117 protein-coding genes, 3 tRNA genes and 2 pseudogenes (1 of these 122 running past the window's edge) are annotated in these 115343 nt (G+C 38.4%); 35 read left to right on the top strand and 87 right to left on the bottom strand.

The genetic code is table 11. From position 1 onward, the window contains the following. The 4 genes from F3G75_RS04555 to F3G75_RS04540 form a co-directional block, all read right to left on the bottom strand. Window positions 1-172, bottom strand: the 5' portion of a protein-coding gene (locus tag F3G75_RS04555) for a TatD family hydrolase (RefSeq protein WP_149716718.1). The gene continues 614 nt to the left of window position 1, outside the view; 172 of the gene's 786 nt are visible here — the first part of the coding sequence; it begins with the start codon at window positions 170-172; its stop codon lies beyond the left edge, outside the window. Continuing rightward, the gene (locus F3G75_RS04550) at window positions 169-1425 is read right to left on the bottom strand and encodes a GGDEF domain-containing response regulator (RefSeq protein WP_149716717.1); all 1257 of its coding nucleotides are present in this window, start codon (window positions 1423-1425) and stop codon (window positions 169-171) included. Before F3G75_RS04550 ends, F3G75_RS04555 begins: the two co-directional genes overlap by 4 nt. 88 nt (window positions 1426-1513) lie before the next feature. Beyond that, a complete protein-coding gene (locus F3G75_RS04545; protein WP_188115388.1) occupies window positions 1514-3034 on the bottom strand; it encodes an AAA family ATPase in 1521 nt (506 codons plus the stop codon). Further along, a complete protein-coding gene (locus F3G75_RS04540; RefSeq protein ID WP_149716716.1) occupies window positions 3027-3902 on the bottom strand; it encodes an NAD(+) kinase in 876 nt (291 codons plus the stop codon). The genes F3G75_RS04545 and F3G75_RS04540 overlap by 8 nt, the downstream gene beginning before the upstream one ends. Window positions 3903-3994: 92 nt before the next feature. Between F3G75_RS04540 and aspS the strand changes: the two genes are divergently transcribed. The 5 genes from aspS to F3G75_RS04515 all read left to right on the top strand — a co-directional run bounded on the left by aspS (window position 3995) and on the right by F3G75_RS04515 (window position 7740). Beyond that, window positions 3995-5752, top strand: a complete 1758-nt coding sequence (gene aspS / locus F3G75_RS04535; protein WP_149716715.1) for an aspartate--tRNA ligase — start codon at window positions 3995-3997, stop codon at window positions 5750-5752. Between the two features lie 190 nt (window positions 5753-5942). Continuing rightward, on the top strand, window positions 5943-6512 hold the full coding sequence (locus F3G75_RS04530) for an adenylate kinase (protein ID WP_149716714.1): 570 nt from the start codon (window positions 5943-5945) through the stop codon (window positions 6510-6512). Between the two features lie 105 nt (window positions 6513-6617). Then, entirely contained in the window at window positions 6618-6953 is a 336-nt protein-coding gene (locus F3G75_RS04525; protein ID WP_149716713.1) for a NirD/YgiW/YdeI family stress tolerance protein, read from the top strand. Window positions 6954-7022: 69 nt separating this feature from the next. Then, a complete protein-coding gene (gene ppa, locus F3G75_RS04520; RefSeq protein WP_149716712.1) occupies window positions 7023-7541 on the top strand; it encodes an inorganic diphosphatase in 519 nt (172 codons plus the stop codon). Between the two features lie 122 nt (window positions 7542-7663). Beyond that, window positions 7664-7740, top strand: a tRNA-Ile gene (locus F3G75_RS04515). A gap of 111 nt (window positions 7741-7851) precedes the next feature. On the opposite strand, the pseudogene F3G75_RS04510 reads toward F3G75_RS04515, so the two are convergent. Beyond that, window positions 7852-8510, bottom strand: a pseudogene (locus F3G75_RS04510) (M48 family metallopeptidase). Further along, a complete protein-coding gene (locus F3G75_RS04505) occupies window positions 8500-9777 on the bottom strand; it encodes a type I restriction enzyme subunit R domain-containing protein (protein ID WP_223154341.1) in 1278 nt (425 codons plus the stop codon). The pseudogene F3G75_RS04510 and the gene F3G75_RS04505 overlap by 11 nt, the downstream one beginning before the upstream one ends. 401 nt (window positions 9778-10178) lie before the next feature. Between F3G75_RS04505 and fdhD the strand changes: the two genes are divergently transcribed. The 5 genes from fdhD to F3G75_RS04480 all read left to right on the top strand — a co-directional run bounded on the left by fdhD (window position 10179) and on the right by F3G75_RS04480 (window position 14716). Beyond that, complete coding sequence (gene fdhD / locus F3G75_RS04500; protein ID WP_149716711.1) at window positions 10179-10961, top strand: formate dehydrogenase accessory sulfurtransferase FdhD; 783 nt, start codon at window positions 10179-10181, stop codon at window positions 10959-10961. Continuing rightward, complete coding sequence (locus F3G75_RS04495) at window positions 10954-11721, top strand: winged helix-turn-helix domain-containing protein (RefSeq protein ID WP_149716710.1); 768 nt, start codon at window positions 10954-10956, stop codon at window positions 11719-11721. The genes fdhD and F3G75_RS04495 overlap by 8 nt, the downstream gene beginning before the upstream one ends. A 27-nt stretch (window positions 11722-11748) precedes the next feature. Next, window positions 11749-11937, top strand: coding sequence for a hypothetical protein (locus F3G75_RS04490; protein ID WP_004321084.1), 189 nt, complete (start codon window positions 11749-11751; stop codon window positions 11935-11937). A 183-nt stretch (window positions 11938-12120) separates the two neighbouring features. Beyond that, the gene (locus F3G75_RS04485) at window positions 12121-13449 is read left to right on the top strand and encodes an aminotransferase class V-fold PLP-dependent enzyme (protein ID WP_149716709.1); all 1329 of its coding nucleotides are present in this window, start codon (window positions 12121-12123) and stop codon (window positions 13447-13449) included. 70 nt (window positions 13450-13519) lie between these two features. Continuing rightward, window positions 13520-14716, top strand: a complete 1197-nt coding sequence (locus tag F3G75_RS04480; RefSeq protein ID WP_149716708.1) for a hypothetical protein — start codon at window positions 13520-13522, stop codon at window positions 14714-14716. Between the two features lie 78 nt (window positions 14717-14794). Here F3G75_RS04480 and tupA read toward each other — a convergent pair whose 3' ends face one another. Next, window positions 14795-15613 carry a tungstate ABC transporter substrate-binding protein TupA gene (gene tupA / locus F3G75_RS04475; protein ID WP_149716707.1) on the bottom strand — a complete coding sequence of 273 codons (819 nt, stop codon included), beginning with the start codon at window positions 15611-15613 and terminating at the stop codon, window positions 14795-14797. 72 nt (window positions 15614-15685) lie between these two features. Between tupA and tupB the strand changes: the two genes are divergently transcribed. The 6 genes from tupB to fdh3B all read left to right on the top strand — a co-directional run bounded on the left by tupB (window position 15686) and on the right by fdh3B (window position 22115). After that, window positions 15686-16378, top strand: a complete 693-nt coding sequence (gene tupB, locus F3G75_RS04470; protein WP_087585579.1) for a tungstate ABC transporter permease TupB — start codon at window positions 15686-15688, stop codon at window positions 16376-16378. Window positions 16379-16472: 94 nt separating this feature from the next. Then, window positions 16473-17426 carry a tungstate ABC transporter ATP-binding protein TupC gene (tupC, locus tag F3G75_RS04465; RefSeq protein WP_149716706.1) on the top strand — a complete coding sequence of 318 codons (954 nt, stop codon included), beginning with the start codon at window positions 16473-16475 and terminating at the stop codon, window positions 17424-17426. Window positions 17427-17725: 299 nt separating this feature from the next. Beyond that, window positions 17726-18451, top strand: coding sequence for a TorD/DmsD family molecular chaperone (locus tag F3G75_RS04460; RefSeq protein ID WP_149716705.1), 726 nt, complete (start codon window positions 17726-17728; stop codon window positions 18449-18451). Continuing rightward, a complete protein-coding gene (locus tag F3G75_RS04455) occupies window positions 18438-18614 on the top strand; it encodes a twin-arginine translocation signal domain-containing protein (protein WP_009496297.1) in 177 nt (58 codons plus the stop codon). The genes F3G75_RS04460 and F3G75_RS04455 overlap by 14 nt, the downstream gene beginning before the upstream one ends. A gap of 47 nt (window positions 18615-18661) precedes the next feature. Then, window positions 18662-21472 carry a molybdopterin-dependent oxidoreductase gene (locus F3G75_RS04450; protein WP_149716780.1) on the top strand — a complete coding sequence of 937 codons (2811 nt, stop codon included), beginning with the start codon at window positions 18662-18664 and terminating at the stop codon, window positions 21470-21472. Window position 21473: 1 nt separating this feature from the next. Continuing rightward, a complete protein-coding gene (gene fdh3B, locus F3G75_RS04445) occupies window positions 21474-22115 on the top strand; it encodes a formate dehydrogenase FDH3 subunit beta (RefSeq protein WP_087584695.1) in 642 nt (213 codons plus the stop codon). 250 nt (window positions 22116-22365) lie between these two features. Here fdh3B and F3G75_RS09590 read toward each other — a convergent pair whose 3' ends face one another. From F3G75_RS09590 to aroQ, 15 genes are all read right to left on the bottom strand, one after another. Further along, window positions 22366-24609: a molybdopterin oxidoreductase family protein gene (locus tag F3G75_RS09590; protein WP_410470370.1), complete on the bottom strand. Its 2244-nt coding sequence runs from the start codon at window positions 24607-24609 to the stop codon at window positions 22366-22368. A gap of 260 nt (window positions 24610-24869) precedes the next feature. Next, the gene (locus F3G75_RS04430; protein ID WP_149716703.1) at window positions 24870-26549 is read right to left on the bottom strand and encodes a coiled-coil domain-containing protein; all 1680 of its coding nucleotides are present in this window, start codon (window positions 26547-26549) and stop codon (window positions 24870-24872) included. Between the two features lie 34 nt (window positions 26550-26583). Further along, entirely contained in the window at window positions 26584-26850 is a 267-nt protein-coding gene (locus F3G75_RS04425) for a helix-turn-helix transcriptional regulator (protein WP_084040956.1), read from the bottom strand. 333 nt (window positions 26851-27183) lie between these two features. Continuing rightward, a tRNA-Asn gene (locus F3G75_RS04420) sits at window positions 27184-27258 on the bottom strand. Window positions 27259-27370: 112 nt separating this feature from the next. Then, complete coding sequence (gene mnmA / locus F3G75_RS04415; RefSeq protein WP_149716702.1) at window positions 27371-28393, bottom strand: tRNA 2-thiouridine(34) synthase MnmA; 1023 nt, start codon at window positions 28391-28393, stop codon at window positions 27371-27373. Between the two features lie 48 nt (window positions 28394-28441). Next, window positions 28442-29035: an LOG family protein gene (locus tag F3G75_RS04410; protein WP_149716701.1), complete on the bottom strand. Its 594-nt coding sequence runs from the start codon at window positions 29033-29035 to the stop codon at window positions 28442-28444. After that, on the bottom strand, window positions 29035-29883 hold the full coding sequence (gene fliY, locus F3G75_RS04405; RefSeq protein WP_149716700.1) for a flagellar motor switch protein FliY: 849 nt from the start codon (window positions 29881-29883) through the stop codon (window positions 29035-29037). The genes F3G75_RS04410 and fliY overlap by 1 nt, the downstream gene beginning before the upstream one ends. Continuing rightward, window positions 29873-30976 carry a flagellar motor switch protein FliM gene (gene fliM / locus F3G75_RS04400; protein ID WP_054196277.1) on the bottom strand — a complete coding sequence of 368 codons (1104 nt, stop codon included), beginning with the start codon at window positions 30974-30976 and terminating at the stop codon, window positions 29873-29875. Before fliM ends, fliY begins: the two co-directional genes overlap by 11 nt. Then, window positions 30976-31680 carry an RNA polymerase sigma factor FliA gene (locus F3G75_RS04395; protein ID WP_103629104.1) on the bottom strand — a complete coding sequence of 235 codons (705 nt, stop codon included), beginning with the start codon at window positions 31678-31680 and terminating at the stop codon, window positions 30976-30978. Before F3G75_RS04395 ends, fliM begins: the two co-directional genes overlap by 1 nt. Next, on the bottom strand, window positions 31652-31996 hold the full coding sequence (locus F3G75_RS04390) for a hypothetical protein (protein ID WP_149716699.1): 345 nt from the start codon (window positions 31994-31996) through the stop codon (window positions 31652-31654). Before F3G75_RS04390 ends, F3G75_RS04395 begins: the two co-directional genes overlap by 29 nt. Window positions 31997-32009: 13 nt before the next feature. Further along, window positions 32010-32876, bottom strand: a complete 867-nt coding sequence (locus F3G75_RS04385; protein ID WP_149716698.1) for a P-loop NTPase — start codon at window positions 32874-32876, stop codon at window positions 32010-32012. Beyond that, entirely contained in the window at window positions 32869-34236 is a 1368-nt protein-coding gene (flhF, locus tag F3G75_RS04380) for a flagellar biosynthesis GTPase FlhF (RefSeq protein WP_149716697.1), read from the bottom strand. The genes F3G75_RS04385 and flhF overlap by 8 nt, the downstream gene beginning before the upstream one ends. A gap of 10 nt (window positions 34237-34246) precedes the next feature. Then, window positions 34247-34723, bottom strand: a complete 477-nt coding sequence (gene folK / locus F3G75_RS04375) for a 2-amino-4-hydroxy-6-hydroxymethyldihydropteridine diphosphokinase (protein ID WP_149716779.1) — start codon at window positions 34721-34723, stop codon at window positions 34247-34249. After that, a complete protein-coding gene (locus tag F3G75_RS04370) occupies window positions 34720-35745 on the bottom strand; it encodes an aminopeptidase P family protein (protein ID WP_149716696.1) in 1026 nt (341 codons plus the stop codon). Before F3G75_RS04370 ends, folK begins: the two co-directional genes overlap by 4 nt. After that, entirely contained in the window at window positions 35742-36221 is a 480-nt protein-coding gene (gene aroQ, locus F3G75_RS04365) for a type II 3-dehydroquinate dehydratase (RefSeq protein ID WP_004317604.1), read from the bottom strand. The genes F3G75_RS04370 and aroQ overlap by 4 nt, the downstream gene beginning before the upstream one ends. Window positions 36222-36306: 85 nt before the next feature. Between aroQ and mqnF the strand changes: the two genes are divergently transcribed. Together mqnF and sppA are read left to right on the top strand one after the other, a co-directional pair. Beyond that, entirely contained in the window at window positions 36307-37524 is a 1218-nt protein-coding gene (mqnF, locus tag F3G75_RS04360) for an aminofutalosine deaminase family hydrolase (protein ID WP_149716695.1), read from the top strand. Then, the gene (gene sppA, locus F3G75_RS04355) at window positions 37512-38375 is read left to right on the top strand and encodes a signal peptide peptidase SppA (protein ID WP_149716694.1); all 864 of its coding nucleotides are present in this window, start codon (window positions 37512-37514) and stop codon (window positions 38373-38375) included. The genes mqnF and sppA overlap by 13 nt, the downstream gene beginning before the upstream one ends. Window positions 38376-38455: 80 nt before the next feature. Here sppA and F3G75_RS04350 read toward each other — a convergent pair whose 3' ends face one another. From F3G75_RS04350 to F3G75_RS04340, 3 genes are all read right to left on the bottom strand, one after another. Continuing rightward, window positions 38456-39334, bottom strand: a complete 879-nt coding sequence (locus F3G75_RS04350; RefSeq protein WP_149716693.1) for a glutamate--tRNA ligase family protein — start codon at window positions 39332-39334, stop codon at window positions 38456-38458. Further along, on the bottom strand, window positions 39312-39557 hold the full coding sequence (gene rbp, locus F3G75_RS04345) for an RNA-binding regulator (RefSeq protein WP_009294719.1): 246 nt from the start codon (window positions 39555-39557) through the stop codon (window positions 39312-39314). The genes F3G75_RS04350 and rbp overlap by 23 nt, the downstream gene beginning before the upstream one ends. A gap of 223 nt (window positions 39558-39780) precedes the next feature. Then, window positions 39781-40332: a DJ-1 family glyoxalase III gene (locus F3G75_RS04340; protein WP_149716692.1), complete on the bottom strand. Its 552-nt coding sequence runs from the start codon at window positions 40330-40332 to the stop codon at window positions 39781-39783. Window positions 40333-40416: 84 nt separating this feature from the next. Here F3G75_RS04340 and F3G75_RS04335 point away from each other — a divergent pair, with 84 nt between their 5' ends. Continuing rightward, on the top strand, window positions 40417-40674 hold the full coding sequence (locus tag F3G75_RS04335) for a SelT/SelW/SelH family (seleno)protein (protein ID WP_255349566.1): 258 nt from the start codon (window positions 40417-40419) through the stop codon (window positions 40672-40674). 342 nt (window positions 40675-41016) lie between these two features. Here F3G75_RS04335 and efp read toward each other — a convergent pair whose 3' ends face one another. The 8 genes from efp to pheS form a co-directional block, all read right to left on the bottom strand. Further along, window positions 41017-41583, bottom strand: a complete 567-nt coding sequence (gene efp / locus F3G75_RS04330) for an elongation factor P (protein WP_021090997.1) — start codon at window positions 41581-41583, stop codon at window positions 41017-41019. Window positions 41584-41602: 19 nt separating this feature from the next. Further along, a complete protein-coding gene (gene serA, locus F3G75_RS04325) occupies window positions 41603-43183 on the bottom strand; it encodes a phosphoglycerate dehydrogenase (RefSeq protein ID WP_223154346.1) in 1581 nt (526 codons plus the stop codon). Next, window positions 43177-43557, bottom strand: a complete 381-nt coding sequence (locus F3G75_RS04320; protein ID WP_223154434.1) for a hypothetical protein — start codon at window positions 43555-43557, stop codon at window positions 43177-43179. The genes serA and F3G75_RS04320 overlap by 7 nt, the downstream gene beginning before the upstream one ends. 107 nt (window positions 43558-43664) lie before the next feature. Then, the gene (locus F3G75_RS04315; RefSeq protein WP_149716689.1) at window positions 43665-45341 is read right to left on the bottom strand and encodes a 30S ribosomal protein S1; all 1677 of its coding nucleotides are present in this window, start codon (window positions 45339-45341) and stop codon (window positions 43665-43667) included. A gap of 80 nt (window positions 45342-45421) precedes the next feature. Next, window positions 45422-46246, bottom strand: a complete 825-nt coding sequence (locus F3G75_RS04310; protein ID WP_149716688.1) for a 4-hydroxy-3-methylbut-2-enyl diphosphate reductase — start codon at window positions 46244-46246, stop codon at window positions 45422-45424. Further along, the gene (gene aroA / locus F3G75_RS04305; protein WP_149716687.1) at window positions 46236-47513 is read right to left on the bottom strand and encodes a 3-phosphoshikimate 1-carboxyvinyltransferase; all 1278 of its coding nucleotides are present in this window, start codon (window positions 47511-47513) and stop codon (window positions 46236-46238) included. The genes F3G75_RS04310 and aroA overlap by 11 nt, the downstream gene beginning before the upstream one ends. Continuing rightward, on the bottom strand, window positions 47510-49846 hold the full coding sequence (pheT, locus tag F3G75_RS04300; RefSeq protein WP_149716686.1) for a phenylalanine--tRNA ligase subunit beta: 2337 nt from the start codon (window positions 49844-49846) through the stop codon (window positions 47510-47512). Before pheT ends, aroA begins: the two co-directional genes overlap by 4 nt. Continuing rightward, entirely contained in the window at window positions 49843-50838 is a 996-nt protein-coding gene (pheS, locus tag F3G75_RS04295; RefSeq protein ID WP_085657680.1) for a phenylalanine--tRNA ligase subunit alpha, read from the bottom strand. Before pheS ends, pheT begins: the two co-directional genes overlap by 4 nt. A 118-nt stretch (window positions 50839-50956) precedes the next feature. On the opposite strand from pheS, the gene F3G75_RS04290 reads away from it, so the two are divergent. Then, window positions 50957-51310, top strand: a complete 354-nt coding sequence (locus tag F3G75_RS04290; protein WP_021091047.1) for a histidine triad nucleotide-binding protein — start codon at window positions 50957-50959, stop codon at window positions 51308-51310. 39 nt (window positions 51311-51349) lie between these two features. On the opposite strand, the gene F3G75_RS09585 is transcribed toward F3G75_RS04290, so the two are convergent. The 3 genes and pseudogenes from F3G75_RS09585 to argH form a co-directional block, all read right to left on the bottom strand. Continuing rightward, window positions 51350-51658, bottom strand: a complete 309-nt coding sequence (locus tag F3G75_RS09585) for a CZB domain-containing protein (protein WP_410369058.1) — start codon at window positions 51656-51658, stop codon at window positions 51350-51352. A 90-nt stretch (window positions 51659-51748) separates the two neighbouring features. After that, window positions 51749-52021 (bottom strand): annotated as a pseudogene (locus F3G75_RS09580) (methyl-accepting chemotaxis protein); the annotation flags it as partial. 445 nt (window positions 52022-52466) lie between these two features. After that, window positions 52467-53879 carry an argininosuccinate lyase gene (gene argH / locus F3G75_RS04280; protein ID WP_149716684.1) on the bottom strand — a complete coding sequence of 471 codons (1413 nt, stop codon included), beginning with the start codon at window positions 53877-53879 and terminating at the stop codon, window positions 52467-52469. Window positions 53880-54086: 207 nt separating this feature from the next. On the opposite strand from argH, the gene F3G75_RS04275 reads away from it, so the two are divergent. Next, entirely contained in the window at window positions 54087-54476 is a 390-nt protein-coding gene (locus F3G75_RS04275) for a hypothetical protein (RefSeq protein ID WP_021090651.1), read from the top strand. Window positions 54477-54478: 2 nt separating this feature from the next. Here the strand turns inward: F3G75_RS04275 and F3G75_RS04270 are convergent, their stop codons facing one another. The 4 genes from F3G75_RS04270 to F3G75_RS04255 are packed head-to-tail and all read right to left on the bottom strand — an operon-like array spanning window position 54479 to window position 57955. Further along, on the bottom strand, window positions 54479-55018 hold the full coding sequence (locus tag F3G75_RS04270) for an oxidoreductase (protein ID WP_149716683.1): 540 nt from the start codon (window positions 55016-55018) through the stop codon (window positions 54479-54481). Window positions 55019-55021: 3 nt separating this feature from the next. After that, a complete protein-coding gene (locus F3G75_RS04265) occupies window positions 55022-57199 on the bottom strand; it encodes a heavy metal translocating P-type ATPase (protein WP_149716682.1) in 2178 nt (725 codons plus the stop codon). A 1-nt stretch (window position 57200) separates the two neighbouring features. Then, window positions 57201-57404, bottom strand: coding sequence for a heavy-metal-associated domain-containing protein (locus F3G75_RS04260; RefSeq protein ID WP_087579699.1), 204 nt, complete (start codon window positions 57402-57404; stop codon window positions 57201-57203). Further along, window positions 57401-57955 carry a GNAT family N-acetyltransferase gene (locus F3G75_RS04255; RefSeq protein ID WP_149716681.1) on the bottom strand — a complete coding sequence of 185 codons (555 nt, stop codon included), beginning with the start codon at window positions 57953-57955 and terminating at the stop codon, window positions 57401-57403. Before F3G75_RS04255 ends, F3G75_RS04260 begins: the two co-directional genes overlap by 4 nt. Window positions 57956-58104: 149 nt before the next feature. On the opposite strand from F3G75_RS04255, the gene F3G75_RS04250 reads away from it, so the two are divergent. The 3 genes from F3G75_RS04250 to F3G75_RS04240 are packed head-to-tail and all read left to right on the top strand — an operon-like array spanning window position 58105 to window position 60685. Next, window positions 58105-58812, top strand: a complete 708-nt coding sequence (locus F3G75_RS04250) for a YebC/PmpR family DNA-binding transcriptional regulator (protein WP_021093135.1) — start codon at window positions 58105-58107, stop codon at window positions 58810-58812. 11 nt (window positions 58813-58823) lie between these two features. Next, window positions 58824-59318, top strand: coding sequence for a peptidylprolyl isomerase (locus F3G75_RS04245; RefSeq protein WP_149716680.1), 495 nt, complete (start codon window positions 58824-58826; stop codon window positions 59316-59318). Window positions 59319-59329: 11 nt separating this feature from the next. Next, the gene (locus F3G75_RS04240) at window positions 59330-60685 is read left to right on the top strand and encodes a cation:dicarboxylate symporter family transporter (RefSeq protein ID WP_103600024.1); all 1356 of its coding nucleotides are present in this window, start codon (window positions 59330-59332) and stop codon (window positions 60683-60685) included. Between the two features lie 345 nt (window positions 60686-61030). Here F3G75_RS04240 and pckA read toward each other — a convergent pair whose 3' ends face one another. From pckA to F3G75_RS04205, 7 genes are all read right to left on the bottom strand, one after another. Further along, the gene (gene pckA, locus F3G75_RS04235; RefSeq protein ID WP_188115390.1) at window positions 61031-62605 is read right to left on the bottom strand and encodes a phosphoenolpyruvate carboxykinase (ATP); all 1575 of its coding nucleotides are present in this window, start codon (window positions 62603-62605) and stop codon (window positions 61031-61033) included. Between the two features lie 106 nt (window positions 62606-62711). Beyond that, the gene (locus F3G75_RS04230) at window positions 62712-64514 is read right to left on the bottom strand and encodes a biotin/lipoyl-containing protein (RefSeq protein ID WP_149716678.1); all 1803 of its coding nucleotides are present in this window, start codon (window positions 64512-64514) and stop codon (window positions 62712-62714) included. 122 nt (window positions 64515-64636) lie between these two features. Next, on the bottom strand, window positions 64637-66025 hold the full coding sequence (locus F3G75_RS04225) for a TRAP transporter large permease (protein WP_054196248.1): 1389 nt from the start codon (window positions 66023-66025) through the stop codon (window positions 64637-64639). Then, window positions 66025-66534, bottom strand: coding sequence for a TRAP transporter small permease subunit (locus F3G75_RS04220; RefSeq protein ID WP_149716677.1), 510 nt, complete (start codon window positions 66532-66534; stop codon window positions 66025-66027). The genes F3G75_RS04225 and F3G75_RS04220 overlap by 1 nt, the downstream gene beginning before the upstream one ends. 9 nt (window positions 66535-66543) lie before the next feature. Further along, entirely contained in the window at window positions 66544-67884 is a 1341-nt protein-coding gene (locus F3G75_RS04215; RefSeq protein ID WP_149716676.1) for a sodium-dependent transporter, read from the bottom strand. After that, entirely contained in the window at window positions 67884-69215 is a 1332-nt protein-coding gene (locus F3G75_RS04210; protein ID WP_149716675.1) for a sodium-dependent transporter, read from the bottom strand. Before F3G75_RS04210 ends, F3G75_RS04215 begins: the two co-directional genes overlap by 1 nt. Continuing rightward, window positions 69212-70558, bottom strand: a complete 1347-nt coding sequence (locus tag F3G75_RS04205; RefSeq protein WP_149716674.1) for a sodium-dependent transporter — start codon at window positions 70556-70558, stop codon at window positions 69212-69214. The genes F3G75_RS04210 and F3G75_RS04205 overlap by 4 nt, the downstream gene beginning before the upstream one ends. A 206-nt stretch (window positions 70559-70764) precedes the next feature. Here F3G75_RS04205 and F3G75_RS04200 point away from each other — a divergent pair, with 206 nt between their 5' ends. The 3 genes from F3G75_RS04200 (at window position 70765) to F3G75_RS04190 (ending at window position 72115) form a co-directional block, all read left to right on the top strand. Beyond that, window positions 70765-71067 (top strand): F0F1 ATP synthase subunit C, encoded by a 303-nt coding sequence (locus tag F3G75_RS04200; RefSeq protein WP_004317263.1) that lies wholly within the window; start codon window positions 70765-70767, stop codon window positions 71065-71067. Window positions 71068-71112: 45 nt separating this feature from the next. Next, window positions 71113-71197 (top strand) — tRNA-Leu (locus F3G75_RS04195). 54 nt (window positions 71198-71251) lie between these two features. Continuing rightward, complete coding sequence (locus F3G75_RS04190) at window positions 71252-72115, top strand: VIT1/CCC1 transporter family protein (protein ID WP_149716673.1); 864 nt, start codon at window positions 71252-71254, stop codon at window positions 72113-72115. Here the strand turns inward: F3G75_RS04190 and ribD are convergent. The 11 genes from ribD to F3G75_RS04135 all read right to left on the bottom strand — a co-directional run bounded on the left by ribD (window position 72112) and on the right by F3G75_RS04135 (window position 83103). Next, window positions 72112-73173 carry a bifunctional diaminohydroxyphosphoribosylaminopyrimidine deaminase/5-amino-6-(5-phosphoribosylamino)uracil reductase RibD gene (ribD, locus tag F3G75_RS04185; protein ID WP_149716672.1) on the bottom strand — a complete coding sequence of 354 codons (1062 nt, stop codon included), beginning with the start codon at window positions 73171-73173 and terminating at the stop codon, window positions 72112-72114. The two genes, F3G75_RS04190 and ribD, sit on opposite strands and share 4 nt — an antisense overlap. Window positions 73174-73224: 51 nt before the next feature. Beyond that, window positions 73225-74874: a formate--tetrahydrofolate ligase gene (locus tag F3G75_RS04180; protein ID WP_149716671.1), complete on the bottom strand. Its 1650-nt coding sequence runs from the start codon at window positions 74872-74874 to the stop codon at window positions 73225-73227. A gap of 1 nt (window position 74875) precedes the next feature. Continuing rightward, window positions 74876-75292, bottom strand: a complete 417-nt coding sequence (gene rimP / locus F3G75_RS04175) for a ribosome maturation factor RimP (RefSeq protein ID WP_149716670.1) — start codon at window positions 75290-75292, stop codon at window positions 74876-74878. Further along, window positions 75285-75650, bottom strand: a complete 366-nt coding sequence (rbfA, locus tag F3G75_RS04170; RefSeq protein ID WP_021090755.1) for a 30S ribosome-binding factor RbfA — start codon at window positions 75648-75650, stop codon at window positions 75285-75287. Before rbfA ends, rimP begins: the two co-directional genes overlap by 8 nt. After that, window positions 75647-78295, bottom strand: a complete 2649-nt coding sequence (infB, locus tag F3G75_RS04165; RefSeq protein WP_149716669.1) for a translation initiation factor IF-2 — start codon at window positions 78293-78295, stop codon at window positions 75647-75649. The genes rbfA and infB overlap by 4 nt, the downstream gene beginning before the upstream one ends. Beyond that, the gene (locus F3G75_RS04160) at window positions 78282-78536 is read right to left on the bottom strand and encodes a YlxR family protein (protein ID WP_149716668.1); all 255 of its coding nucleotides are present in this window, start codon (window positions 78534-78536) and stop codon (window positions 78282-78284) included. The genes infB and F3G75_RS04160 overlap by 14 nt, the downstream gene beginning before the upstream one ends. 21 nt (window positions 78537-78557) lie before the next feature. After that, the gene (thrB, locus tag F3G75_RS04155; RefSeq protein ID WP_149716667.1) at window positions 78558-79442 is read right to left on the bottom strand and encodes a homoserine kinase; all 885 of its coding nucleotides are present in this window, start codon (window positions 79440-79442) and stop codon (window positions 78558-78560) included. An 8-nt stretch (window positions 79443-79450) separates the two neighbouring features. Then, window positions 79451-79813: a glycoprotease gene (locus tag F3G75_RS04150; protein ID WP_149716666.1), complete on the bottom strand. Its 363-nt coding sequence runs from the start codon at window positions 79811-79813 to the stop codon at window positions 79451-79453. An 80-nt stretch (window positions 79814-79893) separates the two neighbouring features. After that, the gene (gene lpxC, locus F3G75_RS04145) at window positions 79894-80778 is read right to left on the bottom strand and encodes a UDP-3-O-acyl-N-acetylglucosamine deacetylase (protein WP_149716665.1); all 885 of its coding nucleotides are present in this window, start codon (window positions 80776-80778) and stop codon (window positions 79894-79896) included. Window positions 80779-80839: 61 nt separating this feature from the next. Then, window positions 80840-82210, bottom strand: coding sequence for a peptidoglycan metallopeptidase Pgp6 (gene pgp6 / locus F3G75_RS04140; protein WP_149716664.1), 1371 nt, complete (start codon window positions 82208-82210; stop codon window positions 80840-80842). A 62-nt stretch (window positions 82211-82272) separates the two neighbouring features. Next, the gene (locus F3G75_RS04135; protein ID WP_084108777.1) at window positions 82273-83103 is read right to left on the bottom strand and encodes a prephenate dehydrogenase; all 831 of its coding nucleotides are present in this window, start codon (window positions 83101-83103) and stop codon (window positions 82273-82275) included. An 89-nt stretch (window positions 83104-83192) separates the two neighbouring features. Here F3G75_RS04135 and bamA point away from each other — a divergent pair, with 89 nt between their 5' ends. The 7 genes from bamA to recO all read left to right on the top strand — a co-directional run bounded on the left by bamA (window position 83193) and on the right by recO (window position 89860). Further along, window positions 83193-85448, top strand: a complete 2256-nt coding sequence (gene bamA, locus F3G75_RS04130) for an outer membrane protein assembly factor BamA (RefSeq protein WP_149716663.1) — start codon at window positions 83193-83195, stop codon at window positions 85446-85448. Window positions 85449-85577: 129 nt separating this feature from the next. Continuing rightward, a complete protein-coding gene (gene accD, locus F3G75_RS04125; RefSeq protein WP_149716662.1) occupies window positions 85578-86492 on the top strand; it encodes an acetyl-CoA carboxylase, carboxyltransferase subunit beta in 915 nt (304 codons plus the stop codon). Between the two features lie 2 nt (window positions 86493-86494). Further along, window positions 86495-86950 carry a 23S rRNA (pseudouridine(1915)-N(3))-methyltransferase RlmH gene (locus F3G75_RS04120; protein ID WP_149716661.1) on the top strand — a complete coding sequence of 152 codons (456 nt, stop codon included), beginning with the start codon at window positions 86495-86497 and terminating at the stop codon, window positions 86948-86950. Between the two features lie 10 nt (window positions 86951-86960). Beyond that, a complete protein-coding gene (gene dksA / locus F3G75_RS04115; protein WP_035167251.1) occupies window positions 86961-87317 on the top strand; it encodes an RNA polymerase-binding protein DksA in 357 nt (118 codons plus the stop codon). A gap of 9 nt (window positions 87318-87326) precedes the next feature. After that, window positions 87327-88325, top strand: coding sequence for a uroporphyrinogen III synthase HEM4 (locus tag F3G75_RS04110; protein WP_149716660.1), 999 nt, complete (start codon window positions 87327-87329; stop codon window positions 88323-88325). Then, window positions 88322-89245 carry a tRNA dihydrouridine synthase gene (locus tag F3G75_RS04105; protein WP_149716659.1) on the top strand — a complete coding sequence of 308 codons (924 nt, stop codon included), beginning with the start codon at window positions 88322-88324 and terminating at the stop codon, window positions 89243-89245. The genes F3G75_RS04110 and F3G75_RS04105 overlap by 4 nt, the downstream gene beginning before the upstream one ends. Next, a complete protein-coding gene (recO, locus tag F3G75_RS04100; protein ID WP_103592968.1) occupies window positions 89246-89860 on the top strand; it encodes a recombination protein RecO in 615 nt (204 codons plus the stop codon). A gap of 230 nt (window positions 89861-90090) precedes the next feature. Here the strand turns inward: recO and F3G75_RS04095 are convergent, their stop codons facing one another. The 27 genes from F3G75_RS04095 to F3G75_RS03965 form a co-directional block, all read right to left on the bottom strand. Next, window positions 90091-90849: a tRNA 2-thiocytidine biosynthesis TtcA family protein gene (locus tag F3G75_RS04095; RefSeq protein ID WP_149716658.1), complete on the bottom strand. Its 759-nt coding sequence runs from the start codon at window positions 90847-90849 to the stop codon at window positions 90091-90093. Next, complete coding sequence (locus tag F3G75_RS04090; RefSeq protein ID WP_149716657.1) at window positions 90846-91529, bottom strand: 5'-methylthioadenosine/adenosylhomocysteine nucleosidase; 684 nt, start codon at window positions 91527-91529, stop codon at window positions 90846-90848. The genes F3G75_RS04095 and F3G75_RS04090 overlap by 4 nt, the downstream gene beginning before the upstream one ends. Next, on the bottom strand, window positions 91526-92455 hold the full coding sequence (gene fabD / locus F3G75_RS04085; RefSeq protein ID WP_149716656.1) for an ACP S-malonyltransferase: 930 nt from the start codon (window positions 92453-92455) through the stop codon (window positions 91526-91528). Before fabD ends, F3G75_RS04090 begins: the two co-directional genes overlap by 4 nt. A gap of 9 nt (window positions 92456-92464) precedes the next feature. After that, complete coding sequence (locus tag F3G75_RS04080; protein ID WP_149716655.1) at window positions 92465-93052, bottom strand: FKBP-type peptidyl-prolyl cis-trans isomerase; 588 nt, start codon at window positions 93050-93052, stop codon at window positions 92465-92467. 62 nt (window positions 93053-93114) lie between these two features. Beyond that, window positions 93115-93957: a tetratricopeptide repeat protein gene (locus tag F3G75_RS04075; protein ID WP_087579669.1), complete on the bottom strand. Its 843-nt coding sequence runs from the start codon at window positions 93955-93957 to the stop codon at window positions 93115-93117. A 17-nt stretch (window positions 93958-93974) separates the two neighbouring features. Then, window positions 93975-94481 carry an OmpA family protein gene (locus tag F3G75_RS04070; RefSeq protein ID WP_021090913.1) on the bottom strand — a complete coding sequence of 169 codons (507 nt, stop codon included), beginning with the start codon at window positions 94479-94481 and terminating at the stop codon, window positions 93975-93977. Between the two features lie 64 nt (window positions 94482-94545). Continuing rightward, on the bottom strand, window positions 94546-95802 hold the full coding sequence (tolB, locus tag F3G75_RS04065) for a Tol-Pal system protein TolB (protein WP_103629146.1): 1257 nt from the start codon (window positions 95800-95802) through the stop codon (window positions 94546-94548). Window positions 95803-95826: 24 nt separating this feature from the next. Next, window positions 95827-96774, bottom strand: coding sequence for a TonB C-terminal domain-containing protein (locus F3G75_RS04060; RefSeq protein WP_103582427.1), 948 nt, complete (start codon window positions 96772-96774; stop codon window positions 95827-95829). A gap of 1 nt (window position 96775) precedes the next feature. Further along, window positions 96776-97174, bottom strand: coding sequence for a biopolymer transporter ExbD (locus tag F3G75_RS04055; protein WP_021090535.1), 399 nt, complete (start codon window positions 97172-97174; stop codon window positions 96776-96778). Next, entirely contained in the window at window positions 97175-97759 is a 585-nt protein-coding gene (locus tag F3G75_RS04050) for a MotA/TolQ/ExbB proton channel family protein (RefSeq protein WP_051288435.1), read from the bottom strand. Beyond that, a complete protein-coding gene (gene atpC / locus F3G75_RS04045) occupies window positions 97760-98149 on the bottom strand; it encodes an ATP synthase F1 subunit epsilon (protein ID WP_021090667.1) in 390 nt (129 codons plus the stop codon). Window positions 98150-98167: 18 nt separating this feature from the next. After that, window positions 98168-99565: a F0F1 ATP synthase subunit beta gene (atpD, locus tag F3G75_RS04040; protein WP_002939420.1), complete on the bottom strand. Its 1398-nt coding sequence runs from the start codon at window positions 99563-99565 to the stop codon at window positions 98168-98170. Between the two features lie 11 nt (window positions 99566-99576). Then, complete coding sequence (gene atpG / locus F3G75_RS04035) at window positions 99577-100464, bottom strand: ATP synthase F1 subunit gamma (RefSeq protein ID WP_002939426.1); 888 nt, start codon at window positions 100462-100464, stop codon at window positions 99577-99579. Between the two features lie 9 nt (window positions 100465-100473). Then, a complete protein-coding gene (gene atpA, locus F3G75_RS04030; protein ID WP_009294343.1) occupies window positions 100474-101991 on the bottom strand; it encodes a F0F1 ATP synthase subunit alpha in 1518 nt (505 codons plus the stop codon). 14 nt (window positions 101992-102005) lie between these two features. Beyond that, entirely contained in the window at window positions 102006-102536 is a 531-nt protein-coding gene (locus F3G75_RS04025; RefSeq protein ID WP_149716654.1) for a F0F1 ATP synthase subunit delta, read from the bottom strand. Continuing rightward, the gene (locus tag F3G75_RS04020; protein ID WP_149716653.1) at window positions 102536-103048 is read right to left on the bottom strand and encodes a F0F1 ATP synthase subunit B; all 513 of its coding nucleotides are present in this window, start codon (window positions 103046-103048) and stop codon (window positions 102536-102538) included. The genes F3G75_RS04025 and F3G75_RS04020 overlap by 1 nt, the downstream gene beginning before the upstream one ends. Before the next feature lie 9 nt (window positions 103049-103057). Further along, on the bottom strand, window positions 103058-103480 hold the full coding sequence (locus F3G75_RS04015) for a FoF1 ATP synthase subunit B' (protein ID WP_149716652.1): 423 nt from the start codon (window positions 103478-103480) through the stop codon (window positions 103058-103060). A gap of 95 nt (window positions 103481-103575) precedes the next feature. Further along, the gene (locus F3G75_RS04010) at window positions 103576-104436 is read right to left on the bottom strand and encodes a ParB/RepB/Spo0J family partition protein (protein WP_149716651.1); all 861 of its coding nucleotides are present in this window, start codon (window positions 104434-104436) and stop codon (window positions 103576-103578) included. A gap of 15 nt (window positions 104437-104451) precedes the next feature. After that, window positions 104452-105234: a ParA family protein gene (locus F3G75_RS04005; RefSeq protein ID WP_087576669.1), complete on the bottom strand. Its 783-nt coding sequence runs from the start codon at window positions 105232-105234 to the stop codon at window positions 104452-104454. After that, on the bottom strand, window positions 105231-105866 hold the full coding sequence (locus F3G75_RS04000; RefSeq protein WP_149716650.1) for a biotin--[acetyl-CoA-carboxylase] ligase: 636 nt from the start codon (window positions 105864-105866) through the stop codon (window positions 105231-105233). Before F3G75_RS04000 ends, F3G75_RS04005 begins: the two co-directional genes overlap by 4 nt. Window position 105867: 1 nt before the next feature. Beyond that, on the bottom strand, window positions 105868-106656 hold the full coding sequence (gene thiD / locus F3G75_RS03995) for a bifunctional hydroxymethylpyrimidine kinase/phosphomethylpyrimidine kinase (RefSeq protein WP_149716649.1): 789 nt from the start codon (window positions 106654-106656) through the stop codon (window positions 105868-105870). Window positions 106657-106681: 25 nt separating this feature from the next. Then, entirely contained in the window at window positions 106682-107587 is a 906-nt protein-coding gene (fmt, locus tag F3G75_RS03990) for a methionyl-tRNA formyltransferase (protein WP_149716648.1), read from the bottom strand. A gap of 16 nt (window positions 107588-107603) precedes the next feature. Then, window positions 107604-107939 carry an EF-hand domain-containing protein gene (locus F3G75_RS03985; protein WP_149716647.1) on the bottom strand — a complete coding sequence of 112 codons (336 nt, stop codon included), beginning with the start codon at window positions 107937-107939 and terminating at the stop codon, window positions 107604-107606. A 46-nt stretch (window positions 107940-107985) separates the two neighbouring features. Further along, entirely contained in the window at window positions 107986-109044 is a 1059-nt protein-coding gene (gene obgE / locus F3G75_RS03980) for a GTPase ObgE (protein ID WP_149716646.1), read from the bottom strand. A gap of 224 nt (window positions 109045-109268) precedes the next feature. After that, entirely contained in the window at window positions 109269-109526 is a 258-nt protein-coding gene (gene rpmA / locus F3G75_RS03975; protein WP_002942569.1) for a 50S ribosomal protein L27, read from the bottom strand. Between the two features lie 11 nt (window positions 109527-109537). After that, entirely contained in the window at window positions 109538-109852 is a 315-nt protein-coding gene (rplU, locus tag F3G75_RS03970) for a 50S ribosomal protein L21 (protein ID WP_087584631.1), read from the bottom strand. 98 nt (window positions 109853-109950) lie between these two features. Beyond that, a complete protein-coding gene (locus F3G75_RS03965; protein ID WP_149716645.1) occupies window positions 109951-110922 on the bottom strand; it encodes a hypothetical protein in 972 nt (323 codons plus the stop codon). A gap of 132 nt (window positions 110923-111054) precedes the next feature. Here F3G75_RS03965 and flhB point away from each other — a divergent pair, with 132 nt between their 5' ends. Then, window positions 111055-112128 carry a flagellar biosynthesis protein FlhB gene (gene flhB / locus F3G75_RS03960; protein WP_035167257.1) on the top strand — a complete coding sequence of 358 codons (1074 nt, stop codon included), beginning with the start codon at window positions 111055-111057 and terminating at the stop codon, window positions 112126-112128. Window positions 112129-112179: 51 nt separating this feature from the next. On the opposite strand, the gene F3G75_RS03955 is transcribed toward flhB, so the two are convergent. Both F3G75_RS03955 and F3G75_RS09510 read right to left on the bottom strand, forming a co-directional pair. Beyond that, complete coding sequence (locus F3G75_RS03955; protein WP_072593834.1) at window positions 112180-113847, bottom strand: anaerobic C4-dicarboxylate transporter; 1668 nt, start codon at window positions 113845-113847, stop codon at window positions 112180-112182. A gap of 737 nt (window positions 113848-114584) precedes the next feature. After that, window positions 114585-114719: a hypothetical protein gene (locus F3G75_RS09510; protein ID WP_262481472.1), complete on the bottom strand. Its 135-nt coding sequence runs from the start codon at window positions 114717-114719 to the stop codon at window positions 114585-114587. Window positions 114720-115343: the final 624 nt, after the last annotated feature.

The raw sequence follows: 115343 nt of genomic DNA, 5'->3' as shown, positions 1-115343 counted from the left end.
AGAAAATGTCAGAATTTTCATGCGCTATTTTAGCCGCTTTTGGTAAATCATTGATATCAGCTCCCGGGATAATAAAGCCTTTTAGCCCTAAATTTCTAGCTTCATCTAAAATTTTATCAAGGTCAGGATCATAAACTTTACTATCTAAATGACAATGCGTATCTATAATCATAAAGCTATTTCTACTCTATTTCTACCATTTTCTTTTGCGGTGTAAAGTGCTGAATCGCAAGCCTCAAGCATATCGTCTATCTCGCAATGCCCATTGCCAAAAGATACACCTATTGATATAGTAACTTTTACTTTTTCCTTTTTTATAGTTACTTCATTTTCAGCCACTTTGGCTCGTAAATTTACAAAAAATTTAACAGCTTCTTCTTGGCTTATCTTTTTAAGCACAACGCAAAATTCTTCGCCGCCAAATCTAGCAACAATATCACTTCCTTTTGTATTGTCATTTAAACTTTTTGCGATTGATTTTAGTATCCTGTCTCCCCCATCATGGCCATATGTATCATTTATCTTCTTAAAATAATCAATATCAATCATTGCAAAAGCATAAGGCTCATTGGTCTCTTCAGCTGCTTGGACATACTCTTCCACGTCGGAATAAAAAAATCTTCTATTATAAACTCCGGTTAAGAAGTCGCGATTTGCAAAATTTGCTATCTTGTTTATATTTTCCATCGCTTCAATCGTATTATTAACACGGCATATTAGCTCTTCTTTTGAAAATGGCTTTGCTATAAAATCGCTCGCACCATTTTTTAAAAATATTGATGCGTCAGTCTTTTCGCTAGGAGATGTCATAACGATTACACCAAGACTATTTTTATCTTTTTCTTTTCTAACCTCTTTTAAAACTTCAAGGCCGTCTTTTACCGGCATTCTATAATCAGTTATTATAAGATTTATATCGGGATTATCCGCAAAATAATTCATTGCCTCTTCGCCATGAGCTGCGGCCAAAACTTTAAACTGAAGGCTAGTTAATATCTTTTTTATCATATTTCTAAAAGGGAGTGAGTCTTCGACAACCAAAACCTTGTATTGTCTATTTTTGCTCAGTCTATTTATCATTTGAAAGATATAGTTGATATCGTCCATATTTCCTTTATAAACATAATCAACAATATCTTTATTTATAAAATTTTGCCTTGTTTCATCATCAATGCTACCTGTTAAAACAATAGCTGAAAGTCCTTTGGAAAGCGCATAATCAACAATTTCGCCATTTGGAGCATCTGGCAAATTTAAATCCAAAATAGTCATAAAATAATCTTTATCATGCTCGCTAATTAGCGTCTTAGCCTCGGCAAAACTATATGCAACATCAATTGTCATATCATCAATGCTCTTTTCCATTTGCATAACAATCAGCTTTGCTAACGCCTTATTATCATCAACTACAAGAATTCTTTCCATATTGTTTCCATAAAAATTTTTATTAAATTAGTGACAATTTTATCAAATAAATTTATTTACAAAGCTTAAATTAATAATTTAAATTAAGCTACTTTAAAAGCCCTTTAGCAAAATTTATTGCCTCTTCGCTTATGTGCTCACCGCTTATCATACGTGCTAATTCGCTCACTCGTTCATCTTTATCAAGCTCTCTTACGACCGAGTTTTCTCCATGACGCTCTACTAAAAAGTGTGAATTTGCCTTTGAGCTAAGCTGTGGCTGATGTGAAATGGCAAAAATTTGATAAAAATTTGCAAGCTTAAGCAAAACATTTGCGATACTCATTGCCTCTTTTCCGCTTAAATTTGCATCTATTTCATCAAGTATGATGACATCACCGCCCGTTTTTGTAATCTCACTAGATGCGGCTATAAAAGCCAGTCTTAGGCGGTTTAGCTCGCCCGAACTTAAATTTTTAAGCGAAGTCTCATTTAAATTTAGACAAACCTCATCAAGTCCTAAAATATCAAGTCTTTTTTCTTCTATTTTTAGCGTAATATCTGGCATATAAAGCTCTTTTAAATATAAATTTATCATCGCTTCAAGCTCTTTTAAATTTACGCCCCTTGTCTTGCTTAAAGCGCCAGCTAGCTCATTTGCCTTTTTGCTTAAAATTTCAAATTTCTTCTCAAGCTCGCTCTTTTCAAAGCTTAAATTTTCATATCTAGCAAGCTCTTTTTCCTTTTTATCAAGTGCCTCTAGCGCCTCTTCCTCACTACCATATCGCCTAATAATAGCATTTAGTGCTTCTATCCTATCAAGCACGCTCTCAACATCGATATCGTCAAGCTCTTCCATATTTAGGCTATCTCTTGCAACCCTTAGCTCGTTCATTGCATCTTCAAAAAAGCCATTGTCAAGATCACTGATACTTAGTGCTTCATTTACGCTGTGCTCTAGCTCAAATATCCGATCAGCTCTAGCCCACGCCTCATTTATCTTATCCTTTTTACTAAGCCTTTTTTTAGTCTCCATAAGCTCTTCAAACTCGCCTTTTTTAGGCCCAACATTTCTTATCTTCTCGATCTCAAAGCTAGCAAGCTCCTTTAGCTCCTTGACCTTTTTCTCTTCCTCTTTTATAGTGGCTAGCTCTTTTGAAATTTTAGAAAATTCCAAAAAGGCCTCTTCAAATTCCTGCTTTATCTCTTTAAATTTCTCATTTTTCGAAATTTCTAGCCTGTCAAGCAAATTTAGAAATTTCTCATTTTCAAACTCGTTTGCCTCTTTTGCCGAGAGATATTTGATATGCTCACGCGCCACTTGGGCTAAATTTTTCTTTGAGATGGCTTGTTGGTTTATAAAATATCTCGTGCTTTTATCTTTTAAAAGCTTGAAAATATTGACCTCTTCGTTTTCTATGCCAAACTCATCAAGCTCAAATTTATGCTCCACGTCAGCTTCTATCAGCCTTGCCTCGCTATCTTTTAGCCCAAAAACAGCCATTATGGCGCTCATTAGCACCGACTTACCAGCGCCGCTAACGCCCGTAAATACACTAAGACCCTCTTTGAAATTTAGCTCGACATTTTTAAAATTTAGATAATCTTTAATCAAAATTCGATCAATCATTATAACCCCAGTGAAGTTTCTCTTTTAAAATTTGAAAATAATCTCTACCGATATGGCGTATCAGCCTCGCTTTTTTGTTGCTAAGGCTCATGCTAACGGCCGAAATTTTACTCATATCAAACCTATCTTGACCATCAAGTACCAAAATCGCATCGCTATTTGTTCTAAATTTAACCGTATGATTTTTCGTGAGTACGACTGGACGCTGTGTAAGTGAGTGCGAGCAGATAGGAGTTACTGTAAAAACTTCGCTTAATGGATAGATAATAGGGCCATTTGCACTCATGTTATATGCCGTTGTTCCAGCAGGTGTCGCCACTATAACGCCGTCTCCAAAATATGAATTAAAATATTTTTCATTTAAAAGTGCCTCGATATGCGTCATCGAACCACCATTTTTACTAACGATAACCGCGTCATTAAATGCTACCTTTTGCTCGGTTTTGCCATCATTTTTGTGAAGCGTCACATCAAGCATAAAAGGCGTTTCTACTTCAAATTTATCATCAAAAAAGTCTTTAAAAAATTTCTCACTCTCATTTATCGTGATATCTGTCAAAAAGCCTAGCCTACCAGCATGTATGCCAAGGACAAGCGGTGAGATATGAGCTAGTTTTCTACAAGTTGAGATTATGGTGCCATCTCCGCCAAGAGTGATTAAAAATTCACACTCTTTAGCTAATTTTATAAGCTCAAAACCACTCTTTTCTATGCGCTTAGCACAATTTTTTTCAAGCAAAATTTCTGCGTTATACTTTTTTAAAATTTTTTCCAGCTTTGCTAAATCCTGCTTAAATAATGGATAATCTTTGGCGATAAGCCCCACTTTTTTGGCGTTTGCGGTATTAAATTTTTGTTCATTTTTCATAGAAATGATTGTAACATATTTTATTTTAACAAAGCTTTTCAAAAGAAAAAAGCGATTATAATTGCCTAAAAAACATTGCAAAGGAGCATTTTATGCGAAGTCATTATTGCACCGATCTTAGCAAAGCTGATATCGGCAAAGAAGTAATACTTTGTGGCTGGGCAAACACATATAGAGACCACGGAGGCGTTATCTTTATCGACTTAAGAGATGTTAGTGGGCTTATACAGTTAGTTTGTGACCCAGCTGACAGCAAAGAAGCACATGACGTGGCTGCAAAAGTAAGAGATGAATATGTCTTAAAAGCAAAAGGAAAAGTAAGGGCTAGAGGCGAAGGACTAACCAATTCAAAGCTAAAAACTGGTGAGATAGAAGTAATAGTAAGTGAGCTAATCATCGAAAATCCAAGCGAGCCACTACCATTTATGATAGGCGATGAGAGCGTAAATGAGGACATCAGACTAAAATACCGCTTTTTAGACCTTAGAAGTGAACGCTTGCAAAATATCTTTAAAATGCGTTCTCGCGCGGCGATAGCAGCTAGAAACAGCCTAGACAAAATGGGCTTTATCGAGTTTGAAACTCCAGTTTTAACACGTGCAACACCAGAAGGTGCGAGAGACTACCTAGTACCAAGCCGTGTATATCCAGGTCAGTTTTATGCGCTACCACAAAGCCCACAGCTATTTAAGCAGCTTTTGATGTGTTCTGGTTTTGATAAGTATTTTCAGATAGCAAAATGCTTCCGTGACGAGGACTTAAGGGCTGATCGCCAACCAGAATTTACTCAAATAGATATCGAAATGAGCTTTGTGGAGCAAGAAGATATCATAAATATGGCTGAAACGATGCTAAAAGACATCTTTAAAGCCTGCGGATACGATATCAAAACGCCATTTAGACGCATGAGCTACAAAGAGGCCACTGAGACTTACGGCTCAGACAAGCCTGATCTTAGATACGATCTAAAAATGATCGATGTTATCGATATTTTCGAGCACTCAAGCAATGAAATTTTTAGCTCTATCGCAAAAGATAAGAAGAAAAATCGCATCAAAGCACTAAAAGTGCCAAATGGCGACAACATCTTTAGTAAGCGCGAGATGAATAGATTTGAGGAGTTTGTACGTAAATTTGGTGCACAAGGTCTTGGCTACTTCCAAATGAAAGAAGAAGGACTAAAAGGCCCACTTTGTAAATTTTTCGAGCAAAGCGATCTTGACGAGATCGTCTCAAGATGTGAACTAAAAGTTGGTGACGTCGTATTCTTTGGTGCTGGCAAGAAAAAGATCGTGCTTGATTATATGGGAAGATTTAGAATTTTCCTAGCTGAGCAAATGGGCATCATCGATCAAGACAAACTTGAGTTTTTATGGGTGCTTGACTTCCCAATGTTTGAGCAAAATGATGATGGCAGCTACTCTGCGATGCACCATCCATTCACAATGCCAAAAAATATAGACGAGCCTGATCTTGAGGACATCCTCTCTATAGCTCACGACGTCGTACTAAACGGCTTTGAGCTTGGTGGCGGAAGTATAAGAATTCACAAAAATGATATCCAACAAAAGGTCTTTAAGCTTCTTGGCATAGATGAAGAGGAGCAGCGTGAGAAATTTGGCTTCTTACTTGATGCATTGACATTTGGCGCGCCTCCGCATGGTGGTATCGCGATAGGATTTGACAGGCTAAATATGCTTGTAAATAAAGCGGGCTCGATCCGCGATGTTATAGCCTTCCCTAAAACACAGCGCGCTCAGTGCCCACTCACAAAAGCACCAAGTCACGCTAGCAACGAGCAGCTTAGAGAGCTAGGACTAAGGATAAGAGAAAAAGAGCAAAAGGCTTAAAATTTTGTTGTAATAAATTTGGACTTTTTGGATGTCTAAATTTGAGTTATTTTATTTTAAAGATTAAATTTTTGAGATAATTTTGGATGTTGTGCAGAAAATTTCATCCCAAAGCTAGACATATAGTCTGCTGCAGGGTGAAATTTTCAAACTCGTTCAAAGGTGCTCAAAAAATATAAAAAGGGAAAGAATGAAGAATTTATTTTTAATCATCGGCGCTCCAGGCAGCGGCAAAACGACAGACGCATCACTCATCGCACAGCAAGATGAAAAATTTGCACATTTTTCAACAGGCGATCTTTTAAGAGCTGAGGTTGCTAGCGGTAGCGAGCTTGGTAAGCTGATAGATGGCTTTATCTCAAAAGGAAATTTGGTTCCGCTTGATGTTGTCGTAAATGCGATCGTATCAGCCATTAAAGGCTCAGAAAAATCAAACATCATAATAGACGGCTACCCAAGAAGCGTTGAACAAATGACAGAGCTTGACAAGGTATTAAGCGAGCAAAAAGAAATTTCTCTTAAAGGCGTCATCGAAGTAGACGTTAGCGAAGATGTAGCAAGAGCAAGAGTGCTCGGCCGTGCAAGAGGCGCTGATGATAACAACGAAGTCTTTAACAACCGTATGAAAGTCTATCTTGATCCGATCAAACCTATCCGCAAATTTTACAGCGAAAAAGAGCTACTTCACGTAGTAAATGGCGAGCGTGGCATCGACGAGATCGTAGCTGACATCAAAAATTTACTAGCTAAACTTATATAATTCACAGACCTTGCATCAAAAGGTGCAAGGTTTTAAAACTTACCATTTATTAACACCAAAAATGTAATATCCTTTAAATTTAACAACCAACCAAAAAGGATAAAAATGAAAAAGATCATAACCGCTGCAATATCTGCTAGCATCGCAATAGCTGGAGGCTTCACATCAAAGCACTCAAGTGAAACGATAAGTGCAAAAGAGGCATTAAAGCTAAATGATGACGCAAAGGTCGTGCTTGAGGGCAAGATAAAGTCACACATAAAATCAGATAAGTATGAATTTATTGATAAAAATGGTGACGTCATCGTTGTTGAGATCGATAATAATAAATGGGGCAACATAACAGTCAATGAAGATACACCTTTACGAATAAGAGGTGAGATAGATAAAGACCTTACAAAAACAGAGATCGATGTAGATAGCGTAGAGGTTGTAAAGTAGTTAAATTTACGAGTATTTAATGCAAAAAATACTAAAATCACGAAAATTTCTAACACAAAGGACGAATATATGGACGTTTCAAAGATCAAATTTGGCTCAAACCCAGATAAAATCAATGCCGTAATCGAAATACCTTATGGCTCAAATATCAAATACGAGATCGATAAAGATAGCGGTGCAGTCGTTGTTGATCGCGTACTTTACTCAGCGATGTTCTATCCAGCAAACTATGGCTTTGTGCCAAATACACTTGCAGCCGATGGCGATCCAGCTGATATTTTGGTGCTAAATGAGTATCCACTCCAAGCTGGTAGCGTCATCCCTTGCCGCTTAATAGGTGTTTTGGTGATGGAAGATGAAGCAGGCATGGACGAGAAGCTTTTGGCTGTGCCAGTTACAAAGATCGATCCAAGATATGATGCGATAAAAAGCTACGAGGATCTACCAGCTGCAACACTAAATAAGATCAAAAATTTCTTTGAAACTTATAAAATTCTTGAGCCAAACAAATGGGTTAAGGTGAAAGAATTTAAAGATGCAAATACTGCAAAAGAGATTTTAGACGCTGCGATAAAAAATTATAAATAATTTATAAGCCCTATTTTAGGGCTTTTCTTTTTAAATTTGTTCGTTTTATACTCCACATAAAAAGGCTATTTTTTATATTTAGATAAGCTTTTTCTTGTATAATACGATTTTCTTTCAACTGTGGGTTCATAGCTCAGTTGGTTAGAGCATCCGGCTCATAACCGGATGGTCCCAGGTTCGAGTCCTGGTGAACCCACCACTTACTTTATCAACATTAAAAAATCAAAAATTTTTCATCACTTTTCCTTAGATTTTAAAATACTTTTAAAATACAAAAATGTTTAATAGTCCAAAATTTAAGCCAAATTTTCTAAACTCTTTCTAAAATTTCCTTGCGTTTTTGCCAATCAGGCATATAAAGCGTTAGATAGTCATAAAATTTCTTTGAGTGATTTGGATACAGCAGGTGAGCAAGCTCGTGAAATACGACATACTCGATACACACTCTTGGCTTTTTGATAAGCTCTATGTTTAAATTTATATATGATTTATAGGTGTTGCAACTCCCCCATCTTGTTTTCATCTGCCTTATTTTTACGCTTTTGATATCTTGTTTTACTATCTTGTTAAATTCTTGCAAGATATTAAAAAATATAACGTCGCCTTTTCATGATACCACTCATAGACTAAATTTTCTTTTTGCTCTAGGTCGCTTTTATCTTTAACAAAGAGCTCAAGATAGCCCATTTGTAGCTTTACGCGCTCCTCTTTAGACTGCACAACTTTAAGCCGGTAGCTTCGCCCAAGATATTTAAAGTCTTCGCCACTTACGTATTCTTTTTCGGATGTATTAAATGAGGTAAAAAACGCACGCTTTTGCGTTATCCATTTAGCTCTTTTTTTTATGATAAATTTTATATACTCATCGCTTGCCGTTTTTGGCGCCGTTAGGATCACTTCGCCATTTGGTCTAACTTTTAAGGTGATATTTTTCACCTCTTTTTTAATGATTTTCACCTCATTTAACATAAAAGCTTATCTCTATTCCACGGATAGTTTGGTAAATTTTCTCCTTCTCATCGATAGAAACGCCGTATTCGTCCTCGACATCCCAAAGGGCATCCTCCATAGCGCTTGTTATCTCATTTTCTACGTCCATATTTTTATACCACTCAGGTTTTTTTGAGGCTTCTTCGTAAATTTCATAAAATTTCATGCTCAAATTTTTAGCGACCACCTCAACATCCACAAGCTCCACATCTGCCAAAATGTCAAGCAAATTATCATAGATAGCAAATAAAATTTTCTTACCATTAAATTCTTTTGGATACCTATCTTCATTTGGCTTTAAAGCGCCAGTTATGATGTCTTTTAGCAGTTTTGCTTTGGCAAGCTTTTCTTCCTCGCTTAGCCTTTTTGCCTTGTATTCGTCGATGATATCTTGTATCTGCTGCGCTATTGATTTATAAAACGCTGGATTTGAGTCCATTTTCTCTTTTACCACCACGCTTACGGCGCTGATGATCGTATCAGCCTTTGCGTTTTTGCCCTCTACCCTTTGCACCTCATCGTCAAATTCCGTCTCAAAGATATTTACGAGTTTCGTAAGCTCATTAACCCGTTGTGCATTTACGTAAGTATCAAGCAGCTTTTGCATCTGCGCTTCGTATTTGCCAAAGTCGCAAGCCTCGTGATACCTTAGCTGCACAGCCTTTCTTAGCTCGTTATAAAATTTAACCCTCTGCTTATAAGCTTTAATCTCCTCTTCGCTTAATATGTCATAAATTTTCTCGCTAGAAAGCGCTAGCTTAAACGCCCTAGCAAACTGTGATAGCCACTCTTTAAAGTCATCTCGTTTTTGCACGTCCTCTAAAACCGCCACGTAGCTCTCCAGATCATCTTTAAATTTCACGCCGCTAAAAAGATCGTCCAAATGAGTATAGTAAGTCTTAGCCTTTATTATCTCGCTTCTTACGTCTATCACGGCTCCAGTTATATCTTCTGGGTCAAAGCCGCTTAGCGAAGCATAGCTAGTAAGCGCCTGATCAAGCTCTCCTAAAAGCCCTCTATAGTCTATGATGTAGCCATAATCTTTTCCGTCGTAAAGCCTATTTACTCTAGCTATGGCTTGAAGCAAATTATGCTCTTTTAGCTGTTTATCTATATAAAGCGTGCTTGCTCTTGGCGCGTCAAATCCCGTTAAAAGCTTATCCACGACGATGAGCAAATCTATCTCGTCGCCGTAAATAAATTTTAAGGGCTTTTTATATACGGTCGGCGTGTTTGAGTCATGCACGGGCTATATAACAGTAAAATACAGCTTGACAAAAATTAGTTTTTTTAACTTGACTCTATAATATAAATTTTCTTCTCGGTCTTACGTCAGGCTGAAAATTATATTTATGATTTTTCAAGATTTAATCTACATATGCGGCAAGTTATGTGCGATCTCGTTCTAGCCTTATGCTATTTTTTATTATTCCTTCATTTCTTATGCAAATAATAGATAATGATAAAATCGTGGTCAAAAATATCTTAAGAAATATGCTAAATTTGCATATACAAATCATCATCAGATACCGATAAAAACGCGCTAAAAAGCGTTTAAGTTTTTGCTTGATTTAAGCAATAATTCATTACAATCAAATCTTAAATTTAGATTTTCAAGCTATCATTTCGCAAAAATTAAGGAAAATCATGCAACCTATTTTTACGACGCAAATCATCAAATTTAAAGGCGCGCAAAAAAGCGTCGTTGATGATGTTTTGGTGCGCGAGATCAAGCTTGAGATCTACATAAACAGCAAGCGTTTCGGCGCGCTCATGGCGACTCCGACCGATCAGGAGGCACTAGCTGCAGGCTATCTCATCAGCGAAAATTTGATCGCAAGCCCTGAGGATATCGAGAGTATAGAGCTTTCAAGCGACGCTTTAAGCGTGCGGGTAAAGGCTAAAATCAACGAAAAGCGCCTCGAGCAGTTTGACGAGGAAAAGGTGATAATCAGCGGCTGCGGGCGCAGCTCGACGGCAAATATCGACCCGGGGGCTATGGCGGCGCGCTCCGTAAAGGCCGACGTCAAATTTAACAAAGACGAAATTTTGCGCCAGATGGGGCAGTTTTACACGCAGTGCGAGCTTTACGAGATGACGGGCTGCGTGCATACGGCTAAGCTTTTCGTGAACGGAGAGCAGTTTTACATCGGCGAGGATATCGCTCAGCATAACACCATAGACAAAGCCGTCGGCAAAGCTATACTAGCCGGCGCGCAGCTGCAAAATTCGTTTTTGATGGTGAGCGGCAGGCTCAGCTCCGAAATGGTCGCAAAAGCCGTCATGCACGGCATCCCAGTGCTCGTCTCGCGTACGGCTCCGACTAGTCTTGGTGTCGTGATAGCGCGTAAATTTAACCTAACGCTGTGCGGCTTTGCTCGCGGCGAAAACATAAACGTGTATAGCGGCGCAGAGAGAATCTATGAGTGAGCAAATCCGCGAACTGATAACAAAACTGTTAAATCCAAAGGGCAGGCTAGACTGCGGCGCGGCGTTTAAGATCGCCGCAAAGCTAGGCGTAGAGATCGGCGAGGTTAGCGACGAGGCTGAAAAAATGGGCGTAAAGATCGACAACTGCGAGCTGGGGCAGTTTGGCGGGCTGGAAAACGGACGCGGCAAATACACCGTGATGACGCAGCTAAAACAGATGACCGACGAAAAGGGCAGAATACTGTGCAAAGACGCTAGAGACGCAGCTGCGGACGTGGGGCTAAAGACGATCCGCTCGACGCTAAAAGACTATAAAATCGACGTAAAATACTGCCAGTTGGGGTGTTTTAAGGAGAAGAAAGGAAAAAAGATGAGAGTAAAAACCAAAACCTGGATAGAAAACGACGAGGGCGAGCTTATCTTCGGCAAAGGTAAAACCGAAGTCCTAGACGTCATCGCTGAGGTCGGCTCGATCTCAAAGGCTGCCGAAATCCTAGGCATGAACTATAAAAAATGCTGGACTCATCTGCAAATTTTGCAAAAAAATCTAAAAGAGGAGCTCTTTACCACCAAGCAAGGCGGCGGCGAAAACGCAGGCACGACGCTAAACGAGCGCGCGCATGAGCTCATAAACGCCTATAGGCAGCTTCAAAACGACATCGAGGATTTTGCGGATAAGCGCTTTAAGGAGTTGTTTTTGAAAAAAGACGGCGAGAAAAATGACGCAGCTAAAGACGACAAAAAAGATAAAAATAAATAAAACCACATCAAATTTAAGGGAGAAAAAATGTACGTAAAACTAAACGATAGGGTCTATCTAAACAAAGATAAGATCACCAGAGTAAAGGTAGATAGCGTCCAAGACGGTATCAGGATCCGCTTCTATGAGGGGCAAAATCAAGTCGCTAAAAGCGGACGCTTTGAAACCGAAGCAAAAGCTATCGAGTGGCTAGAGAAAAATTTTATAAACAAATAATAAAATGGTCGTGAGCCTCTGTGGCTCACGCTTCTGTGCTTTATCAAGTTAAATTTGCCGCTTTGCGGTTAAATTTAGCTTGCTCAAATTTAACCTCCAAATTTACTAAATCATTTCCACCGCAAAAGCCCCAAATTTGCGAAAATTTACTATAATTACCGTATCAAATTTAAAGAGTAAAAAATGGCAAATTTAGACGAAATAAGAAAAAATATCATCCTAAAGCCGGGCGTGCACTATTTTGATTTCGCGGCTTCGGGGCTTGCTTATGAGCCCGTAGAGCGCGAGATAGCGGAGGCGCTCAAAACCTACGCCAACACACACTCCGACAGTAGTTCGAGTGCGATCATCACGCAGAGGCGCTACGAGGGCGCGCGCGAGAGCCTAAAAAAGCTGCTAGGTCTTGACGAGCGGTTTTATCTCATCGCTTGCGGGCAGGGCGCGACGGCCGCGATCAAGAAATTTCAGGAGCTGCTTGGCATCTATCTACCGCCTGCGACCAGAAGCGCGATCGGCGAGGCAAATTTACGCGCTGTGCAGCTTCCGCTCGTGCTCGTTTCGCCCTACGAACACCACTCAAACGAACTTAGCTTTCGCGAGGGGCTTTGCGACTACATGCGCGTGCCGCTTAGCGAGGGCGGCGAGATCGATCTGCTCGCACTTGAGCGCATCCTGAAGCTAAATGCCGGACGCCGCATCATCGGCTCGTTTAGCGCCGCCTCAAACGTCACGGGCGTCATTAGCGACTATAAAAAGATCAGCGAGCTAATCAGAGCTGCGGGCGGCATCGTCGCTTTTGACTGCGCGGCGCTGAGCTCTCACGCAAATTTAGACTACGACTACTTTGACGCGATTTTTCTCTCGCCGCATAAGTTACTTGGCGGACCTGCTAGCTGCGGGCTTTTGGTGATTAAAAAAGAGCTGCTCAGTAGCGACGTGCCGACATTTGCCGCGGGCGGGACGGTCGCCTACGCCAGCCGTGAAGGGCACGTATTTTTGAAAAACCCCGAGCAGCTAGAAGAAGGCGGTACGCCGCCTATTATCGGGCTTATGCGGGCAAATTTGGCTTACGCGCTGCGAAACGAAGTCGGTTTTGATAGGATAAAAAGCGCCGAGGACGAGCTAGCACGGCTTTTTGAGAGCGAGCTAACGGGCATTGACGAGGTCATAAACTACGCTCCAAAAGGCGCGCCGCGGCTACCGATAATTTCGTTTAACGTGCGCGGCGTCTCGGCGTATGATTTCGCCGCGAGCCTTAGCAACGACTTTGGTATCCAGACGCGCGCGGGCGTGATGTGCGCGGGGCCGTACGCTCACGATCTGCTGGGTATCAAGGAGGGTCGCATGCCAGAAAGTAAGCCCGGCTTCGTGCGCGTGAGCCTGCACTACACGCACACCGAGCGCGACGTGCGCTATCTAGTTGGCGCGATAAAATCCTGCATCAAAAAACACCGCGAGCTTTGGGGCGAGGAAAAGGCGATGTATGAGATGTTCGGCGGGAAGATTTTCTAAGCAAAAAAATAAAATTTAATATATAAAAATTGGAATTTATACAAATTATATAAACTATTTGGAGTATAAAATGAAGATTCAAATACTAACTAAACGCACTTGCTTTTTGAGAGATGAAAGTTTTTGTATAAGCAAAATAAGCGAGCCGAGAAGTTTTGATGAATTTGACTTTAATATAATAGATTTTAATGATGGTAAGCTCTGGAAATCTGATAAAAGGAAAAGTATATGTTTGGACATTAAAGGATTTGCTAGCTTATTATCAGAAATACTTAAGGAAACTAAAAAAAGTAATACTTTGATAATAATGCCACAAAATATAACAACAGAAGAAATTGGTGGTGATGGCTGGACAATAAGTATTTCCAATGTAAAAATATCTAGTATAATCCAATATTTTCCGGATTCTTTATCGCCAATGATACGTAATTTTCCAACTATCAGATATGAAAGAAGTGTAACTAAAATAGATGATTACACATTCTTATCTGATTTTGTTTTTGATGAGTCTATACACAGATCGTTAAAAAAATCAAACGGCGGAAAAAATGTTATATTGGAGATTAATGGCGTATATATAACAACACTAGACATAAAAGACAATAATGCGGCTCGCGCGGTTCTTTATTTTATATTGTCTAAATATCAGAAGTCTGTAGCTCCGGAATGGATAAACAATATAGAGCATTTTAGTAATATAAGTTATTTGAATGAAAAAGATGAAATATTAAAACAACTTGATGTATTAGAAAAAGAAATATCTAAAAATAATAGATTTAAATCAATCCTATATTCAACAGGAGATGAGCTGGTTGGTGTAGTGAAGGAAATTTTAGTAGATATTTTTAAACTAACAGACAGCCATTTTATAGATGTAAAAAAAGAAGATTTTAGATTCGAATGTGGAAATATGAACTTTATAGTAGAAATAAAAGGGATAAACACAAACGTTAAAAATAGCAATATAGCACAATGCAAGAAACATGTAACTGATTTTTTAATAGCCGAAGATAATACTATGTCTCCTGATAACGTAAAGGGACTACTGATAATTAATCCTCAACGCGACATAGATCCTAGCAAAAGGGAGCCGATACATGCCAATCAAATAAGCTATGCAAAAAGTGAAGGTATATTAATAATAACGACTTTAGAATTACTAAAATTATATCAAGCATATACTAAAGACGAGGTGGTTAGTAATAAGTGTTTTGAAATATTTAAAAATAACGTCGGTGAGTTTAAATTTGAAGAAGAGGTAAAATAGATTTTGATTTATAAAAAGGGCGCAAAGCGCGCCCGAATTTACGCGAGTAGAGTCAAATTTGACCTAAACGCGCGAAAATTAGTTTTTGCGACTGTTTGCGTCAGGCGTGAAAAGCGGCTTATCTAGCAGCTTAAAGTCACCTATAAATTTCTGACCCTCTTCGCTTGTAGCCCATTTTATAAATTTCTCTGCATTTTCGATGTCGGCCTTAGCGCAGTGCTTCGGATTTACCGCGATTAGCGAGTAGAAGTTCTTTAGGTCGTTGTCGCCCTCGTTGATGATGACCATCTCAGGCGCGCCTTTTTTGGTGTCCTCGTACTTGATGTAGGTGCCGCGGTCAGTGAACGTCACGCCCTTTTGCTCGGCTGCAGCGTTGATGGTAGCTAGCATGCCTTGGCCGGTTTGCATATACCAGCCGTCTTTTTCAGGCACTTCGCCGATGATTTTTTTCCAGATACCTTTTTCTTTGTTGTCAGTGCCTGATTTATCGCCGCGAGAGAAAAATTTGATATTCTCTTTTTTGATCAGCTCAAAGCTCTCTTTTATGTCTTTGCCTTTAAATTTATCGGCGATAGATTTATCGGCGATAACGACGAAATCATTGTACATTACGGCTTTTCTCTCGACGCCAAAGCCTTTTTCTACGAATTCTTTCTCAACTTTTGGCGAATGCACGAAAAGTATGTCCGCATCGCAGTTTTCGCCAAGTTTTAAAGCAGCGCCCGTGCCTACGGCAGTCCATTTGATATCGACGCCGGTTTTTGCCTTATACGCAGGGTAGATCGCGTCTAGTAGCCCCGTGTTATCGGTGCTGGTGGTGGTAGCCATGATGAGTTCGCTATCGCCCGCAAACGCCAAAACGCTCGCGATTAGCGAGCCTAATATTACTTTTTTCATTTTTCTCCTTTTTTAAAAGTATGCTATTATAGCATATTAAATTAACCATATAAACATACGGAGAAATAATATTTGGACTTTCTACTAAACGGATTCTTAGAGGCCTTTAGGCTGCTTTTTAGCGGCGATGAGGAAACGTATTCGGCGATCAGAGCGACGCTTTACACTTCGAGCGTTTCGATATTTTTTGCGATTTTAGTCGGTTTTCCGCTAGGCTTTACGCTGGGATTTTACGATTTTAAAGGGCGCAGGATTTTGAGACTGCTCAGCGATACGGCGCTTGCGATGCCCACCGTTGCGATCGGACTTATTTTGTATGCATTTATCACGCGAAACGGCCCGTTTGGCGAGTTTGGGCTGCTTTTTACGCTAAAGGCCGTGATGCTGGGGCAGTTTGTACTGGCGCTACCCATCATCGTCTCGCTAAGCGCTAGCGTCGTTGAAAATATGGACAAAAAGCACTATCTAACCATCCTAAATTTACGCCTGAGCGCGCCAAGGCTCGTTGGCTGCGTGCTTTATGAGCTAAGATATGCTTTGATGGTAGTCGTAGCGACGGCGTACGGGCGTATCGTGGCCGAGGTCGGCGTGGCGATGATGATCGGCGGAAATATCAAATATTTTACCCGCACGATCACGACTGCGGTGTCGCTGGAGACGAACAAGGGCGAGTTTGCGATGGGTATAGCGCTAGCTTTGGTGCTTATCTTTATCGCATTTGCGGTAAATTTGGCGATACATGCGCTAAAAAGGCTGGATAGATGAAATTTGATAAATTTAGAAATTTTACGATCGCAAAAAGCTGGCTGGGCCCGTCAAATTTGAGCCCTTTATTTAAATTTAACGGTAAAGGCAAAAAGTGATAAACGTTAGAAATTTACGCCTAAACTACGGCACGAGTGAGATTTTAAACATCCCGCGCCTTGATATCGACGTTAGCAAAATCACCGCGCTAACGGGCAGCAACGGTAGCGGCAAAAGCACGCTGATGCGTGTGATTTCGTTTTTGCAAAAGCCAACTGGCGGCGAGGTGCGGCTGTGGGGAAGCAGCTCGCCTAGTCTAAATTTACTGCGCGACGTTAGCGTTTTGTTGCCAGAGCCCGCGCTTTTAAAACGCTCCGTGAGGGAAAATTTTAAAGCCGTCTTAAAAAGTCGCGGAGTGCTGGGGGAATTTGACGAGCGAGCGAGCGAGGCGTTAAATTTGGTCGGACTTGACGAGAGTTTTTTAAACAAGCGTCACTTTGAGCTTAGCTCCGGACAGACGCAGCGCGTTAGCTTTGCGTTAAATTTGGCGCTTAGATCGCGTCTTTATCTACTCGACGAGCCGACAAATAGTGTGGACGTGGGCACGTCAAAACTGTTTGGCAAGGCGGTGCTTTACATGCGGCAAAGATACGGCTGCGGCTTTGTGATCGCTAGCCACGACGACAAATGGCTAACCGCCATCGCCGAAGAAAACGTCTTTTTGCACAAAGGTCGCGTGTGCGAATTCGAGTACAAAAATATATTCGACGCGCGGGACGGGGTTTTAAAATTTGACGAAAACGCGAGCGTAAATTTGCCGCAAAATTTACGTAACGCCGTAAAGATCGCCGTAAATCCAAGTAAAATAACGCTAAGCAAAACGCTGATAGAAGGCTATCTTGAGGGCATCTTGCACTCGGTTTCGCTCTATCTTGGCAAAGAGCTTTTGGTGAAAATCAAAGTCGGCGACTTTTTGATAAAAACTTTGGTACCTAATTCGCAAAATTTTAACGTCGGCGAGAGGATTTATTTTAAATTTGACGAAGGGGCGTTTTTGGGGCTTGAATGAGCCTCAAATTTTGCAAATTTCGCTCCCGGTTTTAAATTTAGGCTCATTTAACGCCCGTTAAAATAGCCGAGTTAAAAGTAAATATCAAAATGAACGTAAATGCAAGATATATGCGCAAATTTCATATTTCTTTTATCCCCTAAAATTCGCTACAAGCAATATGCAATTAAGGCATATTTAAGCGTATATTAATTTTTTTAATTTATTTTTTTTTAAGTATAAGAAATAAGCCAAAAAGTAGTATAGTTTCACAATCGAGAAAAATCTCAAAAAATAGACAAAAATGATAAAGGAAGGCGATGACTAGCAAGGGAGAATTCGCGGCGGGACGCGGGCTTTACTACTCGCTATTTTCGCGTTTTTTCGTTTTTAGCCAGGACGCCGATAGATTTAGCGGCGTAAACGCGATGCTAGGCCTTGCCTCGGCATACGCTCTAAACGAAGAATCGGCCGCCGCGATAATGCGCATACAGGCAAAATTCGACGAGAAAAATTCGCAAAATTTAGCGGATGAATTCGATGAAATTTTCCACGCTCTGCCAAGTCCGCTTAGAAACTCGCTGTCCTACTACGACGAGGGCTACGAGGTCGGACACGCCTGCGCAAAAGTGCGTAAAATTTTAGCCCGCACAGACATTAGGCGCGACGAGGCTAAATTTAAAGAAAACGAAGATAACGTGGGCTTTGTATTTGCGCTGATGAGTGAATTTATCGCGCGAGAGAGCGAGCTGGAGCTATACGGCGAGCTTGAGGAGCAGCTTTTTAAAGAGGTCATAAATCCAAACATCGATGAGTTTATAGAGAGTCTTTTTAATCACGAAAGCAGCGAAATTTACAAGGACGTCGCAGTGCTACTGCAAGGATTTATCGAGTTTGAGCGCGTAGTTTTGAGCGCGCCGCGTCCTATAAATCACGGCGAAAATAAAAAGACGTTGGACGGAATTTCAAGATCTGAGGCTATAAGAAGACAAAAAAACCGAGTGAGAAAACTAAAAGCTATGGAGGAAGAAAATGCAAAAAAATAGGCGAGAATTTTTAAAAAAGGCGGGGCTAGTCGGAGCTGTAGCGGCTACGGCCGGAGTAGCGACGGCAGCGGCGTCAAACCTAAAATACGGTAAAAGCAAAAAGACAGAGGTGCTTTATAAAAGAAGCAAAAACTGGGATCTATACTACGAACAAGCAAAATAATAAAAATTTAAGAAAGGATAAATATGTCTGAGGCAAATTTACGTCTTATGCCCCACTCAAACGCAGTCGGGCGAAGATCGTTTTTAAAAATGGCCGCGCTAGCGGGCGTAGCGGGCGGCATGAGCGGACTGGCCGCTAGCGGCGTAACCAGAAGCGCGACTCAAGAAGAGATGGCAAATCCGTTTCCAAACTCTAAAATCGTAAAAACCGTTTGTACGGTTTGCTCCGTTGGATGCGGAGTGCGCGCCGAGGTAGAAAACGGAGTTTGGGTACGCCAAGAAGTAGCCCAAGATCACCCGGTAAGCGCTGGCGGCCACTGCTGTAAGGGCAGCGACGTCATCGATATGGTGCGCTCTCACTGCCGCGTAAAATACCCGATGAAAAAAGTAGGCGGCAAATGGAAACGCATCAGCTACAAAGAGGCTCTCGACGAGATCGGCGCCAAACTAAAAGCTTATCGCGAGAAAAACCCTGAACAAGTGATGTTTCTAGGCTCTGCAAAAGATTGCAACGAACAAAGCTATTATATAAGCAAATTCGTAGCGATGTTCGGGACTAATAATCTAGATCACCAAGCACGTCTTTGACACAGCTCTACAGTCGCCGGTGTGGCGAATACTTGGGGTTACGGAGCTATGACCAATCATCTTGGAGATATCCAAAACGCGAAGTCTATCTTTATAGTAGGCGCAAATCCGGCGGTAAATCACCCGGTCGGCTTTAGACATTTTCTAAAAGCGAAGGAAAATAACGGCGCAAAGCTAATCGTGGTCGATCCAAGATACACGAGAACTGCGGCTAAGGCTGATTATTTTGCTCAAATTCGCACCGGCACGGATATACCTTTTATGTACGGCATGATGAATATCATCTTTCAAAACGGCTGGGAAGATAAGGAATTTATAAACGACCGCGTCTACGGTATGGATCTGATCCGCGAAGAGGCTGCCAAATGGACGCCTGAAGTCGTGGCCGATGTTTGCGGGATCAAAAAAGAGACGCTTCTTGAGATAACCGAAGTTTATGCCAAAAATCGCCCAGGATCGGTCGTTTGGGCGATGGGTCTAACTCAGCACACCATAGGCAGCTCAAACACTCGTATCGCTCCGATCCTACAACTAGTGCTAGGAAATATGGGCGTATCGGGCGGCGGCTGTAATATTCTGCGCGGCCACGACAACGTTCAAGGCGCGACGGATATGGCGAATTTGCCGACCGAGCTACCCGGGTACTATCCAAAAAACGAAGCCAACTGGAAATACTTCGCTAAGATGTGGAAGGTCGATTTTGAATGGCTCCAAAAGAATTTCGTTAAGCCTGAAATGATGTTTAAACCCGGATTTACGCTATCAAAATGGTGGGCGGGCGTGCTTGACGGTAAAAACGGTAACGAAGCCGTAGATAATGCCGGCGACAGTATAAAAGCCTTAGTGGTAATCGGCAACGGTATCACATCAACCGCGCAACAAGTAAAAGTAAAAGAAGGCCTAGACGCGCTTGAACTTTTGGTTCTAGTAGATCCTTTCGTAAACGATGCCGGCGTGATAACTGACAAAAAAGACGACGTCTACATACTGCCTGCGGCGACGCAGTTTGAAACCAGCGGTACGGTTGTAGCGACAAACCGCAGCGGCCAGTGGAGAAGCCAGGTCGTAGAGCCTTTGTTTGAGAGTATGCCGGATCACGAAATTTTGTTTGAGCTTGCCAAAAGGCTAGGCTACTATGACGAGCTAACACGCACGATCAGAGACGCCGAAGGTAAGATCGAGTGGCCTGAGGTCGCTACGCGCGAGATCGCAAATATAATAAAAACTATCGGTATGACGGGTTGGACTCCGGAAAGGCTCAAAAAGCACCAAGAAAACTGGGATAAATTTGACGAAAAAACAAGTCTAGGAAAACCGGGCACCGTAGTCGAAGGCGAATACTACGGCTTGCCGTGGCCGTGCTGGACGGAGGATCATCCGGGCAGCCCAATACTTTACGATATAAACAAGTCCGTTAAGCAAGGCGGTATGGGTTTTAGAAACCGCTTCGGCTTAGAGCATAACGGAGTTAGCCAATTAGCCGCAGACGGTAGCGCGCCCGTAGATTCGTTTGTTAAGGGCGGATATCCGGAGATTAAAAAAGATAACATCGAAAAAGTGCTAGGCATCACGCTAACCGAGGATGAAAAGGCTAAAATAGGCGGTAGCTGGATACATGACGATAGTAATATCATCGCTAAAAAATGCATGGAGAAAAACATCGCTCCGTACGGTAACGCGCGAGCTAGGACGATCGTTTGGACTTTTGCGGATCAAATTCCTCTTCACAGAGAGCCGCTGCATACGCCTAGATTCGATCTAGCGCAGAAGTATCCGAGCTTTGAGGATAAGAAACTTCAAAACCGCGTCGATACGAAATTTAAATCCGTCCAGCTAGCAAAGGACTACTCAAAAGAGTTTCCTATTATCCTCACGACGGCTCGCCTCGTAAATTTTAGCGGCGCGGGCATGGAGACTAGAGCTAGTATGTATCTAAGCCGCTTGACGCCTGAGATGTTTGCGGATATCCACCCTGAACTTGCGGCTAAACACGGCATTAAAAACTGGGATTTCATCTGGGTTCATTCGCCTGAAGGTACTAAGGTTAAGGTGCGCGCCAGAGTAGTACCGTCCGTTAAACCCGACACCATCTTTATGCCGTTTCATTATGCGGGTTATATGCAAGGCGCCGATATGACGGGTAATTTCCCTGACGGCACGAAGCCTTATGCGGTAGGCGAGAGCGCAAATACCGTCACTAACTACGGATATGATATAAACACTCAGATCCCTGAAACCAAAAGCGGTCTATGCCGCATAGAAAAGGCGTAAAATGAGCGAATTTAACGATAATAATAGACTTAAATTTTACTGCGACGACGATAGATGTATCGACTGTAACGGCTGTGCGGTAGCTTGCGATGAGGCTCACGAGCTGCCTCTTGGTATCCGCCGCCGCCGCGTCATCACGCTAAACGAAGGCGTACCCGGCAAGGAAATATCGACATCGATAGCTTGCATGCACTGCGAGGATGCGCCGTGCTCGCTGGTTTGCCCGGTCGATTGTTTTTATATCAGAGCCGACGGCGTAGTACTACACGACAAAGATATCTGCATCGGCTGCGGATACTGCCTATACGCGTGTCCGTTCGGCGCACCACAATTCCCTAAAGATGGTGTATTTGGCGCAAGAGGCGTTATGGATAAATGTACGATGTGTGCAGGTGGTCCAGAGCCTACAAATAGCGAGCTAGAGCGTGAAGAGTATGGCCAAAACAGAATTTCCGAAGGTAAAGTACCAGTTTGTGCGGCTATGTGCTCGACAAAGGCGCTGCTAGTAGGAGAATCTACAATGATAGAGAAAATCTACGGTGATAGGGTCAAGGCACGCGGCTACGGCTTTAAAGACCTAAAGCAAACTCCGACCTGGAAGCTCGCCTACTATGCTGGCGATAGGCTTAAGATAAAATCTTAAAATTTAGCTCGCTCTCACCGAGATTGCGGGAGCGAGTAATCTCATCAAATTTGACGCGGTTTGGCTGCGTCAAATTTAACTCGCGCTTCTTTAGCTTCACTAAATTTTACATAGATAGTTCGTCAAATTTGACTCACACTTCTTTAGCTTTATTAAATTTTTACGCGATATTTCGTCAAATTTGAATGCTAGTAAATTTAAAATAAAAATGGATAAATTTAAGTAGAAAGGGCGGTCTCCCGCCCTAAATTTACGCTCTAACAGGCGACAAATACGGATTTGCCGAGTGCATCGACATCTCGTTTTGCTCTCTAAATTTGATAAACTCATCTTCGCTTAGACGTCTGATATTTGCTATCGTCATCTTTAGTGGCGTGATACCTGAGAGCGGATCGGGATCGCCGGCGTTTGCTAGCTCGTTGCCGTCGGCTTCGCTGTAGTGGAAGGTCGTAAATATCGTGCCTTCTTTTAGATCCGGATTTATGCGAAGTTTTGCCGCGATCTGGCCGCGTTTGTTTTGTACGAGCGCATAGCAGCCCTCCTCTAGCTCCCTCTCGCGAGCGATATCGGGACTCACCTCTATGAGCGCGCCCTCTACGCCGGCACCGTACTCTAGTGCAGGGCACTCTCTCGTCATCGTGCCTGTGTGGTAGTGATAGACCTTGCGTCCGGTCGTAAATAGGCACGGATAGACCTCGTCGGGCACTTCGCTAAGCGCGCCGCTACCGACCGGATAGCCGTCCGGGATATTCATCTTGGCTCTAAATTCGGCCTCGGCCTTTGCGCGCTCACCTTTATCGTCTAGGTATAGCACCGGCGCGAAGCGGAATTTGCCGCCAGGCAGCATGGACTTGTGATCGGAGTATAGCACCGGCGTACCAGGGTGTTCCTCATCCGGGCACGGCCAGCTGATACCGCCTAGCTTGCCTAGCCTATAGTAGCTGATACCGCCGAAAAATTTAGGCATAAGCTCCCTTAGCTCGTTCCAAATTTGCTCAGGGCTCGCAAAGTCAAATCCCTCTAGCCCCATGCGGTTTGCGATGTTGCAAACAACCTTCCAGTCAGGCTCCACGCCGCTAACGGGTTCGCTAGCCTTGCGCGTGCGTTGGACGCGGCGAGAGGTGTTGATAAAGGTGCCGTCCTTTTCGCCCCAGCCTGCGGCAGGTAGCACCACGTCGGCCTTGTGCGCGCTCTCGGTAAAGAAAAGATCCTGCACTATAAAGCAGTCTAGATGGTGCACGGCGTGGACGAAGTGCTCGGTCCAAGGATCGCTCATTACGGGGTTTTCGCCGTAGACGTAGAGGACTTTTAGCTCGCCGCTATCCATTTTATCCGGTGCTTGCGTTAGCTTAAAGCCCGGAACCGGATTTAGCTCAAAGTGCCATACTTTGCGCGCTTGCTCCTGTGCGTAAGGGCTATTTACCGCGCCGGCCGGGATGACGTTAGGCAGCGCGCCCATGTCGCATGCGCCTTGGACGTTGTTTTGACCGCGCAAAGGATTTACGCCCGCACCCTTTTTGCCTAAATTTCCCGTTAAAACGGCTAAATTTGATAGCGAAAAGACGTTTGACGTACCGTCGCTAAACTGCGTGATACCCATCGTGTAGCAAATCGCCGCCGCGCCTGCTTTAGCATACATTCTAGCTGCCTCTATGATGAGCTCTTTTTTTATACCGGTTTCTCGCTCGAAACGCTCAGGCGTAAAGTCCTTAACCGCTTCTTTTAGATATTCAAATCCTTCGGAGTACTTCTCGATAAACTCGCTATCTTGCAAATTTTCGGCGATGATTACGTGCATCATCGTATTTAGCGTTTTGATATTCGCTCCGATCGGGATTTGCAAGAAAATATCGGCTTTTTTGGCCATATCGGTGCGCTTTGGATCTACGACGATCATCTTTGCGCCTCGCTGAAGGCCGCGCTGCATCTGCATAGCGATGATCGGGTGACACTCGCTTGTGTTGGTACCGATCAGTAAAAATACGTCCGTATCGGTCGCAAATTCGACCAAGTCGTTCGTCATCGTTCCGTTTCCTAGCGTGCTGGCAAGACCTGCCACTGTAGGAGCGTGTCAAAGACGAGCACAGTGATCGACGTTGTTGCTGCCCTGAGCGCGGAAAAATTTCTGGAAGACGTAGTTGTCTTCGTTATTTGAGCGCGCGGAGCTAAAGCCCATGATCGAGCTTGGGCCGTATTTTTCGACGGTGGATTTAAATTTATCCGCAAGGAAATCATAAACCTCCTCAAAACTCACTTCTTCAAGCTCGCCGTGTTTGTCGTAGACGCCGTTTAGCTTTCTCATCATCGGTCGGCTTAAGCGTTTAGGAGAGTTTACGAACTCCCATCCGAACATTCCTTTTAAGCAAAGCTCGCCGTCGTTTACGTGGTGGTCTTTGCTGGGTTTGGCGTCTACGATTCTACCGTTTCGCACGATAAGATCGATGCCGCAGCCCGTACCGCAATATGGACAGGTGGTCTTTACGATCTCTTCCATTTTTGCTCCTTTCTAGTATTACTGAAAATTATGAGATTATTATACAACTGCAAATATAAATTTAGTTTTAAAATTAGTATATTTTTTTAAGAATTATTTAAGTAATATGTAAATTTAGAATATTCCTTTTTTAGCTAAATTTGCCTTTAAAATAGTATTTTGAAAGCAAAAATCACATATTAGTCATTTTGATAAAATTTGTCCTACCGGTACCCACTCTATAACAATCTATTAAAGATTTCTTGCTGCCGATAACTTGCTTATATCTCCATCCCATCCCTACTGTATGCTTTGCCTTTTATCTCATTTTTTATCTCTGTAGGCTCATCATCCAGCAGCTTACTAAAATTCGGTATTAAATTGCTTATTTTTGAGATAAAATTAATAACCTTCGTTTTAAAGTTTTCTAATATAGTTAACTTATCCTGTAAATTTTCTATCGTTTCGTCTTTGTTTTTTACTTCTCCTTCCAGCTCGGATATTCTTTGATCTTTGCCATTTATAGAAGTTTGTAGTTTAACAATTTGTAGTCGTTTACTATCATTGTCTTCCTTTAAGGTATTCTCGTTACTTAGCGACGCCTCCAGCTCTTCGTTTCTTTGTTTCAAAGACTGATTTGTTTTTTCTTTGCTTTCTAGATCTGTATTAGCTTCTTCGAGCTTGCTTTGTAGGGCATCGCTTTGGTCGGCTTTTTGTTTTAGTTTATCTATTTGCGCTATATCAGCTTCAATATTTTCTAATCGGCTTTTTAATTTATTGTTTTCATCTTCTTTTTGGATTAGCTCGGCCGAGAGGTTGCTTATTTGCAAATTCCTATCTTTTATAATATTGTCTTGATTGTTTAGGTTCGCGTTAATCTCTTTTAGATTTTTATTTTCTTGGATTAGATTTTCATTGGATTGATCCAGCTCGTTATTTTTTGCAATTATCTCACCCTTGTTTATTAGTTGATTCGTTAGCTCGTAAACCCTTTGTTTTAGTTCTACGTCGGTAACTATACTTATATTATTTTGCATTTGATCTAATACTAAATTCGTAAGACTCGTTATAAAAGTCTTATCGTCCTCGATTTCCAATCTCAAATAGTCTTTGCCGAACATAGACTCTTTCTTTTTTATATACTTTCTTGCTTCATCGACTATGGATTGTCTAATTTTATTTTTAAACTTTTGCTCATTACTATACTCTTTTTCGGTTTTGTGCATTTGTTTTATATTTTTATGCCTCATCTTAGAGCCTAGCTCGCCGCGCAATGCTATGCCCTTAAACGCCGCCCCTCCCATTTCTTGCATACTTCTGCCGAATTTTAGCGTTTCGCCCTTGCCGTTAAACCTAAGATTTTTATGGTTTTCAAATTGGTAATTCGTAAAAATAAGCTGATAATGCTTAGTTTTCTCATCGTTGTGCTCAGCGATTAGCAGGCATTTAACGCCGTATTTAGCGCAATAATCGTTTGCAAATCTTCTAACTCTGTCGAGCGAGACCTGAGCGTTGATAAAATTTACTTCGGTTTTATTTAGCCCTTCTTTGGATTCTTTATTCCGATCGGTGCCGAAACTTATGACTATTTCGGAAAACCCGACCATATTTTCTCGCCAACGATTCTTTACCACCTTGCCGTTTTTATAGATTTTAGTTTGGGCTTCGTAGTCGGCCTTCATTTTTTCGTGGTATTTTTTCAAGAGTGCTTTTATATACTTTCTATCGCTAAATTCCCTATCGCTATTAGGCATCTCTCGCATATTGCCGTTATCGTTATATTCGCTAAGCACTATGTATCTATTATTACGGCTGTTGCCTCTAAGATATCCGATCTTAGAGGCGTGCTTAACCTCTCTAACATTGTGCTCATACCTTATAATAGCCTTTTTGAGCGTCAAGAATTCGCTTCTTACACAAAGAACTAGGCTGTGTCCGCCTATTTGAAGAGCATCACTCATTTTTAGTCCTTTTCTTTATTATCTACTATAGAAATTAAGAGCATGTTTTAACCCTTTTTTGAAAAATATAAGTCGCAATGTCCGTTATCGCAAACGCTATGCGAGAATTCTTTGCATCTCCCATCTTTATATAACGCGGAATATCTCTGCCCTGCGATATACGAAGATCAAGAGTAGATACGCCGATGCCAAGAACCCCTGCGGTTTGCTTTCTGTCTAGAACTACCTTTCCTTTATATTGGCTAGATATGTGCTCAAGAAGCGTTTTGTACTCTACATCGTTATATAGTTCGTTAAGCATCCCATTTTCTCCTTATGCTTATTCTTATATAACTAATTATATGTACTTTTCATTTACTCTTGCTATTTTGAGTAGTTTTTGGATAGTTTTTGAAAAATTTTTAATACCCTATGATTCCTTAGGGTATTTTAGAGTAATTTAGGATAAAAAATGTTTTTTTGTTTTTAAAAACAAAAATAAAGCATCTTAGATTGACTTAGAAAACATGGCGAGAAATTGGAATATTAAAAAATTTCGGGAACAAATAGGGAACAAATTTTATAAAACTAAGAAAACTTAAAGCTCTTGAAACATTGTAAAAATCGGAGTTTTAAAAGGATTTTTGAATATAAATGGCTCCGGATGCTGGGTTCGAACCAGCGACCAAGTGATTAACAGTCACCTACTCTACCGCTGAGCTAATCCGGAACACTTGAAAAGAGCTCGTATTATAGACGAAAAGATATGTTTTGTCAATAAATTTTAGCTTAATTTATAAAAAATTATGCAGAGCCCAATAAATTTTTATAAAAGGCTAAAACTAGCCTTTTATAAATCCACTTGCAATAACCTTATCACCATCATACATAACACAAAGCTGGCCTTGTGCCACACCAAGTGCATTTTGATTTAGTGTTAGTTTTGCTGTTTTATTCTCTTTATCAACCTCAACAAAAGCATCAAGTTTAGGGCTTCTATATCTTATCTTTGTTTCGCAATCAAATTTATCTTTATCTATAAATAAATTTACGTTTTCAAGCTCGACTACTTTTTGAGCCAAGTCGTCTTTTGTTCCTACAACGATCTCGTTTTTATCGGCATTTATCTTTATAACGAAATGTGGCTCATGGGCGCCAAAAACCTCAAAACCACGGCGCTTACCGATAGTATAGTGCATATAACCTTGGTGACGGCCGATTATTTTGCCGTCTTTATCAACTACGTTTCCTGGCAAATTTGTATTGTAATGCTTATTTAAAACTTCGATATAGGTATCTTCCACAAAGCAAATTTCACTACTTTCTGCCTGCGTAGCAAATTCTTCAAGCACTTTTACACTTCTTGCAAGCTCTTTTATATCTTTTTTAAATTTATCCCCAAGCGGGAAAATAACATCTTTTAATATCTCTTTTGGCACTTGAGCTAAAAAGTAGCTTTGATCCTTGCTAGGATCTTTTGCACATGTGATAAATCCATCAATAGCTTGCACATAATGCCCAGTAGCAAGCTTCTCACAGCCATTTGCCTTTGCAAAATCAAGCAACGCACCAAGCTTTATAAATTTATTGCACAAAGCACAAGGATTTGGCGTCTTGCCCTCTTTATAGAGCTTCACAAAAGGATCATAGACAAACTCGTTAAATTTATCCTGCAGATCCAAAATATGCACCTTTATGCCAAGATACTCGCCTACTTTTTTTACTTTTCTGATATTTTCTTCGTGATATCCTGGCTTTTGATGTAGCATCATATAGCAACCTTGCACTTCATGACCAGCTTCTTGCAGAAATTTAGCCGTCATAGTGCTATCTACACCACCGCTCATTGCGACCATTATTTTCATATTTTTTACCTCTTTGAAATTTAAAAGCGGATATTTTATATCTTATTTTTAAATAGTCAAAATTTCGTTTGCGATAAGCTCTAAATCATCGGTGATTTTGTATAAATTTATATCTTCTTTTTTTATTGTTTTTTGGCTAACTAGCGTATTTTTTATAAATTCATCAAGCCCTTGCCAAAACTCGCTCCCAAAAAGAAAAATTTTTACTTTTTTACTACCAACTTGAGCAAGTACTAAAATTTCAAAAAGTTCATCAAGAGTGCCAAAGCCGCCCGGAAAGACGACAAATGCGACTGAACGATCGGTAAGTGCAAATTTTCTTGGACTTAAATTTGAAAAGAGATATTTTGCTGTGACGTAAGGGTTTGTATTTTGTTCAAACGGAAGTCTCACATTTAAGGCTATACTTGGCGATTTTGCACTATCAAATGCGCCCTTGTTTGCGGCTCTCATTATGCCGTCCCCACCACCAGTTAAGATGGCATATCCTAGCTCGTTTAGTTTGTAAGCTAGCTCATAAGCCTTTTTGCAGTAGAAATTTTCTTCGTCAAATCTAGCCGAGCCAAAGAAGGTAACATTTTTATTTTTATATTTTAAGACGTTTGGAAAATTTAAAAGATCGCTAACTAAATCATTATTCATTATTTTAACTGTTGAAGCCTCTCGCGTTTTGAGCCTATCTGAGTGATCTGAATGCCAAAGTTTCCGTCTATTATCACCACTTCGCCAAGAGCTATTACCTTATCGCCGATCAAAATTTCAAGCGGATCGTTTGCTAATTGATTTAACTCGATAACTGAGCCAATATCCATGGTAAGCACATCTTTTAAGAGCATTCTTTTTGAGCCGATACGAACACGAATAGGTAGCCTAACATCCATTATAAGACCGATATTTCTCATCTCTTCAGCGCTAAAATCACCCTTAGCTACGTGAGAGGTGCTCGCTGGTGTAGCTGGTGCTTCAGTCTTTGTTGGCTCAAAAAATTTCATCAACGAATGATCGCAAGCAAAACCGATATGCTCACTTAGATCTTCGATTTTGACATTAAATAAAAATAACTTTTCATAAACACTAAAATCAAGCGAAGAATTTTCATCTAAAAAATTTACATTTATTACTTCAAAATTTATCTTTGGCATACCCTTTTGAGCACCCAAAGATGTACTAAAGGCACTAAAAAGGTTTGAAAATATCTCTTTTGCAGCGTCAAGCTCATCACTGCCTAAATTTTCATTCTTTGAAATTTCCTCTTCGCCCATCATCCATTCGCTAATGGCACTTATTAAAACTGGAGTACATACTATCTCTGTTTTAGCATTGATGTCGCCACTTAAAGAGATATTAGCCATCACTACCGGCGGTTTTATGCCATTTTGCGTTGGTGCATCAAATTCATTTCTTTCACCAACCTCTGGAGCTCTGCCCGTAAGTCCTTCGATAGTAGCTTTTAATTCATTAGAAAATATATTAAAAAAATCATTCATCATCTTCGTCGTCCTCTTCTTCTTCCATTTTGCGCTCATTAGCTTCATACGCCATCAGCTTTGCTTTTCGCTCTTCTTCGTATTTTTCTAAGATATTTTTGATCTCATCTTTATCAGAGCGTATTAATTGCTCAATCCTTATAGATTTTCTAAATCTATGAAGCCCAACTTCAGCTAAGAAAACTTCTTTTTTATCGATACAAACGATCGCCTTATCATCAGCTCCTCTATCAAGCCTTAAAATATCGCCTTCTTTTAAATTTAAAAACTCATTGACGCTGATGATCGATTTGCCAAGTATGGCTTCATATAAAATTTCTGCTCGTCCGATAAGTGTTTTTAGCTCTTTGTTTCTACTTTTTTTTGCACTTGTTTCGCCAAGCATAATGTCTCTGTTTGCAAGGCGTGAGAGTATCGGCTCAAGGTAGATGACTGGATAGCATAAATTTATCATACCGCTTGAGCCACCAACTATGATCTCCATAACGACCATGATGACGATCTCGTTTTGAGAGACGATCTGTACGACATTTGGGCTGCTCTCTTTGGCTTCCACATTTGGGTACATATCAGTTATCATTGACCAGCTCTCTTTTAGACGCTGCATGATCATTCTAAGCACCGCATCAAGCAAATTTACTTCTATGTCGGTTAGCTCTCTATTTGCCTCAAAATTTTCACCAGTTCCACCAAGCAAACGATCTATCATAGGAAAAGCAATACTTGGATTTATCTCCAAAACACAGTTTCCATCAAGCGGCTTTATAGAAAAAACGTTGAAACTAGTTGGACTTGGCAAGCTCATCAAAAATTCGCCATAAGTCATCTGATCAACACTGTGAAGTCTGATCTCGACGATACTTCTCATCACGCTTGAAATTTGACTAGCTAAATTTCTAGCAAGCTTATCATGGATACCTTTTATCGCACGGAGTTGCTCTTTACTAACGCGGTTTGGACGCTTAAAATCATAAATAATAATCTGTTTTTGTTCGCCTTGCGATCTCTCTTCGACCTCGATATTACTCGTATCGCCGTCTTCATCAACAACTTCAAGTAGCGCGTCTATCTCTTCTTGACTTAAAATATCAGCCATTAAACCCCCAAGCTACGCCTGATACGATCAAGCAAACGTTTATGAATTTGTGAAATTCTACTCTCGCTGATATTCATGATCTGGCTTATCTCTTTTAAATTTAGCTCTTCATAATAATAAAGCTGAACCAACATCTGATCTCTTTCGTCAAAATCTTTTAAAGCTTCTTCTATTTTTAAAATGAGATCCTCTCTCTCAATGCTCTTTTCGACGTCACTTTGACCAATTAGCTCCATTTGCTCATCTATTGGCAAAATAGTAATGATACCGCTAACGCCTCTTGCCTCTCTTATCTTCTCAATATCTTCATTAAGTTTTTCAGCCAAATACTCATCGCTTGGCTCTTCTTCGTGCTCATTGAAGTAATTATCTATCTCGCTATTTATACTCTTTACGAGTTTTCTATCGCTTCTGCTAACAACATCAAGCGTCCTTAGATAATCAAGCATAGAACCATAAATTCTCTTCTTGCCATACCCCCAAAAAGAGTCATTTTGCTCTTTGTCATACTTCCTGCTAAGTTTTATCATCTCTTCAACGCCAATGCTTATCAGATCATTTGCATCTATACTTGATGGCAAACGCTCCTTTAGTCTAAACGCCATTGCACGCAATGCTGGCATGTATTTTAAGACAATCTCGTCTTGTTCTTTTTTTATTGTATTTTTATAAGCGTTAAGCTGCTTTTGCTTTAGTTCGTGCATTTCGCTTACCAGAATCAAAATTTTCAGTGGCTATTTTTACCATGATATTTTCCATACGTTTTTCCCTAGTGTTTAGCTCAGAGATGAGATAATCTGCGATCTCCTCATGCTTTTGCTTATCAAAAATTTTATTCAAAGCTCTTTTTACATCGATGTAATTCATGATAACAATGTGAATTATAAGGTAAAAAAACAAGGTGATAACTAGCGTATAAATAAGCATTTCAACAGGCTCACTCACCTTTAGCAAGGTAAAAACTATACCCACAAAAAAACCACAAACAGTAAAAAAAGCTATAAAATTTTCTGCACGCAAAGCTCAATCTCCATTAAAATTGTTCTATCAAACGCTTAAAGAAGCCCCCAAAGCTCCTGCTTTGCTCATCTTTAAGCACTTTTCGTTCCAACCTATAAAGCAAATTCGAAGCTATCTGCTTGATCTGCACGCTAGGATCAAGGTATGGAGCGTCATCTGTAAAGAGCGTCCTTTGTTTTATACTCCTTGCTACACTTCTATCAGAGGCTACATAGCCAATTAGATCTAAATTTAAGCTGGGTCCAATATTTGCGTTAGCCACTCGCTTTATATTTTCATAAATTCTAGTCGCTTCTGCTTCATTTTTTACCATATTTAAAAGCAAAAGCTCACTATTTTTAAACCTTGAGACGATCTTTATGACAGCGTATGCATCAGTTATCGCTGCAGGATCAGGTACAGTTACCACCACGACCTCATCAGCTGCCTCTAAAAATAGCTGCGTGCTACCGCCTATGCCAGCTCCAGTATCGATGATCAAAAAATCAAGCTCATCAAGCTCGCTCGCCTCATCCAAAAACCTCTCAAATAAAAATTGATTGTTAAATTTCAAAATTTCATCACCACTCTCGCCAGGGATAAGGATCAAATTTTTATTTATAGGTATCAAGATATCTTTTAGGCTGCACTCGCCTTTTAGCACGTGAAGTAAATTTTTACCCATTTTTACATTTAAGATGACATCAAGGTTTGCAAGGCCGATATCAGCGTCAAAAAGCCCTACTTTGTAGCCATTTTTTGATAAAACATTTGCTAAATTTGCGCTTATCGTACTCTTGCCAACACCGCCCTTACCACTAGTTATCGCAATAAAATGCGTATTTTTGCTCTTGCTTTGAGACTGGACTAAACTTTGTAATTTTTGCGCTTGATTATTCATCGCTAGCCTTTTGCTTTGTAAAGCCGTCAAACACGCACTCTACTAAAAATTCGCTCTTTGCCTCCACAAGATCATCAGGCACCTCTTGACCCACGCTAAAGTAGCTAACCGGCGTATTTGTCTCATATATCAGCGAAAAGACATTACCAAAAATTTTAGTTTCGTCAAATTTGGTGATTATTAGCGTGTCAATATCCAAAAATGAAAACCCATTATAAATTTCTATTAGATCTTCAACCTTTGAGCCAGCCGAAAGGACCAAATTTACATCAATCTTTGCACCGCTATGCTTTAAAAATTTATCAAGCCTTTCAAGCTTTTCTTTGTCATACTGCGAATTTCCAGTCGTATCAATAAGTATCACATCACAATAATTAAGCTGTTTGATAGCATTTTGAAAGTCATCTATCTCGATAACATCGAGAATAGGCAGCTTCATCATTTTAGCGTATTGAAATAGCTGCTCAACCGCTCCGATACGATATGTATCAAGCGTAATGATGCCTGTTTTATAGCGCTTTTCATTGCCGTAAGCAAAACGAGCAGCTAGCTTTGCAAGAGTCGTAGTCTTACCAACTCCAGTTGGGCCAACTAGCATCATGATACGTTGTTTTTTATCGCTTGGCTCTTTTCTGCAAGGTAGCATATTTCGCAAAAGCGAATAAAAATATCTCTTTACAGCAGTTGGATTACTCTTCATTGACACTGGTAAATTTTCAAGCGTCGTTTGCATGATAGCCTCTAAATGCTCCTCTTTCATGCCGCTTTGTTTTGCGAGCTTATAGATACTAGCAAACTCCGGCGGGATCGAGAGATTATTGCGATTTGGGGCTTTTTCATCCCAGATCATGTCAGTTATGAGCCCTATTTTTTCGCTTAGTACGCTTACTTGCTTTGCCACATCGTCTATTTTTTTATTCATGCCACTTGGTATGCTTGACTCTTTATCTTTGACATCATCGATATTTACATTTGCGATCGTGCTTATCTCTTTTGCAGCGGCTGAGATATTTAAAAGCACGCTCTCGTTTGGATCATAAGGCTCTGGCGATGCTGTCTTTGCCTCAAATTTAGCAGGCTCCTCTTTTATCTCAAATTTTGGCTTAGCAGGCTCATAGTTTTTATTAAATTTAGAATAGGCATTTTCGTAATTTATGGCTTTTGTATTTGGTTTTGGGGGTTGCTTCACGTCGTCTTCTTCGACGCTTACTAAAATTTCATAAAGCGGTTTTTTATTTATCGTTTTGGCTTGAATCTGTTTTGTAGTAACTAGTATGGCCTTTTCACCGCACGTTTCTTGAGCCTTTTTCAAAGCCTCGATGGTGCTCTCGCCTGTAAAAGTATGAAATTTTGTAGCCATTTATATCCTTTTAACCTCTCATAAGACCTAGTGGCACGATCACGCTAAACCTCTTATCGGCTCCTGGGTGCGGGACGATAAGGCGCGGTGTCTTATAGACTTTTTTACTAAAATACAAAATATCCAGATCAAGCGTGCGTGGCGCATTTTTAAATGTCCTCACGCGCTTAAATTTACTCTCATAGTGCCTCAAAATTTTTAGTAAATCCCGAGGGCTCATAGATGTTTGTAAATTTATAACAGCGTTACTAAAATCATCCTGCGCTTCGTAGCCAAACGCCGCATTTATAAGGATCGGCGAAACTTCAACTACATGAAATCTGCTATCACTTGTAATCGCTCTTATAAATCTATCAAACCTCTTTGCGCTATCGCCGATGTTGCCACCCATACCAACTAGCGCCTCATACTTAAACTCATCTCTTTTATGAAAAAAACTAGGGCAAAAACGGCTTCTTGCGATCTTTCTTGCTCCAGCTAGGCTCATAAAATCTCGCACCCACCTTCTCTTGCGACCACCACGTCTTCGATGCGCACGCCAAATTCATTTTCTAGATAAATTCCAGGCTCCACACTAAAGACCATGCCCTCTTTTATGAGCGTTTCGCTCCTTGCTGAGATGACTGGGAGCTCGTGTATATCGACACCCACGCCGTGTCCTGTCGAGTGAAAAAAGGCCTTTTCATATCCGGCCTTTACTATCACATCTCTTGCCGCAAGATCTATCTCGCACGCCCTAATGCCAGCTCTAGCAACCTTTATCGCAGCAGCCTGAGCCTCTTTTACGATCTCGTAAATTTCTTGCATTTTGGCGTTTGTAAATTTTTGCTCTTTTGAGAAGTTAAAATTTTTATCAAAGCAAGCAGTTCTGGTGCGATCAGAGCAGTAGCGACTAAATTTCACTCCAGCATCAAGTAGCAACAAATCGCCTCTTTTTAAAATTTTATCCCCAGGTAGCGCATGCGCCTTTGCGGCATTTTCATTTATTGCCACGATCGGATCAAAGCTAAGACCTAGCTCGTTTTTTTGCCTAAATATGAGCGAAGCGTTAAAATGAAGCTCTTTTTCGCTCATCCCTTCGCCATTTTCACGCACAAATTTAGCAAATTCATCAAAGCATTTTGCTCCAAATTCGCTAGCTCTTTTTAAAATTTTTATCTCATCCTCGCTCTTGCAAATTCTCTTTAGCCTAGAGAAATTTGTCTTTGGCTTGAAATTTATCTTAAAACCTTTGCTAAGTGCGTTAAACTCGCTGATACTTAGCTCATCAGGGTTAAAAACGAGGCTTTTTGGCTTCATCTTTCTTAAAAACGCTCTGACCTCACTTATTAAATTTCTCTGCGCCAAAAGAACGACTACGCCAGCATTTACGTAGCTTTTTGCCTCAAAATAATACCTCGCGTCCGTGAAAAAGTATTTCACGCCGTCAAGGCATAGCAAAAACTCATTATCGCAGCTGTAGCCACACTCGTAAAATACGGCGTTTTCGTCCTTTAAGATGAAATTCATTGTGCTTTTTGATTTGCTCTTACTGCTTTGATTTGCTCAAAAATTTGAAGCATGCCTATCATCGCCAAATGATAGCCAACTGGTCCAAAGCCCACGATCTGGCCTGCTGCAACTGGTGCGATGAGGCTTTTGTGGCGGAATTCTTCTCTTCTATAAACGTTGCTGATATGCACCTCGATAACTGGCAAAGCAACCGCACTTAGCGCGTCACGGATGGCAATAGAGGTGTGAGTGTAAGCAGCTGGGTTTATGATGATGCCATCAGCATCGCCCAAGCACTCTTGGATCTTATCGACTAGCTCGCCCTCAAGGTTGCTTTGAAAAAACTCGATCTCAACGTCATTTTGATCGGCAACGATCTTCATTTGAGAGTGGATGTCCTCCATCTTCATAACGCCGTAAATTCCTGGCTCTCTAGCGCCAAGCATGTTGATATTTGGGCCTTGGATGACCATTATTTTTAGCTTCTTATCCATGTCACTCCTTTTTGATTAAATAGCCCAAATTATACATTTTCGTTCCTAAATTTTCGCTACAATAACAAAAATTTAAGGCTCAAATGTGGAAATTTTAAAAGCGAAAAAAATAATCACTGGCGGAGAAAATCCAAAAATTTTAAGAAATTCTTGTCTTGTCATCGATGAGGGTAAAATTTTAGAAATTACAAACGAAAAAGAGGCGCAAAAGAAATTTAAAGAAGCGAAAATTTGCGACTTTTGCGACAGCGTGATCGCCCCAGCCTTTGTAAATACGCACGTTCATTTAGAGTTTAGCTCAAATGTCAGCACCCTAAAATATGGCGACTTCGTAAAATGGCTTGGCTCCATCATCGATAAAGGTGGCGAGCTAGCCAAAATGGACGCCAAAAAAGCGATGAGTGGGGCTATAAATTCTCTACTAAAAAGCGGAGTTTGTGCCATTGGCGAGATATCTAGCTTTGGTAGTGATCTTGAAATTTTAGCCGCTAGTCCGCTAAAAGTCGTACTTTTTAGTGAAATTTTAGGCTCAAGCGAGCAAATGACCCACCAAAATTTGCAAAATTTCTTAGCCAAATTTGAAAAAACAAAGGACTGCAAAAGTAAAAATTTCACCCCAGCCATATCGCTGCACTCGCCCTACTCTGTGCATCCAAAGCTCGCTAAAGCCGCCCTTGAGATAGCCAAAAAAGACGATCTTCTTGTTAGCACGCACTTTTTAGAGAGCAAGGCTGAAAAGCAGTGGCTAGAGCACGGCAGTGGAGGGTTTAAAAAACATCTTTTAAGATTTAATCCGGCCCCAAAGCCGATGTATGATGCGGAGGGCTACTTTGCGATGTTTCGTGAGATAAATACGCTATTTACGCACTGCGTTTATGTGAGTGATTTTGCTAAATTTAGACCACATCACAGCGTGACACACTGTGCCGTTTCAAACAGGCTACTTGGCAAAAAGACGCTAAATTTAAAAGAAATTTTTAAAAACAATGTGAGCCTAAACATTGGCACAGACGGTCTTAGCTCAAACATCAGCCTAAATTTTTGGCATGAACTAAGAGCCGCTCTATTTACCCACGCGAGCCTTGATCTAAACAAGCTTGCCACTAGCCTTTTTGTTGCTGCAACGCATGGGGGCGCAAAGGCGCTTAGGACAAATAACGGCGAGATAAAGGCAGGACGCGCAGCAGATATCGCAATCTATAACGACCTAAAGTGCGATGATAGCGAGCTAATACTTCAGCTCATACTTCATACAAACGAGGCTAAAAAACTATATATCGGAGGTAAAATTTGCAAATTTTAAGGCTTATTTTTAGAGGAATTTTGGGAATTTTTAAATTTATCAATAACTACTTTAAGGCGCTCATATTTTTACTGATCTTATTTTTTATTTTCGCGCCAGATGGCAAGATGAAAGAGCCAAATTTAGCCCGCATAGACATCACCGGCACGATAGTAGATACGAGCGAAATTTTAGACGAGCTCGAAAAAGCAAGGCTTGATAGCAACATCAAAGGCGTGCTGCTCTACATCGATAGCCCAGGCGGCGCGCTAAGTCCTAGCGTGGAGCTAGCCATGGCGGTCAAGAGGCTAAAAGAGAGCAAAAAAGTGCTCGCATACGCAGCTGGCAACATGGCAAGTGGCAGCTACTACGCTGGCGTAAATGCCGATACTATCGTAGCAAACCCAGGCGCTTTCATAGGCTCCATTGGCGTCATCATGCAAGGGGCAAACATCGAAAATTTAGCCAAAAATTTAGGCGTGAGCGAGCAGGTGGTAAAAGCTGGCGAGTTTAAAGAGGCTGGCACATTTATGAGGAGCTGGAGCAAGCAGGAGCGTGAGAGCTTGCAAGGGCTCGTAAATGACGCTTACATACTATTTGTAAGCGACGTGGCAGAGGCTAGAAATTTAGACATCAATAAAAAAGACGAGTGGGCAAACGCAAGAGTGTTTTTAGCTCACAATGCCCTAAAGATGGGGCTAATTGATAGCCTTGGTAGCTACATGGACGCTCAAAACGAGCTAGCTAAAATGAGCCTCGTAGATGAGCCCATCTGGCAAGAAAAACCACAGCTCGAAAAGATAATGGAGAAATTTACAAAGCAAGGCATAAACTCGCTTTTTAATGCATTTTTTGAGACAAAGCTTAGATAATTTTTCTAAAATTTATAAATTTAAGCACCAAACAATAGGCTAAAAGAGTTTTTAATAAATCCTTTTAGCCAAGTCAAATACTAAAAATTTGTAATACTTTTTAGCTTAAACTCGTAAAGTAGATTTGAAATTTTATCTGTTGATTTGATATCCAGCCCAAGATCATTTGCTAAAATTTTGTAATAAATTTGCGGATTAGATCTTAGATCGATTGGCGGTGATTTTGAGCTTTTTGAGAGCTTTTTGCCATCTTTTAAAAGTAGCTTATGATGAATAAAATTAGCATTATAAAAGTTAAGATTTAGCCTTTTTGCAAGGTATCTTTGAGCTAGCGTGCAAGCCTTTAGATCCTCTCCTCTAACAACCAAATTTATACCCATATCCTCGTCATCTATCACGCTTGCAAAGTTGTAAGCAGGAGTAAAATCTTTTTTGTAAATCACAAAATCGCCCATTTGCTCTGCCACAAGCTTACCAAGAGGATCACCCTCATCCACGCTTAGTCTAATGGCGGTCTTGTCTTTTATAAATTTTAGATTTTTATTTTTACAAATTTTAGTGTAAATGCCGTTTTTATAGGCATTCTTTGTGGTTCTTGAACATTCACAGATATAAATTTCATCTAGTTTTTCAAGTACATCTTCGTATCTTTTAGCTCTTATTTTGAAGCTAAAATTACGCTCAAAGTCACTTACGCTAATTGGACCTTTATCGTATTCAAGCCCTAAAAATTCTAAAACATCAAAGATATTTTGGACAAATTCTTGCCGGTATCTACCAAGGTCATAGTCATCGATGCGTAAGTGCAAAATACCATTTACCGAACGTGTCAAAAGATAAGTTAGGATGAAGTTATAAGTATTGCCAGCATGTAAAAAACCACTAGGAGTAGGAGCTATGCGGGATGCTATGCCACCATTTGGTGGCAAATAGTCATTAATCCCTTGGTCTAGCCTCATTTACCCTTAAAGTACGTCCGCCTAGTTCTTTTTCATTTAGTGCGTCTATGGCTTTTTGTCCCTCGTTTGCATCGTCCATTTCAACAAAGCCAAAGCCTTTTGAGCGATCAGTTTCTCTATCTTTTACTATTTTTGCTCGCCTTACTTCACCAAATTGTGCAAAAGCTTCCTTTAATTCTGCCTCTGTCGTTCTATACGACAAATTTCCTACATAAATATTCACAGGAGTGTTCCTTAAAAAAATTACCGATTTATTCGGTTAGTGTGATAATAGCTAATTTTCGTCAAAAAGATGTAAAAAATCAAAAATTTATTATATTTTTTTGAAAAATATTCTTAAAAGCTACAAACTCGTATATATAGAGTTTCTATAACTATCACTAAACAAAATCTAATCTTGAGTTTAAAAAGAATAATTAAATAAAAAATTATTTTATCTTTATAAGCTATTTATAAAGTAAATTATTCTTTACTTGAAGATAGGCTTCATCGCCAAGTAAATTTTTAACTATAAAAAGTGCAAATTCCATTGAAAATGCAGGACCCTTTCCTGTGATGATGTTTTGATCTTTTAGCACGTTTTTATCGCTCACGTAGCCTCTTTTGTCGCTTCTTACATTTTCTTCGAATCCTGGATAACAAACAAAATGATCTTTTAGCACACCAGCACTCTCAAGCACCATAGGAGCAGCACAAATGGCACAAATAAGCTTATTGCTTTTATCAAAATTTTGCAAAATTGCTTTGAGCCTTGTATCGTTTGCTAGATTGCTAGCTCCTGGAAGTCCACCAGGAAGGACTATCGCATCATAGTCTAGCTCTTTCATCTCGCGAAGTGTTACGTCGGCTTTTACGCATATATTGTGACATCCTTTGATGTTTACGTCATTTAGCCCAACAATAGAAGCTATCGCTCCAGCTCTACGTAAAACATCAACAGAAGTTAGTGCTTCTATCTCCTCAAATCCTTCAGCTAAAATCACAGCAACTTTTTTCATAAATTTATCCTTTCAAGTAATATGTTTTATTTGTTAAGTAAAATTTTATATAATATTGGCTTATTTCACAAGAAAGGACAGAGCATGCAAGTAAAAATTATTTACTGCAACTCTTGAAACTATCGTCCGGTAGCTTCTCGTGTAGAAGATGAAATAAAAGCGAACTTTAGTGATGCAAGAGTCGAAAAGGTTATAGGTGATGGTGGAAATTTTATCGTCGAGGTTGATGGAGATGTTATATTTTCTAAGAAAGATCGCATCGGAAATGATGAAGCGAGATTTCCTCACGGTGAAGAGATCACAACTCTTATAAACAAATATCTTAAAGAAAAGTCGGCTTAATGCTAGCTACCGAGACGGGAAACCGTCTCGTTTTTTCCCATTTTTAACTTGCAATTCTACTATCTTGATATAAAAATTTTATAATTAAAACATTAGTCTATCTCGCTAAGAATTTTCATTTTTTTATATATTTTTTGATTATTAAAGATTTTACTAGCTGATGTTTGGCCATATTTGATTTTTATCGAGCATAAAAATTTTATGCATTCTATACTAGTGCTACTTGAAATTTTACAATGTATGAAATGAAGTTTTTTGCTAAAGCCAATACTTTTTAAATAGTGACTTTAGCTAAGCATTAGATTTACTAAACATAAATTTAGCAAGAAATATTAAGCTGCTTTATTTATTTGCGCGCTCAATATACTCGCCGCGAACAGTATCCACACGGATAACCTCGCCCTCAAGTACGTGAAATGGTATCTGAACTACCGCACCACTCTCAAGAGTAGCTGGCTTTTTACCGCCTTGCGTATCGCCCTTGAAATTTGGTGGAGTCTCAACTATCTTTAGCTCAACTACTTGCGGTACTTCAACGCCGATTGCATTGCCATTGTGAAATAAAATTTCAACCATCATGCCATCAATCATCCATTTTTTTACATCACCCACATCCTCATCGCTAATAGCAACTTGTTCATAAGTAACCGTATCCATAAACTGACAATACTCACCATCATCATAAAGATACTGCATCTCTTTTTCTTCAAGATGTGGTTGCTCGCATTTATCGCCTGCGTGAAAAGTCTTTTCAAGCACTTTTCCGTCGATAAAAGATTTGATTTTCGCACGAACAAAAGCTGCACCTTTGCCCGGTTTAACGTGTTGATATTCTACGATTTTATAAGGAACGCCATCGATCTCAATCTTTAGCCCTTTTTTTAGATCGCCCATTGAATATGAAGCCATTTTTTATCCTTTCAAAATTTTATATAACTGCGTATTGAGCCCAAACGCAAGCTTCAAGTGCGTTTAGTCTCTCTAACGTTTCTGCTTTTATATGTTCATCAACCAAGATGACAGCAAGTGCCATATTGTGATCATCTCTACCAAGGCGGAAGTCTGCGATATTAATCTTTTCATCAGCCAAGATTTTACTAATCTGAGCAATAACACCTGGCACGTCGTGATTTTTAAAGATGATCATCTTACCTTTTGGCTTAAAGTCGGTCTTAAATCCATTTATCGTTACGATGCGTTGCTGATTTTCACCAAATACCGTTCCACCAACGGTTACAATGCCATTTTCGGTAGTTAAGCGAACGGTGATTTTATTTTTAAAAATACTATCTCCACCAAGACTAGTTTCGGTCACTATACCTTTTTCATCGCATAAAAATTTAGCATTTACGTAATTTATCGCATCACCAAGACTCTCTTTTAATGCACCAACTATGGCAAATGTTAGCATTGAATTTGCATATTCGCTGATTTGACCATGAGTTTCTATACGGATAGCCTTGATAGCGCTTTTATTTATCTGTGCAGCAAGAAATGCCATCTTGCTTGTAAGATCGATATAAGGCTCAACAAATGGCGGTAGATCTTCTGTTTTTATAGGTAAATTTAACGCATTTGGATAGCTTATGCCGCGAGCTGCTAAAATAGCTTGTTCGACTGCCTCGACTGCGATATTTCGCTGTGATTCAAGTGTATTTGCTCCAAGGTGTGGGGTGACACTTACATTATTTAGATCAAGAAGTGGATGATCAGTTGCTGGCTCTCTTGTAAAAACATCAATACCGGCAAATGCTATTTTGCCACTTTTTAGTCCTTCATAAAGCGCTTCTTCGTTATAAAGACCGCCTCTAGCACAGTTTATAAGTCTTACGCCATCTTTCATTTTTGCGATCTCTTTGGCGCCGATCATATTTGTTGTCTCTTTAGTTTTTGGTGTATGTATCGTGATAAAATCACATGCTAAAATATCATCAAAATTTTTAGTATAAGTACCGCCCATATCGATAATTTTAGATGGATCAATATATGGATCATAAGCTATGATCTCCATACCAAAAGCTTTTGCACGAACAGCTACCCTTGAGCCAATATTTCCAAAGCCGATCACGCCAAGTTTTTTCTTAAAAAGCTCAACCCCATACCATTTCTCACGCTTCCAAATTCTATCTAGCTTTAAATCATTATGAGCGTATTCAAGAGATCTAGCTGAAGCTAGCATATGTGCCATTGTTAGCTCAACTGCAGCAATAGTGTTTGCAGTTGGAACGTTCATAGCTATTATGCCACGCCTTGAGCACCCTTCTATATCAACATTATCTACACCAACACCAGCTCTAACAATAGCTTTTAGTTTTTTACCAGCGTTTAAAAAGGCCTCGTTTACTTCAGTTGAGCTTCTTGTTATAGCAACATCAGCCTCGCCTAAAATTTTTAAAAGTTCATCTTTGGGAGTATTAACTGCGTCTATTACGTTTATATCTTGCTCTTTCTTTAAAAGTTCAAAACCTACTGGATGTATCGCATCGCAAACAATGATAGTCTTCATAATTTTACCTCTCTCACACTTGAGTGGATATCATAAACTCTTAGTTCTAAAATGATATTTTGTAGAAGTTTAGAGTCTTGAGTATTTAAAAATATCTGGCTTTTCGCACCATCTTTTACAACAGTAAAATCAACCTCACTTTTTCTTAAAGTCTGCATCAAACAAAACATTGAATAGATATCATTTTTATCTATCAAAAGTTCATATGCAGTAATCTTTGGTTTTTCTATTTTGGGTCGGTTGTATTCTATAAAAATTTCATTTACGGGCAGTACATAATCTCTTTTTCTAATAGTTGCTAGCTCACTCATCCAGTTGGTATTACTGGTCGTGTTTTTGGTTAAATTTTGCTCATTTGTGATATTTTCTTCAGACATTTGACTGAAATTTACACTTGCAAATTTAACAAGAGAAATTCCAACCAAACCCAATATTACAAATAGCAGGACAACTACTAATAAAAGTATGCGTCTGCCCATTTAAACTAAAGTAATTGTTCTTTTATAATATCGCCAAGTGTTACTTTATCATCGTTATCATTGATCTCATTTAACACTTCACGCTCTTTTTGTTTTGCTAAACGGCGTATGCTCAGGCGAATTCTATTTTTCTTCTCATCGATAAATGCGATAGCTGCTTCGATCTCATCGCCAATCTTAAGTGTACTAACGTCTACACTACCTAAATCTTCTTTGCGGATCAGCGCATCAACGTTATCACCAAGCTCTACAAATACGCCAAAGTCTTTAATGTCGCGAATTGTTCCTTTTACGATATCACCTACATTAAATTTATCAGCAAATGCTTGAACTGGACTTTGTTTTAGGTCTTTTAGGCTAAGTGAAACTTTTTGTTCAGTACTATCGATTTTGATTATTTTTACTTCAAGCTCGTCACCAGCTTTAAACATATCTTTGCATTTATCGTTTCTATCCCAAGACGCGTCTTCATTATGTAGTAAGCCTTCAACGCAACCCACTCTAACAAATGCACCAAAATTTGTGATAGTTGTCACAACGCCTTTTACTACGTCGCCCTCTTTGTGTTTTGCCTTAAACTCATCAAATGGCTTTGGAAGTAAATTTTTAAGGCTTACTCTTAGGCGGTGTCCTTTAGCATCAATTTCAATAACTTCAACATCAATCTCTTGACCTTCATTGATGTGATCTTTTGGATTTTTGATATTTTTGTCCCATGAAATTTCAGATATATGTAAAAATCCTTCAATATCATTTCCAAGATCAACAAATGCACCATAAGGCTCAATATTGCTAACTGTTACTTTGATAGTGTCACCAACCTCTAATCCATCATTTATGATCTCTTCCCAAGGGTCTGGAGTAGCTGCCTTGATAGATAGAGACAAGTGGCGTTTTTCGTTGTCATAGCTGATAACTTTAACTAAAACTTTATCACCTTCTTTATATAGTGAGCTAGGATTTACTGGGCCCTTATAGCTTATCTCACTATAATGTACAAGCCCATCGACTCCGCCAACATCAACAAACATACCATAAGTTGTGATTTTTTTAACTGTGCCCTCTATAACACTATCATTTTCTACTATGCTTGATAGAGCTTCTTTACGTTTTTTGCGATCATCATCTAAAATTTTCTTTCTAGAGACGACTATGCTATTTTCTTCTTTATCAATTTTTATAACTCTTACTTTATATGTTTTACCAATTACTCCTTCAGCATTTTTAAAGCCACTGTGAGTTTTTGGTAAGAAAAATTCCACTCCATTTACATCTTGAGTTATAAAACCACCTTTATTTTTTCCAACTACTTTTACATCTATTTCGCCAGAATTTTCAGGATCGTAAGCTTCGATGAAAGCTTTAACTTTCTCTTTTCTAAGTGCTTTTTTGTGCGACACTATAGGTCTTCCATTTCTTGATCCAGTTATTACAACTTTGATCGTATCGCCAACTTTATGCGTCAGGTTGCCGTTTGCATCAGTGATCTCAGAAACATTTAAAATGCCTTCTGACTTCTTGCCAACGTCGATTAAAACCTCATCGCCATTGATACTGACGATCTTTGCGTCACTATCTTCTTCAGTCTTTTTAAAAGACTCCTCTAACATCGCAGCAAAATCGATATCTTCAATATCTTCGTCTTTTGCTTTTCCTAATTGAACACTTTTGTTCACAGCCATCTTGATCCTTTAAATTTTATTATGCCAGTAGAGGCAAATTAGCTTATTATAGTTAATTGTGGCTTTAGCTAGGATAAATTTTATACTTTTTTGATTCTGTCAACGACTTTTTGTATGATCCAGTCAGGCGTACTTGCACCCGCACTTATGCCACACAAATTTTTGCCCTCAAACCATGACTTTTCAAGCTCTTCTTCACTTTCTATCAGGTAGCTATCTTCGCAGAAATTTTTAGATATTAGATAGAGTTGTTTTGTATTTGAGCTATTTTTTCCACCAATTATTATCATCACATCAGCTCTTTTTGCCAAATTTTTAGCAGCCTCTTGGTTTTCAAATGTTGCGTTGCAGATAGTGTTAAAAACGCGTACCTCTTTTACGTGAAGCATAAGGTAGTTTGCGATTTGCATAAATTTCTCGACTTTTCTAGTCGTTTGGCTAACAAGTGCGACCTTTTGCTTAAATTTAATGCCATCTAGCTCGCTCTCTTCAAGCACAACATAGACGTTACCCTTGGCGTATGACTTCACGCCCTTTACCTCAGGGTGGTGCATGTCGCCATAGATCACCACATCATAGCCCTCTTCGCTCATTTTTTCACAAATTTGCTGTGGCTTTGTCACAAACGGACAAGTTGCGTCAATCACTTTTATATCTGTCTTTTTTAGCTCTGCAAGGTCATTTTTGGTGATGCCATGAGTGCGGATGATCGCCTTTTTCTCATCTTTTAGCTCGTCTATGCCATCAAGCGTCTTTACATTATAGTTTTTTTCAAGCCTATTTATCTCTTCATTGTTATGAATGAGTGGCCCAATAGTTGCAGCATCTCCTGCATTTTCAGCGATTTTTATCGCCCTTTTTACACCAAAACAAAATCCATAGCTACTAGCAAGCTCAATTTTCAATTTTAGCTCCCATTTTCTTTAAAATTTCAGCAAAATTTGGAAATGAAGTGGCGATAAATTCGCTCTTTTCTATCTGCATGCCACATTTTAGTCCAAGTATGGCAAAGCTCATAGCGATCCTGTGATCTCCGTGGCTATCTATCGTGGCAAATTTAGCCTCTGAACCATTTATGATAAAACCATCTTCAAGCTCGCTAGCATCTACACCGCACTGCTTTAGCGCATTTATCGTGACAGCTATCCTGTCGCTCTCTTTTACACGAAGCTCTTTAGCATTTGTTAGCTTGCTTTGACCTTTAGTGCAGGCAAATGCGATGGCTAAAGCCGGGGCTTCATCGATGAGCCACGAGATATTTTCACTAACTTCCACGCCTTTTAAATTTGGTGAGTATCTAACCTCTATATCACCGATATCTTCGTATTTGCTTGATGTTTTATGAAATTTTATCTCAGCACCCATTTTTTCTAAAATCTTGTAAGCTTCTATGCGAGTTTTATTTAGCAAGATATTTTTTAAAACGATATGCGAATTTGGGATGATTAGAGCTGCAACTGCAAAGAAAAATGCTGAGCTTGGATCATTTGGCACATCTATATCAAGTGGCGCAAGTGGCGATTTCATAGGCTCTAGAGTGATATCTAAGCCATCACGCTTTATATCAGCTCCCATGCCTGCAAGCATGCGCTCAGTATGATCTCTACTTAGCTCTAGTTCGCTAAATTTGCAGCCATTTGAATAAAGTGCTGCCAGCAAAAGCGCACTTTTTACCTGAGCTGAGGCAATCTTGCTATCAAAACTAAATCTTTCAAATTTTGTCCCTCTTATGCAAAGCGGGGCGTTGTTTGCGTTGTTTGCACCATCTATCTTTGCACCCATATCGTTTAGTGGATTTGCTATTCTTGCCATCGGGCGTGAGTTTAAATATCTATCGCCACTTAGTACGAAAAAGCCATCCTGTGCGGCTAATAGCCCCATAAAAAGCCTCATTGCCGTACCAGAGTTGCCACACTCTAAAATTTCATTTGGCTCTTTTATCTTTTGTGGCGGTGTGATCGTTATTTCAGAACCACTGTCTTCGACCTTTGCACCTAAAAGCTCGACTATTTTTAAGGTATTTAGCGTGTCGCCTGCTCTTAGATAGTTTCTAACGCGAGATGGTTTATCGCTTAAAAGCGAAAACATCGCGCATCTATGTGAGATAGACTTATCAGCCGCGATGTCATCGATGGTTAAATTTAGACTTTTTTCTAATGGATAAATTCTCATCTTATTCCGATATTTAGTTTCTCTTTTAGCTCGCTTAAAATTTTATCCATAAGTGCGTTTATATCGTCATCTTCGAGCGTTTTTTCCATATCTTGGAATGTAAATTTAAGGCTAAGGCTGATCGCGCCATTTAGTTTCGCATCTTTATAAATATCAACTGGTAAAAATTCTTTTAGCTCTTTTAAATTTAGCCCTCTTATGCACTCATAAATTCGTCCAGCCTCGAAATTTTCAGGCACGATGAGGCTAAGATCTCTTGTGGTGCTTTGGAATTTCGAGTAAGGCACTGCTAAGACCGGTTCAAATTTAAGCTTGGCAAAATCAATCTCGCAAACATATGTTCTTGGCAGATCTCTCTTTGCTTCTACTCTTGCATCAACTCTACCGATATAGCCAATATTTTCGCCATTTTGATAGATGTGTGCTTGCTCGTATGGGCTAAGATATGAGATGCCCTGGCAAGGTTTTAGCTCAAATTTACCTATGACATTTTGCACCATCGATGCAAATGCATAGAAATTTGCCTCCTCACCTTTTGCACCGTTTATCAGTGTTGGCTCTTTTAAAAGTCCGGACACAACAAAACCTAAATTTAAGCCCTGATTTACATTTTCGTCAAAAATTTCTCCAAGCTCAAAAAGTCTAACTGAGCGTTTCGAGTTTTTGATATTTTTCTCGCTTGAGCTTAGAAGATGATTAACAAGTGTCGGTCTAAGCGTATTTAGCTCGTTATTTATAGGATTTAGTATCTTGACTTTGCATGGTTTAAAATTTAGCTCGCTAAGCTCATCCTCACTATCAAAGACATAGTGCACACTTTCAAAAAAGCCATTATCAGCTGCTCTACGCCTTAAATTTAGGGCGTTTTTATAGTCAAAATATGTCTTATTTAGCCTATTTTTCTCAGAGAAATTTAGTGGTTTTGAAGCGATATTGTCTATGCCTACTATCCTTACGATCTCCTCGCAAACATCGTGAGAATTTACTATATCGTGGCGAAATAACGGCACTTTTACGTTAAAGCTTTCTTGCTCAACATTTACTGCGATCTCAAAGCCAAGTTTCTTTAAAATTTTAACGACATCATTTCTAGCAATATCTTGACCGATCATATTTTTAAGCTCAAAAAGAGAGATGCTTAGTGTTATAGGCTCGGTATTTAAAAGCGACTGCTGTGAGCCAGCAAAGAGATTTAGAACATCTTTAAAACTAGCAAGTCTTTTAAATAAATAATCCGCACCATAAGCTAAATTTGGCTCACTGCCACGACTTGAGCGATAAATTTGATCACCCTTTGGTAAATTTTTATTTTCAAAAATAGCTTTTGAAACAATATCTGGCTTTACGTAGCTAGCTTCTACTAGGATCACTTTTGACTTCTCATCTACCCTTGCTATGTCACTTTGGTAAATTCCGGCAATGCCTAAATTTTTATCCCCGCAATAAACGACACATTCGCCATTTTTGCCATTTTTTATATCAAAAACAGCCTTTTCACCTTCACTTACAAGTTTAGCGTGATCATAAGCTCTAAATAAAACACCCGTGCAAAATGTTGCGTATTCAAGCAGTCTCTCCACTAAATTTATCTTTTGACACTCTATTAATGCTAGACGCATGCGAGTTATTAGATTTTCATATAGTCCCTCTTTTAGTTCAAAAGCCTTATATAAAAATGACCCATTTACTTTATCCTCTGCTCGCACAGAAGCTATTCTGCCAATACCTAGTAAATTTTCGCTTTCATCGTCTTCGTGACTATCTTTCATATTTAGATCAAGCGCTGCACAAATTTCTCTTGCGATGCCATGTAAATTTTGACAATCGCCTCTGTTTGCTGTGACATCAACTTCGATTATCGTATCTTTAAATACCTCAAATTCGCTAAGACTTGTACCAAGTTTTAGCTTGCCGATACTCTCATCAAGCGGTAAAATTCCATCATTTACCTTTGGAAGTCCCAGCTCACTTGAAGAGCAGATCATACCACTTGACTCGATACCTCTTAGCTTTGCTTTTTTTATCTCAAGACCATTTGGCATAGTCGTGCCAATGAGCGCGACTGGCACAAATTGGCCAGCTTCAACGTTTTTAGCCCCACACACGATCTGAAGTGTCTCTCCGCCAACATCTACCTGACAAACGCTTAGCTTATCGGCATCTGGGTGCTTTTCTCTACTTTTTACGTATCCAACTACGATACTCTTTGGTAAATTTATCTCTTTATAGCTATCAACCTCTAGCCCGATAGAATTTAATGTCTTTGAAAGTGTCTCGCCGCTAACCTCGCTAAGGTCAATCCACTCGTTTAACCAATGCTTTGAAATTATCATTTAAACTGCTCCAACAATCTTAAATCTCCCTCAAAAAGTGACCTCAAATCAGGCACTCTATGAAGCAACATTGCAAATCTCTCAACGCCAAGGCCAAAGGCGTATCCACTTACATTTTTATAGCCAACTGCCTTAAATACATTTGGATCAACGACGCCGCATCCAAGTACCTCAAGCCAAGTAGTCTGCTTGCACACTCTGCAGCCCTTACCATGGCAGAATATACAACTAATATCAACCTCTGCGCTAGGCTCCGTAAATGGGAAAAAGCTAGGGCGAAAACGCACTTCAACATCGCCAAACATATGCTTTAAAAAGCCCTCAAGCATTGATTTTAAATTTGCAAAGCTAACTTTCTCAGCATCCTCTACCACAAGGCCCTCAACCTGGTGAAACATCGGTGTATGAGTTAAATCCATATCACGTCTAAAGACGGTGCCTGGCGCTATCATGCGAATAGGTGGCTTTTGATTTAGCATAGTTCGCACCTGAACTGGGCTCGTATGCGTCCTTAAAAGTCTAAAATCATCTAGGTAAAATGTATCTTGCATGTCCCGTGCTGGGTGGTATTTTGGTAAATTTAGCGCTTCAAAATTGTGAAAATCATCTTCTATCAGTGGTCCGGTCTCGAGCGAGAAATTTAGAGCCAAAAAGTATTCAATTATCTTATCCATCGTAGCCATAACAGGGTGCAGCGCTCCGCTAGCCACTGGCTCATTAAATAGCGTGATATCAGCGGCTTCTTTTTTCATCTTGTTATCTATCTCTTGTTCGCTAAGCTCAGCTTTTTTAGCTTCTATTAGCGCGCCAAGCTCATCTCTTTGTTTGTTTAAATTTGCTGCAAATTCCTTTTTCTCATCTTCACCAAGCTCTTTTAGCTTTGCAAAGCCTTGTGCCAAGATACCCTTTTTGCCAAAAATTTCTACCCTGACTTTTTCCAAATCATCAAGCGTTGAAATTTCATTTTTGATTTTATTAACGAAATCTTGCAATTTTTTGCCTTTATAAATTTTTGAGTCGATTTTATAGAAAAAGAGTTAAAATCAAGATAAAGAGCACGAAATTTAAGCACACTTTGATATAATTTTGCAAAATTTCAAAGGAGCTAAAATGACCATATTTGAAAAGATCGTAGCTGGTGAAATCCCTTGCAACAAAGTGCTTGAAAGCGAGAAATTTCTAGCTTTTAACGATATAAATCCAAAAGCACCGATCCACATCCTAATCATCCCAAAAAAACACTATAAAAATTTCCAAGAGATGGATCCGGTTTTAATGGGAGAGATGACTAAATTTATCCAAGAAGTGGCGACCTTAATGGGCGTTGATAAGAGCGGATACCGACTCATCACAAACTGCGGTGAAAACGGCGGTCAAGAAGTTATGCATCTGCATTTTCACCTGCTTGGCGGAGCTAAGCTTGGCTGGAGCGAAGGCGTAGCTGATCCACAAAGCACATTTTAATAACTTCTAAATTTTAGACTCAAAGCATGAGTCTAAAATTTATTTTCTTGCAGCCTTAATAGCTTCAAGCAACTCTTCAAAACCTACTTTACTTGAGTTTTCGACATCTTTTAATATTTCAACGCCAGGTAGATTTCCTTTGTCTTTATCAGCAAAAATAACCATCGCTTTTTCTAGACCATGATGAACATTTTCATGATGAGCTGCGATACTTGAGAGAATTTTGGCATCTTTTACGAGAGTATTTTTCACATCTTTTTCATACCATTTGCCAAATCTACACTCATGAACATCTTGAATCTTATTAAACTCATTTAAAAGCACGCCTCTATATCCATTTAATTTCATATTTATATGATCTATTTTTCCATTGCTTACATAGACTTCATTTGTAACATTTAGAGCCTGATTTAGGATATTTTGCGTATTTGCATTTACGCTTGAGATATTTCCTTCAAATCCACCTAAAATTTTCATAGCATTTGTAGAAATTTTTGAGAAATTCTCACTCATTTCGATCATCGTATTCGCACTTTGCTTAAGGCCATTTATATTTACTTCTACTTCAAGTGTCGCTTTTTGAGTGCGTTCAGCTAGCTTTCTAACCTCATCTGCTACGACAGCAAAACCTCGTCCATGCTCACCAGCACGGGCCGCCTCGATAGCAGCATTTAAAGCTAGCAAATTTGTCTGATCTGAGATATCTTTAATAAGATTTATAATCTCAGCAATCGAATTTACGCTTCCATTAAGCGAAGAAGCATCATTTGAAAGGTCATTGCTCATCTGGCTTACTTGCTCGATCGAGTTTAAAATTTCAGCCGTTTGCGACTTGAGTTCGCCCGTCTCTTTGAAAGTCTTTTCATTTAGTCCATTTATACTTTCAAGCATTTTTAGATTTTCTTCCATTGTTAATTGCAAGAAATTTATACCATCTTGATAACTTGAAAGCAATAAATTTACAGCCTCTTGCTTATCCTTAGCTTGCTCTTTTGGCTCGCAAGTTTTAACGTTTTTTAGCTCCTCTTTAAGTGCTAAAATTTCAGCCTTTAAAGCTTCATTTTCTCTTTGTAAAGCTTCATTTTTACTAGAAAGCTCTTTATTCTTGCCATCAAAAAACATTTTTCATCCTTTAAAATTTGTATATTTTGCGTAATTATAACTCTTTTTTCTTAAGACAGTAGTCTAAGATTTCTATCTGCTCATCAACGCTTTTATTTGCCGTGCCGCCCTGCGAACAACGCGCCTCTTTTGAAGCGTGAAGATCTAAAAATTTAATAGCATTTGCATCTAAATTTTCATCCACACTTTTTAGCTGCTCTTCGTTTAATTCACTCAAATCAAGGCCCAAACTTTCAGCCTTTGCCACAGCTTTTCCAGTGATAAAGTGTGCCGTTCTAAATGGGATATTTTTCTCACGCACTAGATAGTCCGCTAGATCGGTCGCGCTCAAATGCCCTGTTTTTGTAGCTTTTAGCATATTTTTTTCATTAAATTTAGCTGTTTTTATCATCTCATTTAGGATGGTAGCCGAGCTTAAAATGGTTGAGACGCTGTCAAACACACCCTCTTTATCTTCTTGCATATCTTTATTATAAGCAAGTGGCAGACCCTTCATCGTAGTTAGTAGCGCTACCAAATTTCCATTTACGCGCCCAGTTTTACCGCGTATGAGCTCAGCGACGTCTGGATTTTTCTTTTGAGGCATTATGGAACTTCCTGTACTATAAGCGTCACTGATACTTACAAAGCCAAATTCTTGTGAGCTCCAAAGTATGAGCTCCTCGCAAAGCCTAGAAGCGTGCGTCATAAAAACGCTAATGTTAAATAAAATTTCCAGCGCAAAATCACGGTCACTCACGCTATCCATCGCATTTTGCGTGCAGCCTGCAAAGCCAAGCTCGCTTGCAACGATAGTTCTATCTATCTTATGCGGTGTGCCTGCAAGGGCTGCTGAACCAAGCGGACTTAGGTTGTTTCGCTCATATGAGCTAACAAAACGCTCGAAATCTCTTTTAAACATAAATGCATATGCTAGCAAGTGATAGCTAAGGCTTACTGGCTGAGCGTGTTGAAGATGTGTGTAGCCTGGCATTAGCGTATCTTTGTGGTTTTTTGCCAAATTTGTAAGCGTGGCGATGAGCTCTTTGATGAGAGATGAAATTTCTAAATTTTTCTTCAAAACATAAAATTTAAAATCAAGCGCAACTTGGTCGTTTCTACTTCTAGCTGTGTGCAGTCTGCCGCCAAGCTCAGCTCCGATGATCTCGCTAAGGCGCTTTTCAACGGCCATGTGGATATCCTCATCCTCTATCTTAAAAGCAAATTTACCAGCCCTTATCTCAGCCAAAACCTCATCAAGCCCTTTTATGATCGCCTCTGACTCCTCTTTTTTCAAAATTCCACAAACCCCAAGCATCTTTGCGTGAGCCTTACTACCAGCGATATCTTCTTCAAAAAGATTTTTATCAAAATTTATAGAGGCATTAAATTCCTCAAGTAACTTCGAACTAGCCTCGCTAAATCTGCCCTCCCACATCTTTTTGTGTGCATTTTTCTCTTCTTTCATAGCTTTACCTTTGATTAGTTTTGTGTGATTTTAACAAAATAGCACTTAACTGGGTATTTTAACTATAAAGTTGCAAAAAAGTTATAAATATAATTTATCTTTAAGGATATAGAAATATAATTCAAAATATAACTTTTTAAAAACTATTTTAATTTTCTATTGAATATAGTTTAAAATAAAAATAATCTATATAAGAGGAAAGATGATATGCAAATAGATGCGAATATGAACTCAAACATTTTCTATCATGACGGCTATACATCTATCTCTTCAAATAGCTCAAAAACAAGCATGTTAGTATCTTCTGGCTATGACAAGAAAGATATTGTAAGAAGCAATGAAGTACATGTAGAACAAAGAGAAGATGCTAAAATTTCCCCTATAATTATTAATAAAGCAAGTGCCATACAGTTACAAAAGGACTTAGAAAAATTACAAGATCAAAAGCTAGATATTTCGCATCAAATTTCAAGCATTCAAAGCCTAAAAGATCGTAATTCTATGCAAATGCTTCATTACTTAAATTTAGAGCAGTCAGCCATTCAAAATAACATTTTAAGCATTAAAACTCAAATGATAGAAATGGCACAGGCTTAAAACTAAGCCTTACCAATAATAGTTTCTAAAACCAAGCAAAAATCCTCTAAAAAATATCCCATTGATTTATAAAAATTGCTAGTCGCGTCTTTTTGGATATCTTTTGAAAGCTGTTTAGCATAAGGCAAGAAAAATGAGACACTAAAAGCTGCAAGAAGCTTCATAGACTCCTTAGATGCTTCGCTTTTTAAAATATTTGCTATTAAAATTAGCTGATTTGAGATGCTATCAACCTCGCCCATTTTTGGCTGAAAATTTATAGCCTTATAAAATTGAGCTAGATCATCTTTTGCAGACGAAAAATAGTAACTTGCTTCAAATTTTGACTTTAAAATGACAAAATCGTCACATAAAGCAGCACTACTTTCATCTTTGATAAATTTGGTATAAAGCTCATTGCCTTTTTTATTTGCTTCGTTATTTGTCTGCGTTATCCACGCATTTGTCTTTTTGATACGCATAAAAGATGAAACGTCTAAAATGCCGCTAAAATTTACAGCAAGCGCAGCCGCTACAACGCTATAAAGTTCTCCAAATTTCAAATTTTAATCCTTAAGTCGTAGATATCTAAGTCTAAGTGCGTTTAAAACGACAGTAACAGAGCTAAGACACATCGCCATTGAGCCATAAACTGGGCTTAAAAGTAGCCCAAAGACCGGGTAAAGCACGCCAGCAGCCACTGGAATACAAATCGCGTTATACATAAATGCCCAAAATAAATTTTCTTTTATGTTTACCATAGTAGCATTTGCTAGTCTAACTAGTCCGGTCACGCCACGCAAATCATTTTTAATAAGCACGATATCTCCAGCACCTTTTGCTATATCTGAGCCCGAGTTCATAGCGATACCAACACTTGCTTCTTTAAGTGATGGTGAGTCGTTTACGCCATCTCCAACAAAGATAACGCCACCATGATTTGTAAGCTCTTTTATCTCATTAAATTTATCTTCAGGCAGCATATTTGCGTGATATTTACTCACATTTAGCTTCTTGGCAATACTTGCAACCACCTTCTCATCATCGCCTGAAAGGATCACACTTTGTAAATTTAGACTAGTAAGCTCATTTATAACATCGCTCGCCTCGTCTTTTAACTCATCACTAAGCGTTAAAAAACCAACAAATTTTTTATTTATAGCACAAAGTATGACGCCGCTTCCATCGTTTGTAGCCTCTTTTATAGCGTTACTTTCATCCGGATTTAAACTTACTTCATTTGCCAAAAGCAGCTTTTCGTTTCCGATTATTATCTGATTATTCTCATCCTCATAGATGATGCCTTGCCCGACAACATTTTGAAATTTTCCATTTAGCTTTTGTAAATCTATACATTTTTGCTTTGCATATCTAACGATAGCTTTTGAGATGAGATGCTCACTTAAATTTTCAGCAGAAGCGATAAGAGCTAAATCTTGCTCGCTTAAATTTGAGCTTTTGACGCTGATTTGCCCTTTACTAAGTGTGCCTGTTTTGTCAAATGCTACGAATTTAGCATCTTTTATTAGCTCTAAAACTTCTGGATTTTTTACTAAAATTCCAGCTTTTGCACCACATGCAAGCGAGCTTACTATTGCTATTGGCGTAGCAAGTCCAAGAGCGCATGGACATGAGATTATTAAAACGCAGATCGCGCTAGAGATCGCATAGGCGAAATTTCCACTAAAAATTATCCATATTAAAAATGTAAGAACTGAGATCGCCACGACACTTGGCACAAAGATGTTTGCTATCTTATCAGCGAGCCTACCTATTGGCATCTTTTTAGAGCTAGCGTCGCTTAGTAGGTTTAAAATTTGAGATAGCAAGCTCTCGTAAGAGCTCTTTGTCACCTTGATGCTTATGTAGCCATTTGTGTTTAGAGTGCCGGCAAATACGCCATCTCCTACCTCTTTATAAACTGGCAGGCTCTCGCCTGTTAGCATAGAAGCATATATCTCAGCGCCACCTTGAACTATCACGCCATCACTTGGAATGTTGTAGCCATTTTTTACGATGACGATGTCGCCTACTTTTAGCTCATTTACATTTACCTCTTTACTATGTCCATCTGGCATGACCAAAAAGGCGGTCTTTGGCGAAATTTTAAGTAGCGTCTTTAGGTAGTCGCCTGCCTTTGCCTTTGAGCGCTCTTCAAGATACTTACCTAGCAAAACAAAGGCTATTATCATCGCTGCGCCCGAGACATAGACATTTTTTAGATCATCTGGGATGAAATCTGAAAAGATCACAACAAAAAGCGAGTATAAAAATGCACTGCCGCTTCCAAGAGCTACAAGCACGTTCATATCGTAGTTTTTGTTTTTAACAGCCTCTATGGCGTGAGCAAAGAAGTCTTTGCCACTAAAAGCTAGCACCAAAAAGCCAAGCGCTAAAATGGCTAAATTTACAACCACGCTAGGCCTTACAAACATCTCAAGCGCCATGATGACCATGCTCGCTAGAAATGCAAATATAAATTTATTTCTGATCGCAGTTATATGCTCGTCTCTTTTGGCTTCAAATTCATCAATATTTGTCGCCACAAAATAGCCAAGCTTCTTTATCTTTTGCTCTAAAACTTCACGCACGCTAGCGTCTTTTAGGACAAATTCGCCGCTTGCATTTGCAAAATTTACATTTGCTTCAAGCACCCCATCTATCTTTTTAGAAACTTTCTCGATAGCGTTTGAGCAATTTACGCAGCTCATTCCCGCTATATTTAGCTTGACTTTTAAAGGCATATCAAAGCTCCTTTATAACGTCAAATCCAAGATCAGCCATTTCAGATTTAAATTTTTCAACTTCACTATCTTTAAGATCAACCCTAACTTGTCTTGGCTCTTTGCTAAGATCAACTTCTATCTTGCCAAAGTCATCTTCAAGTGCGTTTTTTATAGTGTTTGCGCAGTTTTGGCAGTGGATATTGTTTGCTTCAAATGTTTTCATATTATCTCCTTTATCATATGGTCGTATTCATGTAAATTTACAATTTTCTTGACATTAAATTTAAAGCCCAAACTCTCGTAAAATTTACGAACTTTTGGCTTATTTGTATCTACTATTAATGAAACCTTTTTATGCCCTAGTTCTTTTGCCTTGACAAATGAATACCTTATGAGCTCTTTTGCAAGCCCTTGGCCTCTAAAATTTTCATCAACAGCGATACTATCTATATAAAACTCATCATCAAAACACTCTTTTTCTACCTGGGCGTCTTTGCCAAGCGCCTTTAAATGCTGTGAAATTTCTCTATCAAGCTGCTCCGCGTCGCCACCAAAATATACACACATAGCAGCGATAATTTCCTCATTATGTTTATAAACAAAGACATTTTTATAGCTTAGTCTATTTGTCTCACTTTTGAAAAAAATTTCTAAAATTTCATTACTTTTAATAGGATCATCGTAACCACTTAGCTTGTAGGCGATATCTTCCATCGCTAAATTTAGTAGTTTTATGCAGATTTTTGCATCTTGTTTTTGAGCATTTTTTATCATGGCTTGATTATATGCCTTTAGCTTAAATTTTTACCAAATATTTTTTTAAATTTACAAATTAGGCGCTTTGGCTGGCAAACTAAAAATGTTTTAAAAAAGTATAAAATTTTTTTAGTTATAATCCGTAAAAAATTTATTTAAGGATATTTATGGGACGAGCATTTGAGTACCGAAGGGCCGCAAAAGAAGCTAGATGGGATAAGATGAGCAAGGTATTTCCAAAACTTGCAAAAGCTATAACAGTAGCGGCAAAAGATGGCGGATGTGATCCAGATATGAACCCAAAACTTCGCGCAGCCATCGCAGCAGCAAAAGCTGAAAATATGCCAAAAGATAACATCGATGCGGCTATAAAAAGAGCAAATGGCAAAGATAGCGCTGATATCAAGACTATCTTTTATGACGGCAAAGCAGCTCACGGCGTGCAAATCATCGTTGAGTGCGCTACTGACAACCCAACAAGAACAGTTGCAAATGTAAAAGCGATATTTAGCAAAAATGGCGGAGAAATTTTGCCAAGCGGCAGCCTTAGTTTTATGTTTACAAGAAAGAGCGTTTTTGAGCTTGAAAAACCAAGTGCAGATATCGAAGAGATCGAGCTTGAGTTGATTGATTATGGTCTAAGCGACATCGAAGAAGACGAAAACGCACTATTTGTTTATGGCGATTACGCAAATTTTGGCACACTTCATGAAGGCATAGAGAAGTTAAATTTAGTAGTTAAAAAAGCTTCACTTCAGTACTTGCCAAATCAAACCGTGAGCCTAGATGAAGAGCAAATGCTTGAGGTTGAAAGGCTTCTTGATAAGTTAGAAGACGATGATGACGTTCAAGCAGTTTATACAAATATTGAATAAAAAGGATATACATGCGTTTTGATGAATTAAAAGTTTATGATATAAATTTAGACGAGCTTAAAAAAGATAAATTTGCAGTTTTAGAGACAGATAAAGGCGAGATCAGACTTGAACTTTTTGCAGAAGAAGCACCACAAGCTGTCGCAAATTTTATCCATTTGATAAAATCAGGCTTTTATAATGGTCTAAATTTTCACAGAGTTATACCAAATTTTGTCATCCAAGGTGGCTGCCCAAATGGCACGGGCACGGGCGGTCCTGGCTGGAGGATAAAATGCGAATGCGACAACCAAAAGGTAAAACATGAGCGCGGTAGCCTTAGCATGGCTCATGCAGGACGCGATACTGGCGGATCGCAGTTTTTCATCTGTCATAGCAAGCAACCTCATCTTGATGGCGTGCATACAGTCTTTGGAAAATGCGTTGATGAAGAGAGCCTAAAGGTGCTTGACGCTATAAGACAAGGCGATAAGATCATCTCTGCTAAGATCAGAGAAAGCCTATAAAGGGGAAATTTATGAATAATACTAAAAAGCAAGGAAATCTTGCTGTAAGATTATTTACCAATCTTGCCTTTTGGGTTGTGATCGGTATTGTTGGTGGTGTTGTCGTTGGCATGGTCGCGCCTGAGCTTGGTATAGCAAGCAAGCCAGGCATTGATTATTTTATAAAAGCACTTAAAATTTTAATCGGCCCTATTATCTTTTTAACGATCGTTTCAGGTATCGTTGGGCTCGAGAGTCTAAAAGATCTTGGGTCTATTGGATTAAAGGCATTTATCTATTTTGAGATAGTTAGCACACTTGCGCTTGCTGTTGGTATCATCTTTGGCGAGACACTTCGTCCAGGACATGGCATGAATCTTGACTACACTCAGCTTGATGCCTCAAGCGTAGCTAAATTTACATCTCAGGCTGCAAATATGGACGCAAATAGCGGATTTGTAGCACATACACTTCATCTTTTAAGAGGAGCTGTGCCAGTAGATGACATTTTTCCTTACGTGCATATACTTGATCCATTTATAAAATCAAACACACTTCAAGTACTTTTCATGGCTATTATCGTTGCCATCGTACTTTCGCTGCTAGCTCATGATAAAAAACAAGCTTGCCTAAAGCCACTTGAATTTATTCAGCACTATGTCTTAAAACTTCTTAGTTGGCTTATGCTCTTTAGCCCAGTGGCTGCATTTTCGGCTATGGCTTATCTAATCGGTAAATTTGGTATCGGAACGCTTCTTGGCATGATGGAGCTTTTGGTTGTTATGGCACTTGCGAGCTGCTTTTTTATCTTTGTTGTGCTTGGCGTTATCTGCTATTTTGCGAAAATCAATGTCTTTAAATTTATGCGTTTTATTTCAAAAGAGGTATTGGTAGTCTTCGCAACAAGCTCGAGTGAAACGGCTCTTGCGCCACTTATGCAAAAGCTAGAATCAGCTGGTATAAATAGAGGCGCTGTTGGTCTTATCATTCCAACTGGCTACTCATTTAACCTTGACTGCACCAACATCTATCTAAGTCTAAGCGTTATTTTCCTAGCTCAAGCTTTCAACATCCCGCTAAGCTTTGAGCATCTAATAAGTATACTAATCGTACTAATGATCACAAGTAAAGGCGCAGTTGGCGTTACAGGATCGGGCTTTGTCGTCCTTGCTGGCACATTAAGCGCACTTCCGAGCACTGGCATACCAGTAGTCACCGTAGCTGTGCTACTTGGCGTTGATAAATTTATGTCAGAGATGCGTGCAGTTGGTAATCTTTGCGGTAACGCTGTTGGTTGCATGATAGTTTCTATCTGGGATAAAAAAGTCGATATGGATAAATTTAGATACGCACTAGATCATCCAGAAGAATTTCACTTTCACTCATAATATACATTTATAACTATAAGGGCAACTTTGCCCTTATTTTTCTTTTTATTCTAAATTTATACAATCTTCCTCCTCCTCAAACCTATAAAAATTTTTAGAAAATAACACAATAAACAATATTTGATAACTGGTTCAAGCACAAAAAGAAAAACTAGGAGCTAAGTGTAATAGGAAAAATTTTATTAGTAACTCATATATTTGTATCTAATATTTTGTTACTTACTAGAATAAATTTACAAATGTAATACTTGAACTTGGAATTTAGAAGAAAGATACTTTAATATCAAAAATGCCAACTAAAAAGACTAGCCTTGCAAGAAGCTTTTTTGCAAGGCTATATATAAATTAAGCGTTTGGTCCAGCTTTTGCGTACTCAACGCCCTCTTTTACATCTTCATAGCGTTTGAAATTTTCAACAAACATTTTAGCGAGCTTATCGCGTGAAGCGTTATACTCAGCTGCATTTGCCCATGTGTTTATAGGATTTAGCAGTTTTGTCTCGACGCCGTCAAGCTCTTTTGGGATAGCGAAGTTAAATTTATCAAAATTTTCAAATTCGCATTTTGTGATGCTACCATCAAGGATCGCATTTATGCAAGCACGTGTCGCTTTTATGCTCATACGCTTGCCAACGCCGTAAGCACCGCCGCTCCAGCCTGTATTTACAAGATAGACATTTACGCCGTGTTTATCTATTTTCTCACCAAGTAATTTTGCATAGACAGTTGGGTGAAGTGGCATAAATGGCTCGCCAAAGCAAGCACTAAAAGTAGCGACTGGCTCGGTGATACCGCGCTCTGTACCAGCAACTTTTGCCGTGTAGCCACTTAGAAAATAATACATAGCCTGCTCTTTTGTAAGCTTCGCAACTGGAGGAAGCACGCCAAAAGCGTCGGCACTTAAAAAGATGATATTTTTTGGATGGCCAGCACTTGAGCTTGGTTCGTAGTTGTCAATGTGATAGATCGGATAGCTTACGCGTGTATTTTCAGTCTTTGAGCCATCTTTGTAATCAACCACTCCATTTTCATCAGCCACGACGTTTTCAAGTAGCGCGTCACGCCTGATCGCTGCGTAAATTTCTGGCTCGCTACTTGGATCAAGGTTTATACATTTTGCGTAGCAACCGCCCTCGAAGTTAAATACACCATCATCGTCCCAGCCGTGCTCATCATCACCTATTAGCTTGCGCTTTGGATCAGTTGAAAGTGTAGTTTTACCAGTACCAGATAGGCCAAAAAATAGCGCTGTATCGCCTTTCTTGCCTACGTTTGCAGAGCAGTGCATACTTAGTTTACCTTCAAGTGGCAACCAGTAGTTCATCATAGAAAAAATACCCTTTTTCATCTCGCCGCCGTACCATGTGCCGCCGATCACTGCGACATTTTCCTCAACGTTAAATATAACAAAGACATCTGAATGTAGCCCATCAGCCTTGTAGTCCTCATTTTTTGTCTTACAAGCGTTATATACTACAAAATCAGGCTCAAATTTAGCTAGCTCTTCCTTGCTTGGACGTATAAACATATTTTTTACAAAGTGTGCTTGCCACGCTACTTCAGTGACAAAGCGGACTGATTTTTGGCTCTTTTTGCTAGCTCCACAAAATGCGTCTTGGATAAAAATTTCCTTGCCGCTAAGCTGCTCTTTTGCTTTTTTAAGAAGCTTGTCAAATAGCTCCTTTGTTATAGGCTGATTTATCTTGCCCCAAGCGATATACTTCTGACTTGGATCTTGTTTGACAAAGTACTTATCTTTTGGGCTTCTTCCAGTAAAAATTCCCGTATCAACCATAAATGTGCCGTTGCTTGAAACCCTGCCTTCGTTGTTTGCCTTTTCAAGCTCAAAAAGCTCGTCGTAGCTTAGATTGTGATTTATCTTTTTGATCTCTTTTAGACCTAGTTCGTCTAGTTTGTTTATCATGTTATTTCCTTTTAAAATTTTCATTTTTTATAAATTCTGACCTAAAAGTCATCAAAATGTTAATCAAATTTCGCTTAACACTCTCTTTTTAAAATGGGCAAATTTATTTAAATTTAGCCACCACTTGATTGTTCGCGACACTTTGACCTTTGCTAACTTCAATAGAGCCTATTACGCCATCTTTTGGGGCTTTGACCTCTATCTCCATCTTCATTGCTTCAAGCACGACTACAGCTTGCCCTTTTTTGACATGGTCTCCTGCGCTTACTAAAATTTTATGCACAGCACCCGGTAAGCTAGCAACGATATCATTTGCTGTTGCGCCTGCTGCTGCACTTTTAGCATTTTTTACGCTCTTGCCTTCAACTTCGGTGATCGATTTTACTTGGATGCTATCGTTAAAGCCCTCGCTTACTTCGACATTGTAGCGGCTACCATTTACGACGACACTATATCTGCCACTTTGAGTTTGTCTGCCCTCGTTTGCCTTAGCGTTTGGATCTACTTTTCTTACATTTACTTTTGCTTCGCCTTTTAAAAATGCGATGCCTTTTTCTTTACAAGCTGCTGCTATAAAAACATTTTCTTCGGTGACTTTGATCTTATTTTGTTTTAAAATTTCTTTTACGTGTGCAAGCGACTTACTCTCGTCTTTATCTGCTATATCAACTGCGTGTTTTGTAGTTGGTTTTAAGCCTAGTTGCTCGCTTGCAAGCTTGATGATCTCTTGATCAGGCGTAACTGGGGTCTTGCCAAAGTAGCCAAGCACCATTTTGCCATATCCCTCAGCGATCTTTTTCCACTTGCCAAACATTACATTATTAAACGCTTGTTGGAAGTAAAACTGGCTAACAGGGGTCACTGAAGTGCCGTATCCACCCTTTTGCACCACCTCGCGCATAGCAAGGATGACCTCTGGGAATTTATCTAAGATATTATTATCTCTCATCATCTGGGTATTTGCAGTGAGTGCGCCACCTGGCATTGGTGAAAATGGTATGAGCGGGCTTACTTGCACGGCTTCAGGTGGTAAGAAATACTCTTTTAAGCAATCATTCAAAACGCTTTCGTATTTTAAAATTTTCTCCACGTCAAGTCCGCCAAGATCGTAGTTTTTGCCTTTTACTGCATGAAGCATAGTTAAGATATCTGGCTGACTTGTACCACCACTTACTGGGCTTGCGGCTAGATCTATGCCATCAACGCCGGCTTCAAGCGCTGCAAGATAGCAAGCCACACTTACGCCTGCAGTTTCATGTGTATGAAGTCTGATATGAGTTTTTTCTGGAAGTAGCTTTCTAGCCATTTTTATGGTTTCATAGACCTTTTGCGGGCTACTTGTACCACTTGCGTCTTTAAAGCAAACGCTGTGATAAGGGATATTTGCATCTAAAATTTCTCTTAAAATTTTCTCATAAAATTTAACATCATGAGCTCCCACACAGCCACTAGGCAAATCCATCATCGTAACAACAACTTCGTGTTTTAGTCCGTGATGAGCGATCCTCTCGCCTGAATATTTTAAATTTTCAACGTCATTTAGTGCGTCAAAATTTCTGATGGTGGTGGTTCCATGTTTTTTGAAAAGTTTTGCGTGAAGGTCGATTAGCTCACGGCTGCCAGTATCAAGTGTGACGGTATTTACGCCCCTACTTAGGGTTTGAAGATTTGCTTTTGGTCCTACGATGCTTCTAAATTTATCCATCATCGCAAAAGCATCTTCATTTAGGTAAAAATAAAGGCTTTGAAATCTCGCTCCGCCACCAAATTCAAAATGCTCTATGCCAGCCTCTTTGGCTGCTTCAAGCGCAGGCAAAAAGTCATTCATAAGCACTCTAGCGCCATAAACTGACTGAAAGCCATCTCTAAAGGTCGTATCCATAACATCGATAAATTTCTTCGCCATCACCCACCTCATTAATTTTATAAATTTATTTAAAGAATTCATAGAAAATGACTAAATTGGTTAGAAACTCAAATTAGCCATTTTGCTTATTTCTTGGTATTTTACAACCAAAAACTTTTATATCATTTAAAAAGTGAGAGTAAGAAGTTTAATAATCCGCCGTGGCTCGCATCAAGCATTGGCTTTAATTCCATTAGAAAGACGCAGAAAAATACAAGTACAGCAAGCTGAATAAAAATATAAGGCACAACACCTTTATAAATAGCAGTCGTTTTTATCTCAGCTGGTGCGACTGATCTTAGGAAAAATAAGCTAAAACCAAATGGCGGTGTTAGGAACGAAGTTTGCAAATTCATCGCAACTAAGATTGCTAGATAAATTGGATTTATACCAAGCTTTGCGGCTATTGGTACCAAGATAGGAAGCACAATATATGAAATTTCAACAAAGTCGATAAAAAAGCCAAGCACAAAGATGACAACCATACTAAAAATGATAAAGCCCCACTTCTCACCTGGTAAATTTGTCATAAATTTTTCAACAATCTCATCGCCACCAGTGTAACTAAATACCATAGAAAAGGCTGTCGCACCAACAAGTATGGCAAAGACAAGTGCTGTAGTTTTTACGCTTTCTGCCAATGCCTCTTTTATCATAGAAAATGAAAAAGTCCTATAAAAAATAGCTAAAATAATGGCTCCAACGCAGCCAAAAGCTGAACTTTCAGTTGGTGTAGCGATACCTGCAAATATAGAACCCAATACACAAATAACCAGCAAAAGTGGCGGAAAGATAGCGATTAGTGCTCTCATGATCTGCTTAAATTTACTAACACCGCTCTCATCTTTTACTACAGGTGCAGTATCTGGTTTCAAATAAGCAACAATCAAAATATAAATGATATAAACTGCTACTAGCGTAAGTCCTGGGATGATGGCTTGATGAAAAAGCTCACCAACTGGCACTGAAAATATATCACCCAAAATAATCAGCACGATAGAAGGTGGAATGATCTGTCCAAGCGTACCAGCAGCACATATAGTGCCACAACCTAGCGCTTGGTCGTATTTATACTTTAGCATGACAGGCAAGCTTATAACACCCATTGCAACGACACTTGCACCAACAACACCAGTTGAAGCTGCAAGAAGTGCTCCAACCAAGATAGTGCTAATAGCAATGCCTCCGCGAATTTCTCCAAAAAGCATACCCATGCTCTCAAGTAGCCTCTCAGCTAGTTTTGACTTTTGAAGCACAACGCCCATAAAGACAAAAAGTGGAACTGCTATAAAAATTCTACTCTCCATGATAGAAAAAATTCTATAAGGCATGAAGTTAAACATATCTTTGAAGACTTCGATACTTCCAAGCAGTCCATCTCCGTCTCCAATGCTCTCAACAATACTGCCAATCATGCCAAATATCATCGAAACCGCACCAAAGGTAAAGGCTACCGGAAAGCCAATGCCTAGCATCAAAAGTGCAGCTATAAACATTATCAAGCCAGCCATTATTCCCCCTTTTTAGCTTTTTTGTAAAGATTAAAATTTCTTATAAAAAAGCCAATCGCAAAAAATACAAGTAGATAAAAAGAAAAAGGAATAAGTGCTTTTATGATCCATCTGTGAGTAAGACCGCCTGGATCCGCACTAGCTTCAGCTGAAGTATAAGCATCACTCACAAATTCAAACGATAAATTTGAAACCAAAAGTGCAAATGGGATTACAAAAATAAAAGTTCCTATCATATTTACAAGAGCTTTATTTTTTGGTGAAAATTTAGCATAAAATATATCAACTCTAACGTGCGCATCTTCTTTTAATGCATAGCTCATGCCAAGCAAAAATATCACAGCAAAAAAATGCCACTCAAGCTCCTGAAATGCGACATTTCCATAAGAGAAAAAATATCTTGCCACAACGTTAAAAAAAACATCTATTATCATCAAAGCCATAACAAACATGCAAATATAGCCGACTATATCGCCGACCTTATCAAAAAATTTCTCAACTTTTTGCATAAACAACCCTTAAAAAAACAATTTATTTATCATGATGATAAAGACGCAAACTGGCGCCACATATCTTAATAAAAAATACCATGCACTAAATACAAAGTCGCTCATATATGGACTAAATAGCACATAAAGTGCCTCTCTTTTCATAAAATATCCAACAAATATCGCTCCACCAATACCACTGATTGGAAGCAGAACATTTGAAGCGGTAAAGTCAAGAAAATCAAAGAAATTTTTACCAAAGAGCATAAATTTGTCGCCAACATTTTCTATATTTGATAAAAGACATAAAAATCCCAATACAAAAACACCGGCTCCAACTATGCTAAGAGCTTTTATCCTGCTAATGCTATACTCTCTGATCAAGAAAAATACAAACGGCTCTACGATAGAGATAGCCGAAGTAATGCCAGCAAAGATAAGTGCAGCAAAAAATGCCACAGCCAAAATTTGACCTATTACACCAAGCTTAGCAAAGAGCGTTGGAAGCGAAATAAAAACAAGTCCTGGTCCTTGAGACGGCTCAGCACCAAATTCAAATATAAATGTAAAGATAACAAGACCCATCATGATGGCTAGGACGATATTTATAAAGACGATACTTAGCGTAGAAGTGGCTAAATTTGTATCATCACTTAGGCTAGCTGAATATGTAATGATCGCTGCCATACCAAGTGAGAGTGTCCAAAAAGCAAGTCCAAGGGCAAGCAAGAGCGAATTAAATGAAATTTTGCTAAAGTCAGGAACAAGTAAAAACTCAGCAGATTTTGTAAAGCCATTCATTGTCATAGAAAAGATAAGCATGATTAAAACCATGATAAATAGGCTTGGCATCATCCAAACATTTAGCTTTTCGATACCACTTTTCACACCTTTTGAAAGGATAAAAAAGCAAGCTACAAATGCTATAACGAAATAAAGTGTCTGCTCGCCAAGACCATGTGTAAGAAGCTCGTTAAATATTACTTTTGAACTTTCTATATCGTTTGGAAGACCGGTAAAAGATAGTGTGAAATACTTAAAGACCCAGCCGATGATAACAATATAATAAGATGAGATTATGGCTGCGGTTACCATAGCTAAAATTCCAACTAGTTGCCATAAATTTTTATTTTTATCCGCCAACTTTCTAAAGGCATTTACACTATCACTTTCACTAAGCTTGCCGATACTTAGCTCTGCCATAAAGATAGGTATGCCAACTATAAACGTTATCAAAAGATATAAAATAACAAATGCTGATCCGCCATTTTCACCGACCATGTATGGAAATTTCCACGCATTGCCAAGTCCAACAGCTGACCCTGCAACTGCTAAAACATAACCTATTTTAGAAAACTGTTCTTTTGCCATTATGCAATCTCCCTTACTAGCACCACAAAAACTAGAACTGGCGCTATAAACCTTATTAAAAAATACCAAATTTTAAAAACAATCTCACTCATATAAGGCAAGAATAGCTCTTTTAAAAGCTCAAATTTCATAAAGTATCCAACAAAAATGGCAAATATAATGCCACCAAGTGGGAGCATAATGTTTGAGCTAAGATAATCAAGCAAATCAAAAAAGCTCTTACCAAAAAATGTAAGTGACTCCTTAAAATCGCCAATGCCGCTTAACGCACATAAAATTCCCAAAAGATAAACTACGGCACCGACAATGATAATTGATCTATTTCTACTAAGTCCCAAGCTTTTATTTAAGAAAAATATAAATGGCTCGACCATTGAAATAACCGAGGTGATGCCAGCAAAAAATAGCGATATAAAAAATGTAAATGCCAAGAAATTTCCAAGCGTACCGAGCTTTGCAAATAGTGTTGGTAATGAGATAAATGCTAGTCCTGCACCCTTTGACGGCTCTGAGCCAAATTCAAATGTAAAAGTAAAAACAATAAGTCCGATAATCACACTAATAATAATATTTGCAAAGACAACATAAAGTGACGATGTAAATAAATTTGTGTCATCTCCAAGACTTGATGAATAAGTAAGTATACACCCTATGCCTATACACATCGTAAAAAAAGCTAACCCAAGAGCATTTAATATAGCGCCTTGATCGATCTTTGAAAAGTCTGGCACTAGTAAAAATTTAGCCGCCTCGTCAAAACCATTCATGCCAAAAGAGTAGCCAAGCATAAGCAAAAGCAAAATAAAAAGTGCTGGAATAAGATATACATTTATACGCTCTATTCCACTTTTTATACCTTTTGTAAGTATAAAAAAGTAGGCAAAAAAAGCGATGCTAAAATATAAAATTTGCTCCCATGCGCCATTTGAAGTAAAATTTACAAAAAGCGCTTCTGAGCTTGCCATATCTTTTGGAAGCTCACCAAGACTTAAGATAACGTATTTTAAAACCCAGCCGATAATGAGCGTATAAAAAGAGGCAATGAATAACCCTGTCACCATCACAACACCAGCAAATTTCCATACATTTGCACCTTTTGTAGCTAGACTTTTAAACGCTCCAACCGTATCAAGACGAGAAATTTTACCCATTGCCATCTCAGCAAAAAATATGCTAAGCCCAACCACAAAAGCAAAAAATAGATATATAAGAATAAATGCTGAACCGCCATTACTACCGACCATATATGGGAATTTCCATGCATTACCAAGGCCAATAGCCGCTCCAATGATAGAAAGAACAAAACCAACTTTACTAAATCTATCCATCATTTACCTGCTATTTGATAGATCATGATGGCGCAAATTGCAATTGGCACTATATATCTTAGAGTAAAGTACCAAATTTCAAAAAATACTTTTCCCATAAATTCACCAAAGAGTAGATATAGGCTCTCTTTTTTAAGTTTATAGCCAACAAAAAAACTAAAAATTATGGCACCTATTGGCATCATTATATTTGAAGTAAGAAAATCAAGTGCATCAAAGACTGGCTTACCAAAAATACTAAAGATATTAGCCGTCTGCGCATAATATGAAAAAATACAAAAAAGGCCTAAAATATAGACAAAAATTCCAATATAAACAAGAGCCATTTTACGTGAAATTTCAAATTTTCTAACCAAATAATAAGCAAATGGTTCAATCATCGAAACAGCACTTGTAACACCAGCAAATAAAAGTGAAACAAAAAATGCGATAGCCATAACATTGCCAACTATCCCAAGCTTTGCAAAAAGCGTAACAAGTGAGATAAAAATAAGCCCTGGGCCACTTGCCGTGCTATCAGCTCCATAAGCAAATATAAATGTAAAGACCACAAGCCCCATCATAATGCCTATTAATATGTTTATAAAGATGATAGAAAGCGTTGATTTTATAAGATTTGTCTGCTCTGGTAAATTTGCAGCGTATGTCGGTATGACGCCAACACCCATAGATAGCGAGAAGAACGCGAGTCCAAGAGCTTGCAAAACAACATCTGGCGTGATCGCGCTAAAATTTGGTACAAATAAAAATTTAGCCGCCTTAACAAAGCCATCACCCATACTAATTGCATAAAAAAGTATACAAACAAGCAGTATAAAAAGACCCGGCATCATCCAAATATTTAGCTTCTCAATGCCACTTTTCACACCCTTTGAAACAGCAAAAAATACCATTAAAAAGACTAGACTAAAGCAAATCACGGCACTAGTTAGATCATTTGCCAAAAGTGTATTAAACTGCTGGGCTGCCTCTTCTTGATTGCTTAAAAGTGGCGAAAAGCCAAGATAAATATACTTTAATATCCAGCCAATGACAACCATATAAAACGAAGCAATAAGTATCGCTCCTATCATAAAAAAGCCTGAAAAAGACCATATTTTTTTGTGTTTTGGAGCAAGTTTATAAATGGAGCTTACAACGTCACTCTCACCAAGCTTACCAATGCTAAGCTCTGCTAAAAACGCTACAAAAGCGATAGCAAACGTGAGAAGTAAATATAAAATTATAAACGCTGAGCCACCATTGTTTCCTACCATTGTTGGAAATTTCCATGCATTACCAAGTCCAACAGCCGATCCTGCCATAGCAAGAACAAAGCCTATTTTTGAAAATTTTTCATTTATCATTGATTACCTGAGATTAAGAATAAATTAATTTTTTCAAAGATAACATAAAAAAACTTTTATTTTTCTAAGCCAAGAATTTTTTATGGGCAATTTAAATTTTTAGTGTTTTTATTTGAAACAAAGTTTTGTTTTTGTAATATTACGGCTCATAAAGTTTAAGTAGGGGACAGATCCGAAAGAACTTTAAAAATTTTAAAGGAGCAACGATGAAAAAGATCGTGTTTTTAATTCTTGGTCTTGCTGCATTCGCATTTGGCGCTGACGGCGAGATGATTAGATCATATTCAGTTATCGCTGGTGGTATTGGCCTTGGCCTTGCAGCTCTTGGTGGCGCTATTGGTATGGGCAATACAGCTGCTGCAACAATTAGTGGAACAGCTAGAAACCCAGGCGTTGGTAGCAAACTTATGACTACAATGTTTATCGCTCTTGCGATGATCGAAGCACAAGTTATCTACGCACTTGTTATTACGCTTATCGTTCTTTACGCAAACCCAATGCTTGGCTAAGCGTAAAGCTTAAATTTAGCCCCTCTTTGGGGCTTTACTCTTTTTGCGATCATGGTGGAATTGGTAGACACGCTATCTTGAGGGGGTAGTGCCACTAGGTGTGCGAGTTCGAGTCTCGCTGATCGCACCATCTAATCTTACACTTCAAAATCCAAAATCTTACAAAATTTAAAAAGGGGAATTTATGCTAGATAAAAAGCGTGCTTTAAAACAGCTACAAAATGAAGCAGATGATACCGCTATCTATACGTTACTTGAAGCTAGTGAAAAAAATAAAGAAAATAAAAAAATACTTCGTAAATTAATCACTGAAGAAAAACGACACTATGCTTTTTGCCAAAAGATAACAGGTGAGAGTAGAACTGCAAATTTATTCAAAGTCATCTTCTATACGATACTTGTTAAAATTTTTGGTACATCTTTTACTTTAAAATTTATGGAGTCACGCGAAGAAGACGCAGAGCAATTTTATCTTGGTATTGTCGATGAGTATCCTGAAGCTAGAGATATTTATGATGAAGAAGTAAATCATGAAAATAATTTAATCTCTATGCTAAAAGACATAAAGCTCGTAAATGCCGGCGGCATTGTTCTTGGTATGAATGACGCATTAGTTGAGCTAACTGGCACGCTAAGTGGCATTGCACTTGCTTTTTCAAATACAAAATCAGTTGGTGCGACGGGCCTTATCATGGGCATTGCAGCTGCTCTTTCTATGGCAGGATCAGCCTATCTTGAGTCAAAAGAAAATCCAAGTGACGAGATCAAACCGCTTACCTATTCGCTCTACACAGGTGGTTCGTACATCATAACAACGGTGTTTTTGATACTTCCTTTTTTCATCTTTTCAAGTGGTCTTTACGCTGTCTTGTCGATGTTTTTCTTTGCCTTTGTTGCCATTATCACTTACAACTTTTACATAAGCGTGGCAAAAGAGCTTAAATTTTTGCCAAGAGTGATTGAAATGTGTGTGATAACTTTTGGTGTTGCGATCATTTCATTTGGCATTGGCTTTTTAGTTAAGCACTATTTTGGCCTAGATATTTAATCCAAAATTTCATACCAGGTGTAGCTATCGTCTCCAAAATTCCCACTAAATAGTGGCTTTAAATTTAGATCAAGGCTTAAATTTTTACCATCCTTAAAATTTGAGCTTTGATATATAAGTAGCCATTTCACGTTTGCTAGCTTGCCATCTTTTGCAAGTTTTAAAAACTCACTAGCACCTTCAAACATGCTAAGCCCTTTTAAGCTAAGCTTTTTTTGAATGCTAACTTTGCGCCCTGGCACGCTAAAAAGTGGTATCGTCTTATCAAATTTATCACTTCTTGAATAGATTATGACATCTGGATTTTTGCCGCCACTTACTAGCCTACTATCAAGCTTTGGGCGATCAACTCGCACTGTGTTACCGCCGATCACTAGCGTATCTATGACGCTTCTTAGTTTATGGACGTGTGTACGGCTAAGTTCATTTGTGATGATGCCGCCACTTGCCACACCATTTTTACTAATTGCGATTTTTAAAAAGCTAAAGCCACCATTTTGATAGGCTAAAAATGGCTCAAGTAGCTTATCACAATGCTCTTTTAAAACGCCAAATTTAACTTTTATACCAGCGCTTTTAAGCAAATTACCACCGCCACTTGCTACCTTATTTTCATCGTAGCTACCTATTATCACCTCACTAAAACCAAGCTCTTTTAGTAAATTTGCACAAGGTGGCGTTTTGCCATGATGCGAGCAAGGTTCAAGAGTGACGTAGGCTTTTGCGTTTTTTAGTAAATTTGAGTGGTTGTTTAGTATAAATTCGTAAGTAAATTTTGGCTCTAAAAGGCTAAATTCGCCCTCTTTTATATTAGAGCTAAATTTATCGTTATAAGCTTTTATAAAATCTTTTTTAAATTTTTCACTTTTTTTGCAAAGTGAAAAAAATATCGCCGTTGGCTCAGCGTGCAAATATCCAGCCTTTTCATGGGCCTTACAAGACAGAATTTGCCAATTTTCATCAAGTATAAGGCATCCAACGGCTGGATTTGGATAGGTTAATATTTGAAATTTCCAAGCCTCGCTTAAAGCAAGATCCATGTAAAATTCGTCGTTCATCTATACCTCTTAAAAAAGATACTGGCGTTTGCCAGTATCTTTTTCATAAATTTACGACAAACCGTCGATCTTGCCATCTACGTCTATCTTCATATTGACAGCGGCTGGTACTTTTGGAAGTCCTGGCATCAGCATGATCTTACCGCAAACCGCGACGATAAAGCCAGCTCCCGTTCTAATATCAAGGTCTTTTACGCTAAATGTAAAGCCCTTTGCTCTGCCTAACAGCTTCGCATCGTCACTAAATGAGTACTGAGTTTTTGCGATACAAACTGGCAAATGGCTCAAATTTAGCTCTTTTATCATTTCAAGCTTTTTAAGAGCAGCCTCTTCAAAGACTACCTCACCAGCTCCATAAATTTCCTTAGCGACTTTTTCTATTTTAGTTCTCGTATCGTCGCTCATCTCGTATGTGAAATTTATCTTGCTTGGCTTATCGCACGCTTTTAAAACTAGCTCAGCAAGTTCAAGTGCACCTTTGCCACCTTTTAAGAAATTCTCACAAACTGCCACCTCTACACCAAGCTCACGGCAGTATTCTTTTACAAAATTTATCTCTTCATCGGTATCAAAGCCAAATTTATTAAGCGCTACGACTACGTTTTGACCAAATTTGACTTTTAAATTTTCGATATGTCCGCCAAGGTTTTCGATACCTTTCTTAAGGGCGTTCATATCTGGTTTTGTTATCTCGTCCTTGTTTGCTTCGCCGTTATATTTTAGCGACCTGATCGTACTTACAAGCACTACAGCGCTTGGCTTAATGTCCGCAATCCTGCATTTTATATCTAAAAATTTCTCCGCACCAAGCTCCGAACCAAAGCCGGCCTCAGTGATGACATAGTCTGCTAAATTTAGAGCTGTTTTTGTTGCGATGACTGAGTTGCAGCCATGTGCGATGTTTGCAAATGGACCACCATGCACGAGCGTAGGTGTGTGTTCTAATGTTTGAAATAAATTTGGCTTGATCGCATCTTTTAAAAGTATACAAACAGCGTCTTCGCAGCCTAGATCACGCACATAGATAGGCTTTTTGTCGCTATCATAGGCGACCATGATGTTTGCCACGCGCTCTTTTAGATCAGAGAGGCTCGTAGCCAGACAAAGTACGGCCATGATCTCGCTTGCAGCGGTGATGTTAAAGCCATCTTCTCTTGGCACACCATCAGTCCTGCCACCCTGCCCCACAGTGACAAAACGAAGCGCGCGGTCGTTCATATCCATACAGCGCTTCCATAAAATTTTCTCTATTTTGAGTGGATTTTCTTGATAGAGGCTATTATCTATCATCGCTGAAATCAGGTTATTTGCTGATGTTATAGCATGAAAATCGCCAGTAAAGTGTAAATTTAGATCTTCCATCGGCGCAAGCTGCGAGTAGCCGCCACCTGCTGCTCCACCCTTTATGCCAAAAACTGGTCCAAGAGATGGCTCGCGAAGCGCTAAACAAACCTTTTTATTAAGTGAATTTAGTGCGTCAGCTAGACCGATAGACATAGTCGTTTTGCCTTCGCCGTATGGGGTTGGATTAGTCGCGGTGACTAAGATGAGCTTTGAGTTTGATGGCTCAAGTCTAGGGGAAATTTTAGCCTTAAATTTTCCGTAAAGCTCGAGCTCGTCTTCACTTAAGCCTAGTCTTGCAGCAACTTTACTGATATGTTCTAGCTTTGTTTGATGAGTTATCTCGATGTCGCTTAGCATTTTACCACTCCAAATATGTTTTTGCTTTTTTTATCTCACTGATGTTGATCTCAAAAATTTCCTCTTCATTTTCAACTGCAATGTTCTCTTCATCCGCTTTTACGAGTCTTCCTCTGAATTTATCAGCCTCGGTTTGAACTTTCACAAGCTCGCCAACACTCGCTTTAAAATGAGACGGCTTACTAAGTTTTCGCTCAAGTCCGGGCGAGCTAACCTCTAGGTTGTAGTCTCCACTAACTGGTGGTGTCACGTCAAAAATAGGTGAAAGCAGACGGCTCACTTTTTCGCAGTCATCTAGGCTAACTCCGCCATTTTTTGTGATGTAAACTCTAAAAATAGCCCTGCCATTTTCATTTGCGATCTCGCTGTCGTAAAGCTCAACACCGCATTCGCGTACTAGTTTGTCTAAATTATCCATTTTTGTTTAAATCCTTTGAAATTTTATCAAACAACTTATCCATATGGTTTTGGTACTCTAATCTATCGTCAAATTTAAAGTGAAAATTTGGGCATCTATACCAGCCCTCAGCTGCCATACAGTGGTTTTGCAAATGCCTACAAACTCGCTTTAAATGCCCCAAAATATACTCTTGCTCGCGCTCATCAAATGCCATCTTGTCAAGATAGACAAAGGCGTCGTATCTACCCTTTTTGCACTCGACGTCAGTGACGCAAAGCCCCTTTAAAATGCTATCTTCAAGAGTAGCTAGAGCCTCTGGAATGAGCTCTTTTAACACACTCTCTGTTCTCATACGCTTTATTTCGTTAGCGTTCATAGAGTAGCTTTCTCCTTAACTTCTTTGAAGCTTTCGATGTAGTCATTTTCTCTGATGTCGTTGAAATTCTCGATACCAACGCCGCATTCATAGCCTTTAGCAACCTCTTTGACATCATCTTTGAAGCGTTTGAGCGAGCTAACCGAGCCCTCATAAACAACCACACCTTCTCTAATAAGGCGAATTTTTGCACCTCTGTTTATCGTGCCCTCAGTGACGATACATCCAGCAATAGCACCAACTTTTGGTACATGGATCACTTGGCGAACCTGAGCTTGACCAAGCTGCTCTTCGCGAATGATAGGCGACATCAATCCACCTAAAATCGCCTTCACATCGTCAATTAGATTATAAATAACATTATAAGTCTTTATCTCGACACCGCTCTCTTTTGCCTTCTCTTTTATCTCGCCAGTTGGCCTTATGTTGAAACCAAGGATTACGCAGTCTTCGCTCGCACTAGCGAGTGCCACGTCGCTTTGTGTGATGCCACCAACGCCTGAGTGGATGACATTTACTCTGATCTCATCATTTGCAAGTTTTTCTAAGCTTGCTTTTAGTGCCTCAAGTGAGCCACCAACGTCAGCTTTGATGATGACTGGAAGCGTCTTTAACTCACCCTCAGCGATCTTAGCACTAAGCTCGTCAATACTAACTTTTGTGCTCTTGCTAAGCTCTTTTTGGCGGATATATTCAGCCTTTTTCTGTGCGTATTCACGAGCCTCTTTATCAGTTTTTACACCTATTAGCGTCTCGCCTGCCTCTGCTATCTCGCTAAGACCTACTATAACACCGCATTCGCCTGGTTTTATATCTTGCAAAGGTTTACCCTGGTCATCAAGTAAGCTTCTTATCTTTCCATATGCAACGCCAGCTACGACAGTATCTCCAACATGAAGTGTGCCATTTTCAACGATAATAGTAGCTACTGGACCACGGCCTTTTTGAAGTGAGCTCTCGATAACAGTTGCTTTTGCATTTGCCTTTGGATTTGCTTTTAGTTCTAAAAGGTCAGCTTGTAAAAGTACGATCTCAAGTAGATCATCTATACCCATGCCTGTTTTTGCAGAGATTGGCACAAATTCATACTTTCCGCCCCACTCTGTTGGCATGATATCAAGCTCAGCAAGACCAGTCTTTACCAGGTCAGGATTTGCCGACTCTTTATCCATTTTGTTTATCGCGATGATTATTGGTACACCAGCAGCTTTTGCGTGGCTGACCGCCTCTTTTGTTTGTGGTTTTACACCATCATCTGCCGCAACAACGATGATAACTATATCAGTTACGCCAGCACCCCTTGCACGCATAGCGGTAAACGCTTCGTGACCTGGAGTGTCGATAAATGTGATATTTTTGCCGTTTTTATTTACCATATAAGCACCCACGTGCTGAGTGATACCGCCAGCCTCGCCAGCTGCTACGCGAGACTTTCTTATGTAATCAAGCAGTGAAGTTTTACCATGATCAACGTGACCCATGATGGTTATGACTGGTGCTCTTGGCTGGAGATTTTCATCATCTTTTATCTCTTCTTCATAGGCTGCTACGTAGTCAAATTCTTTTTGATCGTCGATGATATTAACCTCTACATTAAACTCATCAGCCAAAATTTCTATCGCATCTTCATCCAAAAAGTCATTTTTTGTTGTCATCATACCAAGCATGAAAAGCTTACCAATAATCTCACTTGGCTGCTTGTTTAGCTTTTCAGCAAATTCATAAACACGAATTTCTTTTGGAATATTTATAGACGTCACAGCTTCGTTGTTTTGTTTATTTTCAGGCTTTTTGTGTTTTTTTCTAGCTCTTCTTTGAATGCCGCCTTCGCCAAATGAATTTATCGTATTGTTGACCGTAGTTCTCATAACATTTGGCTGTTTTATCTTTTGTGCAGGTACTGGTGCTGGGGTTTTAAAACTAAAATCAGGAAGAACAACTACATCTTCATCTTCTAGTACGATGTCACCAAAATCACTTCCACCAAGCAGATCCATCTTCTGAGCGCTATCCTTTTTACTTACAACAACTACTTTTTTATCTTTTTTCTTTTTCTTAGCTAAATTTTCATCATTTGCTGAAAACATACTTTTAAAATCGCTTATGTTAGCTATGCTTGGTTCAGGCTTTTTCTCTTCTTTTGTAGCAATTGGCGCTTCATAATCTTTTTTCTTTTTTACTATCACAAGACCACGTCTTTTTTGAGTCACATCGGCCAAACTCTCTTTTGGTCTTGGAGCTTCGACTTGTTTTTGCTCTACTTTGATTTCTTCTTTTTTAGGCTCAATTTTTTGTTTTTCTTCTAAAATTTGTGCCTCTTTCTTAGTCTCAGCTTTTACCGACTTTGACTCGGTTTTAGTAGTAGCTTTTTTAGGTTCGCTTTTTTGTTTTTCTTCTTTTTTTACTGACTCTTTTTCTACTTCTTTTTTAGGCTCTTTTTTTGGTTTAGGTTCACTCTTTTTCTTTTTAAATTTATCTGGTATCACGCCAGTTTGAACATATTCATATATAGCTTCGGCCTCTTCAAGGCTAACTGCATTTGAGTGAGTTTTGACTTTTAATCCTAACTCTTGAGCTTTTTCTACTATCTCTTTACTTGGATAGCCAAGCTCGTTTGCGATCTCTGAAATCCTAACATTGCTCATTTAAGAGTATCTCCTTTAACTTCGGTGCATCACAAATAAAAGCACCTTTAGTTTGTTTATCAATTATTTTTTTTAAAATTTTTATATCTTTTTGTATACATTTGTCACACAAATAAAAGCTACGACCATTTCCTTTGCCATGCTCTAAATTTTTACCTACCAAGCGGTATCTTTTTAGCAAGCCCTGAGAAATTTTAATTTTACAAGCGACACATGTCCTTACAGGATTATTTTTGTTCATTATATCTTTTTAAACTTGTTTTTAGCTTTGCGTAATTTCGTATCCATCGTTATCAAATGAAAAAACCTCAACCCTAAAATCACCAAATTTACTCTTTAAAATATCTTGTAAATTTTTAGCATCATCTTTGTAAGCGATATTTAAAAAGCTTGAACCTGAGCCTGAAAGCGTGCTCATTAAAGCACCATTTTCATAAGCTACTTTTCTAACTTCAAAAAGCTCTTCTAAAGCGTACATTCTACGCTCTTCATGCATCAAATCTTTGCTTGCTATTTTTAAGAGATCATACTTTTTTTCATAAAAACAAGACGTTAAAAAAGCGGCATGAGATAAGTTATTTACGCATTCTTTCATCGTATAATTCTTTGGTAAAATTTGTCTTGACGAGGATGTACTCATTGGTTTATTTGGGATAACAACTACTGCTTTTATCTCGTCACTTAAATTTATTTTATTTGCGTAGACATTGCCATTTTTTACGATCGCGCTGATAAATCCGCCGTGAACTGCTGGCGAGATATTATCAGGATGGGTTTCGTAGATGATAGCTTTATTTAAAACTGTTTCTTTGCTTGCCTTAAAGCCAGCCATTTCGTATGCTGAAGCAATGGCTCCAACGATCACAGCGGAGCTACTGCCAAGTCCCCTTGAAAATGGGATATTATTTTCAAAAACGACTCTAAAATTTTCATTTTTACCAGTTAGCTCAAAAAAAATTTCATTAAAAATACTTAAGAATATATTATTTCTTTTTAAATTTACACTTCCACTGCCTTCGCCGTTTATCGACACTGAACTAAATTTTGCTGGCTCGATTTTCACGCTATTAAAAAGCTTCAAACTAAGCCCCAAAGCATCAAAACCAGGGCCCAAATTCGCACTTGTTGCAGGCACTAAGATATTCAAAATTTCTCCTAAACTGCTTGGATGATATAATCTGGTAGTGTATCTGAATTTAGTTTTAATTCATCTAAATTTAAAGGCAACCTAAATCCTACTGGCTCTACTTTTTCAAGTGAAATTTTGCCATCTTTTAAAATGAAGCTTAAATTTTTATTTGCTCTGATCGCTTGGCCTCCATTTAAGCCAAAGCCGCTAACCGCATAAAATTCGCAACCCTTTGCTAAAGAGAAAGTCTTTAAGATAACATAGGCCACCTTTAACCCCATAAAGCTTCCGGGCGTATTTGCATAGATAATTTTTGTGATATTAAATTTAGAGGATAAATTTTCTAAGATTTTTATCAAAACTTCACTGACATGTTCATCAGTCGTAATTTCATCAAATTTTACGCCGTCTTTATATACTCCAACTAAAAGCGGAGTAGATAAAGAGACAACTAAAATTTCAATATTTTCTATGCAAATACCTTTTGATACTCTTTTAAAAGCTCGCCACTAAGCGTTGCGATCTCATAATTTTTCTCATCTGCCATTAAAGCAAGTGTTAGTTTGTGGTTTAGATCGTGGCTGCCCGCAAATGCTGTGTAATCCCCAAGTAAAGGTGCTCCAAGCAAGCTCAAATCGCCAACCGCGTCTAAAATTTTATGTCTTACAAACTCATTTTCAAATCTCAAACCCTCTGGATTTAAAATATGTGTATCATCGATAGCCACGGCGTTATCAAGCGATGCACCAAGGGCTAAATTTTGAGCTTGCAAGCGTTGTAAATCTTTTAAAAAGCCAAAAGTTCTAGCACGAGCGATATTTTTTACAAATGAGCTCTTGCTAAATTCAAAAACATATCTTTGCTCGCCGATAACTGGGTGGTCAAATTTGATCGTATAGTCAAATTTTGGATTTCTTGAAGGCGAAGTTCGCACAAATTTTGACCCCTCAACCACCTCGACCTCGCGGCAGACAAGTATCACTTTTTTACCGGCATCAAGATATCTTATGCCAGCTTCATCAAGTAGCATGCAAAAGCTTATCGCACTGCCATCCATCACTGGAATTTCATTTGCATCAACAGAAATTCTAATATTATCAATACCATAACCATTTATGGCTGACATCAGGTGTTCGATCGTACTAATAAAGCCCTTTTCGTTGCCAACAACGGTTGCCATCTGCGTATTTATCACATTTTTAGGTTCGGCTTTAAAACTAATACCAAGATCTTCGCGGTGCAAAATAATGCCAGAATTTGCATCAAGAGGTTCTAGTATAAGTCTTATCGGCTCACCTTTATGAAGCCCTATACCAACGGTCTCAACGCGTCTTGCGATAGTAGTTTGTTTCAAGAGTTTCCCTTATATTTTTAATCCGTTTATAATAGCACTAAAAAATCAATTTTGCAAATTTTTAGTTCTTGTCTATCATCGCTTTTGCAGCATCTAAAACACTTGTTATATTGTCTTTTATCCACTTTTTATCCATCCATTGTTGAGGTCTTACCTCTTCACCTTGGACTAAAATTCCAAAGTGAAGGTGATCACCAAGTGCAAGACCGCTAGTTCCAGTAGTACCTATTTGATCACCAGCCACCACCATATCGCCCTCTTTTACTCTAGCGCTTGAGCAGTGTCCATAAAGCGAATAAAGCCCAAATCCATGATCGATCACAATATTTAATCCATAAATTCCATTTTCAGATGCAAGTACGACACGGCCGGCATTGCTAGCTATTATAGGAGCTGCGGCCACACTTGCAAAGTCTATTCCCATATGCCATGATTCGCTTACTTGCTCGTTATTATATGTATAGTATCGGTGATCGGCGAAATCAGCCACTTTTTTACCATTTCTTAGTGGATAAAATGGTATCACACTAAAGCCAGTTAACATCTCATCGCCAGGATTTGTAGTAAGTGCTGTTATTTTTTCTTCGTTTGAGTTTCTAAGTGTTTCATTGACAAATCTCATCTTTTCAAGCCTTGAAAGCACGCTTGGATCTTTTGCATATTGATCAGTTAGATCAACTATCTTACCATCTAAAAATCTATCATTTAATGCAATAGTTGAAGTTTTATACTTTACATTTTCGTAAAAATATCTGACATGTGATTTGCTCTCGTTGCCTGCAAAGTCTCTTGCAATGACTTCTGCGCTAAAATTTTCAACCTGAACTGGCCAAGCAACAAGTGCTGCATAAAAGCCCTCTTTATAAAATGGGACTGCCTTAAATTTCTTACCAAAATTTGTCTGGACATAGACCTCTTTTAGCTGATTATCAGTTGCTCTAAAGACTACAACAGCACTACCACCTTTTGAGATAGAATAAGACTGCGAAAGTACGTAAAGATCAGGCTTTGAAGTATCAAGCACTACTTCAACCTTTTTACTAGCTTTGTTGCCAGTAAAAAAGCTCCATTTGCTAGTATCGACCGCTTCTATGCTCATCTCATAAGTATCTTTTTGAGCAAAAAAGCCAGTCTTTGGGAAGGTTAAGTTTACATCAAGCTCAGTACTTGGATTTTGTATGATTTGATTTAACAAATTTAGATCATTTTTCCCATCATTCATACTAATTCGTACAAATTTTATGCCACTATCGTCTTTAAATTTGATATTCATTGGGGTTCTAAGATTCCAATAAACCTTATCAGCAACACCAATTATCGGCTCATTTCGCTCAAAATCTTTTGACATCAAAGCATAGCCAAAACCACCGGCTAAAATTAAAATTAGCAAAAGCACAACAATACCAAATCCGCCAACTCCACGTCTATACATATATTTTTACCTTAAATTTAATTTGCAAAATTTTACACGTAAATCAATAAATTTTTAGTTAATTACAAAATTTCTCTTACAGCTCTAGCGTCGCTCATCCATGCAAAAAGCTCATCCCAGCGTTCATCTTTGATGAGATCTTTGCACAAATTTAGCTCTTTTTCAAACATATTTATGGCTTCAACAACATTATTTTTATTTTGCTTAAAAATATCGCTCCACATAAAAGGCGAACTCTTTGCGACACGTATCATGCCCTTAAATGTAGGTCCGCCAAGCGCTACGATGTGCCTTTTATCCTCTTCTTTTAAAATTCCACTAGCAAGCGAAAATGCGATCGCATGAGGTAAATGTGAAATAAGACCTACGTGATGATCATGCTCTTTTGCGCTCATGAAAATGATCTTCATGCCAAGACAAGAAAATAACTCAACGCTTCTTTTTACATGTTTTTCTGCGCTCTCAGCAAAGTCACAAACGATAACAGTTGCCCCTGTGTAAAGTGACTTAAAGGCAGCCTCTGGACCAGAATACTCAGTACCTGCCATTGGGTGAGCTGGGATGAAATTTTTACGAATTTTTTCTGGCACAGCTTCTATTATCTTTTGTTTGGTTGAGCCAAAATCAATGATAGTTGTATCTTCGCTAATATCGGTTAAATTTTGCACTATTGATACGATAGCTTCAACTGGCACAGCCAAAAAGATGATGTCACACTTCTTTTTCATCTCGTCAATGCTTAAAATTTCATGCACCAAGCCAAGTTCTAAGGCCTTTTTGCTATGATTTTCATCTTTGTCATATCCACTAACACAAGAGATTAATTTTTCATCTTTTAGTGCAAGACCAAGCGAGCCACCCATAAGACCAAGTCCGATGATACCTATTTTCATAAAAAACCTTCAAAATTATAAAATTTAAATTTATTAAAAATAAAATATGATATTATACGCACTTATACTAAAACTCTAGGTTAAATTTAATGAGAAAGAAATTATTTTTATTAGCATTAGCTTTCAGCGGCCTAAGCGCACAAACAATCCAGTCAATAAATTTTAAAGGTCTAATTCACCTTTCGCCTGAAGTAGCAAGCCAAATAATGGGACTAAAAGTCGGTCAGGATCTAACTCCAAAGCTTAGCGATAAGGCGATCACAAATTTATACAAACAAAACTATTTCGACGATATCTATATAGAAGATACAGGCAATGGTAATCTTTTAGTAGCTGTAAAAGAGAAGCCAAGTGTTGCGAGAGTCGATCTAAAAGGCGTCGTAACAAATGATAAAACTGCCATAGAGTCGTTAATCAATATCAAACCAGGCAATATGTACGATGAGCTTACAATAGAAAAAACTAAAGAGAGAATTCGTCAGTATTATGAGTCAAAGGGTTATTTTGATACCGTTGTAGACGTAGAAAAACAACCAGTTGCAGATAACGACAGCTCACTTTTTATAACACTTAACATAAACCGTGGCGAAAATATGATAATCAAAAATGTAAATTTAGTCGGTGCAAAAGAGTTTGATTATGACGACATTGAGCCAGTAGTTGCAAATAAAAGTAGAGAATTTATGGGTTGGCTTTGGGGCAGAAATGACGGTAAAGTTAAACTTTTTGAGCTTGAAAATGATCCAGCAAGAATACAAGACAAATATTTCCAAAAAGGCTATTTAGACGCGACTATTTCGTCACCTTATTTAAATTCATCGTTTGATAATTACACAGCCGATCTTACTTATTATGTTCATGAGGGTGAGCCTTATAAGGTTTCAAATGTAAGCATTACAGCACCTGAGGAGCTAGAGCTTGATACTAAAAAGATTATAGATGACTTTAGGCTTGAGGCCGGTGATACGATGAACTCAGCAAGACTTCGCCAAGATATGAAAAAGCTCGATGATATGGTTGCTGATAAAGGTTATGCGTTTGTGAAGGTCTATCCAAAGACTGATAAATTTGATGAAAATAAAACTGTCGATATTGATTATGAAGTCGATCCTGGCGAAAAAGTATATATAAGAAATGTTCAAATTTCAGGAAATGATAGGACTGTTGACCGCGTTGTAAGACGTGAACTTTATCTAACTGAAGGAAATTTATATAGCAGGACCGACCTTCAAGACTCAAAAGATGCACTAAAAAGAACAAGCTACTTTGATGATGTTGAGATAGAAGAAGATCCAGTTGATAAAAATACAGTTGATCTAAAAGTAAAAGTAAAAGAGGCTTCAACTGGCTCAATAAGCGGTGGTATCGGATACGGTAGCAGTGACGGACTACTACTAAATGCAGCACTTTCTGACACAAACATTTTTGGCTCTGGTCTTCAAGGACAAATAAGCGTAGATAAAAGTGACAGAGAACTTTCAGGTCAGATAAGTCTTACAAACCCAAGGATTTTTGACTCAGAGTATAGCCTTGGCGGAACACTTTATGCAAATGACTATGACTGGAGAACATATAAAGAGAGAAGCTATGGCTTTAGCACAACACTAGGTAGAAAACTAACTAGAAATTTAAGCGCATCACTTACTTACAACATTGAGCAAAGTAAAATTACCTTAAAAGATGATGAGCTAAGAGATATCAACACAAAAACCAAAAAAGAAATTTATAGAGAAGGTAAAGCCATAAAAAGCGCCATAACTCCAGCTTTAACATATAATAGCACCGATGATTATTACTTGCCAAGACGTGGCATCATAGCTAGCACATCATTTGAGATAGCTGGGCTTGGTGGCGATATAGACTTTATCAAAAATCGCACAAATTTTAACTACTATCTAGGCCTTAGAGAATACATCGACTACGATCTTATCTTAAGATACAAAGCAAGCTTTGGCAAAATTTGGGAAAGAGGATATACTCCGATCAACGAAAGACTTTACCTTGGTGGTATAAGAAGCTTACGTGGTTACGAGAGCAGAACCGTATCTCCAAAGGTAAAATATAATGGCGACTACTACGAATACGGCGGTGAAACTTCATTTAATAATTCAGCTGAAATAAGCTTCCCTATAATAGATCGTGTCAAAATGCGTGGTGTTGTATTTTATGACTACGGCATGATCGGTGAAAATAGTCTAAATGAGATAAAAAGATCATCAGTTGGTACTGGTATCGAGTGGATAACTCCTATCGGACCACTTCAACTAATCTTTGCAAAAGCTCTTAAACCTAAAGAGGGCGATGATACAAATACATTTGAATTTACTATTGGAAGACGATTCTAATAAGATACTTTAAAGGGGCTAACTTGCCCCTTTAAACCTCCACAAATAAACAAACTTTAAGTCATATAAGAAAAAGCAAGGCAAACATTAGATATAATCCCACAATTTTTAATATAAGTGGGTAAAAATATGAATTTCTCAGACATTTTTTCAAAGATAAGAAAAGCTCAACCTCGTCCAGAAGAAGCGCCTACGCACTGGGTAAAATGCGATAATTGTCACTCACTGATGTACTACAAAGAAGTTGAAGCTTGTTTTAATGTATGCCCGAAATGTGGCTATCATATGAGATTAAAAGCTGATGATCGCATAAATTTGATCTGCGATGAAGGTAGCTTTGTAGAATTTGACGCGAATTTAAAACCGGTAGATCCATTAAATTTTGTTGATAAAAAATCATACAAAAAAAGAATCACAGAAAATAAAGAAAAAACAGGACGCACAAGCTCAGTGATATGTGGCGAAGGTAAATGCGACGGACAAGAGATCCAGCTAGTTGTTTTTGACTTTGGCTTCATGGGTGGTTCGCTAGCTTCAGTTGAGGGTGAAAAGATCGTAAGAGCGATAAAACGGGCAATAGAAAAACGCCAAGCTTTAGTCATAGTGAGTGCTTCAGGTGGAGCTAGAATGCAAGAGAGTACATTCTCTTTGATGCAAATGTCAAAGACATCAGCTGCTTTAAAACTACTTGATGAAGCGAAACTACCTTATATCTCAATACTTACTGATCCGACAATGGGTGGCGTTAGTGCTTCTTTTGCTTGGCTTGGAGATCTAATAATCGCTGAACCTGGCGCATTGATAGGCTTTGCTGGTCAAAGGGTCATCAAACAAACCATTGGTGCTGATTTACCAGAGGGATTTCAAAGAGCTGAGTTTTTGTTAGAGCATGGCCTAATCGATGCTATCGTGCCAAGAAGCGAACATAAAAAATATATAAGCGATATGGTTAAATTTCTCACAAACAATAAGACAATACATCAAAAAGATAACCAAGATGAGAGTGGAAGCAACTTTGAACTAAAACTAAAAACCAAAGGCTAAATTTGGAAATTTCAGTTTTTAGCATTCAAAAATCATCACGTGATAACTTTGAAAACGAGATACAAGAATATATAAAAATGAGTGCAAAATTTGCCAAGATAAATGATAAAGTCTTTTTCAATGAAAAAATAGTAAAAGCTCAAAGTGCTGGAAAAAGCGAAGCATTAAGAGCCTATGATGAAATTTATGAGCCAAATTTAAAAGGCTTTTGCGTAATGCTTGATGAAAATGGCTTGCAACTTGATAGCCAAGAATTTGCACAAATTTTAAACTCAAATTCACAAATTAACTTTTTCATAGGTGGAGCTTATGGCCTTAGCCAAAATTTAAAGAATAAAGCACAAAAAATCGTAAGTTTGAGCAAGATGACGATAGCGCATAAGGTTGCCAAGCTTGTACTTTTTGAGCAAATTTTTAGAGCACTTTGCATAAATGCAAACCACCCATATCACAAATAAAGGAATATAAATGACACAAACTGAGCTAAATTTTTTTAAAAAATTACTTGAAGAAAGAAAATTACAGATCAAAAAAAATATCTATGATTCATCTGTTGAAGTAAATGGCTTAAGAGATAGTGGCGTAAGCGATGAGTTTGATATAGCCTCAGTAAATACAGACCAGCTAATAGAGCATTCCATCTCGACGCAACAAAGAGCGGAGCTATCAGAAATAGATGAAGCACTAGAGAAGATAGCAAACAAAACTTATGGAATTTGTGATATGTGTGAAGAGGAGATCAGTATACCGCGACTAAAGGTAAAACCACATGCAAAATACTGCATAACTTGCCGTGAAATAATCGAAAAAACAGCAAAAAACTAAGGAGAAAACATGAAAACTAGAAAATTTCTCGTCTACTGCATAATCTACATAGTAGTTGTTGCAGGGCTTACTTATTCTCTTAATAGTTCTGATTACACATTTGAGCTTTTAGACCAAACTATAACTTTGCCAATTGCTATTTGGGTCGCTCTTCCAGTAGCTGTTTTAGCACTTCTTGCCCTACTTCATATCGCTTATCATGGATATGCTTTTTATAGATATAAAAAATGGATCAAAAAAGATAGCCAGCTTTATAAAGACTTAGCCAAAGAGACGCTTCTTGGCTTTGAGAGTAACAAAGACTTCAAAACCGACACTTACAAGATCGCCTCACAGCTTACTCGTTCTATCTCACCAGTAGGCGAGCTTAAAGATGTCGGTGTAGATGATGCCGAGATAAACAATATCTTACAAACTATAAAAAGTATAAAAAATAAAGAGATCGTCGATCTAAAGAAATTTAGACTAGCAAAAGATAGCAAGTTAAATATCCTAAATGAGCTAAATAAAATCGAGCAACTACCTACTTACTATCTTGACATACTTAAAAATCAAGATCAAAACGAGAGTCTTAAAAAAGCTGCATTTGATAAACTCATAAAAGTAGCTTCTTTTAGCGAGATCAAAAGATTAAATTTTGAGCTAGCAAGTGAAGATATAATGCTTATTATTACCCGATTTGTAAATGACGAGATTGATCTAAGCAGTGATGAAATTTTTGATCTTTTAAACAATGCAAAAGTGACAAAAGCACAATACGACAAAGCAGCCATAATGCTTAAAAATAAGCTAAAACCAGATGCATTTATCGGCATCTTTGAGAAGCTAAAAAGCATCCATGCTGACGCTGATGAGGCTTACGTATATGCGCTATTTGAGCTTCAGATGCTTGATAAAGTAAGAGAGGCTATCGAAGGTAGCGACCCAGATGAGTTTAAAGAGATAAAGGTCTTGCTGTTTTTACGAGATAACGGCAAAATGGTGCCTAGCTCGTTATTTTTTAAATGATAGACTTTAGCAAAAAGCCACTTTTCTTAGCACCTCTTGCTGGCTTTTCTGACCTGCCGTTACGAAGCGTCGTCAAGAAATTTGGCTGCGACATCACTGTTAGCGAAATGATCAGCGCAAACGCTCTAGTATATGAGAGCAGTGACAAAACTCTTGAAATGATTAAAAAATCCCCAAACGAAGAGCCTTATGTCGTTCAAATAGCTGGTAATGACATAGAAAATATAAAAAAAGCTGTGCAAATTATCAATAAATTTGATGGAATTTATGGGCTCGATCTAAACTGCGGCTGCCCTGTGCCAAAGGTCGTTAGACAAGGTGCGGGATCGGCTTTGCTAAACGATCTTGACAAACTTCAAAGCATAATCTCAGCTATAAAAAGCGTCTCAAACAAAGAGAGCCTGAGTGTTAAATTTAGACTTGGCTTTAACGATAAAAATGAAGAAAAAATCGCAAAGGCCTGCGAAGAAGCCGGCGCAGACTACATCGCAGTCCATGGTCGAACCAAAGCTGGGGGATACAGCGCAAAGGTTGATTACGAAGCGATCGCTAGAGTAAAGGCGAGTGTAAAAATTCCAGTCGTCGCAAATGGCGATATAAATACGCAAAATGCAGATGAAATTTTAAACCTTACAAAGTGCGATGCCCTAATGATTGGTAGAGCAAGCATCGGTAATCCCTGGATATTTCACGAGATAAAGACTAAAACTAGTGTAGATAAAGCATTAAAACAAAAGATCATACTAGCCCACTTTGATGCGATGATCGAGCACTACGGAGAGCATGGGCTTTGCATATTTAGAAAACACTTGCACCAATACAGCAAGGGCATCGACGGCGCAACAACCTTTAGAAACGATATAAATTTCATCAAAGACGTGACAGCGATGAGAGAGCGCATAAGGGAGTTTTTTGCCTAGATGCAAGGCTATATCCTGCGCGTGCAAAAGGTCAGAGACGAGGACCTTTTAGTCTTTGTGTTAACGCCAAATTTGCTCGTAAAGTCATATAGATTTTTTGGCGCACGCCACTCAAATATCATGACTGGCTACAAGATCGACTTTGAACTAGAGCAAGAGGCGAAATTTCTACCAAAGCTTAGAAACATACTTCACCTTGGCTTTAAATGGCTGCTAGAGCGCGACAAACTCATCATTTGGCAGCAGTTCATGCGCCTACTTTATGATCATCTAAAAGAGGTCGAGCAGCTCGATGAAATTTACTTTAACGAGCTTGATCGCTGCGCCAAACAGATGCAGCTACAAAATCCAAAGCGCCTTATCATCGAAAGCTACGTTAAAATTTTAGAGTATGAAGGCAGGCTTCACAGCGAGCTTGAGTGCTTTATCTGCGACGAGGAAATAGAAAGCGAGCTTTGCCTAACTCGTGGCTTTTTGCCCTCTCACAAGCACTGCCTTGATAGAAGCGAATTTGACGCTAGCAAGATCAAAAATTTATTTGATACAAAAAGCACGATCGAGCTAAATGACGATGAGATAAACCGCCTTTATAAAATTTTACTTGACGGACTTTAAACTCTATTATGACTATTTTTAAGCTTTAATTTTCTAAGTTACAAAATTCTAACCAGTAGTTTTTGCACTAAATGCTTTTGTATTTGCTATATATGATAGTTTTGATTTATTAACAAGTACAAGAATTTCATCTATTCATACATTTTTTTATTTATTTTGATACGAGCTAATTAAAATAGAAATATTTATAGCTTGCTTCTTGGGATTAGTCCCAAGAAGCAAGTAAAATTTTACTCTTCACTACTACTATTGAGAGCAAAAAAAGTATCAGTATGGATATTTTCAAATGCTGCTTTTAGCGAAGTAAAAAGTTTTGAATTTTCTTTTTCTAAAGTTGCCAAAAGCTGTTTAGTTTCATATCTAGCATGTGGCATCTTCACGTCAAATCTCATTGCAGGGCATGCTTCATCACCGATAACTCTTAATTCATTTTTGATAGCATTTTCGCGAAGCTGTCTCTCGCGAACGAAGATAAATGGCCTAATAACCGTGATTCCATTTTTTGCAGTATATTTTGGAGCAAGCGTCCTTAGTGCACCATTATATGTAAAGTTCATAAAAAAGCTCTCCGCTGCATCGTCTAAATGATGAGCAATCGCGAGTTTATTAAAACTATGCTTTAAGGCGTAAGTATAAAGATAGCCTCTTCTCATACGAGAAAAGAAACTACAAAAACTGGAATTCTTACGGATTTTCTCTTTTGAAATTTCAAAGATTGAGCTATCTATTACTTCGTGCTCTATTCCGTGCTCATTGCAATGCTTCGTAAGATAAGCGTAGTCCTCACCCATACCGTAGCTTAGCGTTACTGCCTTAAACTCAAATTTTTCAGGTGTGACGTTTTGGATATGCTTTAGTACGTGAGCTAGTGCGAGGCTATCTTTACCACCGCTAAGACCAAGCAAGATCTTATCTCCGCCCTCTATCATCTTGTATCTAGCATTTGTCTGACCAACTTGCCTAAGAAGCCTTTTACTAAGCTCTATCATAAGCTTTCTACCATTTCAAGTATAAATTTTGCACTAACATTTGCTGAATCTTGCAAAAATTTATCAAAGTCAAACTCTGCTGCATCACCAGCTCCATCGCTGATAGCTCTTAGTATAAAAAATGGCACACCAAGTGTTTCGCAAACTAGTGCAACGCTAGCACCTTCCATCTCTGTTGCGCTCGCATTAAATATCTTTTTAATCCAAGTTTTCTTTTCATTATCGCAGATAAACTGATCTCCAGTCGCAATAATACCAGCACTTAAGCTCATATCTTTTTTATCAGCTATCTTTTTTGCCAGTTCATTTAACCCTACATCACTTTCGACAAAGATACTTGTGCCTGGCACATAGCCATAAGGATGGCCAAAAGCCGTAATATCAAGATCATGTTGCACCAAGCTAGTAGCATAAAGCATATCACCTATTTTTAAACTCTCATCAAGTGAGCCAGCTACGCCGGTAAAGAGCAATTTTGAGGCCTTAAATTTTTCTATCATCAAAGTTGCTGTTATAGCTGCATTTACTTTGCCTATCTTTGAATAGGCAATAACTAGCTCTTTTTCTTTATAGTTTGCTAAGTAAAATTTATTATTTGCATATTGAATAGTTTTATATTCACCAACCATTTCAAGGATCGGCGTTATCTCTTCTTGCATGGCTCCAAGTATCGCTATCATCTCTCCTCCAAAATTTTCACAACTTCTTCAAGACTTGCCATATCAGTAATACTATAAGTTGGCTTTTCGGTATTTTTTTTATTGATACCCTTTAGCGTCGTAGCGCCAAGCTCGATAAAACAATCAACATTATTTTCATAGTTTTTAATGCTTTGTTTATAGCAAACTGGTTTTATTAGCTGCTCTTTTAGTAGGACTAGTGCTTCGCTTTTATCAGTATAAATTTTAGCATTTACATTTGAGACAACTGGAGAAAATTTGGCAGCCAAAGTACCCTCAAGCTCGCCTGTCAACCTAACACTAGCTGGTTCAAGTATCGGACAATGGCTTGCTACCGACATATTTAAAAGCATTGCTCTTTTTGCGCCAGCTTCTTTAAATTTTGCTTCATAGCTAGCAAGATCAGCTCTTACGCCAGCGACAACGATTTGTCCATCGCAGTTGTAGTTTGCAGCATAAATTTGTAAACCTTCTTCTCTTGCTTTTTTACAAATTTCTTCAACCACTTCATCACTAAGTCCGAGGACTACCATCATACCAGCATCTTTACCAACACAAGCCTCTTGCATAAATTTACCACGTAAATTTACAAGCCTAATCGCATCAATAAAATTAAATGCTTCGCTAACTGCAAGAGCAGTAAATTCTCCAAGTGAGTGCCCGAGACTAAATTCTGGTTTTTCTTTAATAAAATTTGAAAAAGCTAAATAAGTCATTAGCGAGTTTAAGACGATAGCTGGCTGAGTAAATTCTGTTTTATCCAACTTATCGTTTTGTGTGAATAAAAGCTCTTTGTAATCAATGCCAGTGTCATTACAAGCATCATTTAAAAGTAGTTTAGCAGTAGAAAAATTTTCGTAAAAGTCTTTTCCCATACCAATACTTTGCGAGCCTTGGCCCGCAAAAACAAAAGCAAATTTTTTCATTTTAACTTCTTAATGATGATGTCCGTGTCCACCGCAACCGCAACCACCATCCTCGTGTCCGTGTCCATGTCCATGTCCCCCGCAGCACTCATGCTCATGCTCATGATCGTGACCACCGCAACCGCAAGTATGAGCCCCAGCCACCATGCCTGTTGCTTTTTCATCTTCTGTTGCATCTCTAACTTCTAAAACTTCAACATTAAATAGTAAATCTTTACCAGCATATGGGTGATTAAAATCAACTGTTACTTCGTCATCTTTGATCTCTTTAACAATAACACGAACGCTTGAGCCATCCTCATTTTGACCAAAAAGTTCCATTCCTTCATGCAAATCTATACCAGCAAATTGCTCTTTTGGTAACGACTGAATGGCTTCATTATTATATTCACCACAACCCTCTGCCGCCTTTACACTTATAGTTGCTCTTTCGCCTGATTTTAATTTGCTTACTTCTTTTTCAAGCTTTTCTATAATATGGCCATGCCCTGTTATAAACGAAATTTGGCCACCTTCTTGCATGTTTGACTCTAAAATTTCACCAGTATTAGCATCTTTTAGTTCGTAAAACATAGTTATAACTTGATCTTTACTCACAATAATCTCCTTAGATTTGGTTTTTTGATTAATGTGGGATTATATCTAAAAAAGATTAAAATTTAGTTTCTATTGGGAGAGGCTTTGGCTTCTTTACTATCTGGATAACCGACTTTTAAAGCCTTATAAAATCTATTTGCACTTTGCGTGTCACCTATCTTATCAAAGCTTATAGCTGTGTGATATAGAAGTTTTGGTGTATAGTCAGCCTTATCTTCGTTCTGTATGCTTTTTTTATAGTATTGTATAGCTGTACTGTATGATTTTTGACTGTAAGCAACTTCACCTAAATAATAATTTGTTGCACCAGTTTTATAGCCTTTTTTATTTAAATATTCAAAATATTCAGCTGCTTCTGTGCTATTGCCAGAATTTAGAAGTTTAATGCCATCAGCCAAAATATCTTTATCGCTTTTTCCACTAAAATTTGAAGTTGGCTTACTTTGTTGTTTTGGATTTGCATTTTGCTTTGGTTGAGCAGCATTTTTATCCATTATTGCACCTAATTTATTTAAGGCAGCAGTAATATTTTTGTAGTTTTTGTCTTGTATATCTCTAGTTTCATCAACATAAGCCTTCAATGATGTCAAACTTACACCAGAATCACTTATGCCACCATTTACCTTCGTCTCTATATCATTTATTCTTTGCTCAAGCTTATTCATTCTAGCACTCATGCTCTCAATCAAGCTTTGCAAACCTTGAAGTTGTTCTAAAACATTATTCATATTCTCTTCAATATTTTGAACGCTTCGCTTATTATTTAAGGTAACTTTTTCATTATCAGTTAGACCATATGGATTCGCACTATCCATATTGCCTGCATCAAAAGCTGAAATCTCTTGGCCAGAGGTAATGGAGATAGTGGCTCCAATCAGAGCCACTACAATTATTTTTTTGTTCATTATTATTTAATTATAAATTATGGAAGTACTTTGAAATCTGCACGTCTATTTTGAGCATCGCAAGCTTTTGTTTTGTCTGTACAAACTGGATTGCTTTCTCCAAAACTAACTACAGCGATTCTATCAGCACTAACGCCATTTCTTACAAGAGCATCTTTAGCACTTTTAGCACGTTTTAAACCAAGAGCATAGTTATACTCATCTGTACCCCACTCATCGCAGTTACCTTCTACTTTTATAGAAAGAGCTTGAGCGTCAGCTTGGTTGAATACTGATGCATTTGAGCTAACAACGCCTTGTTGATCAGCTTTGATATTAAATTTATCGAAGTCAAAGTATACGCTTTTAACTTGACTCTCGATGTTAGCAATAAGAGCTGCTAATCTATCAGCATCACTCATGCTACCTGAATTGTCTGCAGATTGATTTGAATTTGAATTCATATCAACTTCAGGGTTTTTTGAGCTACAACCGCTCAACAATAAAGTTGCAACTGCAACACTTGCTAGAACTACTTTTTTCATTCCTTATCCTTTTTTAGAAATTTGGTCGAATTATATCACAAAAATTTTAAATTTTATCAGAATCTTACCAATCTATAGATTGAATTTTTCCTACTTTTAAAGGAAACTGAAAACTTCTGTTTTCATTTAGCCTAACAACACCTAGTGAACTTTGACCGCCAAGCTCTTTTATAAAGACAACACTTTGCCCATCGCTTGAGAATCTTGGATAGTTATTTTTGCCATTTGCTGTAAGCTGTCGTATAAAATCCGTTTGAGTTGAAATTAGATATATATTAAAACTACCGCTTGCTTCCCTGCTTGAATAAACAACATAATTTTCAAATGTGCTTACAGAGTTATTATTCTTACCATGAAATACCATTTGTTCAACGCTTCCGCCAGAAATCGCAGGAGTTGCAAAAACATTAGGATAACCAAGCCTATCTGATACAAAAACTATCTTACTATCATTATCTACAAAATTTCCATTTACATCTATGCCTGGATAATTAGTAATCTGCGTCAAATTTTTGCTATTTGTATTATAGATAAATATATCTGGTTGATCTTTTGGTGCCATAGTTAATAAAATTTTACTTCCATCTTTACTAACATCTGAGGCTATAAGCATGCCAATGCTATCAATTATCTTTGTTTTTGTACCAGAATTTAGATCATATCTAAATAAAGTTGGCTTATTGCTTACATAAGATGTATAGTAAAATTTACTTTGATCAGCTCCAGCCCATTTAGGGAAAATATTTAGTCCACCACTTACTATGGTCTTTTGATATGTAAGTGTATAATCAGCAACTATGATAGAACTTTGGCGAGCTGAAGTATATTTTGAAAGAATAATAAATTTTTCCATCCAGCCAACTGGTGGTAAATTTAGTTCATTAGTAAGCTCAACTATACTTTTATGCGCTAAAAACGGATACTTTGCACCGTCTGGCATTGTATAAACCTTCTCATATCTTGTAGTTGCTGTCTTAGCGTTTATCAGTTTTACTCTTAAAGTAAGAGGCGAGCCCATAGAGCCTTCAAGAGCATATCTAAAGATAAGCTCGACGCCTTTATCACTCATTGTATTAGTGGTTGCATCTCCTTCATAGGTAGAAGGCACATGATCTTCGATTACTTCAAAATCGGAACTAACCTTTAGATCTCCTAGCATGATTTTAAAGAATTTATCTTTAAAAGCCATATCGCTAACAGCAGTTGTTGCATCTTGCAAAGCTATCTTTGGCAAGGCAATACCTTGATTTACAACAGATATCGTCGCATCAGCAGCATAAAGCCCTAAAGCAACGCATAAAAAAAGAAAAATTTTCTTCATCTCTACTCCATAATTTTATAAATTTTAGTTTATTTTATCTTCTAAATTTAAATTAAAAGTAGTGCTCTTGTCTGGATTGAAAGGAAATTTCTCCGTCGTAAGCTTTTCAAGACACTCTTTTACTTTTGCATTAAATTCTTCATTGTATGATAGCTCTAAAATTTCATAGCTAAAATTTCCACTTTGATCTATCATAACTTTAACTTTAGCCAAATTTGCAGAATCAGCCTTATAGCTTTGCCATCTTCTTTGAATTTGTTTTGTTATCGCACCCATTAGTGGATCGTAAGTACCGGTAGATTGTGATTTCGGAGCGGTTGGATTTTGATCTATCTTTAGGCTTTTTATAATATCACTAGCCTCTTTTGCAGCCTTTGAGCTAGAAGCCTCGCTCTTTTTACGGCTTTGCACTTTATTTTCAACCTTTTTTATACCATCATCTTTTTTAAGTTTTGTAGGGTCTATGTCACTAAAGAGATCTTTTATATTTGGCTCTTTGGGTTTTGGCTTTTCAACTGGCTTTGGTGTAGGCTTAGGCTCTGGTTTTGGCTCTGGTTTAACATCTTCTTTAGACTCTTCACTTGGTTTTGGGATTTCAGGCTTTGGTTCTGGTTTTTTAGGCTCAGGTTTTGGTTCCTCTTTTGGAGGAGTTGGTAAGCTTGGCGTAGGCAATGGTTCATCTGGTACAACAGGCTTATTTGTAGTCTCTTGCTTATCTTCTTCAGATTCCTTTTTAGGTTCAGGCTTTGTCTCTTTAACTACTTCATCTGCTTGTTTTGGAGCTTTAATGGTTTGATCAACTTCTCTATCAACCATAACCACATCCATAATAGCATCTTTATCATCAGTATATTTTTTAGGAGGTTCTGCAAAAAAAGTAAGCTTTATAAACAAAATAAGTATAATAATAACGTAAATACAAGACGCTACAAGAAACGAACTAAGCGTTGGAAATTTAACTTTATTTGACATTTTAACCGTTTGTCTCTAAAGCTACTTTATTAAAACCAGCACCTTTCAAAGTCTTTAATACAAACATAACATCATCGTATTTTAAATTTTTGTCAGCTTTTATATAGATAGGCGAGGTTTTATCGTATTTTGTACTCATTAATGCGATATTATCAGGAAACTCAGCAAGGCTCATTGTACTTTGATCAACTCTAACTTGTCCCTGCGAATTTATAGATACTATAAGGTCTTTTTGCTTAGATGTTGAAGTTTTTGCCTTTGAACCATCCGGAAGAGTAATATCCTCTTGATATGTTATGGTTGGCATAGTAACCATTAAAATGGCTAGTAAAACAAGCATAATATCAACAAGAGGAGTTATATTTAGCTCTGGTGTCTCATCGGTAAATTTAACGGCCATTTATAGTATCTCATCATCTTTTTTAAGTGCTATCATTACATCAGCCTGACGCTCAATAACGCTCATTAATTCATAAGCTTTTCTTTTTATGAGTAAGTTAAACGTATATGCTGGGATGGCAACAAAAATTCCGCAACCAGTTGCAACAAGTGCCTCTGAAATAGCTGGAGCGATAATACCAAGTGATGAACCTCCGCCATTTCCAAGCTGTGAAAATGTCTCTAAAATAGAAACAACGGTTCCAAAAAGACCGATAAAAGGCGAAGTAGATGCTATTACACTTAGCCACGTTAGTCCACTTGTAGCATTTTTCTCGGCTATACTTATACATACGTTTAGTTTTTCTCTTGAGATTCTTCCATTTGCACATTTTCTCAAAGACGAATCATTTGGAATATTTTTAGCACCCATAAGCAGTGCTTCAAGTGCATTTTGCTCACGTTTTTGCCAAGCTCCAATACCAGCCATTCTTGAAAAAAGAATTGTGAAACTAACTATAAAATATATTGACAGCCAAGTTAAAACAATAATTGTAATAAAACTACTTCTTTGAATGTAATTTAAAAATAAATCTATACCGCCCACTTATCTAGTTCTCACTACATTTTCCATTTTAGATATAGTTGCTGCAAAAGCATTTGTATCACTGCTCATGCTCTCTATCAAATTTCTAGCAGCTTCCAATGAATTTGCAAGCTCACTTTCACTATCACCAGAGACGTAAACCGCACCGTCAGCAAGTATTACTACCTTACCTTCGTCAATCTTTGCGTAGCCCCAGTTAATCGCAACAACATCATGTTTTTTATTTTTATGTTCTATATCTATAATACCTGCTTTTAAAAGAGATATTAATGAGGCATGGTTTGGTAAAACACCAAACTCACCCTCGCTACCTGGAAGCACTACACTGCTCACGTCATCATTAAATATCTGACCTTGAGGAGTTACGATCTCTAAATGTAATTTATCCATTACGCTTCCTTTTTAAATTTAAGCCTTAAGTTTCTCAGCTTTAGCTAAAGCCTCATCTATATTTCCAACCATATAAAATGCTGCTTCTGGTAAATGGTCATATTTACCCTCTAAAATTCCCTTAAAGCCAGCAATATTTTCGTCAAGACTTACATATTTACCAGGGCTACCTGTAAATACTTCAGCAACAAAGAATGGCTGAGATAAAAATCTCTCAATCTTTCTTGCTCTATCAACTGTTAGCTTATCTTCTTCGCTAAGCTCGTCCATACCAAGGATAGCGATGATATCTTGAAGATCTTTATATTTTTGGAGCACAGCTTGAACGCCACGAGCTACCTTATAGTGATCTGCTCCTAAAATTTGAGGATCAAGCATTCTTGATGTTGAATCAAGCGGATCAACAGCTGGATAAATACCTTTTTCTGCAATAGATCTATTAAGAACTGTTGTGGCATCAAGGTGCGCAAAAACAGTTGCAGGAGCTGGGTCTGTAAGGTCGTCCGCAGGAACGTAAACGGCTTGAACAGAAGTGATTGAACCTTTTTTAGTTGATGTAATTCTCTCTTGGAATTTACCCATCTCACTTGCAAGAGTTGGCTGGTAACCAACAGCTGATGGAATACGTCCAAGTAGAGCTGACATCTCTGCACCTGATTGAGAGAAACGGAAGATATTATCGATAAACATCAAAACGTCAAGTCCCATCTCATCACGGAAATACTCAGCCATTGTAAGACCAGTTAGCGCGATACGGTTTCTTGCTCCTGGTGGCTCATTCATTTGACCATAACACAAGGCAACTTTATCCAAAACGTTACTTTCCTTCATTTCGTGATAAAGGTCATTTCCTTCACGAGTTCTCTCACCAACACCAGCGAATACAGAATAACCGCTGTGTTTAAACGCAACGTTATGGATAAGCTCCATAATAATAACCGTTTTACCAACACCAGCACCACCAAATAGGCCTACTTTACCACCTTTTGCATAAGGGGCTAGAAGGTCGACTACCTTGATACCGGTTTCAAAAATTTCACTCTTTGTACTTTGCTCTTCAAATGGAGGAGGATCGCGGTGAATAGACCAATGCTTATCAAAATTTATTCCCTCGCCCTCATCGATCAAATCACCAACTACGTTAAAAATTCTACCTAGAACTTTTTCACCAACTGGAACACTAATAGGCGCACCAAGCGCTTTAGCCTCTAAGCCACGAGTCAAGCCCTCGCTCATGTCCATAGCAATAGTTCTGACTCTATTATCACCTAGGTGAGCAGCAACTTCTAATATTAGTTTATGTTTCTTGCCCTCAACCTCAAAGAAAACTTCGATAGCTTCATTGATCTTCGGCAAGTAGTCATTAAAGTCAACATCGACCACAGGGCCCATAACTTGACTAATAACACCCTTCATTCATACTCCTTTTATTTCATTGATTCAACACCACTGATGATCTCAATAAGCTCAGTGGTAATAGACTCTTGTCTTGCTTTATTGTAAGCAAGATTTAACTGTTTGACGCGTTGTTTAGCATTGTTTGTTGCATTATCCATAGCTTGCATTCTAGCGCTGTGCTCAGCCGCTAAAGAGTCAACTAAAGCATAATACATACTATACTCAAAATATTTATTAAGCAATTCATCCATAATCTTAGTATAGTTGTCCTCTGGTTCAAATTCCATCAAAGAATTTGTCTCAACAGCAACTATCTTAGACGGCTCAATAGGCACAATATCATTTACTCTAATCTCTTGAGAAATCATATTTTTATAACCATTGTGTATTAGCACGACTTTATCAGTTATGCCGTTTGTAAAGTCATCGATGGCATCTTTTATGATTTTTTGAGCTTTTTCATATGTAGGAGAAGAGCTAGCTCCGACGTAAGTCTCAAGTAGTTCAACGCCTTGAAAATTGAAAAATTCTATACCTTTTTTACCAACAGCTCTTAGTCTGACCTTGATCTTTTTGGCTTTTAGCTCATCAATCATGCGCCTAACTGTCTTTATAGTTTGGACATTAAAGCCACCGCAAAGCCCTTTATCAGCGGTAACAAATATAATATCAACCTTTTCTACACTCTTTGTTGTGTTAAAAAATTTACTCTCAGTCATAACTGATGCATATTGATTGATCTTATAAGCTATCTCCGATAAAACCTCATTGATCTTAAGTGCGTAAACTCTAGAGTATCGAGCAGCCTCTTCGGCTTTGCGAAGCTTTGCTGTTGAGACAAGCTTCATCGCACGCGTCGTCTTTTGAGTATTCTGGACGCTCTTAATCTTTCGTTTTATATCTTTTAAATTTGACATATCTTAGCCCTAGTTAGCGGCAAAAGTCGCTTTAAAATCTTTCAACGCTTTATGTAAAATTTCTTCTACTTCTTTATCAAGAACCTTTTTAGTTCTGATTTGCTCAAAAATTTCAGGGTATTTTGCCTCAATATATGGATATAGCTCAGCCTCAAATTTTGTTACATTTGCAGTTGCAACATCATCTAAATAACCTTTAGCACCAGCAAATATGATAACTACTTGATTCTCAACTGGAAGTGGAGAATATGGAGGTTGTTTTAGTACTTCAACCATCTTTTGACCGCGCTCTAGTTGTTTTCTTGAACTCTCATCAAGGTCACTTGCAAACTGAGCAAACGCCTGTAGTTCACGGTACTGAGCAAGGTCTAGTCTTAACGTACCAGAAACTTGTTTGATAGCTTTGATCTGAGCTGCACCACCGACACGAGAAACAGAAAGACCAACGTTGATCGCTGGGCGGATACCTGAGTTAAATAAGTCACTTTCAAGGAAAATTTGACCATCTGTAATAGAAATAACGTTTGTTGGAATATAAGCTGAAACGTCACCTGCTTGAGTCTCAATAATAGGTAGAGCTGTCAAAGATCCAGCACCTAGTGCGTCATTTAGTTTACTTGCTCTTTCTAGAAGTCTTGAGTGAAGATAGAAAACGTCGCCTGGGTAAGCTTCACGGCCTGGTGGTCTTCTTAAGATCAAAGACATCTCACGGTAAGCAACCGCGTGTTTTGACAAGTCATCATAGATGATTAATGCGTGGCGAGAGTTATCTCTAAAGTATTCACCCATTGTTACACCAGCATAAGGAGCAAGGTATTGAAGAGCAGCTGCATCACTAGCACCAGCATTTACAACTATCGTGTAGTCCATAGCGCCGTACTCTTCAAGTTTTTTAACGACTTGAGCAACGGTTGATTGTTTTTGACCGATAGCTACATAGATACAAATAACATCTTGACCCTTTTGGTTGATGATAGTATCGATAGCAACTGTTGTTTTTCCAGTTTGGCGGTCGCCAATGATTAGCTCTCTTTGTCCTCTACCGATTGGCACAAGTGCATCGATCGCTTTAATACCTGTTTGAAGTGGCTCATGAACGCTCTTTCTAGCCATAATACCTTTTGCTTTTTCTTCAACAAAGCGAGATTCGGTAGCTTCAATTGGGCCTTTTGCGTCGATTGGCTCACCTAGTGAATTTACAACACGGCCGATCAATGCGTCGCCAACTGGCACACGTAGAAGTTTTTTTAGTCTTTTTACAGAGCTTCCTTCTGTGATACCGCTAGTTTTTCCAAGGATAACTATACCAACACTGCTCTCTTCAAGGTTAAGAGCCATGCCCTTTTCGCCGCTTTCAAACTCAACCATCTCACCAGCCATAACGTTTTTCAAACCATAAACGTTAGCAACGCCATCAGCAACTGAGATGACTTTACCGGTCTCTTCTACATCAACACTTAAATCAAAATTTTCAATACGCTCTTTGATTATCGTGCTAATTTCGTCAGCTTTAATTTTTGCACTCACGCTTTCACTCCTTTTTAAATTGCTTTTAATATATATTCACTCATTTGACTTTTTAGTCTGTCGATAGAGAAATTTACCTCGACACCTAAATCATCTAACTCAACTTTTACGCCGTTGTAATCGCTCTTTGAGCCATCAAGCTTGATCTTAGAGTTAAATTTCTTAGAGAAATTCTCTTCTAGAGCTTTTAACTGATCAACGCTTAGATCAAAATTTCCAATAACCTCGCCACGATATGTATTTTCAAGCAAAGATTGCTCTATCTTCATCTCGTTTAAGATCGCTGGGATAAGTTCCAGTCTTTTATTTGCGCCAAGAAGCTTAATAAAATTTGCAAATTTGACATCTTGATTTTTAACCAAAGATAGTACAAAATCAACCTTTTGTGAAGCCTTTAATGTTGGCAAACTTATAATGCTTTTAAATTTATCGCTAGCAAAAGCTGCTGCCAGCTCTGATAAATTTTCAACAAATACATTAAGTTCATTTGATTTTACGTCACTTAAGATCGCTTTTACGTATTTTTTAGCTACTACTTCATTCATTAGCTAACCTTTTTAAGTATGATATTTACAAGCTCTTTTTGATCGACTTTTAGGCTATCGCTTGAGAAGATGTCGCTCAAAATTTCATTTACAACGCCTTTTGTCATCTTGCGCTCTTCAAATTCTTTTTGCTCTTTGTAACTCTTTTGGAGGTTTGCTATATCATTTTGAGTATCACTTTTAACCTTAGCAACTAAATTTAAAGCCTCTTTTTTAGCAGTTTCGATTAGGGAATTTGCATTTTGTTTAGCTTCCTCAACACGTTTTAGAGCATCATCTTTTTTGGCTTTAGAATCGCGTAGCTTTTCTTGGATACTTTCAAGCTTGTTTGCGATCCTGTCAATTCTGCTTTGATAAAGAGCTTTTAGTGGCTTAGCTGCAAAATATACCAAAATAGCAAAGAAAAGTAAGAAGTTTAGCGTTCTCTCTACTATATCGTAATTTGTTCCGCCATGCCCACTGGCATAAGCTAGAAATGGAAGTGCTAGAAAAAATAAAATTTTTATCTTCATAAAATTCCTTTAAATTTTAGAGAGCTTGGCATTTAAAGCCGCCCTAAGTTCAGGTAGTTTAGCTGATAGATCTGCCTTTAAGTTATCTTTATGGGAGCTTAAAGCATTTAAAAATTCATTGTAATCAACCTCTAAACTAGTTTTTACAGCATTTACTTCTTTCAAAGACTCTTCTTTTGCCAAATTTAAGGCTTCTTGCCTTATTTTATTGGCCTCAGTCCTTGCGTTTAATATAATCTCTTCAATCTCTTTTTCATGAACACTTAGATCACTTGCATTTTTACTAGTACTCTCTTCATCATTTTTTATAGAGGCATTTCTGTCATCTATGAATTTGAGCATTGGCTTATAAAGCAAGGAATTCAAAATAGCGATCAATACCAAGAAAACGATAGCCGTTAAAAGCATCAATGGCACATCTATTTCTAACATCCACTCTCCTTATTTTATCATTAAGTTTTATTTAATATTCAAATTAAAGTCTGATTTTACAATAAATTACTAAAAATAAAAATAAATTTGTAATTCTATTTTAGCCTAGCAATAAATTCTTCCACCTGTGAAATATTATTAAATTCTAAAACTAGATTGCTAGATTTTACTTTTGCTTTTATCTTTAAATTTTTAAAAATTTCTTGTAAATTTGATAGTTTTTTACTCATTTCCTCAGAAATTTTTGGCTTTTTGTCTTTTATCTCTTCCTTATTTTTTATCTTTTTTACTAAAATTTCTGTGTCTCTAACGCTTAGCTTTTGACCAATTATCGTATCAACAACCATCCTTTCTTCTTCAGTACTAAGTCCTACTATGACTTTAGCGTGACCTTGCGTTAGCTTATCTTCTTGTAAAAGTTTTTGCGTGTAGTCACTAAGAAGTAAAAGCCTCATCGTATTTGTTATTTGTGTTCTACTTTTATGAATGATATTTGCCAAGCCGTCTTGTGTGATCTTATACTCATTTATGAGCTCTTTATACGACTTTGCAAGTTCGATTGGATTTAAATTTTCACGTTGAATATTTTCAATAAGTGCAAGCTCTCTTAAATTTTGAGACTTGATATCAGCGATGATCGCCTTTATCTTGCTTGCTCCAAGCATCTTTGTGGCGCGGTATCTGCGCTCACCAGCTATTAACATATAGCCATCATCTTTTTTGATAACAATTATTGGCTGGATCAGTCCGTGCCTTTTGATGCTAGCACTTAGCTCCTTTAAGGCTTCTTCGTCAAAATGCGTTCTTGGCTGGTATGGGTTTGGTAAAATTTCATCTATATTTATCTCTTCGACTATCTCAGAGTCGTTTAAATTTGCGATCTCTTTACTGTAGGCCTGCTCTACATCTTCAAGTATCGCGCTAAGACCGCGCCCTAATCCACCTTTTTTAGCCATTTTTTTCCTTATTTTTTAGTTTAAAATACAATATGCCAAATTTTGATACGCGATCGAGCCTGGTGATTTTATATCATAAAGTATCACTGGCTTACCGAAACTTGGGCTTTCAGCAAGTTTCACATTTCTTGGAACGACCACAAATTCCTCTTTGCTGTCCTTACTCTTAAAGAGCTTATTTTCAAAATGCTGCTTTAAATTTGCAATTGTCTCTTTTGAGAGATTGTTTTGCGAGCTAAACATAGTCGGTAAAAAGCCCTTTATGTTAAGCTTTGGATTTATCGTTTTTTTGATGATCTTAACTGTATTTAGGATCTGCGCTAGTCCCTCAAGTGCATAAAATTCACATTGAATCGGGATAATAACGCTATCGCTTGCACTAAGAGCATTTATCGTGATGCTGCCAAGTGCCGGAGGGCTATCAATGATAATAAAATCATAGTCGTTTACAACTTCTGAAATTTTATTTTTAAGGATTAGCTTATAGTCCTTATTTTGATCGTTAAATTCTTGCTCAATGCCGACAAGCCCAATATTTGATGGAGCTAAAAAAAGTGTTGGGATCTCAGTTTTTAACACGATTTGCGAGAGCTTTTTTCTATCTGTTAAGACGTGATAGATGTTAAACTCATAGTCGCTTCTACTAAAACCAAGTCCAGTCGTCGCGTTTGCCTGTGGATCAATGTCTATTAATAATACTTTTTTTTCAGCAACCGCTAATGACGCGGCTAAATTTACGGCTGTTGTAGTCTTGCCAACGCCGCCTTTTTGATTAGCTATTGTTATTACTTCGCTCATCTTAAAGAATATACCTTTTCCCCATTTAGTAAAATCGCTCCATCCTCGCAAATTTCAGTATCTTGAAGCGAAACAGCCTTATTTGCAATATGCGTAATAAAACTTTTTGACTTGCAAAAGTCTATCCTAAATTTGCTAAAAATTGGCTTCCATAAAATCTTTTTATCAAGCATGCTAACAAAGCCCCAAACTAGCTCATCTACGCTAGTTTTTATATCTAAAATGCCCGCATTTTCGGGCGCGCTAGCTAAATTTATTCCCATGCCGCAGATGTAAAATTCATCCACTTTATTTGTCAAAGTACCGCCTATTTTACGCTCGTCCACGTAAAAATCATTTGGCCATTTTAGCCAGCACTTTGAGCCAAGCTCACTCAAGACTTCACGCATCAACATAGAAAAATATATCGAGATCGAGGGCGGAGGTATGTCGCTTGGCAGCTCATATTCGCTTATGCAAAATGACATAAACAAATTTCCGCCAAGCCCCTCCCAGCTGTTGCCACGGCTGCCGACCCCTTTGGTTTGATTGTATGCCACGACCATGTGCGGAGGCTTTATCTCGCCGTTTTTTAGGGCGTCTATCAAAAATTCCTGCGTCGAAGGCAGACTCTGGATAAACTCAACCTTCAAATCACACCTTAAATTTATAGAAGTGATTTACCGGATTTTGTCCACCGCCGATGATGACCGCGTTTTTAATAGCATTAAAGATATAATCATGCGCATTTTTCACGCTCTCTTTTAGACTATGGCCATTTGCTAAATTTGAAGCGATCGCGCTTGATAGCGAACAGCCTGAGCCGTGTGTCGCAGTCGTTTTTATGCGCTCATCGCTAAAAATTTCGTACTCGCTGCCATCATAAAATATATCAAGCGACTTGCCATTAAGCTCGCCACACTTTAGATAGACGCTCTTTGTGCCAAATTTTAAAAGATCCTTGCAAGCCTCTTTTAGTTCGCTCTCACCCTTTAGCTCGCGCTTTAAAATTTCACGCGCTTCAAAGATATTTGGTGTGATCACGCTTGCAAGCGGGAAAAGCTCCTCCACGATCGCATCTTTTGCAGCGCCCTCTAGCCAGATGTCGCCATTTTTACAGCTCATGACCGGATCAAGCACAACTGGCGGTAAATTTTTGATCTCTCTTAGTGTTTTTGCGACGCATTTTATGATATCTACACTTGGAACAACGCCTATTTTTATCACATCAACTCTTATATCATCAAATATCGCCTTGATCTGATCCTCGATGAGCTTAGTATCAACTAGCTGCATGCCAAAGATACCCTTTGTATTTTGAGCAGTGACCGCCGTGATCGCTCCCATCGCATATACGCCGTGTGCTATAAAGACCTTTATATCAGCTAAAACTCCAGCTCCACCGCTTGGATCAACACCTGCTATACTTAGTGCATTTTTCATATTTTCTCCTATAAATTTTTGATTTCTACTCTATCTTGTCGCCAACGCTAAGACGCTTACCATTTATATATGCTTTTGCGTTTGTTGGCTTTTTGCTTGGCTCTTGAAGCTCGTAAATTTTGACCGCCCCACCATTGCAAGCAACCACAACGTGATCTTTTTCTACACTTAAAATTTCTCCGCTTTTGCCACTTTTTTCGCTTAGCTCAAGCGATAAAATTTTTAGTCCGTTTGCCAAATAAATCCCAGGCCAAGGTGTGAATGCACGAAATTTATTATAAATTTGCCCCGCATTTTCATCAAAGCTAAAAAGTCCGTCACTCTTGCTTATCTTTTTGCAGTGCGTGGCCTCGCTCTCATCTTGCTTTTGTGGTTTTAAATTTTCAAAATTTCTTAGCACTTTTACGATTAGCTCACCGCCAAGCTCGCCAAGCTCACTAAAAAGTTCGCTTGACATCTTACTCTCGCAAGGTGTGTAGATGAAGTCCAGCATATCGCCAGTATCAAGGCCAGCATCCATTAGCATTGCAGTAACGCCAGTTTGCTTCTCGCCTGATAGGATCGCACTTTGTATAGGGCTCGCACCTCTATATTTTGGTAAGATCGAAGCATGCAAATTTATGCAAGTTGCAGCGTCAAGCACGCTTTGAGGCAAAATTTTGCCATAAGCTGCCACGACGATAAAGTCTGGACTAAACGCCTTTAGCTCGGCAACCACCGCCTCATCTTTTAGCGTATTTGGCGTAAGGACTGGCACACCTGCTAACTCGTTTTGCGCATAAATTTTTACCTCACTTGAAGTCAAAATTTGCTTTCTGCCAACTGGCTTATCAGGCTGGGTAAAGACCGCTTTTATATTAAAGCCAGCTTCTTTTAGGTGCCTAAGTATCCTAACCGCATAATCAGGCGTCCCCATAAAAACTACATTCATCACTTTCCTTTAAATTTCAACGACTTTTATTTTGATCTATGTTTTTGCTATCCCACGGCCAAGAGCTGCAAGGATCTTCTTTCCAATCAATCTTTTGAAACAGTAAACTTCCTAGCTCATCAACGCTAATTTTGCCGTTATGATTGGTATCTAACCTCTTAAATTCCTGCCCAGTGCATAGATCTGGCGCTATTTTTAGAGCTTGGGGCGCTTTGCAGGTCATCCATTCATCTAAATTTAGCGCGCCGTCGCGATTATTATCATTAAAATCCAAAAACATATATGCCGGATCGGCTGGATCACAGCTATATGCGCTAAGGTAAAATAGCATAATGCAAAAAATTTTCTTCATTTTATATTCTTAAATTTTTAAGTTTAAAGCGCCAAAAAGTCGCAACTCAAAGCTTCTTTTTAAGCAACTCAAGCAGTGCAAATTTAAGCTCATCGATGTTCTCGTTTGTCGCTGACGAGATCGGCAAAATAAAGTATGGTTTTTTGGCGTCAAAGCTGTATAGATCTTGCTTGTAGATAAATTTACCATCTTGTCTTGGCTCTAAATTTATACTCTTCATAAATTCTTTTATATTTTCATCTAAATTTTCAGCCGCATCAACTCTAGTAATCGCAATAGCATAATCCCTGCTGGCAAGCACGCTTGAAAATTTAGCGACCTCCTCTTTTAGCACACTAAACTGCTCACTCATGCTTCTGTAATTCGCACTATCTATCATGAAAAGTAAAATTTTATTTCTCTCGATGTGCTTTAAAAACTGCACGCCAAGGCCGCGTCCGTCGCTAGCTCCCTCAATGATACCAGGGATATCAGCCATGACAAAGCCGCTAAACTCATCAACCTCAACAAGTCCAAGCTTTGGCGTAAGCGTGGTAAATTCGTAGTTTGCGATCTGTGGTTTGGCGTTTGATACGGCTGAAATAAGGGTTGACTTGCCGACATTTGGAAAGCCAACAAGGCCTACGTCAGCTATAAGTTTTAGCTCAAGTCTGACCTCCACGCTCTCTTCTGGCATACCCTTCTGAGCATACTCTGGGGCTTGGTTGATAGAGTTTTTAAAGTGAAAATTTCCAAGTCCGCCCTTGCCACCTTTTAGAAATAGCGTCCTTTGTCCCTCATTTACCATGTCGCAAAGTAGCTCATTCGTCTGTGCGTCATAGACCGCCGTTCCTGGTGGCACGATGAGTTCTAGGCTCTCGCCCTTTTTACCAGTCATGCGTCTGCCCATGCCAGCCTCACCGTCGCTAGCTCTCATCGCCCTTTTACCCTTGTAGTTTGCCAGAGTGTGGGTGTTGTTGTCGCAGACAAAATAAACATCTCCGCCATCTCCGCCATCTCCGCCATCAGGACCACCTAAAATGACGTGTTTTTCACGGCGAAAACTCACAGCTCCAGCTCCACCATGCCCCGAACTTAGAGTCAATCTTGCACTATCTATAAACATTTTTTACCTTAAATTTTTTATTTGGATTATATCCAACTTTACTGAAATTAAATCGTAATATCTTGTCTAAAATAAAGCAAAGATAATCAGTATGAAGCCTAAAATATAAAGTTATGGTTGATTTAAAATTTCTCTCAAATAGCTATTTGAAAAATTCTAAACACTAAATAAAAATTTTGATTTTTGAATAATTTTAAGAAAGAAAGGGGCGATTGCCCCTGAGATTATGCAGCTGGATAAACAGATACTTTTTTTCTGTTTTTATCAAGTCTTTCAAATTTTACAAAGCCATCGACTAATGCAAAAATAGTGTGATCTTTGCCAAGACCTACGTTATTTCCAGCGTGAGTTGCTGTTCCTCTTTGACGGATGATTATATTTCCAGCACGAACGAACTCACCACCAAATTTTTTAACACCTAATCGGCGTCCGATACTATCACGGTTATTTTGGGTTGAACCTTGACCTTTTTTGTGTGCCATATCTTATCTCCTTAAGCTGCGATACTTACGACTTTTACACGTGTAAATTGTCTTCTAAAGCCGCGTTTTAGTTTTGAGTCTTTACGTCTGCGTTTTTTGTAGATAACTACTTTTTTGTCTTTGCCTTCATTTACGACCTCAAGAACAACTTTTGCACCCTTCACAAATGGCGCACCTACCTTTACTTCGCCGTCATTTACAGCCAAAACTTCTGTAATCTCAACGGTTGATTTAGCTTCAGCACTAAAGTGATCTAGCTTAAGGTACTCGCCCTCGCCAACACGATATTGCTTACCGCCATGCTTAAATATAGCGTATTTTGACATACTCTACCTTTCTAAAATTTGGTAAGACCAAAAAGCACTTTTTTGCAAAAGATTTATGGAGCTTTGTTGGTTGTAAGGTGTGAATATTAGCCAAAAGTTTATAAATTCTTCTTTAATGCTCCTGATTTTATGATCTCGTCGGCCAAATTTTTAATCATCGCATCGTGATCCAGAAAAAATGTTTTGTCATTTGGCAAATATGGCTGATATATCAGAGTTTTAGCTACTGGCGCATTTAAAATCACATTTATCAGTTCAAGCTCAGGCAGAAAAGTAAAATAAAGTTTTGGCTTGGGAATTTCATTTTGAAAGAGCCTTTTTGCGTAAAATTTACTGAAATTTTCGTTCTTTGGTAGCTTGATCTCTTTAAAGAGCTCAAACGATAAAAAGTAGCGTGCCAAAGCGTGAAGTCCGTGTGCGAAAATATAAAGCCTTTTTTCAAATTTAGGCGCATCTGTCCTGCCAAATGTAGAGCAAAATTTCTGCAAATGCTCGCTCATAGCGGCCGTATCTTTTTCATGCAAGGCAAGTACAAACTTAACCGCTTCTCTTTCATTTGCTGGCTTTTTGGACTCTGCAAAGGCGTGAGCCTTTTCTAGGGCAGGGGCAAGTAAATTTTCATCTTGCCAAAGCATTGCCGTGAGCAAATCATGCATAACGCATAGAAATTTATAGCCATTTTTGCTGGGTGGCAGGCCTTTTGGAAAGATCCTTGCCATACTATCTGTGTCACCGCAAGCGATAGCAAAAAATGCCGGTATGAGCCTCTCACACTGATCGTATCCACCGCTACATCCTGGGAGTAAATTTAGCTTAGCGTATTGAAAAATGAGATCATTTAGCCTCTCGGCATCGCCATCAGCTAGGCACTTTTCAAGGTAAATGTCGTAGCATCTAGCTCTTAAAAAAGAGAGTAATCGTATGAACTCACATAAAAAGTCGTATTCGTTTAAATTTTTCTCTTTTATTTGGTCGTAAATGCTTACATACTCGTCTAAAAGTAGCTCTTCATCGCTTTTTGGTAGTTTTTTGGTTTTGAAAATGTTAAATAAGCCTTCTAAAAATGACATTTTGTGTCTCCTTATTTTTGCTAATTTTAGCCAAAAAAGGCCTAATTTTCACGTGCAAAAGGTGGCTTTAGCGGATAGTTTAACCGCATTTTGGCTATAATCGCCCCAAATTTAAGCAAGCTTAGGATAAAGATGGCAGGCGAAGATCAGGAAAAAACCGAAGAAGCGACCCCCAAAAAGATAGAAGATGCCAAAAAAGACGGCAACGTCCCCAAAAGTCAGGACCTAGCTGGGTTCGTGACCCTAGTTATTGCTATTGGCGTACTACTTGCGATGCTAAATTTTATGAAAGAACAGATCATCTCACTTTATATATACTATTCAAAATTTATCGGTCAGCCACTGACCTTGCCAACTGTAAAAATGATCGTCGTAAATACCTTTGCAAGATCGCTTCTTATGATACTTCCGGTTTGTATCTGTGTGGCGATCGCTGGTGTCATCGCAAATGTAATGCAGTTTGGATTTATCTTTACCACAAAGCCTATAATGCCAAATTTTGGCAAGATAAATCCACTAAAGGGACTAAAAAATTTATTCTCGATGAAAAAAGTGATAGACAGCATCAAAATCGTGCTAAAAGTTAGCATTGTCTTTGGTGTTGGATTTTATTTTTTCTTGCAGTTTATCAAAGAGCTTCCACACACGCTCTTTTTTTCTATGTTTGATCAGCTTGCTTGGCTAAAAGAAAAGCTCATTATCCTAGTTAGCGTTATGCTTTTTATACTTTTCGTGATCGGACTTATCGACCTTCTCATTGTGCGTTTTCAATACTTTAAAGACCTTCGTATGAGCAAGCAAGAGATAAAAGATGAGTATAAGCAAATGGAAGGAGATCCGCAGGTAAAAGGCAGAATTCGTCAAGCACAAATGCGTGCAGCCAAGCGTCGAATGATGCAAAATATCCCACAAGCTGACGTAGTCATCACAAACCCTACTCACTACGCCGTGGCGATAAGATATGATAAAAGTCGCGATGAGGCGCCGATAATACTTGCCAAAGGTGTTGATTTTTTAGCACTGCAAATAAAAAAAATAGCCGTTGAAAATGGTGTGCAAATTTATGAAAATCCACCACTCGCAAGAGAGCTTTATAAAATTTGTGAAGTCGATGATACGATACCGGCACATCTTTTTAGAGCCGTAGCTGAGGTGCTAAGCTTTGTTTATATGAGCAATAAACAAAAATTTAAAGATAAGCTTTGATAAATTCTACCCTTGCTACTAGAAGTTACTAGCAGCAAGAGAATTTATCTATTATAGATATCCAAAAGCAGTTGCAAAAATATAGCCAAATATACAAGAAGATATAACACCAATAAGACCCGGAATGATAAAGCTGTGATTGATAACAAATTTACCAATATGTGTCGTACCGCTTCTATCAAACTGAATAGCTGCAAGATCGCTTGGATATGTTGGCAGGATGTAGTATCCGTAGCAAGCTGGCGCAAAGGCTAGAATGATAGCAGGATTAACATCGATATTTAATGCTAATGGCACAAATGCAACCAAGGCTGCAGCTTGAGAATTTACAAATTTTGAGATAATCAAGAGCATAACCGCATAAGTCCAAGGGTGCTCTTTTACGATGCTTCCTAGCGCCTCTTTCATCATCGGAGTGTGCACTGCAAACATAGTCTCAGCCATCCAAGAGATACCAAATACTGCAACAAGAGCGATCATACCTGATCTAAATATCTCGTTTTTACCGATCTTGCTAGCATCTGTTGGTGTAAAGATTAAAATGATAGCGCCAGTTAAAAGCATGAAAATTTGGATAACATGAACCATACTTAGGCTCTTTGAAGATGCTTGTTTGTTGCTTATATTGATGTAAGCACCTTGGAATTCTTCTTTTGCGCCTTTTTCATTTATATATGTTACTGCACCATCAGCTGTACGAGTAAGAGTTTGATTTGCATCTTTGCCGATGATTTTGACTGATTGAGCTTTTTGATTGGCATTTAGCTTATCGTTTGCTACTTTTAGCTCAGCCGCCTCTGTTTGGATGCTAGCGTCTTTTATTTTTAAGGTTTTTAAAACTTTTTGTTCAGTTGGAAGGTTAGCTATTACTTGAACGACTGTTGCGTCTTTGTAAGTAGTCCAGCTTGGACGAAGATCTTTAAAATATCCAAGAAGTGCAACTACAAGGATAGAGCCTAAAAATATCCACATCGCAGCCCATTGATAGCCAGGAAGCTTTTTGCCTAAAAGCGTCGCACTATCGCCATAAACATATTTTTTAAACTCAGGATCTTGAAGCTTTGCTTGAAATACTTCGTCTTTATCAAGATCTTTGCCTCTAAACCAGCTAAAAATTCCTACCGCTAAAACGCCGCAAAATGTTGATGGAATCGTAATCTTTAAAAGATCTAAATACCCATCAAAGCCAGCTAGGTGAGTTTTAGCATTAATAAGAAAGCTTGTAAGAGTTACAACAGCAACAGAAACTGGGCTTGCGATGATGCCCATTTGTGAAGCTATTGAGCTTGCTGCCATTGGTCGCTCTGGGCGGATACCATTTTTGATAGCAATATCATAAACGATAGGAAGCACGGTATAAACAACGTGTCCAGTACCGCATAAGATAGTAAGTGTACATGTTACAAATGGAGCCAAGATACTTACATATTTTGGATTTTTTCTAAGTATAGTCTCTGCTATTTGAAGCATAACATCAAGGCCACCACTGGCTTGAAGCGTAGCACTTGCCACAACGACAGCAAGGATAGTTAGCATAACATCAATAGCTGGCTTACCAGGCTCGATGTTAAATCCAAAAACAAGAACTATAAGACCGATACCGCCTAGCATACCAAGTGCGATACCGCCTTTTTTAGCTCCGTAGAACAAACAGATAAGGACGATGAGAAGCTGGATAGCAAACTGCATGCCTTCACTTAAATTCATGAGAAAATCCATGAAACCTCCTAAGTTAATATAAATTTAACTAAGATTATATCTCTTATGAATTTAGATTAAACTTATATTTTAAGGATAACTTGATATAAATATAATATTTTGATTAAAAAGCTTATTTAGGATAAATTTTTACAAGATTGTATTTTACAAAATTTTTATTTGATCTTGAAGATTTTATTTGTCTTAGAATATATAAGATAAAGATAGCATTGTTATATTTTAAATTTATTAATAATAAAAATTTATTTAAACTTTATAAATAACCTAGAAGTCTTGTAAATACGAAATTTAATAGAACTAAGAGAAAGGGATTAATATTTAAGGAAAGGTTAATGGTGGTTAGAGGCAGAATCGAACTGCCTAGTATTTCTTAAGACTTATTTTGGTTTATAAATCCCTAAAATACGTTACTTTATATTTTATATAAGTTTATTAAAATTGCTAATAATGCCTAAGTAGATGGCACCCAATATGGCACATATTTTTAGACGTTAAATATTAAGATAAAAAACTACCTTGTTAAAAATACCAAGCTCACATTAAAATATTTCTACTCAAAAGTTATTATAAATGATAATATCACTGGTGTAAAAAATAATTGCGAAAAATACTTTTACGATAAAAAGTGCTGACGACTATACTCTATCTTTGCTAGGCTAATCCACTTAAAACACTTGAAACGGATAGAGATACTGGATCACATTTGAGTAGGCATCATAGTGTTTCTTGGTAATAGACTATTTGAGCTTAGGATAATTTGAACGCTTTTGCTTTCTTATATAGATCTTTTTTGACTTTACAATTCTTGCTTGTAGATTGATGTTTCTTTTGATAGATGCCACTATTATCACATCTCTTGCTGTTATTTTCATTACTCTTCCTTTTGTAAATATGCAGCAACTTAAAATGAAACATAGGCAAGATATGTCGCAAAAAATGAAAGCAAAAAGATCTACAATTTTTATGTAAGCGAAATGGCCCAAATTTATATATGGATTATGGAATTTAGCCCCCTTGATCGGGTCAAATTTGTTTAAATTTCATCGATACTACGTTTTTCGGAAAAATGGCTGAAGTGTTTCAATCCCCTTGATCGGGTCAAATTTGTTTAAATGTTATTGTTGATCAGTATGCAACAAGCGATTATGTAACTGTTTTAATCCCCTTGATCGGGTCAAATTTGCTTAAATACAGATGTAGCAGTAACTGAAAAAGCGGTAAGCGAGTTTCAATCCCCTAAATCGGGTCAAATTTGTTTAAATTAAAATGCCTACAAAAGATAGTTTTAAAGTGCTTACTGGGGTTCAATCCCCTTGATCGGGTCAAATTTGTTTAAATAGCCTAAAAGACTATTTTTGCAAAGGAAAAATTAGCAAAATTATTTAAGAAACTGGCTTTAAAGATACCTAAAATTCGTGAAAAGCTCAAAAAAGTTCGCAAATGTATAGGTATTTAAAAATACTAACTCCATAAAATTAACAATGATAAGTGAAAGA

The sequence above is a fragment of the Campylobacter concisus genome (assembly GCF_902460705.1).
Lineage (GTDB): Bacteria > Campylobacterota > Campylobacteria > Campylobacterales > Campylobacteraceae > Campylobacter_A > Campylobacter_A concisus_Z.
This window is presented reverse-complemented; position numbering and strand designations above follow the sequence as displayed.

What these genes read in the sequence shown, in the direction of transcription:
- F3G75_RS04550 (WP_149716717.1), bottom strand. Translation starts at nt 1,425, where the DNA reads ATGGAAAGAATTCTTGTAGTTGATGATAATAAGGCGTTAGCAAAGCTG.
- F3G75_RS04545 (WP_188115388.1), bottom strand. Translation starts at nt 3,034, where the DNA reads ATGATTGATCGAATTTTGATTAAAGATTATCTAAATTTTAAAAATGTC.
- F3G75_RS04540 (WP_149716716.1), bottom strand. Translation starts at nt 3,902, where the DNA reads ATGAAAAATGAACAAAAATTTAATACCGCAAACGCCAAAAAAGTGGGG.
- aspS (WP_149716715.1), top strand. Translation starts at nt 3,995, where the DNA reads ATGCGAAGTCATTATTGCACCGATCTTAGCAAAGCTGATATCGGCAAA.
- F3G75_RS04530 (WP_149716714.1), top strand. Translation starts at nt 5,943, where the DNA reads ATGAAGAATTTATTTTTAATCATCGGCGCTCCAGGCAGCGGCAAAACG.
- F3G75_RS04525 (WP_149716713.1), top strand. Translation starts at nt 6,618, where the DNA reads ATGAAAAAGATCATAACCGCTGCAATATCTGCTAGCATCGCAATAGCT.
- ppa (WP_149716712.1), top strand. Translation starts at nt 7,023, where the DNA reads ATGGACGTTTCAAAGATCAAATTTGGCTCAAACCCAGATAAAATCAAT.
- fdhD (WP_149716711.1), top strand. Translation starts at nt 10,179, where the DNA reads ATGCAACCTATTTTTACGACGCAAATCATCAAATTTAAAGGCGCGCAA.
- F3G75_RS04495 (WP_149716710.1), top strand. Translation starts at nt 10,954, where the DNA reads ATGAGTGAGCAAATCCGCGAACTGATAACAAAACTGTTAAATCCAAAG.
- F3G75_RS04490 (WP_004321084.1), top strand. Translation starts at nt 11,749, where the DNA reads ATGTACGTAAAACTAAACGATAGGGTCTATCTAAACAAAGATAAGATC.
- F3G75_RS04485 (WP_149716709.1), top strand. Translation starts at nt 12,121, where the DNA reads ATGGCAAATTTAGACGAAATAAGAAAAAATATCATCCTAAAGCCGGGC.
- F3G75_RS04480 (WP_149716708.1), top strand. Translation starts at nt 13,520, where the DNA reads ATGAAGATTCAAATACTAACTAAACGCACTTGCTTTTTGAGAGATGAA.
- tupA (WP_149716707.1), bottom strand. Translation starts at nt 15,613, where the DNA reads ATGAAAAAAGTAATATTAGGCTCGCTAATCGCGAGCGTTTTGGCGTTT.
- F3G75_RS04460 (WP_149716705.1), top strand. Translation starts at nt 17,726, where the DNA reads ATGACTAGCAAGGGAGAATTCGCGGCGGGACGCGGGCTTTACTACTCG.
- F3G75_RS04455 (WP_009496297.1), top strand. Translation starts at nt 18,438, where the DNA reads ATGCAAAAAAATAGGCGAGAATTTTTAAAAAAGGCGGGGCTAGTCGGA.
- fdh3B (WP_087584695.1), top strand. Translation starts at nt 21,474, where the DNA reads ATGAGCGAATTTAACGATAATAATAGACTTAAATTTTACTGCGACGAC.
- F3G75_RS04430 (WP_149716703.1), bottom strand. Translation starts at nt 26,549, where the DNA reads ATGAGTGATGCTCTTCAAATAGGCGGACACAGCCTAGTTCTTTGTGTA.
- F3G75_RS04425 (WP_084040956.1), bottom strand. Translation starts at nt 26,850, where the DNA reads ATGCTTAACGAACTATATAACGATGTAGAGTACAAAACGCTTCTTGAG.
- mnmA (WP_149716702.1), bottom strand. Translation starts at nt 28,393, where the DNA reads ATGAAAATAATGGTCGCAATGAGCGGTGGTGTAGATAGCACTATGACG.
- F3G75_RS04410 (WP_149716701.1), bottom strand. Translation starts at nt 29,035, where the DNA reads ATGAATAATGATTTAGTTAGCGATCTTTTAAATTTTCCAAACGTCTTA.
- fliY (WP_149716700.1), bottom strand. Translation starts at nt 29,883, where the DNA reads ATGATGAATGATTTTTTTAATATATTTTCTAATGAATTAAAAGCTACT.
- fliM (WP_054196277.1), bottom strand. Translation starts at nt 30,976, where the DNA reads ATGGCTGATATTTTAAGTCAAGAAGAGATAGACGCGCTACTTGAAGTT.
- F3G75_RS04395 (WP_103629104.1), bottom strand. Translation starts at nt 31,680, where the DNA reads ATGCACGAACTAAAGCAAAAGCAGCTTAACGCTTATAAAAATACAATA.
- F3G75_RS04385 (WP_149716698.1), bottom strand. Translation starts at nt 32,876, where the DNA reads ATGAATAATCAAGCGCAAAAATTACAAAGTTTAGTCCAGTCTCAAAGC.
- flhF (WP_149716697.1), bottom strand. Translation starts at nt 34,236, where the DNA reads ATGGCTACAAAATTTCATACTTTTACAGGCGAGAGCACCATCGAGGCT.
- folK (WP_149716779.1), bottom strand. Translation starts at nt 34,723, where the DNA reads ATGAGCCTAGCTGGAGCAAGAAAGATCGCAAGAAGCCGTTTTTGCCCT.
- F3G75_RS04370 (WP_149716696.1), bottom strand. Translation starts at nt 35,745, where the DNA reads ATGAATTTCATCTTAAAGGACGAAAACGCCGTATTTTACGAGTGTGGC.
- aroQ (WP_004317604.1), bottom strand. Translation starts at nt 36,221, where the DNA reads ATGGATAAGAAGCTAAAAATAATGGTCATCCAAGGCCCAAATATCAAC.
- F3G75_RS04350 (WP_149716693.1), bottom strand. Translation starts at nt 39,334, where the DNA reads ATGAGGCTAGACCAAGGGATTAATGACTATTTGCCACCAAATGGTGGC.
- F3G75_RS04340 (WP_149716692.1), bottom strand. Translation starts at nt 40,332, where the DNA reads ATGAAAAAAGTTGCTGTGATTTTAGCTGAAGGATTTGAGGAGATAGAA.
- efp (WP_021090997.1), bottom strand. Translation starts at nt 41,583, where the DNA reads ATGGCTTCATATTCAATGGGCGATCTAAAAAAAGGGCTAAAGATTGAG.
- F3G75_RS04320 (WP_223154434.1), bottom strand. Translation starts at nt 43,557, where the DNA reads ATGTCTGAAGAAAATATCACAAATGAGCAAAATTTAACCAAAAACACG.
- F3G75_RS04315 (WP_149716689.1), bottom strand. Translation starts at nt 45,341, where the DNA reads ATGGCTGTGAACAAAAGTGTTCAATTAGGAAAAGCAAAAGACGAAGAT.
- aroA (WP_149716687.1), bottom strand. Translation starts at nt 47,513, where the DNA reads ATGAGAATTTATCCATTAGAAAAAAGTCTAAATTTAACCATCGATGAC.
- pheT (WP_149716686.1), bottom strand. Translation starts at nt 49,846, where the DNA reads ATGATAATTTCAAAGCATTGGTTAAACGAGTGGATTGACCTTAGCGAG.
- F3G75_RS04290 (WP_021091047.1), top strand. Translation starts at nt 50,957, where the DNA reads ATGACCATATTTGAAAAGATCGTAGCTGGTGAAATCCCTTGCAACAAA.
- F3G75_RS09585 (WP_410369058.1), bottom strand. Translation starts at nt 51,658, where the DNA reads ATGAAATTAAATGGATATAGAGGCGTGCTTTTAAATGAGTTTAATAAG.
- argH (WP_149716684.1), bottom strand. Translation starts at nt 53,879, where the DNA reads ATGAAAGAAGAGAAAAATGCACACAAAAAGATGTGGGAGGGCAGATTT.
- F3G75_RS04275 (WP_021090651.1), top strand. Translation starts at nt 54,087, where the DNA reads ATGCAAATAGATGCGAATATGAACTCAAACATTTTCTATCATGACGGC.
- F3G75_RS04265 (WP_149716682.1), bottom strand. Translation starts at nt 57,199, where the DNA reads ATGCCTTTAAAAGTCAAGCTAAATATAGCGGGAATGAGCTGCGTAAAT.
- F3G75_RS04260 (WP_087579699.1), bottom strand. Translation starts at nt 57,404, where the DNA reads ATGAAAACATTTGAAGCAAACAATATCCACTGCCAAAACTGCGCAAAC.
- F3G75_RS04255 (WP_149716681.1), bottom strand. Translation starts at nt 57,955, where the DNA reads ATGATAAAAAATGCTCAAAAACAAGATGCAAAAATCTGCATAAAACTA.
- F3G75_RS04250 (WP_021093135.1), top strand. Translation starts at nt 58,105, where the DNA reads ATGGGACGAGCATTTGAGTACCGAAGGGCCGCAAAAGAAGCTAGATGG.
- F3G75_RS04245 (WP_149716680.1), top strand. Translation starts at nt 58,824, where the DNA reads ATGCGTTTTGATGAATTAAAAGTTTATGATATAAATTTAGACGAGCTT.
- F3G75_RS04240 (WP_103600024.1), top strand. Translation starts at nt 59,330, where the DNA reads ATGAATAATACTAAAAAGCAAGGAAATCTTGCTGTAAGATTATTTACC.
- F3G75_RS04230 (WP_149716678.1), bottom strand. Translation starts at nt 64,514, where the DNA reads ATGGCGAAGAAATTTATCGATGTTATGGATACGACCTTTAGAGATGGC.
- F3G75_RS04225 (WP_054196248.1), bottom strand. Translation starts at nt 66,025, where the DNA reads ATGGCTGGCTTGATAATGTTTATAGCTGCACTTTTGATGCTAGGCATT.
- F3G75_RS04220 (WP_149716677.1), bottom strand. Translation starts at nt 66,534, where the DNA reads ATGCAAAAAGTTGAGAAATTTTTTGATAAGGTCGGCGATATAGTCGGC.
- F3G75_RS04215 (WP_149716676.1), bottom strand. Translation starts at nt 67,884, where the DNA reads ATGGCAAAAGAACAGTTTTCTAAAATAGGTTATGTTTTAGCAGTTGCA.
- F3G75_RS04210 (WP_149716675.1), bottom strand. Translation starts at nt 69,215, where the DNA reads ATGATGGATAGATTTAGTAAAGTTGGTTTTGTTCTTTCTATCATTGGA.
- F3G75_RS04205 (WP_149716674.1), bottom strand. Translation starts at nt 70,558, where the DNA reads ATGATAAATGAAAAATTTTCAAAAATAGGCTTTGTTCTTGCTATGGCA.
- F3G75_RS04200 (WP_004317263.1), top strand. Translation starts at nt 70,765, where the DNA reads ATGAAAAAGATCGTGTTTTTAATTCTTGGTCTTGCTGCATTCGCATTT.
- F3G75_RS04190 (WP_149716673.1), top strand. Translation starts at nt 71,252, where the DNA reads ATGCTAGATAAAAAGCGTGCTTTAAAACAGCTACAAAATGAAGCAGAT.
- ribD (WP_149716672.1), bottom strand. Translation starts at nt 73,173, where the DNA reads ATGAACGACGAATTTTACATGGATCTTGCTTTAAGCGAGGCTTGGAAA.
- F3G75_RS04180 (WP_149716671.1), bottom strand. Translation starts at nt 74,874, where the DNA reads ATGCTAAGCGACATCGAGATAACTCATCAAACAAAGCTAGAACATATC.
- rimP (WP_149716670.1), bottom strand. Translation starts at nt 75,292, where the DNA reads ATGGATAATTTAGACAAACTAGTACGCGAATGCGGTGTTGAGCTTTAC.
- rbfA (WP_021090755.1), bottom strand. Translation starts at nt 75,650, where the DNA reads ATGAACGCTAACGAAATAAAGCGTATGAGAACAGAGAGTGTGTTAAAA.
- infB (WP_149716669.1), bottom strand. Translation starts at nt 78,295, where the DNA reads ATGAGCAATGTTAGGATTTCAGAGATCGCAAACGAGCTTGGCTATCCA.
- F3G75_RS04160 (WP_149716668.1), bottom strand. Translation starts at nt 78,536, where the DNA reads ATGAACAAAAATAATCCTGTAAGGACATGTGTCGCTTGTAAAATTAAA.
- pgp6 (WP_149716664.1), bottom strand. Translation starts at nt 82,210, where the DNA reads ATGTATAGACGTGGAGTTGGCGGATTTGGTATTGTTGTGCTTTTGCTA.
- F3G75_RS04135 (WP_084108777.1), bottom strand. Translation starts at nt 83,103, where the DNA reads ATGAAAATAGGTATCATCGGACTTGGTCTTATGGGTGGCTCGCTTGGT.
- bamA (WP_149716663.1), top strand. Translation starts at nt 83,193, where the DNA reads ATGAGAAAGAAATTATTTTTATTAGCATTAGCTTTCAGCGGCCTAAGC.
- accD (WP_149716662.1), top strand. Translation starts at nt 85,578, where the DNA reads ATGAATTTCTCAGACATTTTTTCAAAGATAAGAAAAGCTCAACCTCGT.
- dksA (WP_035167251.1), top strand. Translation starts at nt 86,961, where the DNA reads ATGACACAAACTGAGCTAAATTTTTTTAAAAAATTACTTGAAGAAAGA.
- F3G75_RS04110 (WP_149716660.1), top strand. Translation starts at nt 87,327, where the DNA reads ATGAAAACTAGAAAATTTCTCGTCTACTGCATAATCTACATAGTAGTT.
- F3G75_RS04105 (WP_149716659.1), top strand. Translation starts at nt 88,322, where the DNA reads ATGATAGACTTTAGCAAAAAGCCACTTTTCTTAGCACCTCTTGCTGGC.
- recO (WP_103592968.1), top strand. Translation starts at nt 89,246, where the DNA reads ATGCAAGGCTATATCCTGCGCGTGCAAAAGGTCAGAGACGAGGACCTT.
- F3G75_RS04095 (WP_149716658.1), bottom strand. Translation starts at nt 90,849, where the DNA reads ATGATAGAGCTTAGTAAAAGGCTTCTTAGGCAAGTTGGTCAGACAAAT.
- F3G75_RS04090 (WP_149716657.1), bottom strand. Translation starts at nt 91,529, where the DNA reads ATGATAGCGATACTTGGAGCCATGCAAGAAGAGATAACGCCGATCCTT.
- fabD (WP_149716656.1), bottom strand. Translation starts at nt 92,455, where the DNA reads ATGAAAAAATTTGCTTTTGTTTTTGCGGGCCAAGGCTCGCAAAGTATT.
- F3G75_RS04075 (WP_087579669.1), bottom strand. Translation starts at nt 93,957, where the DNA reads ATGAACAAAAAAATAATTGTAGTGGCTCTGATTGGAGCCACTATCTCC.
- F3G75_RS04070 (WP_021090913.1), bottom strand. Translation starts at nt 94,481, where the DNA reads ATGAAAAAAGTAGTTCTAGCAAGTGTTGCAGTTGCAACTTTATTGTTG.
- tolB (WP_103629146.1), bottom strand. Translation starts at nt 95,802, where the DNA reads ATGAAGAAAATTTTTCTTTTTTTATGCGTTGCTTTAGGGCTTTATGCT.
- F3G75_RS04060 (WP_103582427.1), bottom strand. Translation starts at nt 96,774, where the DNA reads ATGTCAAATAAAGTTAAATTTCCAACGCTTAGTTCGTTTCTTGTAGCG.
- F3G75_RS04055 (WP_021090535.1), bottom strand. Translation starts at nt 97,174, where the DNA reads ATGGCCGTTAAATTTACCGATGAGACACCAGAGCTAAATATAACTCCT.
- atpC (WP_021090667.1), bottom strand. Translation starts at nt 98,149, where the DNA reads ATGGATAAATTACATTTAGAGATCGTAACTCCTCAAGGTCAGATATTT.
- atpD (WP_002939420.1), bottom strand. Translation starts at nt 99,565, where the DNA reads ATGAAGGGTGTTATTAGTCAAGTTATGGGCCCTGTGGTCGATGTTGAC.
- atpG (WP_002939426.1), bottom strand. Translation starts at nt 100,464, where the DNA reads ATGTCAAATTTAAAAGATATAAAACGAAAGATTAAGAGCGTCCAGAAT.
- F3G75_RS04025 (WP_149716654.1), bottom strand. Translation starts at nt 102,536, where the DNA reads ATGAATGAAGTAGTAGCTAAAAAATACGTAAAAGCGATCTTAAGTGAC.
- F3G75_RS04020 (WP_149716653.1), bottom strand. Translation starts at nt 103,048, where the DNA reads ATGAAGATAAAAATTTTATTTTTTCTAGCACTTCCATTTCTAGCTTAT.
- F3G75_RS04015 (WP_149716652.1), bottom strand. Translation starts at nt 103,480, where the DNA reads ATGTTAGAAATAGATGTGCCATTGATGCTTTTAACGGCTATCGTTTTC.
- F3G75_RS04010 (WP_149716651.1), bottom strand. Translation starts at nt 104,436, where the DNA reads ATGGCTAAAAAAGGTGGATTAGGGCGCGGTCTTAGCGCGATACTTGAA.
- F3G75_RS04005 (WP_087576669.1), bottom strand. Translation starts at nt 105,234, where the DNA reads ATGAGCGAAGTAATAACAATAGCTAATCAAAAAGGCGGCGTTGGCAAG.
- thiD (WP_149716649.1), bottom strand. Translation starts at nt 106,656, where the DNA reads ATGAAAAATGCACTAAGTATAGCAGGTGTTGATCCAAGCGGTGGAGCT.
- fmt (WP_149716648.1), bottom strand. Translation starts at nt 107,587, where the DNA reads ATGAATGTAGTTTTTATGGGGACGCCTGATTATGCGGTTAGGATACTT.
- F3G75_RS03985 (WP_149716647.1), bottom strand. Translation starts at nt 107,939, where the DNA reads ATGAAGAAAATTTTTTGCATTATGCTATTTTACCTTAGCGCATATAGC.
- obgE (WP_149716646.1), bottom strand. Translation starts at nt 109,044, where the DNA reads ATGTTTATAGATAGTGCAAGATTGACTCTAAGTTCGGGGCATGGTGGA.
- rpmA (WP_002942569.1), bottom strand. Translation starts at nt 109,526, where the DNA reads ATGGCACACAAAAAAGGTCAAGGTTCAACCCAAAATAACCGTGATAGT.
- rplU (WP_087584631.1), bottom strand. Translation starts at nt 109,852, where the DNA reads ATGTCAAAATACGCTATATTTAAGCATGGCGGTAAGCAATATCGTGTT.
- F3G75_RS03965 (WP_149716645.1), bottom strand. Translation starts at nt 110,922, where the DNA reads ATGTCATTTTTAGAAGGCTTATTTAACATTTTCAAAACCAAAAAACTA.
- flhB (WP_035167257.1), top strand. Translation starts at nt 111,055, where the DNA reads ATGGCAGGCGAAGATCAGGAAAAAACCGAAGAAGCGACCCCCAAAAAG.
- F3G75_RS03955 (WP_072593834.1), bottom strand. Translation starts at nt 113,847, where the DNA reads ATGGATTTTCTCATGAATTTAAGTGAAGGCATGCAGTTTGCTATCCAG.
- F3G75_RS09510 (WP_262481472.1), bottom strand. Translation starts at nt 114,719, where the DNA reads ATGAAAATAACAGCAAGAGATGTGATAATAGTGGCATCTATCAAAAGA.